Below are 108,807 nucleotides of genomic sequence, written 5' to 3'. Positions count from 1 at the left end.
GGAGCCCCACGACCGCCCCGATCAGCGTTTCCAGAACCCGGTCCCAGGCGGTGGCCGCCACCTGCGTCACGCCGAGCACCAGCATCGCGCTGATCGCCACCTCGGGGACGAACTCGTCCACCCGAACGATGTGGCCCACGACGAGCGAGGTGAGGATGACCAGCCCCAGGCTCCACCAGGTGAGGCCGACGAGGGCGCTGAACCCGATGGCGACGAGGACTCCCGCGACGACCGAGTTCACCCGGCGGATGCCGGTGGTGAGGGTGGTGTAGAGGGTGACCTGGACGACGAGCAGCGCCGTCAGGGGTGCGGTCAGCGGCGCCGGCTCGCTGCTCAGCCAGAGCGCAACGACGTAGGACACGACGGCCGCCGCCGTCGACCGGACGGCCTGTACGACGACGGGCTCCCGGCGGCGGCTGACGAGGGTTCTTACGGTGACGATGACTTCGGGCATACGTGCCCGCCTTCCCGGACTCGGCGGCAACACGCGTCACACGGATCAAGACGGCACCACCGTACGCGAGGCGGCTTCACCCCGGCTTCCCGCCGGTTCCCCCCGGCCGCGCCCCTACCCCGTACGGCCTACGCCGTCTTCGGACCCGAGCGGCCCGGCCTCGGAGCCGGCCGCGCGACCCGGGGCTAGGGTGGATCGGGGGGAGGTCGAGGGAGGTCGGAGCCGGTGTCGACGTCAAGCCATGAGGTGTTCGGGGCGCCGTGCTGGGTCAGCCTGATGACCGGCGACCTCGACGCCGCGCAGCGGTTCTACGGCGCCGTGCTGGGCTGGGGGTTCCGCCCCACCCGCCTCGGCGAGGGGTTCTCCGTCGCGATGCGCGACGGGGCGCCGGTCGCCGGCATCGGCGGGCTGGCCCGGCGCCTGGGGATCCCGGTGGCGTGGACCCCGTACTTCGCCGTCGACGACGCGGACGTCACCGCCGCCCGGGTGCGCGAGCGCGGTGCCACGATGGCGGTGGGCCCGCTCGCCTTCGGGACCGGCCGGGCCGCGCTCGCCGCCGACCCCGACGGCGCGGTCTTCGGGTTCTGGCAGGGCGAGGTGATCCCGGACTGGACGGCGCACCCCGGAGGCGCCGCCGCATGGCTGGAACTGCGCACCCGGGACGCCTTCGCGGCGGCCGTGTTCTACGGCGAGGTCCTCGACTGGGCCTGCGATCGCTCCGGGTGCTGCGACGTCTCGTACGAGCAGGACCACGTCGTCGTCCGCCGCGGCCGCGACACCGTCGCCGTGATCAGCGGCGGAGCCGTCGAAGAGGCCCCGGACCCGCAGGTACGGCCGCGCTGGCACGTCCACTTCGACGTGCCGGACCTCGAAGCCGCCGTGGAGACCGCCACCCGCCTCGGCGGCCGCGCCGTCTCGCCCGTACACACCACGCCCACGGGCCGCCGGATCACCCTGGCCGACCCGGACGGCGCCCTCTTCACGGTGGTGACCTCGTAGAGCGCCCCGGATGCGGCCGCCAGGTGAGGGCCCGGTGGCATCACGATCCACCCGGATGCCGCGGTTGGCCGAGGCCGCCGTCCTACCCGCGGGTGGCGAAGGCCTTCGTGAAGGCCAGCGGTTCCTGGACTATGGACGAGCACGTCGCGTCGGCGGAGTTCTTCGCGCCGCCCGGGCACTGCTTGTCACGGGCGCCCGACCACATCGCCAGCCAGCCGAGGCCCTTGGAGCGGGCGAAGTCCACGAGCTGCTTGGCGTCGTCCACCGTGAAGATCTCGCTGGAGACGTCGTTGACCCCGATCATCGGCGTCACGGCCACCGCCTTCCACGCGGCCGCGTCGCCCAGGCCCAGGACGCCCTTGATCTGCGCCTGCGTCGCGGTGGCCGCCTGGATGGCGTAGCCGCCCATGTCGCCGCTGTACGCCGGGCCGTAGTCCATCGCCATGATGTTGACGGCGGACACCGCCACCCCGTTCCGCTTGGCATTGGCGATCAGGTCGACGCCCGGCTGCGTGAGCCCCTCCGGCATCACGGGCAGGGTGAACGAGACGTCGAGTCCGGGATGCGACTTCTGCAGTTGCGCGATGGCCTGCGCGCGCCGGGTGTTCGCCGCCGTGTCGGGCAGGGCCGCGCCCTCGATGTCGAAGTCCACCTTGGTCAGCCGGTAGGTGTCCACCACCTTCCCGTACGCGGCGGCGAGTTCGGCGGGGGAGGCGCACGCCAGGCCCAGCTCGGAGCCGGCCGCACCGCCGAACGACACGCGGACGTCCCCGCCCTTGGCCCGCAGGGCGGAGATCTGCGAGGCGACCCGGTCGTCCCCGAGGGCCGTCACCCCGCCCCACAGCGGGGAGCAGCCGCCGCCGGAGGTGATGAAGGCCAGGTTGAACTCCTTCACCCCCGTCTGGTCGGCGGTGCCCAGCAGGTCGAAGGCCGGGTAGAGCGAGGTGTCCACGTACGGCGCGAATCCGGCCGAGGTGGCGCTGCCGCCGCCCGGGGGCACGGTCGGGGCAACGGTCGGGGTCGGCTTCGACGTTGCCGTCGCCGTGGGTGCGGTCGTCGGCTCGACGGTGGGCGAGGCGGAAGCCGTCGGCGCGGTGGTGGGCCGGCCGCTGGGGCTGGGCGTCGGCCCGGTGGCCGGGGAGCACTTCTCCTTGTTGATGAGACACCCCGTGGGACTGCCCGCGTTCCCGCCGGCGTTGGTCACGAACCCGATGGTGACGGAGGCGCCGGCGGCGAGCCCGGCCGTGTCCCACCGGGGTGGCTTGACCGTCACGTGCTGCCCGTTGACGGTGTGTTCGCCGTTCCAGAGGGAGGCGACGGAGGTGCCGGCGGGCAGGTCGAACTCGAGGGTCCAGTCCTTGAGGGTTCCGCCGCTGAGGTTGGTGACGACGTACTGCCCGGTGTAGCCGGTGGTCCAGCTGCTCGCCTTGGTGAAGGTCGCGCCGACGGACGCCGCCTGTGCGGTACCGGTCAGCGCCAGGGCGGTGCCCCCGACGGCCGCCGCGACGGCCAGCGCCGCGGCCGCCTTCGTCTTGGCGCTCGTCGTACGGCGATGGGAATGGCCAGCCATGAGGACCTGCCTCTGTGCTCGGGGGATGAGGTTCGAGCAGCACGCTAGCGACCACAAAACGGACGAATGTGCGGTTCGGGCCCCGCTCCCACGTTCTTGAGGCCGCCTTAAGGAACGGATCGGGGAGGGTTAATGACCACGGAACGGTGGGCGAGCGCGTGAGCGCTTCCGGTACGCGAGCACGGCCACGACCTGCCGCAGCACACGCCCGCCCGGTGGGGTGTCCGGGGACACCCCACTGGGCAGGGGGAAACTACTGCTTGTTCTTCGCGAGGTCCTCCTGGAAGGCCTTCGCGCATATCGGGCCGGTTTCCGTGGCGATGAACGAGACGATCAGCAGGGCGCCCGCCTTGCCCTGGTGGCTCGCCTTCACGCTCCAACCGCTCTTGTCCAGCGACTTGACGACCGTCGCCGGCTGGTCGACGCTCCGGGTCTCCTTCCAGCCCCCCTTGGCCAGGGCGGCGACCGTGGCGTCGTAGGACTTCCTGGAGTCGGCGGCCTTCTTGCCGTCCGCGGTCCAGGAGACCATGCAGGACTTCAGCTCCGCCGGTACGTCGTCGCCGGTCTTCTCCGCGAAACCGGCCGACGTGGCCGCGGCCTCGATCTCCTTCTTCACCGCGGCGGCGTCCGGCGATCCGCCGGACGTGCCCGCGCCCGCCGCCGGAGCCGACGCCGCGGCCGACGGCGCCTCCCCGTCCTTGCCCTTGTCCGTACCGCCCCCGGCGCCGCATCCCGAGACCAGCAGCACCACTCCGGCAGCCACGGCCGCCCACTTCCCCTTGCGCACTACGCTTCCAATTCACCGTGCACGGAAGCCTGATGCCCCCGCGATCAAGGAAGCAGTCTGTCACCCCGTCGGTCGACGTAAGACTTTCGTCATCCGCGGATCCTGGCTCCCGGATCCCCGCCCGCATTGAATGTGAGGGAACGGAACGACGAAGAGGGGCTGCCATGACGGGGACGACGACGGGCGCGGTGTCGGGGACGGGCGCGGTGTCGCGGACGGGTACGGGGAGGCCTCGGCGCCGCCCGCTGCTGGCCGGGGCACTGATCGCGGCGACCCTGGTGCTGGGCACCGGGCTGTACTGGGCCCAGCCGTGGAAGCTCTGGCAGAACTCGACCGTCAACGAGGCGCTTCCCACCGCCTCCACCGCCTCCACCGCGCCGGCGCCCGGCTCCTCGCGGCCGGGAGCCGCCCCGGCGGCGGGACCGCAGACCCTCGCCCGGGGCTCGCTGATCAGCCACGAGCACAGCACCACCGGCACGGTGAAGCTCATCAGGCTGCCCGACGGCTCGCGCACGCTCCGCCTCGAAGGCCTCGACACCAGCAGCGGCCCCGACCTGCGCGTGTGGCTGACCGACGCGCCCGTGAAGGAGGGCGCGGACGGCTGGTTCGTCTTCGACGACGGCAAGTACGTGAGCCTGGGCAAGCTCAAGGGAAACAAGGGCGACCAGAACTACGAGATCCCGGCCGACGTGAACCTCGCCGACTACTCCAGCGTCACCATCTGGTGCGACCGCTTCGACGTGTCCTTCGGCGCGGCGGCCCTCCAGGCCGCCTGAACGACGCGCGCCGGGCAGTGATCCGCTCCCTGCCCGGCCGTCAGGCCTCCCGGATGAAGCGGGTCAGGGCGGCCACGTAGTCCTGAGGATGTGTCACATGCGGCATGTGACCGGCGCCCTCAAAGGTGGTGAGCCGCGCCTGCGGCAGGGTCTCGGCCAGCCGGTCGAGCACGGCCGCGAACCACCCCGGGCTCTCCGTCCCCCCGCTGAGCATCACCGGCACGGTGCACGCGGAGAGCCCGTCGAGGTCCAGCGCGGCCCACTGCGGGTCGGACTGCTCGTCCAGCCAGGTCTGGGCGTGCGCCACGAACGCCTCCCGCATGTCCTGCGGGAGCTTGTCCCACATGCCGGGCCCCATCGCGACCTCCTCCACGAACAGCCGGGCGCCCGGCCCGTCCTCGCCCTTGCGCAGGTGGTCCAGGACGGCGTCGACGGAGGTCATCGTCGGCTGCAGCTGCGCCAGCACCGCCGGGTCGTTCGCGACGACTCCGACGAGCGGCGGCTCGTGGACGGTGATGCTCCGGAACAGCCCGGGCCGGCGCGCGGCCAGCCCGAGCACCACCGACGCCCCGAACGAATTGCCGGCCACGTGTGCCGGGGCATCGCCCAGCCCCTCGATCAGCGCCGCCAGGTCGTCCTCGTCCTGCCGCCGCGTGCCCTGGCCCGGCGGCGCATCGCTCCCGCCGTGCCCCCGGCGGTCGTACGCCACCACGGCGAAAGCGGCCTTCATGTCGGAGTCGATCGCGGGCTGCCAGACCCGGTGATCGGTCCAGGAACCGTGCACCAGCACGAGCGGATCGCCCGTACCGGTCCTTTCGTAGAAGAGGTTCACACCGCCGGCGCGCACCTGTGCCATGTCGTGACTCCTCGGAGCGGGGGTATCCGTCGCAGGGTGTCTTAGCAGGGCCGGCGGGGCTCCCGCGCGCTGCCGCGCCGGTCGGAGGCCCGGCAGCGCCCGGGCACAGGAGCGGGAGCAGGCGCGGGAGCGGGCGCAGAAGTGACGATCCGGTCTCGGATGCGGTGATCACCGTTGCTTCCGCCGCCGGCCGCCCGTTTGGCGGTCATGGAAGCAGCATCTACGCGTCCAGTCGTGTCCCCGGATGTTTCATTCGCAGAGCTCAACGGCGCGTACTGGATCGACTCCGACTCCTCCCTCCACGGTACGGAGGAGTGCGCCCAGTGCGCCCTCCTGCGCGCGGCAGCAGCTGAGCCCCCGGCCTTACGGGAGGACCCGGCGGCGGACAGCGCCTGCTGCGGCGGTATCGGCTGGGTGCTCACGACGGGACGGCCCTTACTGGTGACCTGCGCGGCGATCACCGTCACCGCCGCGCTCGTCGCCGTGGCACTGGGCTGAGGAGTCCGGCGGTCCGCCGTGGCCGGTGCGGGCGTGCCCGTGGAGCAGCGCCCGTCCCATCGGCGTGAGCGCATGGCGGACGCCGGACCCGTCCCGCTCCGTCGTGAGCAGCCCGGCGGAGCGCAGGACCGTGGCGTGGTGGCTCGCGGTGGCGGGCGAGGTCCGCGTGCGGCGGGCGAGTTCGGCGGTCCCGGCCGGGCTCGCCGCGGCGTGCAGCGTCCGTGCGCGGGTGGCGCCCAACAGTGCGGCGAGGGCGCCGTCCGGCTCGGCCGGAGCGGCCGCCGACCAGACGGCCTGGTAGGCGGCGAGATCGCGGGCGATGGGGTAGCGCAGGACCAGCGGCCGCTCGGGGTCCGCGTTGTCGCTCAGCACCAGGGGCCGGGGCCAGAAGAAGGTCGGTACGAGCACCATGCCGCGGCCCTTCAGCTCCAGCTCGGCGGAAAGGGCGCACGGCACGGACAGCACCGGGGAGTCCCAGTGGATCTCCGGATGCAGCGTGCCGAGCAGCCCGCCCACTCCGGTGTCGGCGGCCGCCAGCGCCCGCTGCGTGCGGTCGGTGTGCGCGGTGGCGAGGAGCTGTGCCCAGTACGGGGCGACGGCGAGGTCGTGGTAGCGCCGGATCGTCCGGTGGACGACGCCGCTCCACTCCCGCTCGCCCGCGTGCAGCCCGTGGATCCAGCGCGGGGCGGCCGGACGCAGCTGCCGGGTGGCGTGCAGGTCCGCACGCCACTGACGGCGCGGCAGCGACCAGGTGTGGTCGAGGCTGTCGTCGAGGGTGGCCGTGGCGGCGTGCATGAACGCCTCCGGTACGTACTCCCCGGCATCGCCCGGCACGAGGTCGAGCAGCGGCTTCATCTCGGGCCGCAGGCCTTGGCGGGTGCGCCGGCGCCAGCCGTCGAGGGCGATGCCGCCCATCTTCCGCGACTGGAGGAGGGGCAGGCTCAGAATCGTTTCCGCGAGCGGATCGGGGGCGCGTGCTATCCGTACGCGGGCCAGGTCGTCGGGGGCGAAGTGGATCCGCAACACCGGCGTTCCTCCCAGGAGTCGGCTTCGCTGTCGGTGCGGGGCGGGGTGGTGCGGGGCGGGGCAGTACTGTGCCGGCCGTCCTGCCCGTCCGCGAGGCACAGGACGCCCAGGTGACGGCGTTCTCACCGCACCGTAGTCGGCGCGTCCGGGGGCGCGGTCCGGCCCCGGATTTCTGGCCGGAAGGCAGTGCGCGCCGGTGCGCAATGTCCGGATTCGAGGGACGTCGAAGGGCTTTGAGCCGGGGCGTCCCGCCCGGCAAGACTGGCAGCCGAAGCCGGGCGCCATTCGGCGGCCGCGGCCGACCGTCTCCGGGGGGACGGCGCCCGGCGGACCGACCACGAGGTGAGGAGAACACCCGACCATGCGATCTCTGCGCTCATTGGCCGTACGAGCCGGCGTCGTCATCGGCGCTGCGGCGTCCGCCGCGGCCCTGGTGGCCGTGCCCGCCCAGGCCGCGCCCGCCCAGGCCGTGCCCGCCTCGGAATCAGGCACCCTGGCCGCGCTGCGGTACCAGTACGTCAACGTCGCCACCGGCAAGTGTCTCGACATCCGGGGCGGCTCGTACTACGACTACACCCTCGTCCAGCAGTTCAACTGCAAGAAGGACGCCGCCCACCAGCAGTTCTGGACGGACACCATCCTCGACGACCCGTCCACCGAAATGCGCCCGGCGCACAGCAGCAGCTGCATCGAGCCGACGAACCTGGAGGCCGGCGCCACCATCATCCAGCGGGTGTGCAACCACTCCCAGGGCCAGCGCTGGGAGTTCGACTGGAGCGACGGCCGGCACACCATCAGGAACCGGGTCACCGGGATGTGCCTGGAGGACGCGGGCATGCCGTCGGGCAGCCGCCGCGAGGTGCGCCAGATGCCCTGCAACGGCGGCCCCGGACAGCTCTGGACGCGGCGCTGAACCGCGGGTGCGGCCGCGCGCGCCCGCGCGTGTGGCCGCACCCCGGCCGTCGGCCCGCTCCGGACCTGCGGGCTTTCGGAGAACCGGTCCGTGCGCGTAGCGTGTTCGCATGACTACGACACCGGCTGAAGCGGCCGGGCCGAAGGCGGCGCCGTCCTCTCCGCCGCGTACGCCCGTGGAAGCGTCACGAGACCGGTCCGTCGCGCGGCAGCCGGGCCGCCGGGCCGTGGACCGGGCCCGCCCGCGGATGGAGATCCGCAACCGCCAGACCGCCGGGCTGACGTTCCGCGCGGACCAGTGGGCCGCGAAGAAGGCCGGCGCCCAGGCGACGGCGACGGTCCGGGCCTGGGGGTACGCGCACCTCGACGAGCCGGAGCTGGACGCCGCCGTACGACGTCTCGTCCAGGCGGCGGTCGCCGACGGTGGCAAGCGGATCAGCGTCCACCTCGCCGACCAGGACGACCACATCCTCGCCGTCGCGCTCAGCCACGTCGCAGGCGCCGCCCCCGGCGAGGACGCCGTACTGACCGAACTCGCGGCCCTGCGCACCGTCGTGAGCTGCGGCAGCGACGTCGCGCCCGACGGCCGGCGGGTATGGGCCCTACTCGATGCCGCCCCGCGCGCGCCCCGGGCACGGCCGTCAGGACCGGCCACGGCCGGTCCTGACGCCGCCGTGTGAGGGCGGCTCAGGACGGGGCTGCCGCCGCCGGGTTCGGGCGGCCGGCGGCCCTCGCCCGCCTCGATCCGGACGCGCGCCGCCCGCGGCGGCGGTGCAGCAGCGCGTCGAGGGAGAGGGCCGGGGCGCCCGCGAGGATCAGCGGGATCCAGGCCATCAGGTACACGAGGTCGTTGCCGTAGTAGTACGGGGTGGTCGGCCAGCTGACGGTCAGCCACAGGCTCAGGGAGACCAGGGCGCCGCCGAGAGCGGCGACCCGGGTCAGCAGCCCGGCCAGCGCCCCCATCCCGACGGCCAGTTCCCCGAGGGCGATCGCGATGCCGAAGCCCACCGGGTCGTGCGAGGAGAGCTCGACGAGTCCCGGGAGGGCGGCCGAGTCCCGTACGGCCTCCATCTGCTGTCCGATCGAGCCGTCACCGGCGGCGGACAGGAACGCCGTGTCGGTCAGCTTGTCCAGCCCGGCGTAGACGAAGGTGATGCCGAGGAAGAGGCGCAGCGGCAGGAGCGCGTACTCGGCCGCTCGCGTGCGCAGGTCGGAGGTTGTCGTAGTCACACCGTGCACACGCGGGAACCCGCTGCGCGGTTCGGTCGTATTCGCTTGCGGACGCGGTGAACCACGAGCCACATCCGCGCGTGTTCCTGCTGAGGCCGGAGTGGCAAGGGATGCTCCGGTCCGCTTCCGGTACGAGAAGGAGATACGGCCATGGGCGACACCACGCGTCGGCGCACGGTTCTCGCGGCGGGCGCCGCCACGCTGGCGGGCACCGTGCTGAGCGGCTGCGGCAACGACGGCGGCACCGAGGCGGCAGCCGACAACGCACCCGGTACCGCACCCGGTGACGCGCAGGCCCAGCCCTCGGCGGGCGCCGCGGCCGGCGGTGGCGGCGGGCAGGCGCTCGCGCAGACGTCGGACATCCCGGTCGGCGGCGGCAAGGTGTTCAAGGACCAGAAGGTGGTGGTCACGCAGCCGATGGCCGGGCAGTTCAAGGCCTTCTCGGCGACCTGCACCCATCAGGGCTGCTCGGTGGCCACGGTGAAGGACGGGAACATCGTCTGCCCGTGCCACCAGAGCCTGTTCAAGATCTCGGACGGCACGGTCGCCGGCGGGCCCGCCACGCGGCCCCTGGCGGCGGCGAAGATCGCCGTGGAGGGCGACAAGATCTCCCTCGCCTGATCGGTCGGGGCCGCTGCCGGGCTCGGCGAGCCCGGCAGCGGCCCGGGCGGCATCGTGGATGTCGTGGACGTTGACGTGGATGCGGTGGCCGACGAGCTGTACGGGCTGGTCCCGGACCGGTTCACCGCGGCCCGGGACGAACGGGCGGCCCGGGCCCGGAAGGCCGGACAGGCGCAGGCGGCGAAGGACATCGCGGGACTGCGGCGCCCGACACGGGCGGCGTACGCCTCGAACCTGCTGGTGCGGCGGCGCCCCGAGGAGGTCGCGGCCTTCCTGGAGCTCGGCCGAGCGCTGCGCGAAGCACAGCGTTCGCTGGACGGCACCCAGCTCAAGGCCCTTTCCCATCAGCGGCACGTGGTGGTCGCCGCACTGGCCCGTACCGCCCGGCAGCTGGCCGAGGAGGAGGGCCGGGCGGTCGGTGAGAGCGTCGCGCGCGAGGTGGAACAGACGCTCCACGCGGCCCTCGCGGATCCCGACGCCGCCGAGCAGTGGTCGAGCGGACGCCTGTCCACCGGGTTGAACCCGCCGGTCGGCTTCACGGGCCTTGCCGCCACGGCCCCCGTACGGCCGCAGCCGGCGGTCTCGGCGAAGCCGCCGCCGAAGCCGAAGCCGGAGCCGGTGCCGAAACCGAAGCCGGAGCCGTCCCGCGAGGCGGCGCAGCGCCGGGCCCGGGCCGAGGAGGCCCGCGTCGAGGCGGCCGCACGGGAGACGGAGCTGCGCGCGGCCGAGCAGGTACTGGCCGAGGCGGACGAGCGCGTAGCCGAGCTGGAGCGGCAGCTGCGCGAGGCCCGGACCGGACAGGCGGGCGCACGGCGCGCGCTGGCCGGGGCCACCGACCGGGCGCGGGACGCCGCCCGCGCGGCGGATGCGGCCGCGGAGCGGTCGGCGGAGCTGTCGGGCGGGGCGGACGGGTAGCGCGGCCGTCGGGCGACCGGGTGTGTTCGGAGGGAGACTGGAGCCAGGGGGCCGATGCCGGACGAGCTGCGGCGAACGGCGAACGGAGGACAGCCACCATGCTGCGAGACAGCAAGGGATTCAGCGGCTACTCGGTGAACGACATCGAGGGTGCCAAGGGCTTCTACGGCGAGACGCTCGGTTTGCGGGTGTCCGAGGACAACGGTCTGTTGACCCTGCACCTGGCGGGGGACACCGATGTGATGCTGTACCCGAAGGAGAACCACGAGCCCGCCACCTTCACGGTGTTGAACTTCCCGGTGGACGACATCGACCGGGCCGTCGACGAACTGGCCGCACGCGGTGTGTCGTTCGAGCGGTACGAGGCCTTCGACCAGGACGCGAAGGGAATCGCCCGGGAGACGCCCGGCCCCGCGATCGCCTGGTTCAAGGACCCGGCCGGAAACATCATCTCGGTCCTCCAGCCGAACGGGACGTAGCCGTCCGCCGAGTCGGGCCGGGCCGGGCTCAGCCGGGCCGGGCGGCCCGACTGCCCGACGGTGGGTGGCAGCAGCCCGGAGGGGGTGGCTAGCCCCATGGTCGTGTCCTCGTCGCGCCGCGATGCTTGAAGCACTTGAGGCGGACTTGAACGAGGAGGACGACATGCGGATCGTGGCAGCGGACGGCGTGACGGGGACGGCTCTGGCGGACGGCCGGATGAAGGTACGGACGGCAGGGCGCGGCGAGTTCCGCTGCAGCCCGGTGGGCTCGGCGATGTGGGTGGCGCTGCGGGTCAACGACGGGTTCCTGGAGCTGGCCGCGTCCTCCCTCGCCGACGCCTGGCAGACCGACGAGGGCAAGGTCCGTACGGCGATGAACGCCTGGGCCGAGCGCCTGATGGACGCGGGGCTGCTCAAAGCCGCGGCGTGAGCCGCGTGAGCCCGGTCAGGCCAGGGCGGTCCCGCCGTCGACGGTCACCACGGTGCCGGTGGCGTACGACTGCCGGAGCAGGTAGACGTACGCCTCGGCGACCTCCGCGACTTCGCCCACGCGGCCCAGCGGAAGGTTCGCCCCGGTCCGCTCGTACATCCGCTCGCGCTCGGCGGGTTCGATCCGCGACCAGAGCGGCGAGCGCACCACCCCCGCCGTTACGGCGTTCACCCGGATCGGGGCGAGTTCCACGGCCAGGGCCCTGACCAAGGCCTCGATGGCGCCGCAGATGCTCGCCGCGACGGCCCAGCCGGGCCCGGGCCGGCCGCTCGCGGTGCCGCTGGTGAGGACCACCGAGCCGCCCGGCCGCAGCAGGGGAGCGGCTGCGGCCACCGCGCCGAGGGCGCCGAAGTAGCGCAGGGCGAAGAACTCCCGCGCCGCATCGATGTCCAGCTCGTCCAGCCGCATCAGGGCGAGGGGTTCCCCGGCGGTGAACACCAGGTGGTCGAACGCACCCACCCGCCCGAAGACCGCGGAGATCCGCGCGGGGTCGCGCAGGTCCGCCACTTCGGCCGACGTACCGGCCGGGAGGGCGGCGAGCGCGCGGGCGGCGCTGTCAGTGCTGCTCGATACGGTGACCACCTGGGCGCCGTGCCGGGCGGCCAGCGAGGCGGTGGCGAGGCCGATGCCCGACGTGCCGCCGAGGATGACGACACGGCGGCCGGAAAGTGAAGTGCTCATGGAAGACCTTCTCGGTGCTGGGAACGGACGGGTGGGGCCTCCGGTGGCCCTTCCGATGCTGCCCCCTGCCCCGGGGCGGCGTCCAAGACCTGTGCGGCCTGCTGTCATACCCTCCGGGTATCACCGGGTGGGCCGGGGCCGGACGGTCATCTCGGGTATAACCACGGGGTGGACGTCGATCTGAGGAAGCTCCGGTACTTCGTGGCCGTGGCCGGGGAACTGCACTTCGGGCGCGCCGCGGAGCGGCTGCACATCGCGCAGCCGGTGCTGTCGCGGCAGATCCGGGCCCTGGAGAAGGAGCTGAGGGCGCAGCTGTTCCGCCGGGACCGCAGGACCACCGAGCTGACCGCCGCGGGCAGCCGGCTCCTGGAGGACGCGCCGGCCCTGCTGGCCGCGGCCGAGGCGGTGCGTCGGCGCGTCGCGGAGGCGGCGGGCGGGCAACTCCGCTTCACGGTGGGGTTCATGCCGGGCGTGACCGTCACCGCGGCCGTACGAGCCATGGCGGCGCGCCATCCCGACCTTTCCGTGGACGTCGTCCGCACCTCGTGGGACGAGCAGTCTCAGGTGGTGCTCGACGGCCGGGTGGACGTCTGCTTCGTCCGCATGCCCGTCGACCGGCAGGGCCTGCGGCTGCGGCCGCTGTTCGCGTAACCGAGGGTCGCGGTGCTCCCGGCCGACCACCGCCTGGCGGGCAAGGCGTCCGTGGGCATCGCGGAACTCGCCGCGGAGCGGCTGCTGCAGGATCCGGACGCGGTACCCGAGTGGCGGGACCTGCCGGAGCGGCCCGCGGAGCAACGGCGTTCGCGCCCGCGCCCGGTGGCGAACACGGTCGAGGAGAAACTGGAATACGTGGCCGCGGGGGAGGGGATCTTGGTCCTGCCCTTGTCGGTCGTGACCTTCTACACCCGCCCCGACGTGGTCCACCTACCGATCGAGGACATCGCGGACAGCCAGGTCTGCCTCGCGTGGAGCGCGGGCCGTTCATCGCAACTCGTCAGGGATTTCGTCGAATCGGCCGCGGCCGCCCTCACCGCGTGAAAGGGGCTCGCAGCGGTCTCCGGTGATCCAGTACGGTCCGGGGCATGTTCATAGTCACCGTTGCCTACACGGCACCGCTCGAAGACGTGGAACCCTGGAGGCCGGCCCACGGGGACTGGCTGAAACAGCAGATCTCACGCCGGACGCTCCTGGTGGCCGGGCGGCAGAAGTCACTGGCCGGTGGCGTGTACCTCGCCCCCGGGATGCCCGCCGAAGAACTCGACCGTCTCCTCGCCACCGATCCCTACGTCGTCAACGGCGTCGCCGACCACACCGTGACCGAGTTCGCCCCGCACCTGGTCGTACCCGGACTGGAGGCCCTCACGTCCTACGAGTGAGCCGCGGCCGGTGCCGGTTGACATGCGCCCGGCCGTGCCGGACCCGCTACGGCTCGACGTCGCCCGCCGTCGGCACGCACAGCACCGGCACCGGCGACAGGTGCAGCAGCTTGTGCGGGGTGGAGCCCAGCAGGGCGCCGCGGATCGGGCTGTCCCCCCAGCTGCCGACGATGATGACCCGCGCCCGGTGGCGTTCCGCGGCGTCGAGCAGGGCCTGGGCCGGTTTCTCGTCGACCACCTCGACCGTCGACGGGACGCCGGCCTCGTCGGCGGCCTCGACGGCGCGGGCCAGGGCGCTGCGCCCCGCCTGGCGGACGGCTTCCCGGTGGGCCCGGTACTCCTCCCCGGCGGCGCCGGGCGCGGCGGCGCCGTAGACGAGGACGAGCGGCTCGCCGAAGGCGGTGGCGACCTCGAGCGCCACGTGCAGGGCCCGCTCCGCGCCGGGCGACTCGTCGTACCCCAGGACCACGGACATCAGGGGCTCCTCTTGCCGTGGACGAGTGCCGGGTCGACCACGCCCCGCCGCTCCCGCCAGAACCTGCCGTCATGCACCCGCCAGAAGCACATGATCAGCACGCCGACCACGGCGATCCCGATCCCGATCACCAGCGGCGGGCCGAGACCGAACCAGGAGACCCCGCCGGCCGAGTTCTCCGGCTTCGACATGTCGCTGATCGACTCCTCCAGCAGCCAGGCCAGCAGGCCCGCCCCGACCACCGGCCCGAGGCCGATCAGCAGGAAGTTGTGCAGGTTCTCCATCAGGTGGCGGCGGTAGTAGACGGCGCAAGCCACCCCGGTCAGCGCGTAGTAGAAGGCGATGAGCAGGGACAGCGCCGTGAGCGAGTCCAGGAGGGCGTTCTCGCTGATCTGGTTGACGGCGAGGTACCAGGCGATGGCGATGGCGGCGACCCACCAGGTACTCACGTCCGGGGTCCGGAACCGCGGGTGGATGTGCGCGAGGGGCGGCGGCAGCGCGTGCCGGCGGGCCATCGACAGCGCCGTCCGGGAGGCCGGGATGATCGTGGTCTGGGTCGAGGCCAGGGCGGACGTGCAGACGGCGAGGAGCACGACCCAGTCCCAGCCGCCCATCACCTCGTGCGCGAGCACGGCGAAGATGGCCTCCTCCTCGCCCGCGTTCGCCGCGAGGAACGCGGTTCCGGCGTACGCGACGACGGCGAAGCCGACGGCCAGGTACGTCACCAGGAGCACCACGGTCGACCAGATTCCGGCCTTGCCCGGCGCGGTGGCGGAGTCCTTCACCTCCTCGGTGAGGTTCACCGCGGACTCCCAGCCCCAGTAGATGAACACGCCGAGCAGCAGACCGCCGGTGAGGGCGGCGCCGCCGGCACCGAAGGGGTTGAGCCAGGAGAGGGAGGGTTCGATGGAGTCGAGGGTGCTGGTCCCGGCGTACACGCGGTAGAAGGCGACGACCGCGAAGGCCAGGAGGAAGAAGACCTGGGCGAGGATGAGGACGTCCTGGAGGTGGGCCGACAGCTCGGTGCCGATGACGCAGATCGCCGTCATGGCGAGGATCACCACGACGGCGAGGGTCTGGCGGATCACCGGGTTCGCGGCCCAGCCGTCCAGGCCGGCGGCGAGCAGGCCGAATTGGACGGCGACGTCGGCCAGCGAGCCGATGACCAGGACGCCGGTCATCGTGATCGCCCAGCCACCGAGCCAGCCGGCCCAGGGGCCCATGGCCCGCGTCACCCACGAGAACGTCGTCCCGCAGTCCTGGTCGACCTTGTTGAGGTAGTAGAAGGCGGCGGCGATCAGCAGCATCGGGACGAACGACGCCAGCATCACGCCCGGTGCGTAGATCCCGACCAGCGCCACGATCGGCCCGATGACGGCGGCCAGCGAATAGGCGGGCGAGGTGGAGTTCAGGCCGATGACGAGCGCGTCGAGGAACCCGATCGCGTTGTGTTTGAGCTCCGCGTTCGGAATCTCCGCGCCTGCCGCGCCGCCGGCACTGTCCTGGGCCATGTACGCATCGTCATGCACCCCGCGGCGCCGCGCGAGGCGCGTGGTCTGTCCGGGGGCCCGGCCGGGGAGGGCCTCTTGCGCGTACCACCGCCGAGCCGCTTTGGTGACCGGGGCACGCCGGGCACCGGGGCACGGGGCACCGGGGCGGGCGGGCCGGGCGGGCGAGCACGGGAAGGCGGCAGGCGAACGCATGGCGGACACCCTCCAGACCGGCACGGAGGAGAGCGAGAACGACCTCCCGCGCAAGGCGAGCTGGCGGCACATCGGACCCGGCATCGTCGTCGCCGCGACCGGCGTGGGCGCCGGAGACCTCGTGGCCACGCTCATCGCGGGCAGCAAATTCGGCTACACCCTGTTGTGGGCGGCCGTGATCGGCTGCCTGGTCAAGATCTCCCTCGCGGAGGCCGCCGGCCGCTGGCACCTCGCCACCGGACGCACCCTCTTCGAGGGCTGGCGCAGCCTGGGCTCCTGGACGACGGTCTACTTCGCCGGGTACGTCGTCGTCTGGGGCTTCGTCTACGGCGCCGCCGCGATGTCCTCCAGCGCCCTCCCGCTCGCCGCCCTCTTCCCGGACACGATGGACCTCAAGGCCTGGGCCGTGCTGTGCGGGCTGGTGGGCCTGGTCTTCGTCTGGTTCAACCGGTACGCCGTCTTCGAGAAGGTCATGACCGTCCTGGTCGGCGTCATGTTCCTGGTCACCGTGTACCTCGCCATCCGGGTCACGCCGCACCTCGGCGCCGCCCTCGCCGGCCTCGCGCCCGTCCTCCCGGACGGTTCGCTGATCTACACGCTCGGCCTCATCGGCGGGGTCGGCGGCACGATCACGCTCGCCGCGTACGGGTACTGGGTCAACGCCAAGGGCTGGACGAACGCGGGCTGGATGAAGGTGATGCGCCTCGACAACCGGGTCGCGTACGTCACCACCGGCATCTTCGTCGTGGCCATGCTCTTCGTCGGCGCCGAGCTGCTGCACTCCTCCGGGGTGGCGATCGCGAAGGGCGACCGGGGGCTGCTCGACCTCACCGACATCCTGGCGGACCGCTACGGAACCGCGACCGCCAGGCTCTTCCTCGTCGGCTTCTTCGCGACGTCCTTCACCTCCCTGATCGGCGTGTGGCACGGGGTGAGCCTGATGTTCGCCGACTTCGTGACGAAGTACCGCCCCTCCCTGGCCCCGGCCGGCACGAGCCGCGAGAAGTCCCTCCCCTTCCGGGCCTACCTGCTCTGGCTCACCTTCCCGCCCATCAGCCTGCTCTTCCTCGACCAGCCGTTCGGGCTCGTCATCGTGTACGGGGTCATCGGCGCGTTCTTCATGCCGTTCCTGGCCCTCACCCTGCTGTGGCTGCTCAACAGCTCACGCACACCCGCCGACTGGCGCAACGGGCTGCTGAGCAACGTGATGCTGGCCGCCGCCGGACTGCTGTTCGTGGTGCTGTGCGTACAGCAGGTACGGGAGCTGCCCTGGTAGCGGGCGGATCGGGGCGATCAGAGGTGCGGCCCGGCCGACCGGTCGCCGAGCGGGCTGCGCCGGTACAGCACCTGCCGTCCGTCACGGGCCCGGGACACCAGGCCCGTGGCGTGCAGGACGCGCAGGTGCCGGGATACCGCACTCGGGGTGACCCCGAAACGGCGGGCGATCTCGACGGTGGGCAGCGGCTCGCCGAGGAGACCCGGCAACCGGGCCCGGGGCGCGCTCGACTCCGACACGCCGGCCGGGTCGGCTTCGGGCGTGCAGACGCCCCGGGAAGGCACCCGGCGGATCGGGGCTTCCCGGGGCGCTGTTGAGCACGCCTGCCGGTGGGTCAGTTCGTCTGGTAGACACCGAAGATGTCGACGACCAGGTCGATGTTGTCCCAGCCGCGGTTCCAGAAGTCGACGATGCCGTTGTTGCCCATGCCCGCCTGGACCAGGTTCGGGACGGTGTCGCCCCGCTTCCAGTTCAGGTTGGACGAGTTGGGCGGCGTCGGCCAGGTGTCCCAGCCGTTGTCGTAGGCGTACAGCGAGTTCGGGTCCGGGGACACCGTGAGGTAGCCGTCGCCCCGGGTGTTGGTGACCGTCGTGTTCAGCACGTACGCCGTGTTCTGCGGGCGCGAGCTGGACAGCGGCATGTAGATGTAGCCCTGGCCCTCCAGCTGGCCGTACGGCCAGTCCGCGGGGTCGCGGGTGTCGAGCAGCCGCTCCGGCAGGAACGGCAGGTAGGCGCCCTGGCTGTCCTTGCTGTAGTACCCGACCACGTCGACGATGACGTCGGCGCCCTTCCAGGCACCGTTGCGGATCTTGATCGAGCCGTCGGAGCCGACCGGCACGATGACCGAGTTGGCGATGGTCTGGCCACCGCGGAAGTTCAGGTTGGACGTGGTCGGGGCCGCCCCGCCGCTCGGGTAGACGGTCAGGTGGCCGTCCTCGCGCGGGTTGGTGACGGTCACGTTCAGCGCGACGGCCGTGGCGTCGTACGGGATGCCGTTCCGGCCGGTGATCTGGACCCCGGTGGTGCCCTGGCCGGCGAGCTGGCCCTGGCCCTCGCGGGTGTCGAGGAAGCGCGTGGGGTTCAGCGGGGTGTAGCCGCTGGAGGAGGTGCGGGTGAAGTAGCCCGTGATGTCGGCGATGAGGTCGACCGGCTCCCAGCCGCCGTTGTAGAGGTCGACGTAGCCGTTCTTGTTGACGGGCACGATGACGAGGTTCGGGACGGTCTGGCCGGCCGAGAAGTTGACGTTCGACGTGGTCGGACGGTCGCTGCCTTCGGGGAAGACGGTGACGTGGCCGCCGCTGGTGGTGTTGGTGGCGGTGACGTTCAGCACCACGGCGGTGACCCCGGCGGGGATCGCGCCGTTGCCGGAGATCTTGACCCGGGTGGTGGCGTAGGGGGCGACCTTGCCCTTCGTCGTGCCCGTGCCGTCCCGGGTGTCCAGGAGGCGGGTGGGCGCGTACGGGGTGAAGTCGGAGCCGGGCGTCACGACGGACAGCTCGTTGACGCCGCGCACACCGCTGCCGTCGGACAGGGTGACCTTGATCGTGTACGAGCCGATCTCCGGGTAGGAGTGCGCCTCGGTCGAGTTGGTCGGCCCGTTGGCACCGAAGGTGACGCTGGTGCCGTCCCCCCAGGCGACGTTGACCGACAGCGCGGTGCCCGGGTCGCTGACGACGGCGAGGTCCAGGCTGATGCCGCGGGCGCTGGTGCCCTTGGCGGTCAGGCCGACCGTCGGCTCCGCGGCGGCGCTGCCCTCGGCCTGCGCGGAGGCGCCGGCCTTGCCGTTGCCCTTGGCGGCGGACGGGGTGTGGACCGTACGCTCGGCAGGGCTCTTCACGGTGGTGAAGTTCGACGCCGCGACCTTGTTCAGGTCCACGTCGGGTGCGGAGACCCCGTGCGGGCCCGCGGCGCCGGGCGTGCCGGGAGCCGCCTGCGCCACGGCCGGTATGAGACCCACACTGGCTGCCACGACGGCAGCGGACATTACGAGTCGGCGATTGCGCACCGGCCCCCCCATGGTCGAAAAACGCTTGAACAGGTTCGAAAGCGTGCTCAGAGTACACAGCCGCAGGACGTTGACGACGGGGTCCCCCCTCGGATCGTCACCCGTCGCCCGCCGCGGGAAGAGCGCCTTCAGATGCTCGCCGCGATCACCCGGAAAATCAAGGAAATACCGCCGCCGACGCGTCCGTCAGGCGGACCCCGCTGTCGGAGCGTTTCCCCGGGCCAGTGGATCGGTGACGCCGCCCGGGGAGGCGAGGTGCTCGACGTCCCAGCCGTCCAGGGCGGCCGCGGAGCGGTACAGGGACCCGTAGAAATCGAGGACGGCCTGCCGGGGATGCGCGCCGTCGCGGACATCGTCGTAGTCGAGGGTGGCGAGGCGGCCGCTGCCCCGCTCGATCCAGTGCGCGGGCGACGGCCGCAGCGGCTGTCCGGCCAGCCCCGCCGGCTCCGGCGCGGCGTACGCGTAGAAGGCCGGCCGCGGGTAGTCGTCGTCGCCGAACCAGAAGCCGCAGCTGATGACCTCGCGCGAATAGGCTTCCCGGGTCACCGGGTCGACTTCAGCCCCCATCTCGACGGAGCGGTCGGAGAACCGGGTGACCGCGATGTCGTACGAGTGCCAGAACAGGTGTACCGGGCTGACCTTCCCGCAGAAACCGGCGGCGAACTCCTCCAGCACCAGGTTGACCTGGCTGAGCACCTGCCAGTGCCGGTTGACCCAGAACGGGTCGTAGGAGGTGTGCTCCGTGTCCTCGGCGAACGGCCGGTGCGCGTCGGACAGCGTGTACGGATGGGGGTGCGCGAGGGTCACCGCCACGCCGATCCGGTCCAGCGCGGCGAGCGTCTCACGGTAGAAGGACGCCACCGACTGCCCGAGGAGCGGGAACGAGGTGGTCGAGCCGTCGAGACAGGACACGGTCAACCAGTGGTCGACGAAATCGAAGTCGATCGTGAAGACCGGGTCGCCGTCGAACCCGCCCATCGGGCGGGTCGTGATACCCCGCCCCGTGACATGGAAGGGGACATTCCACCAGTGGTTGCGCCGTATGCTGCTCGCCAGCCGGATCTTGCCGACGATCTGCGCGAACCGGTGCAGCGTCTCCTTGGAGTCTCGCCACTCCGACAGCGGAATTGCCGGGAACAGGTCCACCGGGCATCCCCCAGCTCGTTGCCTCACGCCTCACGGCTCGTACACCGACATCTTGACCCCACCCGGCCTCCGCCCCGGGCGCGACCTGCGGACGGCGGACGAAGCGTCAGCCATGCGCTCGGGCAGGAGTGCCCGCAGCGGCCGGTGCGAGCAGGGCCAGGAGGGCGGCGGAGGCGTCGAGCAGGGCCCGGGAGCGCGCCGCGATGCCCGCTTCCCGGGCCTCCAGCGCCGCCTCGACGGTGTCCCGCCGGCGCCCGCTCCGCAGCTCGGGCAGCAAGGTACGGAGCGGATCCATCCGGTACCCGGCGCTGCGCAGCTGGTGGACGATCCGGGCATCGCGCACCTGCGCCGGTGAGTAGCGCCGGGTTCCCCGTCCGCCCCGCCGGTCGGGGACCACGAGCCCCTCCGCATCCCAGTGCCGCAAGGTCGAGGCGCGTACACCGAGGGCTGCGGCGAGCTCGGAGACGCCCATCGCGTCCGCCGGGCGTACGTCTGCGATCGGCTCGGCCGAGATCGCCGCGGCGGCCTCCCTGGCGAGCGCCAGCTCCGTGCGCTCCCGGTCGAGCCGGGCGTGTACCGCGTCGAGCCGTGCCAGCAGCTCGCCGACGGGACCCTCGTGAGCTGTGCGGACGATGTCCTTGGCCTCCACCGGTCCCGTACCGGCCGCCAGGGCCCGGTAGGCCAGCGCGGAGTTCAGGTGGACCTCCCCGTAGACCCGGTAGCCCGATGCGGTGCGCACCGCGGGCGGCAGCACGCCGTCGCGTTCGAGGTTGCGGATCTGCTGGACCGAGTACCCGCAGCGGCGTGCGACGTCAACCGTCCGCATCGGCACCGATTTGAGGGTGGGCACCCCTCACCCCCTGTGTCCGGAGCACATTGCGGCTGGAAGTCTCCACAACCACTTTAATGAAACGCTTGCAGACATGACCATCGACGAGATCATCGACTTCATGGGCGGACTCGAAGGGGTCCTGGCCGTCAGGCCGGCACCCGGCGACGGATCACCCGAGATCAGCTGGGGGGACACGTTCTTCTACCACGCGCCCGACGGCACGGCTCCGACCACGGCCCAGCCCTTCGCGACGATCGTGACCAAGGACTATCCGGGCGACGCGTCGTCGCGACTCGACCGGCCGGACGCGTTCCGCATAAACGTCGCCGCCGGGAGGGAGGAGTTCGTCCGCCGGACGGGCCGTGCACCGCAGGACCCGGCCGGCGGAGAGGATCCCGGTGCCACCGACACGGTCATGGCACACCCCGTCTACGGCTCCGCCGGATGGCTCGCCGTGGTCGACCCCGGCCCGCGGACGGATGAGACCCTCTGCGAACTGCTGCGCCACGCCCACCGCCTGGCGCGTGCGCGCCACGAGCGGCGCCGGGGCCGGTGACCCTACGCAGGGGCCGCGCGAAGGGGCCGCGCGAAGGGGCGCCCGGGCCCGGCGACAGCCGTTGAGACGGCTGCCGACCGGCCCGGACGCCACGATCGCAACGATCGGAACGGTCAGACGAGGTCGAACCGGTCCAGGTCCATGACCTTGCCCCACGCGGCGACGAAGTCCTTCACGAACTTCTCCTTCGCGTCATCGCTCGCGTAGACCTCCGCGAGCGCGCGCAGCTCGGAGTTCGACCCGAAGACGAGGTCGGCCCGGGTTCCGGTCCACTTCACCTCGCCGGTGGTGACGTCGCGGCCCTCGAAGGTGTTCGCGTCCCCGGCCGTGGCCTTCCAGGTCGTACCCAGGTCGAGCAGGTTGGCGAAGAAGTCGTTCGTCAGCGACTCGGGGGTCGCGGTGAACACGCCGTACGAGGACTGCTGGTGGTTCGCGCCCAGGACGCGGAGGCCGCCGACGAGGACCGTCATCTCGGGGGCGCTCAGCGTCAGCAGGTTCGCCCGGTCGACCAGCAGGTACTCGGCCGGCAGCCGGTTGCCCTTCCCCTGGTAGTTGCGGAAGCCGTCGGCGACCGGCTCGAGCGCGGCGAACGACTCCACGTCCGTCTGCTCCTGCGACGCGTCCGCGCGGCCCGGGGTGAAGGGGACCTCGACGTCGAAGCCGGCGTTCTTGGCGGCCTGTTCGACGGCCGCGCCGCCCGCGAGGACGATCAGGTCGGCGATCGAGACCTGCTTTCCGCCGCTCTGCGCCGAGTTGAAGGACTCCCGGATCCCCTCCAGCGTACGGAGCACCGTCGCCAGCTGGTCGGGGTTGTTGACCTCCCAGCCGGCCTGCGGCTGGAGGCGGATGCGCGCGCCGTTCGCGCCGCCGCGCTTGTCGCTGCCGCGGAAGGACGAGGCCGAGGCCCAGGCGACGGAGACGAGCTCGGAGACCGACAGATCCGAGGCCAGGACCTGGCTCTTCAGCGAGGCGATGTCGTCGGCGTCGACGAGCGCGTGCGTCACGGCGGGGAGCGGGTCCTGCCACAGGAGCGTCTCGGACGGGACCTCCGGGCCGAGGTAGCGCACGATCGGGCCCATGTCGCGGTGGGTCAGCTTGAACCACGCGCGGGCGAACGCGTCCGCGAACTCGGCGGGGTTCTCCAGGAAGCGGCGCGAGATCTGCTCGTAGGCCGGGTCCACGCGGAGTGAGAGGTCGGTCGTCAGCATCGTCGGCGCGTGGGTCTTCGACGCGTCGTGGGCGTCGGGGACGGTGCCCGCTCCGGCGCCCTCCTTCGGCCGCCACTGGTTCGCGCCGGCGGGGCTCTGGAACAGCTCCCACTCGTACCCGAAGAGGATCTGGAAGAAGCTGTTGTCCCAGGCGGTCGGGGTGTCCGTCCAGATGCCCTCAAGGCCGCTGGTGATCGCGTCGGCGCCCTTTCCGGTGCCGAACGTGTTGCTCCAGCCGAGACCCTGCAGTTCGATCGGGGCGCCCTCGGGGTCGGCGCCGACGTTCTCCGCCGGGCCCGCGCCGTGGGTCTTGCCGAAGGTGTGGCCGCCGGCGATCAGGGCGACGGTCTCCTCGTCGTTCATCGCCATCCGGCGGAACGTCTCGCGGATGTCGCGGGCGGCGGCGAGCGGGTCGGGGTTGCCGTTCGGACCCTCGGGGTTGACGTAGATGAGGCCCATCTGGACCGCGCCGAGCGGGCTCTCCAGCTCACGGTCGCCGGTGTAGCGCTCGTCGCCGAGCCACGTGGTCTCGGGACCCCAGTACACGTCCTCGTCGGGCTCCCAGACGTCCGCGCGGCCGCCGGCGAAGCCGAACGTCTCGAAGCCCATCGACTCCAGGGCGACGTTGCCGGTGAGGATCATGAGGTCGGCCCAGGAGATGCTCCGGCCGTACTTCTTCTTGACCGGCCACAGCAGTCGGCGGGCCTTGTCGAGGTTTCCGTTGTCCGGCCAGCTGTTGAGGGGCGCGAAGCGCTGCTGACCGGCGCCGGCGCCGCCGCGGCCGTCGCTGATCCGGTAGGTGCCGGCGCTGTGCCACGCCATGCGGACCATGAAGGGGCCGTAGTGGCCGAAGTCGGCGGGCCACCAGTCCTGCGAGGTCGTCAGTACCTCGGCTATGTCCCGCTTGACCGAGGGGAGGTCGAGCGTCTTGAACGCCTCGGCGTAGTCGAACTCCTCGCCCATGGGGTTGGCCACGGCGGGGTTCTTGGCGAGGATCTTGAGGTTGAGACGCTCGGGCCACCACTGGCGGTTGCCGCCACCCTGAGTCGGGTGCGCGGCGCGCTCGTGCGCGACGGGACAGCCGCCTCCGGCCTCCGTCTTCGCGTCTACGGCGTTTGCATCATGGTTCTCAGACATGGGAATCCTTCCAAACCGGGCGGATCACGCTGCTAAGGAAAGGGAGTTGCTGCGGAAGCGTTGTACGGGCGTGGCTGCGGTGAGGGTTGGCTGCCGACCGAACCGATCCTACGATGGACACAATCCAAGTCAAGAAGAGCACCAGTTGCATATCTGATAGGGATCCGGACACTTTCCTGAACTCCGGGCATCCCGCCTGACCTGATGGGGTGAACCGACATGAGTGACCTGCTGGAACGACTGCGGGCGCGCGGCTGGCGGCTGACCTCCCAGCGGCGTGTCGTCGCGGAGGTGCTCGACGGGGAGCACGTACACCTCACGGCCGACGAGGTGCACGCCCGTGCGGTGGAGCGGCTGCCCGAGATCTCGCGGGCGACCGTCTACAACGCCCTGGGCGAGCTGGTCACGCTCGGAGAGGTCGTCGAGCTGTCAACGGACGGCCGCGCCAAGCGCTACGACCCCAACGCCCGCCATCCCCACCACCACCTGGTCTGCTCCCGCTGCGGCACCATCCGCGACGTCCACCCGACGGGCGACCTGATGACGGGACTCGCGGCGGACGAACGGTTCGGCTTCACGGTGTCGAAGGTCGAGGTCACGTACCGCGGCCTGTGCCCGTCGTGCGCCGGCCAGGCGGCTTGACGCAGGTTGCCGCTGCCCCCGTGCCGACGGGGGCCGGCAGCGGCTACTCGTGCTGGGGCAGGTGGGCCTTGGCGTCCTCGTAGGTTCCCTGGCCGGCGGACTCGGCGGGAGCGTAGAAGAGATTGAGGACGCCGGTCCGGAAGACCTCGCAGGAGAGCAGCTTCAGCGGCATCGGAGCCTCACCCTCCTCGAACAGCCGCAGGCCGTTGCGGACGGCGATCGGGTGCTCCAGCAGGTTCAGCTCGTCCAGCAGCCCGGCGGCGAGCAGCTGCCGGACGACGGAGACCGAGCCGCTCATCCAGACGGGGCCGGTGCCCGGCTCGTTCCTCAGGGCGCTCACCGCCTCGATGAGATCGCCGACGATCCGTTCGGAGTTCCGCCAGGTGAGCGTGGACCGCCGGTTCGACGCGACGATCTTGCGGGCGTCGCCGAGCACCTTCGCGAAGGGGGCGTCCTCCCCGCCGGCCGCCTCCCGGTCGGGCCATGCCCCGGCGAAGCTGTCGTACGTCCTGCGGCCGAGGAGCAACGTGTCGGCCGCGCCGAGCGTGGCGTCGACGGCCGCCCCCATCTCCTCGTTGAAGTAGGGGAAGTGCCACTGGTCGGGTGCCTCGACGACCCCGTCGAGTGACATGAACAGCTGAGCCTTGATCTTCCTCATGCCGGCCCTCCACAGGGGGCGTCTCCGTTCGGTCCGTACCTCCAGTGGACAATGCGGACCGCCCGACCGCAGCCCGTACGCGATGTCCCGCTGGCGTTCTGGCGTTCTGGCGGTCAGGCCGTCTGGCGGAAGGAGCGGACGGTGGGCGACTTGGCCAGGGCCCGGGACATCCGCACCAGACCCGAAGGGCTGTTCGGCGAGGTCAGGACCGGGCTCGCGGCCTCCGGCCCGGCGTCCTCCGGCGCACTCCGCGCGCGGCCCCAGAGGACGACGGCCGTCGCCAGAGCGACCGCGTCGGCCACGGCGGCGGCCTCGTCGGCGGGACGGCCCGCCTCCAGTTCCGCCCGGAGCGCCCTCTCCCGTATCCCGGCGCGCAGGTAGGGGCTGACCGTGAGGATCCCGTCGTGGATGTCCGACTCGCGCTGCGTCAACCGGATCTCGATGGGCGTCCACGGCCCGCCGGCCAGCGTGATGCTGTGCCGTGTCGCCCCCCGCAGTTCCCGCGACAACGGGCGGAGCTGGGAGTACCGGCGCCACATGGACCACTGGCTCATGACGTGCTGGGAGAGGAGCGGCAGGACGAACCCGGTCGCGATCAGGAGCGCGGAGACGGAGGCGAGGGATGGAGCGATCTCCGTGCTGAGGACGTCCCAGTCGACGTCCGCCCAGCGAGCGCCGATCGCGCTGAACTTCGCGACGTCGTAGAGGAGGTTCAGTACGTACCCGAAGGCGATCAGCCCCAGCCCCGCGCGCAGCGCGCCGTGGACCTCGCGCGCCCACCGCCGGCACAGGAACGTCATGGTGACCGCCGCCGTGGTGTGCGCCGCGAGGTAGAGGAGGATCATCTCCCCGATGTACGGCGTGCACGCGTAGTACGTGTCGAGGTCGCGCAGGCGCTCGACGGGGGCCTCGCCGAGCGCGAAGAGCACGTTGATGGCCGCGATCACCGCGAGGGTCACGAGGTTGCACACGCGGGACCACCGGCGGGTCCGCTCCGCGTCCTGCGGGCCGCTGCTCCAGCGGAAGATGAGCACGATGTTGGCCCCGGAGAAGGCCGTGAGCAGCGAGAACACGAGCGGTGCGGCGGCGTTCGGGACTCCCGTGAGCCTGTTCACCGCGACGAGGGTGGGCATCGCGGTGAAGCCGAACACGGCGGTGGCCAGGACGAGGAGGACCAGGACGGACCGCAGGAGTTCGTCGCGGGGGTTGCGCCACAGGGCGGGGAGCTTGAGGCCCGCTGCCGCGAGCAGCAGGGCTCCGGGCAGGTAGAAGCCCAGTCCGTTCGAGTCGTTCACGCCGTGCCCTGCTGTTGGTGCTGGTGTTCTTCGTGCATGGTCGGGCTCAGCGACCGGTGGTGTCGAGGTGCCGGTACAGGGCCTCGTGCCCTTCGGCGGTGGGATGGACACCGTCCACGAGCAGCTCGGGCCTCCCGCGCAGCGGCTCCCACATGTCGACGAAGTCGACGTGGTGTTCGTCGCACCAGGAGCGCGTCGACTCGCGCAGCGCCCGTACGCGGGCCTGCGTGAAGCGCAGGCCCTCGTAGTCGCCGGTGCGCGTTTCGTCGATCCATGTCGGTCCCAGGACGACGAGCCGCGCATTGTGGCCCAGGGCGGTGGCGGCCAGCGGGCCGAGTCGGTCCGCGATGTACGCCGGCCCGTCGTACGCGGCCTGCGGGGAGTGCGGGGAGTGCGGGGAGGCGAGCGGCACGGCGGAGTCGTTGATTCCGGCGGCGACGAGGAGCGTGTCGGGCAGGCGGGGAGCCAGCAGTGCGGGCATCTGCTCGCGGACATCGGTGAGGAAGCTGCCCGGTATCGCCAGGTTGAAGAAGCGGTGTGTGGATTCGTTCCCCGCGATGTGGGCGGCCGCGAGGTGGCCCGCCCACCCTCCGCGCGGGTCGCAGCGCCCGTACGCGATGCTGTCGCCCACGACGAGGATCCGCTGGGCCGAGCGCAGCGGGTCCGCGTCGAGGTAGGCCCAGGCACTCTCCCCGGACGTGAGGACCACCCGTCGGCGGGCGTAGTCGTCGACTTCGTACGCGTCGGCCGCGGCCAGGTCCTGGTCGGTGAGGTGCAGGACGGCGCCCTCGACGGCGGAGCCCAGCGCGCGCTCCAGGATCAGGTGCACGTCGAGCCCGCTGGCGGCGATCACGTCCGGGTCGGTGATCGGGAGGGGCCGGGTGGTGTAGCCGGCCAGCGATGCCGCGGACGTGGGTACGGCGCGCCCGAAGAGAGCGGTTTGTACCTGCTCGTCCATGAGTGTGCCGAAGGTGAACAGGGAGTGGGGGCGTGATTCGGACACTGGGAGCCGCGTGGCCTTTCTTGAAATGATTGATCAACTCACCCTAACGGCCGCCCCCGACGCCCCGGAACGGACCCCGCACCGCACGACGATGGACGAGAACCTCCCCGCTACGTTGGGGGCATGAGCGACAGGACCCCGCTGGGAGAGTTTCTGAGGGCGCGGCGCGAGGGGATCAAGCCGCACGAGGCCGGCTTGCCCGCGCACGGTCGCCGGCGGGTGCCGGGGCTGCGGCGGGAGGAGGTCGCGCTGCTCGCGGGCGTGAGCCCCGACTACTACATGCGGCTGGAACAAGGCCGCGAGACCAGCCCGTCGCCGCAGGTCATCGACGCGATCGCCGCCGCCCTGCGGCTCGACCGCGAGGCGCACGAGCACCTGCGCCGACTGCCCCGGGCCCCGCACCCGCGCGGCGGCGCTCCCACCGGTGGACAGGACCGGGTCAGCCCGCAGCTCCGGCGGCTGCTCGACGGCTGGCCCGACACCCCCGCCTTCGTGCTGGGACCGTCCCTGGACGTCCTGGCGTACAACGCCCTCGCCGCCGCCGTGCACAGCGGGTTCCGGCGCTTCGACAACCTGGCCCGCATGGTCTTCCTCGACCCGGCCGGGCGCGACTTCCACCAGGACTGGGCCCGGGCCGCACACTCCTGCGTGTCCGAGATCCGCGCCGCCTACGGACACGATCCCGATGACCCGCGGATCACCGAGGTCGTCGAGACGCTCCGCGCGCAGAGCCCGGAATTCGCCGAACTGTGGTCACGGCACGAGGTGAAGGGCAAGACCCGGCAGGAAAAGGTCCTCGTGCACCCGGAAGCCGGCGCCCTGGAGCTCCGGTTCTCGGCCTTTACCGTGAACGACGCCCCGCACCAGCAGCTGGTCGTCTACCAGGCCGAGCCGGCCAGCGCCACCGCGGCCGCCCTCGCGGAGCTCCGTTCCCGCAGCGAGGCCCGCGGATCGTGGGTGGGTGTCCCGCACCCGGGATGACGGCGGCCTGGTTCGGTGCCCGGACCGCGGCGAGGCTGGTGGTCCGGCGGCCCCGGGCGCCCGCCCCGCGCCGCTCCCACCACCGCCCCGTCCGGCGTACGGAAAGAAGCCCCCATGACCGTCCACGACACCACCACCAGCGGCGCCGCCCTCGCGCGGATCCGGCGTCGCCCCGCCGACCGGCGGCGCATCCTGTTCACCGGCGCGACCCTCGTCACCATGGACCCCGGTCTCGGCGTCATCGACCGCGGCGAACTCCTCGTCGAGGGCGACACGATCACCGCCGTCGGCCACGACCTGAACGTCGACGACGCCGTCGTCATCGACTGCACGGGCGCGATCCTCAGCCCCGGCTTCGTCGACACCCACCGGCACGCCTGGCAGGCCCCGCTGCGCCGGATCATGCCGGACGTCGACGACCTGGGCGGCTACGTCATGTCCACCCTGGCCGGCCACGCCACCGTCTACCGGCCCCAGGACATGTACGTCGGAACCCGGCTGGCCGCCCTCACCGCGATCGACAGCGGCATCACCACGATGCTCGACTTCTCCCACAACTCCCGCAGCCGCGAGCACTCCGACGCCGCGATCCGCGCCCTCCTCGACACCGGAATCCGCGGCGTACACGCCTCCATGGGACCGCACTTCGGCACCTGGGACCGGCAGTGGCCGGGAGACCTGACCCGCATCAAGGACACGTACTTCGCCGGCGACGACCAACTGCTCACCCTGCGCCTGGCGGCCCTGGCCACCGACGAGATCGCCGGTCCCGCGCTCGCCTACGGCCCGGAACTCGCACGCATCGCCCAGGACCTGGGCATCGGCGTGAGCGTCGACGCCGTCTTCGGCACGACATCCTCCGAGGCGGTGCTGCGCTGGGCCAAGGAGGGCATCCTCGGCCCCGACGTCACCCTCATCCACGCCACAGGGCTCACCCCCGAGGCCTGGACGGCCATGGGGGAGACCGGCACCACCGTGGCGCTCGCCCCCACCTCCGACGCCCAGATCGGCCTGGAGACCGCGATTCCCGCCGTCGACGAGGCCCTGTCTGCCGGTATCCGCCCGGGCCTCAGCATCGACGTCGAAGTAGCCCTGGCCGGCGACATGTTCACGCAGATGCGCACCCTGCACGCCATCCAGCGGATGCGAGCCGTGAACGCCGCCTACGGGACCGACCGGCAGCCCTCCCGCATCACCACGCACGACGTCCTGGACTTCGCCACCCTTCAGGGTGCCCGCACCAACGGACTCGCCGCCGTCACCGGCTCCCTCACCCCGGGCAAGAAGGCGGACCTGCTGGTCATCCAGGCCGAGGACCTCAACAACATGCCGCTCAACGACCCGATCGGCACCGTCGTGCTGGGCTCCGACGCGCGCAACATCAGCGCCGTCCTGGTCAACGGGGAACCCCGCAAGTGGAACGGGCAGGTCCTGGACGTCGACCTGCCCGCGCTGCGCCGTGAGGTCCGCGCCACGCGCGACCACGTGCTGAACGCCCCCTCGCCGGGGTCACGTTCGTGACCGATGGCTGCCCTTTGCCGCAACTCACATGCCATCATGTCGAGTTGTGGCTGAGGGGGAGGCTATGGCGAATACCGCGATCCGCGTGCGCCTCACGCAGGGGGCGAGCGAGAGCGACATCGGGGCGCTGAAGGCGTGGCTCGAACGGGAGCAGAAGCTCGAAGAGCTCAGGAACAGCGGCATGCTGGAGATCCACGAACGCGCGGGGACGGAGGACGGGCCCGCCAGCCCGATGGGAGCCGGCATGGACATCATGCTGGTGCTGATCGGCGCCGCCGCCCCGAGGTTATTCGACGTGGTGTTCGAGCAGGTCAAGAGCGGGGTCCGCGCGTGGCGCGAGAACCGCCGCTCCGTGGAACGGGGCGAACCACCAGAGGTCGAGGTCGCACCGGGCGGCGACGGGAGATAGCCCGTGGCGCGCTTCGACCCGCGTGGGAAAATCAACCGGGCGCTGCTCGTCGGAGTCCCCGGCTACGACTTCAAACAGCCGGAGCACTCCGTCGGCGTGCCGGGCGATCTCCCGGCGGTCGCACACAACCTCACCGGACTCGAACGGGCGTTGCGCGCCGGCGGGATCTTCGCCGGGGACGGGATCACCGTCGCCCGGCCGGGCACCGTGGACGAGTTCGACCGGCACCTGGACACCGCCGTCGACGCGGCCGAAGGGCTGCTCCTGCTCTACTTCTCCGGCCACGGAGCCGTGCCCAGCACCGGTGACGAGCTGTGGCTGCTGTTGCGGCGGGCGACGATCGTGGCCGGCACCGAGTCCGTGTTCCGGGGCGCCGTGCCCTGGAAGAGCGTCCTCACCGTGCTGTCCCGGGCGAAGGCGGAGCGGGTGGTCGTCATCCTCGACTGCTGCTACGCGGGCAACGCCTCCGCGGCATGGGACGCGCTCGGCACCGCCCAGCGGCAGCGGACCTCGCTGCTGATGAGCGTCCAGGCCAACAACCGCATCGACGCCGGCGCCGGCGGCGCCCCCACGCCGTTCACCGCGCAGCTCGTACGCCTCCTGGAGGAGGGCGAGGTCGGCTTCGACGACCTGGCCGACCGGCTCAGGGCCCACATGTCCGCGCACCACACGACGCTGCGCGAGCCCCCCGAGCCGTGGGAACCGCAGAGCCGTTCGGCCACCTCCGGAGCCGACGTACTGCTCGCGGCCCCTCCCGTCCAGCCCGGCCCGCCCCCAACCCAGACCCCACCCCTGCCCCCGCCGGTGCCCTTCGCCGAGCCGAACGGGACCGGCGGCCGGCAGTCTTCGCCGCAGTCGGGGGGATCAGCGGGCGGCTTGCGGCCTCCCGACCGAAGACCTGGCTGGCTCCTGCCCCTCACCGGCCGCCGCAGGCTCGCGGCCTTCATCGGCGTGCCCGCGGCGCTCGTCGGCCTGGTCACCACCTGCCTGTCCGTCCTGGACGGCGACGGGGCACCCTGTAAGCCGCCGCTCGAACTCCGCCTGCTCACCGACCCCGATCTCGAACCCACCCTCCGCAAAGCGGCGGAGGCGTACCTGACGTCGAACGCGAACAGGACGGGAGACGGCTGCAGGGGCAGCGGCATCACGGTCTACAGCGCCGGGGCCGCTGCCACCGTCGCCGCGTTCAACCGGCAGTCCGACCCGTGGCAGCGGCCGACGGGCGACGACAACAACCCGCAGCGCGACATCGGCCCGCAGCCGGACATCTGGATCCCGGCCTCGTTCGCGAGCGTCGACCGGGCCCGCCTCACGTCCGCCGAGCGGACCTACGTCACCCTGGAGGCCGATCCCGAGCCGTTCGCGTACTCGCCGGTGGTGCTCGCCGTGCCGCAGAACCTGGCCGCGGAGCCGGCCGCCGAGCGGGTGGGGAGCCTCGCGGCCTTGACGGAAGCGATCAGGAACCGCGACGCGACGGCAGAAGTGCGCCGCACCGACCCGGAGAACACGGACGCCGGCCTCCTCGCGACGATCGGCCTGTACGGGGGCGGTGCGGGGGGCCAGGGCGCGGCCTCCTCCGAACACGGTGTGGCCCAGGCGGGACCGCCCTCGCGCACCGGCGCCGAGCTGCTGTGCACGCTGCCCGACGACGGCGCGGTCGACAAGCGCACCACGGCCCTGGTCCCGGAGTTCCTGCTGAAGACCGCAGTGGGCTGCGCAAGTGCGACGCGGACCGGGCGGATGGCCGAGTATCCCGTCGACGTCCCGGGCCTGAGCCCGACGTTCGTACGGGCGCGCTGGCGGGGCGCCGACCGGGACAAGGCGGCGCGAGACGGCGCCGTGGAGCGGTTCCGTACCTGGCTCACCGGCGAAGGGGGCAAGGCGGCGCCCGGGTCCGCACCCTCGGGCGGACTCGCCGTATTCGCACAGGACGGCTTCAGAAGCGGATCGGGCGGCCACCGGCCCCTCGGCGGCACCGACTTCGGAGCCCTGGCCGACCCCGGTCTCCTCCCCGGCCCAGCCCTCCCTGCCTCGATGACCGAGGCGCTCAAGCGCTACCGCGAAGCCAACGGGCCCGGTCGGGTGCTCTTCCTGCTCGACTCGTCCGGATCCATGGGCGGCCTGTGGGAGGGCCCCGGCGGCGCACCCGGCATCATCGTCCAGTCCCTCGCCGGCCTCGGCGGCCAGGACGAATACGGGGTCTGGGGCGTGGCCGCCGACGCGGGCAGCCCCCGCCCGTACGGCGAAGTGCTGTCCTTCGGCAAGCACGAGCGCGACCAGGCACAGCGTACGGTCGCCGCTTCGGCGCAGGTCAAGGACCTGGAAGCCAACCCCTACCAGGCACTGGTCGCAGCCCTGGATTTCATGGCCCAGCGAGGTACCGACTTCCACCGCCCGCAGTTGATCGTCTACATCACGGACGACGAGGACAACAACCGGCTGACCGAGGACGGCCGGCTGAACGGGCTGCTCGCCTCGGCGCGCGCGGGGAAGGTACCGGTGGTCATGGCCTCCCTGGACAGCGGCGGATGCGACAAGGGCAAACCGGATGCGGCCATCTCCGAGGCGAGCGGCGGCCGTTGCCTGGACACCAAGGGGGATCTCGTCGCCCGGCTGCGGGACGAGGTCGCCAGGACCGGAACGGGGGACGAGGGATGAGCCGAGGACGCGTACGGCGCGGCGTGTCCGCCATGCTCCTCTCGCTGCTGCTCGCCGCAGGATGCGACGCGGGCGGCGCCGGCGACCCCGGCGGCGGGCAGTCGGCCGCCGCGGGCACCGCCGACGTCCCGGGCGAGATCGTGCTGGCCAGCGGCCGGGACGTGACCGGCAAGGGCGGCATCCGCCAGCAGCTCATCGCGGAGTGGAACCGGCAGCAGGAGGCCAAGGGCTCCGTCTTCCGGGCCCGTCTGGTCGAGCTGCCGGGCTCGGCCGACCAGCAGCGCAGCCAGCTGCTCGGAGCGCTGCAGTCCGGCAGCGCCGAGTACGACGTGGTCAACCTCGACGTCACCTGGGTCCCGGAGTTCGCGGCGGCGGGCCTCGTCCAGCAGCTTCCCGACCAGCTGGTCGACTCCGACGTCATCAAGTCCGTGGCCGACACGGCCCGTTGGGCGGACAAGCTGTATGCCGTCCCCTTCAACAGCGACGTCGGGCTGCTCTTCTACCGCCGCGACTACCTGGCGGGCGCAGGCGTCACGAACACCGATCTCGGCAAGGGCACCGGCTGGCCTGCCGTCCAGCGGATGATCGCCGCGCTCGACGCCGCCGGCAAGAAGCTGCCCGGCCCCTACGCGAAGGGCTGGACCTCACAGCTCGACGCGTCCTACGAAGGCCTCACCGTCAACGGCATCGAGGCCTTCGCCTCCGCCACCGACGGATTCGCCCTCACCGACAAGGACGGCCGCTACGCCGGCTCCGTGGCCGATCTGCAGGCGGGGCTGGACGAGCTGCGCAACCGCACCCAGGCCGCGTACACGCTGCCGGACGCCGTCCACTCCGACGAGGCGGACACGCTCACCGACTTCGCGGACGGCCGTACGGGCTTCCTCCGCCACTGGCCGTACGCGTACCGCACGCTCCACCAGTCCCTGTCCGAACAGCAGCTCGGCGTGGCCCCACTGCCGGGGAAGGCGGTGCTGGGCGGCCAGAACCTGGCCGTGGCCCGGGGCTCGCAGCGGAGCGCCATCGCGCGGCAGCTGGTCGGCTTCCTCACCGGCCGGGACAGCGAACGCTGCCTGCTCGACGCGGGGTTCGCGGCCACCAGGCTCTCCGCGTACGAGGACAACGGCCTCAGCTGCAAGGCGGCCAAACCCTCCGGCCAGGCCACGGCGTCCCAGACGGGCGAGCGCACCGACCGGATGCCGCGGGACGCGAGCGGCCGCCCCGCCTACGCCCGCGGCACCCTGCTGCCGGCCCTGGAGAACGCCGTCCAGCGGCCGCGCACCCCCCTCTACGGCGCCTTCAGCCAGACGTTCACCGCCCAACTGTCCCGGCTCCAGAGCGACAAGCCACCCTCCGACGCCCAACTCGCCAAGGACCTGGACGCAGAGCTGAAAAGGGCTCTGCCAACACGCTGACCCGCGGTCCCGAACGGTGCGGCGCCCTCCCGTCGGCGACTGCCCACCATGCTCTGCCCGCCACGCTCTGCCCGCCCAGCGCCGTCCCGAAGACCTCCACTCGCCCCACGGAAGCCCCGGACATAGGCTGGCCTTACCGAAGGCGGTCATGGTCCGCCGATCAGACCACGCCGATCAGACCACGCCGATCAGGCCGCTTCGTCGCCGATGGCCGCCCACCCGGCCATCGCACGGTCGGCCGTGCGGCCGCTCGCGGACGGTCGTGATCCCCGCCGACACCTCCCGGCAGCCCTGTTCGCGCTGCTGTGTCCGTGCGACCAGGGAGTCGCGATGAGGAACCTCACTCGGGTACACCACAGGGCCGGGGCCTTCGCCGCGGCGGCGCTGATGGCCGCGGGCGCGATGCTCGCGACCGGTGCCACCGCGACCGTCGCCGGCTCGGCGGTGCGCCCCGCCGAGATCAGCCCCGACCAGCAGCAGGCCATCCTGGCCGAGACGAACAGCGTGCGCCAGAAGGCCGATCAGCAGCCTTTGACCTGGGACAGCTCGCTCGCCGCACAGGCTCAGGCCTGGGCCGACAACCCGGCCTCCACCGAGGGCGGCCGGCTGAACCACGCCCCGCTGGGCAGCGCCGCCGAGAACATCTCCGGCTATCCGCCGGACCAGGCGACGGGGAGTTGGGCCGCCGAGAAGAGCGCCTACGACGCCGACCCGAACCACGACTACCAGAGCAACCCGGCCGGGTACCGGATGTGGGGCCACTACTACAACATGATCGACGCGAAGTGGCACACGATGGGCTGCGGTGCGAAGAGCGGCGTTCCCATCCAGGGTGAGGGCTGGATCGTCGTGTGCCTGTACGGGAGCTGACGCGCGTCACGCCGCCCGGCCGTCCCCGGCCTCGTGGTGCATGCCCCTGCACAGCGCCCAGACGATGAAGAAGTTGACGGCGACCAACACCGTGGCCCAGACGGGGTAGTACGGGATCCACAGGAAGTTGGCGAGCGCACCCAGACCTGCGACGAACACGCCGAAGAAGCGTGCCCACAGGGCTCCGGAGAGGACAGCGCAACCCGCCAGGACGAGGATGATGCCCAAGATGAGGTGGACCCAGCCCCAGCCCGTCAGGCTGAACTCGAACACGTAGTGGCGCGTCGCGAGGAACAGGTCGTCGTTCGCGATGGCCGCGATTCCCTCGAAGACGGCCATCGCGCCACCGAAAATCATCAGCGCTGCCGCGAGGGCGGTGGTTCCGGATGTGGGCGCGTGCCACGGGCTCGGGCCGGCGTCGGCCGCTCTGGAGCGGGTGGAGTCACTGGCCATGTCGGCCTCCTTGCTCGGCGCGGCCGTCCGGTCAACCGAGCGTGCCGGACCGTCGCGATCTCCGTCTCAGCGTGGCACGGGGGCACTCCATCGGCACTCCAACGGCACCCGGTCGATATCCAGGGGTCAAGAATTCTTGACATCGTGTTGCGGCTGCTTGACACTCCGAGTGTCTGGTTTTCTTGACATCGGGAGGGGCAGTGGCAGTCGAAGAGAAACGTGCCTGGAGCATGTTGGTGGTCGCGATCGGGTCGTACGCGCTGTACCTGTGGGCCGTACTGGAGCGCCCCGCGGGAGTGCCGCTGACGCACGCGCCCTACGCGGGAACCCTGCTGTGGACGGTCGGCCTGTCGATCGTCGTGTCGATCGCCGCCCACATCGCGATCGCCGCGTCCTCGCCGCAGGACGCGAACGTCAAGGACCAGCGCGACCGGGAGATCCACCGCTTCGGCGAGTACGTGGGGCAGTCGTTCGTCGTCATCGGCGCCGTGGCCGGTCTGCTGCTCGCGATGGCCGAGGCCGCACCGTTCTGGATCGCCAACGCCATCTACCTGGCTCTCGTCCTCTCGGCGGTGCTCAGCTTGGTGGTCAAGGTCATCTCGTACCGGTTCGGTTTCCACCCGCGGTGAAGCCGACGAGGGTCACCAACACCATCCGCGCCCAGCGCTTCGCGCACGACGAGATGACCCAGGCCGAGCTCGCCCGCCGCATCGGCGTGAGCCGCCAGACGGTCATCGCCATCGAGCAGGGCCGCTACTCGCCCTCGCTGGAGATGGCCTTCCAGATCGCCCAGGCGTTCGGGGTGCCTCTCGACAGCGTCTTCCAGTACGCGGCCGGCACCGGTGCCGGCACCGGCACCGGCGGCGCGAACGGTACGAGCACATCCGGCGGAACAGACGACAACGGGGGAGACAGCTGATGAGAGCCATCGTCCAGGACGTGTACGGACCGCCCGAGGTCCTGCGGCTCGACGAGATCGACCGGCCCGTCCCCGGGCCCGGCGAGGTGCTCCTGCGCGTGCACGCGGCCGGCCTCGACCAGGGGGTCTGGCACCTCATGACGGGCACGCCCTACGCACTGCGCGCGGCGGGCTTCGGCCTGCGCGCACCCAGGCAGCGGGTCCGGGGCATGGACGTCGCGGGCCGCGTCGAGGCCGTCGGAGCGGGCGTCACCCGCTTCCGTCCGGGCGACGAGGTGTACGGCACCTGCGCCGGCTCCTTCGCGGAGTACGCGTGTGCCAAGGAGGACAGGTTGGCTCCGCGCCCGGCCCGGCTCACCCCCGAAGAGGCGGCGGTCGTCGCGATATCGGCGTGCACGGCCCTCCAGGCCCTGCGCGCGGGCCGGCTGAAGCCCGGTCAGCGGGTCCTGGTGATCGGCGCCGCGGGCGGGGTGGGGACGTACGCCGTCCAACTGGCCAAGGCGCTTGGGGCCGGACACGTCACCGGAGTCTGCAGCACCCCCAAAACGGACCTGGTCCGCTCCCTCGGAGCCGACGAGGTCGTGGACTACACCCGCGAGGACCCCACCGACGGGGTCCGCCCGTACGACCTCGTCCTCGACATCGGCGGCAACCGCCCCCTCCGTCGCCTGCGCCGGGCCCTGGCCCCGCGCGGAACCCTGATCATCGTCGGCGGTGAGACCGACGGCCGCTGGATCGGCGGCCACGACCGGCAGCTGCGCGCCCTGCTGCTGTCGCCGTTCACCCGTCACCGCCTGCGCGGCCTCGCCGCCACCCCGCGCTCCGAGGACCTGCGGGCCCTGGGGGAGTTCATCGAGTCCGGCGCGCTCACCCCGGTGGTGGACCGCACGTACCCGCTGCCGGAAGTCCCGGACGCGATCCGCCGCCTCCGCGAAGGCCACGTACGCGGCAAGATCGCGATCCGCGTCTAGGGCCCGTCCGGCGGATCGTGGGACTGTGGGATCACCGGCTCGTGGCGGTCCCGGGGCGGCCTGATCATGCGAGTGGCGACACGGCATATGGTTTCCGCCGTAATCGCAGCCACCTGCGAAGACGCGGCATCAAGCACGCCATCCCGGGGCCGAGAGAGCAGTGAGCCAACCGTCATTGGCACGCGGATCAGGGCGGAAACGCTCAGCGCGCGTCGAGTGCCGCCTGCAGCGCGTCCTCCGTGGGAGCCATGACGACCGCGTTTGCCCGAAGCTCCGCAGGAAGGTGACGACGCTCCTGCTCGTGGAAGATCAGTGCCTCACCGTCCTGGGGGACGACAGCGGCTCCGAGGGCTGCCGCCAGCCGGGCGAGTACGCCGAGCATCGCGCCACGGGCAAAGTGCGTCACCGTCACGCTCGGTATCCCGCTTTCGCCGTGGGACTCGTGGTACAGGTCCGCTTCGCCCCCGTCCTCCGCACGGAGCTGGGAGAAGCCCTCCTCCGGACCGCCCGCCACCACGTACGGCTCCGTCACATGCCGAAACCGTTCGGCGTCCAACGCGACGACCCCGCTGTCCACGAACCGGAGCAGGAAGATGCTGTAACTCACGGACACACTCTGCCATCGGCATGATCCGAAAGACACGGTCCAGGGGCGTCCAGCCGCGACCCCGGCAGCCGGCCACGCGCGTTCCGTGGCCGAGGACGGCCTCGCTGACGAAAATGGCTGGTGCGGCGCAAGGGGGAGTTCGCCGCGGGCGGCGCCCCGGGCTGGCCCGCGTACGACACCGACGAACGCCTCGTCCAGCTCTTCGACGCCCAACCGACCGTCACCTCCTATCCGGAACGGGCTTCCGACCGGATCTGGCGGAACCACACCTTCCCGCCGCTCCCGCTGATCGGCCGGTAACGTCCGCCCGCGGCATCCCCTCTCACGGCCGACTCCTATGCTGACGGGATGATTGACCGGGGGAGGGCCGTTGCCGCGGCGGCGTGGGGCGTGGTGGCCTTGCTGTTCGTGGCCGTGACCGTGTGGGTGACCTTGGCCGGCCTCGTCGGGTTGGGGTTCGTGGGCCGTGAAGACCAGCTTCGGATCTCCCAGTGCCAGCGCACGGGCGGAGGACGGGGCGGCAGCTACCTCGAGTGCACCGGCAGCCTCATCGCCGCGGCGGACCACGGGCCGGTCAGGGTTCGGGTGGCCGATGGGGGTGGGACCGCGGGGAAGGTCGTACGGGTCGCCAGGGCGCCGTGGGGAACGTACGCGGTCGTCGATGCGGGCTTCACGGCGTGGGCGACGACCGTGCTCTACTCGCTCCTGTCCGTGATCGCCACGGCGCTGTTCACCTGGCTCAGCGCGAGGTCCGTCCGCCGGATCACTCCCCGAACGCGCCGTGCCGCCCCGCGCCCGAGGTGAAGCGGCCCGCTCCCGCCGCCGTCTCGCCCGCGGTCAGCGGAACCAGACCGTGCCGGTACTCCCCGGCCAGTGCTTCCGCCTCGTCCAGCCCGTGCTGTTCCAGGACGGACAACCGGTCGTGGCGCATGCACAGTTGGGGGAACGCGGCGATCTCACGGGCCAGCGCCTCCGCGGCCCGGCGCGACTGACCCGGGGCCACCACCCGGTTCGCGAGCCCGATCATGTGCGCCTCGGCGGCGGTGACCGGACGGCCCGTCAGGATCAGGTCCATGGCGCGGCTCTCCCCGATCAGCCGGGGCAGCCGCACCGTACCGCCGTCGATCAGCGGCACGCCCCAGCGGCGGCAGAACACGCCGAATACCGCGTCCTCCTCCGCGACCCGCAGGTCACACCAGAGCGCCAGCTCCAGGCCCCCGGCCACCGCATGCCCCGCGATGGCCGCGATCACCGGCTTGCCCAGCCGCATCCGGGTCGGCCCCATGGGCCCGTCCCCCGAAGCCAGTACCCGATTGCCGCGCTCGCTGCCGATGGCCTTGAGGTCGGCGCCGGCGCAGAAGGTCCCGCCCTCGCCCCAGAGCACGGCGACGGCCGCCTCCTCGTCGGCCTCGAACCGGCGGAAGGCGTCGGCGAGCAGTGCCGCCGTCGGCCCGTCCACGGCGTTGCGGACCTCCGGCCTGCTCAGGATCACGGTGAACACCGGGCCGTCCCGCTCGACCCGCACCGCGGTCTGCTCATGCGCCATGCCGCACCCTCACTGGTCGTCCTCGGTGAGGGGGCCGTAGTGGTACGTGAGCTCCCGCCAGGTCAGCGCGCCGCCGGGCTGGTCCTCCTGCCCGGGGCGGTTGAACCGCGCCATCCGCCACGCGCCGCGGTTCGGGCCGTCAGCGAGCCGGGTCCACGCGTCGAGGTCGGCGTCAAGAACGCGCTCGGGTCCGTCTTCGCCGGGGTCGGTGTCGTCCACGGGGGACCAGTGGCGCAGGTCGGGGCGCTGTGCCAGCCGTTCTTGGTAGGCGGCGGCCCGGGCCATGAAGTCGCGACCGCCGGCCGGGGCACGCTTGACGTGCTCCAGGTCGTAGGCGCTGGCGAGGCTGGTGAGCGTGTGGCGCATGTGACCAGCCTAAAAGCTTGGGCCCCGGTCCGGGAGGCGGTCCGGGGATCTGCTGCACTTCAGCTTGCGCGCAGCCGGAGTATTCGAACTGTTTTGCGACTGGAGTGACTGGAGCGACTGGAGTGACCGGAGAGCGGACGGCGCGGAGGCCGCGCACCCGTCACGGGCCTCGCCAGACATTGGCGAACGCCGCCTTCTCGATCGACCGCCGCTGGCGTACGGCTTCCAGCTCCATCACCGCGTCGTTCACGATGGCCAGCACGGTCGTCACCGCCTCGTCGTCGAGGTCCGGCTCCTCCTCGGACGGCCCGCTCTGGATGCCCACGACCGCCGCGAGGGCGGCGAGTACGGGCTCGTCCGCCTCCCAGCGGTTCTGGGCCTGGCGGCGGGCGGGCGAATCGGCCAGTTCCACGCGTTCGGCCCCGAAGAGCGACCGGCCGCTGCGGCCCCGCGTCAATTCGCCGTCCGCCTCGAGGGCGCTCTGGTACGCCGCGGCGAGGTCGCGGCCCCTGCGCCACAGCCAGTCCTCGACCCGCTCGTACGGCACCTGCCGGGTCAGTGCCGCCGACGCCTCGCCCAACAGGCGGTCGTCCTGTGCGGACTGATCGCCCGGCACGATGCTGTCACCGTCCAAGGTGACGACCTGCGCGCCCATGAGATCGATGAGCTCGGCTCCCGCGAGTGCGAGCGACAAGTCGCCCTGCCCCACGGGACGGTTCGGCTGTGGATCCATGGCGATGATGAACAGGTCTTTCGCCGTGGTCATGAACGGCTCCCCTCGCGGTCATCGGCAGTGATGTTCAGTATCGCCCCCGGTGGGTGGAAGAACGCGGTGTCGGGGCCGGTGGACCGTTCAGCGGTCGTACCGCCGGTGGAAACGCTCCACCCGGCCCTCGGCGTCCACGATCCGCGCGGTCCCCGTGTAGAAGGGGTGGCTCGCCGACGAGATCTCGACGTCGACCAGCGGGTAGGTCTTGCCGTCTTCCCACTCGATGGTGCTCGACGCGTGCGCGGTCGACCGGGTCAGGAACGCGGTGCCGGCAGCACGGTCGCGGAAGACGACGGAGCGGGATTCGGGGTGGATTCGGTGCTTCATGCGGTGTCCTTCCTCATGCGCGTGGGCCGAGTGCGTGCGTGCCTGCGGGGCGACGCCCCGTACGCCTCAGCGTTCCTCTCGGAACGTGACGTGCCTTCCGGCCAGCGCGTCGTACTTGCGCAGGACGAGTCGGTCCGGGTTGTTCCGGGTGTTCTTGCGCGTCGTATAGGTGGTGCCGGTCCCGGCCGTCGACTTCAGTCGGACGACGGGGCGCGTGGTGTTGCGTGCCACGGGGTGCTCCTCTCGGCGGGCGCTCGCGCGATGTTTGACTCGCGCATGCCAGCTGAGTCCTGTAACAGGAGCCGGGGCCGATGCATTCCCGCCCCTCCCCGTCCCAGCACCGACCCGGTCGTGTGCCGTATCCGCCTGCTCCCGTGGGGGGAGAAGGTCGAGGCCCAGAAGACCCGGATCCCCTACCACGGGCTCCTTGAGGACATGCACCGGACCGCCGCCGACATGCGGGCCGCGGGGGCCACCGACGAGGAGATCGCCAGGGAACCCGTCGACATGCGCGACCGGGCCAAGGCGATCACCCGCGCGGGCATGACCCCGGAGGAGGTCCGCATCCTGGAGGAACGCAACACGGCCGAGTACGGCGATCCGCTCGGGCCCACGGCGGACCAGCTGTACGCCCCGTACGGCACGTGGCAGCAGGTCACCGACGCCTCGATGCGGACGAGCTACGCCGTCGACCGCGAACTCGGCCTTGAGTACAAGCCCTGCCCCGTGTAGCTCCGGAAGTGACCGGCCGGGCCGGTGGCGAACCCCGTCGAGCGGGATCGCCACCGCCCCACCGCCACCGCCCCACCGCCCGGCCTCAGTTGATCCCGCCGCTCCCCTCGCCGGACTCCCGCTCCCAGGCCGCGGCGAACATCTCGTGCAGCGGTGTCGTCGGCAAGACCCGCCCGAACGGGCTGCGGATCTGGCCCCGCCCCAGCGGGCGTACCGCGTGCGCGGCCAGCTTCGCCGCCTCCAGCGGCAGGTGCGGGGACTTCGGCTCGGTCCACTCCCCGGGCAGGAACAGGGTCCGGCCCGCCCGAGCCCGTTTGGCCTCCACCACCCCGCCCGTGCCCAGGAGCTCCGCGCGGGCGGCTGCGTGCTGCCGGGCCGACCAGCCGTTCCACCGCCGCACGTTCCGGTCGGTGGGCGCGGCCAGCGTCGCCAGCTGAAGGTACAGGGCGGCCGCATCCGCGCCGGCCCCGAGCCGCTCCGACACCCGTACGACCAGATCCGGGCAGGACCGCCGCGGGTCCGCCTCGTACGCACCGGCCGGAACCGCCCCGGACCGAGCCCGGTGCATCATCCGCTCCAGACCGCCCCCGGCCAGCAGCGGCGCCACCCGGTCCAGCTCCTCGGCCACGTCGGTGACCTCCCGCACACGCCGCCACACCTCCGGGTCGGCCACCGCCGCGGGCCGCAGGAACGCGGCTCCGCCGGGCGCGCACACCACCAAGGGCCCGGAGTCGTACGCGGTCACCGGAACCGGCGCCTCCTCCTTGCGGCGGTCCATCGCCACCGGCAGCCTCCCGGGCCCGAACCGCTCCGCGATCCGCTCCGAGGTGTCCTGGACCCGCCCACCGGCCAGCGCCACCAGCATCTCCGGACGATCGAGCTCCGCCCGGAGCCGCTCGTACACGTCCATCGCGCCGGCGACCGCCGGATCGCCCACGGGCCGGTCCGTCCACGCCCACACCAGCGCGCTCGCCATCTGCCACAGCGAGAGCCCCACCGGGGTGCGGTACGGCAGCTCCCGCCCGGCCGGCGGCACGGCCCGGACCTCCACGCCCGCCCCGTACGGAGTCGCCGCCAGCTCCCAGCCGGCCGCTTCCACGGTCGCGTCGGCGGCGGCCCTGTATCCGCCCGCGAGCCGCCGGGCCCACACCTCCGGGAGCCCCAGCCCGGCCTCCAGGGCGTCGGCCGCACCGTCGTCGAGGGCGGGGAGCGTCCCCATGCGCTCCCGCCACACCGCGGCCATGCGCTCCACGGCCGCCTCGATCCCGCCCGGCCGCCACAGCTCGGCCGGGTCCTCGGGCAGGCCCGCCGCCAGGACGGCGCGACGGCCCGCGCCGCCGAGCCGGGCGCGCAGCCGCTCGTACGACTCGGCCGTCATCGGCGTCGCCCTGTACGGGGCCTTGCGGGCCAGGGCGCGGTCTTCGTCGCGGTCGCACCGCCCGACCAGACCGGCCACCACGAGCCGGGCCACCGGCCCGCGTACGCCCGTCAGTCCGGCGAAGCGCGCGGCCGCCGACTCCGGCAGCGGGACCGGCCCGTGCTCCTCGACCGCCGCGATCAGGGCCCGCAGGCGGGCGGCGTCGTCCCGCTCGACCCGGACCAGCCGCGCCTGGGGCACCGCCACCGGCACCGGGTCGCCGTCCGCCTCCTCCCGGGCGGGCGCCACGAACCAGCTCTGCGCGCTGCCGGACCGCAGGGGCCACGACGCCACCGCGGTCCCGCCCCCGCGGAGCCCGTCCACGACCCCGGCGGACGCGCGGCCCACCCACCACCGGCCGCCCGCGCGAGCGAACGGCTGGTCGGCCCAGGTGTCCAGCAGCGCCAGCAGAGCGGCCCGCTCCGCGTCCGCGGTCGGTTCCACCGCCGCCCGCCAGGCGGCGGCGTCGATCGCGCCCATCAGCTGCGACCAGTCGTGCGGCGGAGCCGGCGGCGAGAGGCGGCGCACCTCCTCCACGAGGGTCCCCGCCAGAGCGGCCCCGTCCGAGGAGAGCGCGCTCAGCGTCGCGGGCAGGTTCACATCGGGGCTGCGCCGCCACGGGTCGTCGCCCCCGTCCGAGACCAGCCCGAACAGTGCGGGCATCAGCTCGGTGTCCGGCGCGGACCGGCGCGGCAGGGCGGGCGGCGCCTGCGCGAGCAGGGTCACCCGCCGGTGCAGGGCGAGCCTGCGCTCCTCCACCCGGGCGGCCCGCCCGGCCACCGCCACGACGGCCTCGACCAGCACCGGGTCGCCGACGTCCGGCAGCTCCCGGGCCACGGCGGCGCGCAGCTCCTCCGCGTCCGCCCGGGCGGCCTTCAGCAACGCGTCCGCGGTCTCCCGCCCGACCCCTCTCAGCGCCCGTGACCCGGCCGCGTCCCGGGTCCGCAGCAGGTACCAGAAGGCGGGCGGCAGGGCCACGCCCCCCGACGCGGTGACCCGGCGCACCGGGGCCACCCGCGGATTCCGCGGCGACGGATGCCCGTCCAGCTCCCACAGCAGCGCGCCGCCGGCGGCGTACGCGCGCACGCCCGTCCGGGTCTGCGCCTCGGCGAGGACCACGTCCTCCACCGGGTCCGCCGCCGTACCTTCCGGCGGCGCCCACAGGCCCCACGGCTCCTGTCCCTGGCGGTCGATGTCGAACCGGGCCGTACGCCCGTCCACGCTCTCCACCAGGTAGTGGTCCGGCGCGTGGTTCCGGTGCCGGGTGCGGTACAGCACCCGGGTCCCGACCAGCCCGTCCCGGCTGCCCAGCGGGGATCCCGCCAGACCGGCGGGCAGCGGCGCCAGCTGGAGGGCCTCCGAGGCCACTGCCATGCCGGCCTCGGACGGCTCCGCGGCGGGCTCGGTACGCGCCGCACGTCCCGGGAAGTCCGGCAGCGCGACCGCGCCCCGCGGCTCCCCGGTGACCGGGTCCACCACCTCCCACGGCCTGCGCCCGAACACGGCGTTGGTCCAGATCCGCGAGCCGTCGCCGAGCTGCAGCTCGTCGCGGTCGATGCCCTCCGTCCCGCCGGGACGCAGGACCCGTCCGCCGCCGTGGCGCCCGCCCCCGTCGGCGGTCTCGAACTGGAAGCCGTACGCCCCGTCCAGGCTGCCGCCGAACGGCACCAGACCACCGACTTCGTCCGGGGCGAACACCTCCGCGGGCCGGTCCGCCCACACGGCGGTGTCGCAGTGGTACGGACTCGGCTTGAGCGTCCAGCTCACCAGGAAGGAGCCGCCCACGTAGTGCACCGCGTACATCGTCGCGCCGTCGGGCACCGTGAAACGGCAGGAGCCGCGCACCCCGTCCGGGCCGACGGCGACCGCCCGGTCCCGCCCGAACACCGTCAGCACCGGCCAGGTGGCGCTCACCCCGGCCACCCCCGGCACCCCCGGCAGAGCCTCTTCCGTTTCCTCGGCGCCGGCGCCCGCCGCGAACTCGGCGTACACCGACTCCAGGGCCGGCCACGCCAGTTCCTCGGGCAGGCCGGCCGCCAGCGAGCGCCGCAGCGCGCCGGCCGCCCCCGCCCCGGCCAGGGCGTCGGCGATCCCGTCGAGCGCGGACACCGTCGGCCGGTCCAGTACGGTCTCCAGCTCGGCCACGGCCTCCTCGGCCCCGGCCATACCGCCGCCGGCCACGGTGTCGACGAGCTTGCCGACCCGTGCGGCGACCTCCTGGGCGATGCCCTCGTTGCCCGGCAGCAGCGTCACCGCCGAGCCGGCCCGGCGCCCGCGCGCCGGCCCCCACCGGGGCAGCAGATCCGCGTGGACGGTCCCCTCCAGCCGGGGACCGAACACCGGGTCGGCGGCCAAAGCGGTCAGGTCCCGCCGGGACCGCTCGCCCCAGAACCTCATCCGCGTCTCCGGTCCCGGGTCGACGACCGGGACCCCGGCCGCCAGACAGGCGTCCAGCACGTCCGCGTCGAAGCCCTGCCAGTGGTGCCGGGTGGTGTGCAGCGTCACCGCGGCGCCCTCCGCCCGCAGCCGCGGCCCCAACCGGCCCACCAGGTCGAGGAATTCCACCGGGAGCGGCTGCCGTGCCACCCCGCCGCCGGACTGCGCCGCGTACTGGTACATCCGTACGTAGTTCCCCACCCAGTGGTGCAGCCCGCCCTCGGGCACCACCCGCCCGGCCGCCATGGCCCCTGCCGCGCCACAGCCGATGAGCATCCGCAGCCAGGCCCCGCCGTCGGTGACCCCGTCCGGGAAGACCTCCACCAGCCCGGCCGAGACCGCGTCCGTCGGCGGATGGGCCGTCAGGACCTGCCCGGCGGCGTCGAGCAGCGCGTCCGGCACGGACTTCTTGCGCGTGGCCGACAGGATCGCGCCCACCAGCCGCGCCGTCTCCTCGTCGCCGTACCCGGCCGCCTTGGCGGAGGCCCGCACCCGGCGCACCAGATCGGCCGGCAGGTCCGCCGGCGAACCCGACCACGCGGTCAGGAACGCCTCCAGCGCCGTGTGCGCGGCGGCCGGTTCCAGCGTCTGGGCGAGGAACCGCTGGTGCGCCCCGAACTCCTTGGCCGGCATCGCCCCGCCCGCCGCGAACAGCAGCGCGTTGGCCCTGCGGTACGCGGGGTCGACCGGGAGTCCGTGCTGGGCCTCGGCCGACCGCGCCGCCGCATAGGCCCGGCCGCCCGGGCGGCTCCCGTAGCCGATCAGGCGATGGCCCACGGTGTCCCAGAACCACGGCAGATGCGCCGCCGGCAGCCGCCGCGCCCGCGCCGCCATCGTGTCCACGAACCGGCCGGGCTTGGCCTGGGACCGCCCGAGTTCGGTGCGCATCGCCTCGACCAGGTCACGCGCGCTCCCGGCCGCGCCCGGGTCGTGGGCGGCGACCCAGTCGGCGTACGTGGTCGAGGCGTGCGCACCGGCGGTCGGCAGCAGGGATTCCAACGAGACGATCATGCTTCGCATCGTCGCACGCCCCACCGACAAGGCGGCGTCGGCCTGTTGACCGGCGGGATGCCCGCAGACACCCCCTACCGGCCGGTGGGCCAGTGGCCGGCGAAGACGGCGATGAGGCTGTGCGGGGCGTCGTCGTCGAAGCACAGCTCGTGGTTCCGGGCGGCCTCGGCGGCGGCAGCGGCGCTCCGGGGGAAGAGGGCTTCCTCGTACGCGGTGAGCGCGGCCTCGATGTCGTCCGGGTGCGCGGCGATGGCGCTGCCGAGCTCGGCGCCGTCGTACATGGCGAGGTTGGCGCCCTCGCCGGCGAACGGTGACATGAGGTGGGCGGCGTCACCGAGCAGGGTGACACCCGGCACGCGGTCCCACCGGTGTCCGATCGGCAGGGCGTTGACGGTCCGCGGAACCGGAGCGGTCTCGCCGTCCGTGATGAGCGCGGTGAGTTCCGGGGCCCAGCCGTCGAACTCCTCGGCGACGCGGGCCGTGGCCGCGTCCGCGCGGGTGAAGTCGATGGCGGCGAGCCACTCCTGCGGCTTGTTGAGCGCCACGTAGGTGTGCAGGACGCCGCCCGGCTCCCGGTGGGCGAGGATCCCCTTCCCGGGCGCGAGCGCGAAGAGCGATCCGCCGCCGACCGCCCGTGCACTGGCCGGGTGACGGGCGTCGCCGTCGAACAGGTACGTCTCGACGAAGGAGATGCCGACGTACTCGGGCTTCGCGCCCGACAGCAGGGGGCGGATCCGTGACCAGGCCCCGTCCGCGCCGACCAGCAGGTTCGTCGTCACGGTCGCGCCGTCCGCGAACGCCACCTCGTGCCGGCCGTCACCGAGCGCGCGGACGGCGGTGGCCTTGTGCCCCCACTTGATCGTGCCGGCCGGCAGCGAGTCGAGCAGGATGCGGCGCAGATCGCCGCGGTGGACCTCCGGACGCCCACCGGTGCCGTCGTCGGGCTGGTCGAGGAGGACGGCACCGTCCTTGTCGAGCACGCGCGACGCTTCGCCGCCTTCGTGGACGAGGCCGAGGAAATCCTCGTACAGGCCCGCGGCCTTGAGGGCGAGCTGCCCGTTGTAGTCGTGGATGTCGAGCATGCCGCCCTGGGTGCGGGCGGTCGGCGAGTCCTCGGCCTCGTAGATCGTCGCCGGGATGCCGTGGACGTGGAGGACGCGGGCGAGGGTCAGCCCGCCGAGCCCGGCGCCGATGATCGTGACATCAGTGGTCATGGGGATTCCTTGCCTGTCGCCGCTCTGGAATGTCGTTCCATCCCTCAGACTGGAGCGGCGTTCCAGAGATGTCAAGCTGGAACGGGATTCCAGGGCTGTGCCAGGATGGACGCATGGCAACACGGACGCGTCGTGCGGAGCGACGAGGGGAGCCGCTCTCCCGGGAGCGCATCGTCGAGGCGGCGATCGGGATTCTCGACACGGCGGGTGATGCCGGACTCACGTTCCGTGTGCTGGCCGAGCGCCTCGCCACCGGGCCCGGCGCGATCTACTGGCACGTCTCGGGCAAGGATGAGCTCCTGAGCGCCGCCACCGAGGCCGTCGTCGCCGACACCATGACCGACGTCCGTGCCGATGCGACGCCGCAGGAGGCGATCCGTGACCTCGCGCTCGGCGTGTTCGACGCGATCGACGCCCACCCGTGGATCGGCACCCAACTCGCCCGCTCCCCGGGGCAGTCTCCGATGCTGCGGGTCTTCGAACACCTCGGGCGCCAGGTCCGAGCGCTCGGAGTGCCGCGCAACGCCCAGTTCACCGCCGCGTCCGCGCTGCTGAACTACATCCTCGGAGTGGGCGGACAGAACGCGGCCAACGCCCATGGGCAGGAGTCGGAGGAGAACCGGACCGAGTTCCTCAACACTGTCGCCCACACCTGGGCGAACCTCGATCCCGACGAGTACGCGTTCACCCGTGACGTCGCGGAGCAACTGCGCGACCACGACGACCGCATCGAGTTCCTCGCCGGAATCGACATCATCCTCACCGGGATCGCCGCGTCGAAACCCCTCTGACCCGACTGACCCGACTGACCCGACTGACCCGACTGACCCGGCGAGCCGCTCGCTGCCGCTACCGGGCCCGGGCGGCGACACCGCCGCGGGATGGCGTGGGCACGGCGCCCTCGTCTTCCGCTTCCACCCCACGAACGGGGCCACCGGCGTGCATCAGAGGTCGATCGAGCGGTACTCGTCCAGCACGGCGAAGCCGGTGCTGTCGTACAGGCTCATCGCGACCTCGTTCCCGCCGAACACGTTGAACATCATCACCTCGTCGCCGCCGTGCCGCGTGGCCCACTCGCCGACCGTCATCGCGGCCCGGCCGTACCCCTTGCCCCGGTGCTCCTGGTGCACCTCCAGCGAGAAGCCGAAGGTCACGCCCGGCAGGAAGCCGTGGTTGACCCAGCCGGTGCCGACCACCCGGCCTTCGGCCTCCATCGCGTAGAAGCCGTGCTCCGGGGTCAGGTACCCCTGCGGGAGGTGACGGGCGAAGTCCTGGTCGGACTTCTCCTTGGCCTGCTCCGGAGTCAGCGCTCCGGCCCGGACGATGTCCGCGATGTACGAGGCCTCCTCGGCGGTATACCAGGCCGGGTACTCCTCCTCCGTGAGCGGGCGGACCGTCAGGCCCGGAGGCAGCTCGGGCCGCTCGGCCGCGGCACGCATCCGGTTCTGTCCCCGTACGGGATAGTCGGCGAACGCTCCCCCTCCCGCGCCGCCGGTGAGCCGGACCGCCACCCGCTGCGCGCCGTGCCCGGCGCACCACCGCTCGGCCCACGCGCGACCCTGGGCCACCGTCAGGTCGTGGATCCGGCCCACGACCGCCCCGTTCTCCTCCGTCAGCCCGACCGCGATCCATCCGGTGCCGTCCGTGGCCACCGTCCACTCCTCGATCCCCTCCACCGCCCGCTCCAGCAGGGCCCGGGCCAGTGGCTCCGAGCACCCCGCGGCCCGGTACCCGGCCAGCACCCGCTCCTCGAACCCGCCCCGCCACTCGGCCTGACCGGCCACGATCGCCATGTCGTCCATCCACCCACCCTAGGCGGGTGGCAGGTCCTCGTCTCGGCCTCGGCCGCCCCGCGCGCGCACCTCTGAGCACGAGTCAGCCGTCGGGTGCGGGTGTATGTGTTTCGTTGTGGCTGGATATGATCGGCGCCTGTCGCTCGCGCGATCCTGCCCCGCCGCATCCCGAGGACCGATGTCTCCCATACCCGAAGGCACCCCAGGGCCGTCGACGGCCCGAAGACGGCGCACCGTGCGCCTCCGTACGCTGCTCATCTGGCTCGCGGTCGTCCCCACCGTGGCCATGGGCACGCAGGTGGCGGTGACCGCCGAACGGCTGCTGGTACAGGCCGACCACCTGCGCGACGACCTGGCGGCGAGCAAGCGGATCGGCGAGCCGCTGTTCCGGCTCATGGCCGAGCTGCAGGCCGAACGCAAGATGACCGCCGCACGGTGGGCGGGGACCCCCGTCCGTGACGCCGATCTGCGCGACCGCAGGGCGGCCACCGACCGGGCCGTGGCCGAATTCCGGCGCCTCGCGGCCGATTCCGGCGGCCGGCCGGAGACCGCGCAGGCCGCGGAACACGTCCAGGACGTCAAGACCCGCCTCGACCAGCTGACCGCCTTCCGCTCGCGCGCGGACGCCCGTACCGGCGTCGCCGCGCAGACGATGGCGTACTACAACGAGGTCATCGACGGGATCACAGGTCTCTACCAGGGGGCGTTCAGCCACACCGATGACGCCGCTCTCGTCGAGGAGAGCCGCCCGGTCGTCGCCATGATCTCGGCTTCCGAGATGCTGGCCCGCCAGGACACGATCCTCACGCTGGCGGGGCCCTCCAGGGAGCTGACGCCCGCCGCCTTCGGTGAGTTCCTCGACGACGCCGGGGCGCACCGGCACCTGTACGACACGTGGATCGTGCCGTACCTGCCGCCCGCGGAGAAGCGGACGTACGAGCGGATCACCGGCTCGGACGCCTGGAAGACGAAGCTGCGCGTCGAGAACGCGATCGTCGCCCAGCACAAGATCACCGATTCCGGGATGAAGCTGCCGGCCGATGTCAACGACTGGCCGGCGGCGCACCAGGTGTTCGCGGCGCAGCTGGTCGAACTCGGCAACCAGCGCTCGCGCGACCTGCTGGCCCACGCCGACGCGAACGCCGCCGAGCTGGAGAGCGACGTCTACTGGCTGGTCGGCGGAAGCGCCGGCGCACTGTTGCTGGTCGTGGCCGTCGTCGTGGTCACCACCCGCTCGGTGCTGCGCCGCCTGCGTCGGCTGCACGAGCGCACCGTGGCCGTCGCCGAGCAGACCCTGCCGGACGTCGTGGCCCGGCTGCACCGCGGCCAGCCCGTCGACGACGCCGCGCTGCCGGCGGTCCGAGGGGACCAGGACGAGGTCGGGCGGATCAACGACGCGTTCGCCCGGGTCGTCGCCGTGTCCGTCGACGGACACCGGCAGCTCGCGGCCGAGCGGCACGGCTTCGGCATGTTCGCCTCCGGCATCGCCTCGCGCACCGGGAACCTGGTCAGCCGCCAGCTGAGCCTCACCGAGGAGATCCAGGACACCTTCGGCCACGACGAGGCGCTGCTCGCCGAGCTGATGAGGTCCGACCAGCTGACCGTCGGCATGCGGCGGCAGGTCGAGAACCTGCTCATCCTGTCCGGCGGCGAGGTCCCCGACCCGCACACCGAGCCGATGCGGGTCGCCGACCTGCTGCGCGAGGCCGCGGCGGAGGTCGAGGACTTCCGGCGGATCGAACGGCACGCGCTGGACGAGGCGAGCGTCGAACCGAGCGTGATCAGCCAGATCAGCCACCTGCTGGCCGAGCTGCTGGACAACGCCACCCGGTTCTCCCCGCCCAGGTCGAAGGTGGTCATCCGGGCCGAAGCGGTCGCGGACGGGCTGTCGGTGGAGATCGAGGACCGGGGGCCGCGGGTGGGCGTGTCCGGCTACGAGGAGATGAACCGGCGCCTGCACTCCGCCCCGCCCTACTCCGAACTCGCCGAGAACGCGCACCGGCTGGGCCTTTTCGTGGTCGGTCACCTGGCCGACCAGCTGGGGGCCAAGGTCACGCTGAGGCGTTCGGTGTACGGGGGGACCTCGGCGGTCGTCGTGCTGCCGAGCGACCTGCTGGCGCGGCCCGCCGCCCCGGCCGGGCCCCTCGCCCCCGCGTCCGCCGCAGCAGTGTCCGTTCCGGCCCCCGCGCCCGTCCCCGTACGGCGGGCAGCGGCCGAGCCGGTACCGCGGCCGGACGCCGTCGAGCGGCCGGAGCCGACCCCGGCGCCGGCGCGGCGTACGCCCGTGCTCCGGCCCGTGACCGGGGACGGCGGCGCCCGCCCCGCCCTCCCGGAGCGCGTCCCGCAGACCCACATGACCAGGCAACTCCGCGCCCCGCGCGTGCCGGAGCCGGAGCCGGGCCTTGGCCCGGACACCCCCGAGGAGGTCGCCGACGCGTGGGCGGACTATGAAGAGGGGACGCAGAAGGTGGAAGCCGAGCTCAGACAGGAACAGGATCAGCGATGACGACGACCCCCAACTCCGCGACGTCCGGCACTTCGGCGGCGAACGACGCGATCTTCAGCGTCCTGGACAGCCATCTGAGCCGGATCGCCGGCATCCAGGGAGCCGTACTCCTGTCCAACGACGGGATCCCGCTCACCGCCTACCTCCTCGACCGGGACCAGTCGGAGCGCATGGCGGCCGCGGCCTCCGGGATCGCCGCCACCATGAAGGCGATCTCCCGGGAGATAGACGGCGGCCGCGTGATCCGCCAACTGGTCGAGATGGACGACCGGTACCTCTGCGTGGTCGGGTGCGGGGAGGGCAGCACGCTCCTCGTGGTGACCTCCCGCAAGGCCCGCCTCGGTGAGCTGGGCGGCGAGGCCGTGCGTACCGCCCAGGCGCTCGGCGAATGGCTGGGCACCCCCGACCGTTCGTCGGCGCCGAAGCCGTAATGCCCGAGCCCGAGATGCCGGAGCCCGAGATGCCGGAGCCCGAGCGGTCCGAGCCCGAGCGGTCCGAATCCGAGGTGTCCGAGCACGAGATGGCCGAGGCGTCCGAAGCGTCCGAAGCATCCGAGGTGTCCGAGCCGGGGGAGCCGCAGCGCGGCGGCCGCCGCCGGACCCGGCTGTACGCGTTGACGGACGGCCGGACCGCCGCGCCGCACACGGTGCTCACCATGGACACCACGATCACGGCGGCCGTCGGCCCCGACGCCCAAGGCGGCCTGCCCACCGAGTGGCAGGCCGTCCTCGCCATGTGCGCCCCGCCGGGCGGGCTGGCGGTCGCCGAGATCGCGGCGCGGATGCGGATCCGGCTCACGCCGATGACGCTGCTGCTCGGAGAACTCGCGGACCGCGGGCTGATCCACCACCAGCCGCCCTTGCAGGGGGCGGAGACCACCAACGTCCACATGCTCATGAGAATCAGGGACAACCTTGCCCGGATATGATGGATATGACCCGTCTGTCGCCCCTGCCGGACAGGTGTCGCCTGTCAAGATCCTCGTCGCGGGAGGCTTCGGCGTCGGCAAGACGACCCTGGTCGAGACGATCTCCGAGATCGAGCCGCTGCGTACGGAGGAGCGGCTGACCGCGGCCGGAGTGGGCGTCGACGACCTCGACGGAATCGAGTCCAAAGCGGTCACCACCGTGGCGATGGACTTCGGCCGGCTCACCCTCACCGACGCGGGGGTCGTCCTCTACCTCTTCGGCACTCCGGGCCAGGAGCGTTTCTGGTTCATGTGGGACGACCTGCTGGCCGGCGCCCTCGGCGCGCTCGTCCTCGTCGACACGCGGCGCCTGGACCGGAGTTTCCCGGCCATCGACTTCTTCGAGAGCCGCGGGCTGCCGTTCGTGGTGGGCGCGAACTGCTTCCACGGCGAACAGCCTTACACCGCCGAGGAGATCGCCGCCGCGCTGCACCTGCGCGACCCGGACACGCCCGTCCTCCTGCTCGACGCGCGCGCCCGCACCGACGTCCGCGACGCGCTCCTCGCCCTGCTCGACCTGCTGATCAGTTCGGCGGACGCGGCGTAGCGAGGGGGGCGTCGCGGCGTACGGGCCGTTCCTCAGGAATCCCCGTCACCGGCGGGCTGGGGCGGCGCGGCGGGCGCGGTTGCGGCTGCCGGAGGTCCGGCGGCGGCCGGGGCGGCGGCGGCGAGTTCGGCGAGGAGCGCCTCGGCGAGGCCCTCGCGGCGCATCCGCTGGTCGACGTAGAGCATGGCGCTCGCGAGCTGGCTGAAGCCGATCTGGAAGGTCTGGCCGGCGGCGCCGCCGAAGAACAGGAGCAGGAAGGCGAACACCAGGGCGGTGATGGCTCCCGCCGAAGGGGCGCCGCCCTCGGGTATCGCCTGAAGGGCGGGCATCATCGCGAACGTGCCGATGAGGTTGAAGGGCAGTTGGATCGCGTACGCGATCGCCCCCGCCAGCATGACGGCGACCAAGGTGTAGCCGAAGATCCGCCACCAGTCGCCCCGGACCAGTGCCGCCGAGCGCCGCAGCCCGGTGACCGGACCCGCGCCTTCGAGGACCACGACGGCCGAGGTCAGGCCGAACCGGATGTTGAGCCAGACGGCCAGCGGCACGGCGGCCAGCATCAGCAGCGGGAGGAAACCGAGCAGCGCGAGGGCGCCGTCCCTGGACCCGGCGGAGACCACCAGCGGCACCCACACCGCCAGGACGACGAACACCGGGGAACCGGCGATCAGGATGCTGAGGAACAGCGCGCCGGCCACCGCGGGCGCCCGCCGGACCGAGGTCCGCCACAGCGCGCGGAAGGTGGTGGGGCGGCCCATCACGGCTTCCCTGAGGACCGCCGGACAGAGCGCGGCGATGACCGACATTGCCATCAGGCCGATGGCGAAGAGCAGGAGGAACACCGCGATGGCGGCGACGACCAGCGGCACGATGTGCTCGGCCGGCGGTTCCTCGCCGAACGGCGGATCGAAGACGGGCTCGAAGTGGTCGTGGACCGCGGCCACGGCGACGCCCACCACGACGGCCATGACCGCCAGGGCCATGGCCTGCACGGCCAGCACCACACCGGCGAGCGTCTTCCAGTGGCCGCGGATGGTCGCGAACGATCCGCTGATGATGTCCCCGAGGGCCAGCGGACGCAGGGGTATCACCCCCGGCTGAGGTGCCGCCGGTGGCCAGACCCCCCACTGGGGGGCGCCACCCCAACCGCCCCCGTGCGCTCCCGGCCAGCTGTTCTGCGTCATGCACATGCTCCGTATGTCGTCCCCCTGTGGGACGCACAACATAACCCAGCTGGTCAGGGACATGGCAGGCCGGTCGCTGTCGGGCCCGCGGACGTCCCTACTGGAACGGTACGTTGACGCAGGCGAGCCGTGCTCCGGCCGTGCCGGCCGTGCCGGTTCCCCCGTGGGTGGCGTGCTCGTGGATCACCACGGAGCGGGCCTGACCGGTGCGGATCCGCCAGTCCACGGTGGATGCCGAGGCGCCGTCGCCGTGGTGGTCGGTGGTGATGTCGAGCCACACCTCGTTGTGGGGAGCGGCGTACGCGGGGTTCGTCGAGGGCTGCTCGGGGTCCACGGCGTTCTGGTAGTGGGGCCCGGAGTCGTTCGGCGTGCTGCCGCAGGGCTTCTGATGCACATGGGCGCCGAACGTCCGGTTCGCTTCCACACCGTGGAGCCGCAGCTCCACGTGGGTGTCGTCGCCGACCCGCTCGGTGACCGTGACCCTGCCACCGACCGGTACCGCCGTGGCGTCGAAGGTGACCGCCTGGTGCGCGGGCCGGCCCCCGGCCGCCCGGAAGGTCTCCTCGATCGTCACGTCCTGGCCGGCGACCGCGCCCAGGGGCAGGACGACGGCCAGGGAGGCGGTGAGCGCCGAAACGAGGAAGGACACCTTCCGCTCCTCTCGCCACGGTGTGCCGGATGGCCGGGCCACAGCCCGGCGGGTGCTTCCGGGGACCATGTTCGCGCACCGGGCGGCCTGGCGCGGGGCGCCCCGAGGGTGTCGCCCCGCCTTTCCATCGTCTGCGTCAGTTCCGGGCCCGCCGCGGGTCAGACGGCTGCGAGAGGTGCGTGTCGTTCGCTGAGCCGGCGTACGGCCCGGGCGACGCGGGGGTCGGTCGCGGTGCGGAAGGGGGCGACCGGGGTCGCCCGGGCGCCGATGACGAGACCGGTCCGGCCGGTGAGCGTGTCGTCGGTGGCGGCGACGATGGAGGGCCTGGCCGCGACGGAGGCGGGGCCGGAGGTCGAGCGCGCGAACTTGCGGCGTACCAGGGGCCACAGGAGGCGCAGGGCGGGGGCGACGATCTTCGGGTCGGTCATGGTGCCGTTGGTCATGTCGGTGGCGGCGCCTCCGGGGTCGGCGGCGAAGACGGATACGCCGGTGCCGTCCAGCCGCGCGGCCAGGTCGAGGGTGTGGGCGAGATGGGCCAGTTTGGCGCGGCCGTACCAGTGGAAGCCGTAGTAGCCGCCGGGCGGCTCGACGTTGTCGAACACCCGCTTGGCGGCCCCGACCGCGCCCGAGGTGACGTTCACGATCCTGCTCGGTGCGCCGGCCGTCAGGGTGGGCAGCAGCAGTTCGGTGAGCAGGTAGGGGGAGAGGTGGTTGACGACGAACGATGCCTCCACTCCGCCCAGGTCCTGCCGGTCGGCGAACATCGCGCCGACGTTGTTGACCAGTACGTTCAGCGGTTCGCCCGAGGCGGCGTGCCCGGAGGCGATCCGCTCGGCGAGGGCGCGTACTTCGTCGAGGGAGGCGAGGTCGGCGGCCAGGAACCGGGCCGGGTGCGCCGGGCCCGTCGCGTCGATGCGCTCGACCGCGAGGGCGCCCCGGTCCGGGTTGCGTCCGACCACGGTGACCGCGTAGCCGGCGGCGGCCAGCCCCAACGCCGTCTCCAGGCCGATGCCGGCGGTCCCGGCCGTGACCACGGCAGTCTTCTTCATGGCTCGTCCACCCCACGCAGGAATTCGGAATGCGGATAGGTCATCCGCTTGCGGCGACCGTAGCACACATGCGGATGATGTATCCGTTTGAACTTGCGGCCATGATGGATACCGGTGATCCACGGCGCCCCAGGCGGCCTCGGGCCGACGCGAAGGGACTGCGATGCGACACGCCACGGGCGATCACACGCCCGGGACCAGCGGCTACGACGCCGAGCTGCAGCGGCACAACGAGGTGCTGCGCCGGGCGGCCGGCGTCCGGCTCCACGACCACGTCCTCGACATCGGCTGCGGCACCGGGCAGACCACCCGCCAGGCCGCGCGCAGGGCCCGGGCGGGCAGCGTGCTCGGGGTCGACGTCTCGGAACCCGCGCTCGGGCGCGCCCGCGAGCTGGCCCGGGCCGAAGGGCTGCGCAACGTCACGTTCGAGCAGGCCGACGCCCAGGCCCACCGCTTCCAGCAGGAGCGGTTCGACCTCGTGATCAGCCGGTTCGGCACCATGTTCTTCGACGATCCCGTCGCCGCGTTCGCCAACATCGGGCGGGCGCTGCGCCCGGCCGGGCGCCTGGTGATGATGGTCTGGCAGGCCCGGGAGCGCAACGCATGGGACGTCGCCATCCGCCGGTCCCTCGGAGGGGCCCACGGGCCGGCGGCCGGTGCCTCCGAGGGGCCTGATCCGTTCTCGCTGGGCGACCCGCCGGCCGTCCAGGAGATCCTGCGGGCCTCAGGGTTCGCCGACGTCGCGTTCACCGGCGTCCACGAACGGGTCTACTACGGTCCGGACGTGGCCACGGCCCTCGCATGGGTCCGCGGTTTCACGTGCACCGGCGCGCTCCTGAAGGGGCTGGATCCGGCCGGCGCACCACGCGCCGTCGAGAAGCTGCGCGCGGTGCTCGCCGCGCATCTGGGCGACGACGGCGTCTGGTTCGACTCCCGAGCCTGGATCATCACCGCTCGCCGCGCCGCGACGGAGCGAGGCGTGGCGGGTTGAGGCGTCATGGGCCGCGGCCCCGGTCGGACGACGGCGCGGGGTGTTCAGTGGAGGGTGCGGAGGGTGCGGAGGGCGGGGATCACATCGCGGGTCTCGTCCACCTCGATGCCCGTGGTGCGGCGGGCGAGCGGCTCCGGGGGCGTCTCGTCCGCGCAGACGGTGCCCCGTGCGGGGAGGGCGAGGGTGGCGAGGTAATCCGTGGCCAGAGCGCTGACGCATGCGCTCCGGTTGTAGGCGGTGTGCCCCTCACCGGCGAACGTCAGCAGCCGTCCGCCGTCCAGCGTCCCCGCGAGGGCCACCGCGTCCTGGTACGGGGTGTCCGGATCCCCGGTCGTGCCGAGGACCAGGATCGGGGCCGAACCGGCCGCCCGGTAGGAGCCCTCGTACCGGCTCGGGCGCTCGGCCGGCCACTGGGCACAGGTGGGCGCGTGGTTGTGGTCGTACGTGGGCGGCCCGAGGCCGATGGGGGGTCCCAGCAGCGGAGCGGTGGCGACGTGGGCGCTGACCATCGTGCCCAGCAGCAGGCGGCTGGTCGGGTAGACGCGGTCGGCGCACTCGACGGCCATGTTGACGTTGAGGAAGTCGAACGACGCGGGGGAGGGCGGAGACAACAGGAAGGAACTCTGGCGGGCCTGGGCCGCCCGCAGGGCCTGTCCCAGGTAGGGCCATGTCTCCTGGCCCGAGTTGATGTTGAACATCAGGCGGTAGGCGAGGGTGTAGCCGGAGGCCGGCCGTCCGCTCGCGGTGATGACGGGGTCGGCGTCCAGCGACCGCTTGAGCTCCTCGAAGGCCTGCCGCGGCCGGCCCTCTCCGAATCCGCAGGCGGCGGCATTGCGCGCGCACCAGTCAAGGAACCGGCCGACCGCCGTGTCCAGGGCGACGAACTGCCCGGCGTCGTAGGAGTACGGCACCTCGGCGTAGCGCCGCGGATCGTAGGCACCGTCGAGGACCATGGCGCGGACGCGCCGCGGGAACTGCGCGGCGTAGACGGTGCCGACGTAGCTGCCGAAGGAACGGCCGTAGAAGGAGAGCCGCTCCTCACCGAGGGCCTGGCGCAGCAGGTCGATGTCCTTGGCGTTCGACCCGGTGCCGATGAACGGCACGAGGTCCGCCGAGCGTTCCCGGCAGGCGTCGGCGAACGCGCGGCCCTGGCGGATGGCGGTGTGCAGGGCTCCCGGGCCGGGTACGCCGCGCGCGGTGTCGACGGCGGCGGAGTACTCCGTGTCGTTCCAGCACTCCACCTGACCGCTGCGTCTCACACCGCGCATGTCGTACCCGACGACGTCGAAGGCGTCGCGCAGGGAGGCGGGGAGCGCGTCGTAGCTGTCACGGGCGAAGTCCACACCGGAGTTGCCGGGTCCGCCGGGGTGCAGCAGCAGGACACCGGTGCGGTGCGCCGGGTCGGCCGCGAGCCGTCGGGTGACCGCGAGCGGGATCGAACGCCCGGTGGGCTCACGGTAGTCCAGGGGCACCTGGGCGGTCGCGCACTCGAAGCCGTTGCCAGGGTCGTCCGCGTTCTTCGCGCCCGCCGCCTCCGCTCCGTCGCAGGGGCCCCAGGACAGGACGGGAACGGGCGGGACGGTGAGGGGTTTCGCCGTGGCGGCCCCGGGCGCGCCCCCGAGGAGCGCGGTGACGGCGATCAGGACGAGGGCTGTCCCCCACACCGCCCGCTTGCGAGGGTCATCGGCCCAACGGGTCTGCATCTGCGGTCCTCCGTCATCGGCGGCGTTGCGCAACGGCGACAACGTAGCTCCTGCCCGCTGTCCCTGTCGGCCCGTATGCCAGAATGCGGGTTCCAGCGACTGGCGGCCCGGAGATGGATGCAACCATCGGGAAGCACATGCGCGGGAGCCGACCGCCTGGGCTGCCGCACCTGGGTGCCGCCATGAACGCTTTCGCCGACGTCGACCGCAGTGGTCGCGGGCCGGAACTCCTCCGTTACCTCGATGACGCGCATCGAGGACTGTCCGATCCCAAGAACGTGATGCGCGCGGGCCTGGCCGTGGAGCCGGGCCAGAGCGTCCTGGACCTCGGCTGCGGTGCGGGACACGAACTCGTCGAGCTGGAGAGCGCGGGACGCCGCGCCTTCGGAGTGGACTCCAGCAGCGTGATGCTGGAGGCGAGCCGACTGCGGCTCCAGAACCACGGGCTCGCGGTACGGCTCGTACACGCCGATGCGCACGGCCTGCCGTTCGCCGACGAGGCCTTCGCGGGCTGCCGCATCGAGCGGGTCCTGCAACACGTACGAGATCCCGCCGCCGTCCTGGCCGAGGCGCACCGGGTGCTGCGACCGGGCGGCGGACTCGCGGTGCTGGAGCCGGACTGGGCATCGCTCGCCCTGGCCTCGGCGGACACGGAGGCGGCGCGCCTCGTCGCGGAGGCGGTCGGCAGCCACATCCCGCACCGCCGGATCGGCAGGGACCTGCGGCGCCTGCTGATCCAGGCGGGTTTCACGGACGTGCGCACCGAGACCGAACTGGTCGTCTACTCCTCGGTCGCGGAGCTGTCCCACGTCATCTCCCTGGAGCGGGCCGCACACGTCGCATCGACCGGCGCCCCCATCGCGCGCGAGCGGATCGAGGCGCTGCTGCGGGAACAGCGGGCCCTGTCGGAGTCCGGCGCCTTCCACGCCACGTTCCAGCGCTGCGTGATCGCCTGGGCACGCCGCCCCGAGTGACGCGCCGTCGGCATCGGCGGCGATGTCCAAGAGGTCGCGCTCCACGACCCGGAGAGCCACGTCTGCGTCACCATCACCGAGCTCACGAACGGGCCCCCGCCCGCCGGGGGCAGGGGCCGTGTGGATCGGCTAGGCCCCCGTCGGCCGGCGGAGGCGGCGCCAGTATCCGGCGAGGTCGTTGCTCGCGGTGGTGACCGAGTCCAGGCTCATTGTGGTGCGGGAGTCCCGTTCGTAGCGCTGCCAGTTCGGCATGGCCTGGTGGTTGGGATCGCCGGTGCGGATGAAGGAGATCCACGCCGCGTGCACGGTCGAGGCCAGCCCCTCACGGATCCGCGGGTCGAGCCCGGTCAGGAACGGCGCCTGCGACCACTTGTCGAAGTTGTCGAAGACGAACGGCAGCTCCAGGCAGTGCGGCGCCGCCAGCTTGCCGCCGTACGCGGGCGTCGGCAGGTCGAACTGGTAGGCCCAGACCGGACGTTTGCGGGCCGCCGCCCGCCGTTCGGCGAGCGCCAAGGCGGGCATCCGGAACAGGTCGTCGCCGATCAGGTCCATGAGCACGTCCACCGGCCGGGCGCCCGGCCGGGCTTCCTCGTACGCGCCGTACGCCTCGGAAGCCCGGTTTCCGAAGGTGTCCCGCGCGCGTGCGAGCACCTGGTCCTTGGTCGCGGCGGCGTACGTCGGGTCGAGCGCGAAGGCGAAGTTGGCCTCCTCCCTCGTACAGCCGATCAGGACGTCGATGTCCGCCCCGGGGCCGCTGAGCAGCAGTTCGCAGGGGTGGCGGTCCAGCGTCACCTCGTCGATCACCGGCAGGTACGGGGTCGACCAGTACCCCCACCGGCCGGTGCGCTTGAACATCTCGATGGTGGCGCCCATCAGCTGCTGCCAGGGCAGGGTCCGCAACTGCGCCACGTCCTTGGCCCCGAGGATGTCGAGGAAGGTGGCGCTGCGCTGCAAGGACTCGGTGCGCGTGGGGACCTGCAGCCCGAGGGGCGGGCTCTGCAGGATGGCGCGCCGGAACAGCGGGCGGCCCGCGGGCCGGGCGCCGGCCAGCGCGGCGACCGAGAACGCGCCGCCGGACTGGCCGGCGAGGGTGATGTTGTCCGGGTCCCCGCCGAACGCGGCGACGTTGTCGCGTACCCAGCGCAGTGCGGCGAGCTGGTCGGTGAGCCAGAAGTTCCCGCCGGCGCCGTCCTCGCCGAAGTAGAGGTATCCCAGCGGCCCGAGCCGGTAGTTGATGGTCACCACGACGAGGTCGCCGTCGCGCGCGAAGGTCTCGCCGGAGTAGATGGGCAGTGAGCCGGAACCGGAGATGAAGCCGCCGCCGTGGATCCAGACCATCACCGGCCGCTTGGCGTTGTCGGCGCGCGGGGTCCAGACGTTGAGCGTGAGGCAGTCCTCGTCGAACGGGGGCGAGCCGTGCGATCCGAGCACCGGGTCGCCGCCCCCCTCACGGTAGGGCTGCGGGGCGCTCGGGCCGAACGCGGTGGCGTCGCGCGTCCCCGACCAGCCGGGGTGGGGCTGGGCGGGCCGCCAGCGCAGGGGGCCGACCGGCGGTGCGGCGTAGGGAACGCCCTTGAAGACGGCGAGACCTCCTTCGGCGGCTCCGCGCAGCCGGCCCGCGGGCAGGTCCACGACGGGCGAGGGGTCGTCCGCTTGCGGGGCGGCCGCGGCCTGCGCCGCGTACCCGCCCTGGACCCCGGAGGAGAGCAGTGCGGCTCCGGCCAGCACCGTGCTGTTCTTGAGGACTTTGCGTCGCGATGGATCGTCGGTCATGGTGCTGCACTCCCTGACTGATCGCGGGACCGCCACCCACAGCGGCATGGCGGAGATTTGACGACCGCAAGTGTTACGGCACATCTGCGAGAGGGGTCAAGGGGTGGGAAGGTCTCGGCGCCCAGTATCTCGCGAACTATTGACGGCCGTCGGGATTGCGCGATAGACACGTGTCACCCTCCAGGCACCCCATCGGCAACACCCGGTCCACCAGGGCCGGCTGACAACGTACGGAGTCTCCATGGCAGGTCGGTTTCGTCCCGTTGGACTGCTCGCCGTCACAACGGGCCTCTTGCTGACCACCGCATGCGGTGGCGCCAGCCTCGGGACCGGCGACGGCGACAAGCAGGACGGGCCCGTGAAGATCGGGCTCCTCGTCCCGCAGTCCGGGACGTACAAGGCGCTCGGCGACGACATGAAGCAGGGCTTCGAGCTCTACGTCAAGCAGCACGGCGGCAAACTCGGCGGCCGGGAAGTGGAGATCGTGATCGCCGACGAAGGGGAGACCGCCGACTCCGGCAAGGCGGCGGCGGAGAAGCTCGTCAAGCAGGACCGGGTGCTGGCGGTGAGCGGGGTGGTCAGCTCGGCCACCATCAACGGGGTCAAGGACCTCTTCGAGACGAGCAAGGTCCCGCTCGTCGGCTCGAACGCCTCACCGACGACGCTGACCGGGACCAAGTACATCTGGCGCACCTCGTACGTCAACGACGAGCCGGGCAAGGCCCTGGGCAAGTACGTCGCCGAGAAGGCCGGCGGTCCCGTCTACCTGATCGCCGCGGGGTACCAGGCGGGCAAGGACGAGGTGGAGGGGTTCAAGTCCACCTTCCTGCCGGCCGGGGGCGAGCTCGCGGGGGAGGAGGTCTACACCCCGTTCCCGGGGACGAAGAACTTCCAGCCCTACCTCGCGCAGATCCAGAACTCGGGCGCGAAGGCGGTCTTCTGCTTCTACGCGGGCGGCGCGGCCGTCGACTTCGTCAAGCAGTACCGGGACTTCGGGCTGGCCGGCAAGATCCCGCTCTACGGGCCCGGCTTCCTCACCGAGGGCGGCGTACTGAAGGGACAGGGAGAGGCGGCCGACGGCATCCTCACCGCGCTCAACTACAGCGCGGACCTGGACAACGCGGCCAACAAGCAGTTCGCGCCGGCCTACCGGTCCGCCTACGGCGCCCCCGCCACCACCTACGCGATGGCGTCGTGGGACGCGGCGCAGGTGCTCGACAAGGCGATCGAGGCGGCCGGCGGCACCGGTGACGGCGACGGCGTCGTGACGTCGGAATCGGTCAACGCCGCCATCGCCGAAGTGGGGGACGTCGACAGCCCGCGCGGTACGTGGAAGTTCAACAGCGCGGGCACGCCCGTCCAGCCCTGGTACCTGCGCGAGGTCAAGCAGGGCGCCAACACCGTGACCGCCGAGCTCGGCCGGCTGGGCGGCTGACATGACCGGATGGTTGGACGGCAACCTCGTCAGCGTCGTCGACGGGGTTGCCTTCGGTCTGCTGCTGTTCACGATCGCGGTCGGACTCTCCCTGGTCTTCGGCATGATGGACGTGCTGAACCTGGCCCACGGGACGCTCTACCTGGCCGGCGCCTACCTCGCCTACGCCCTGTCCGACGGCAGCCTTTGGGGCCTGGTCCTCGCGCTGGCGGCCGGAGCCCTGGCGGGCGGCGCGGGCGGGGCAGCACTGACGTTCCTCACCCGGCCGCTCGCCCGGCGGGGGCACCTGGACCAGGCGCTGCTGACGCTCGGCATCACCTTCATCGTCGCGGACCTGCTGGCCGCGGCCTTCGGCGGCGACGTGCTGCCCACGGACCCGCCGACGGGGCTGCGCGGGACGGTGGACCTCCTCGGCCACGCGTATCCGGTCTACCGGCTCGTGTTCATCGGCGTCGCCGCGGGCCTCGCGCTCCTCGTGTACCTCGTCTTCGAACGCAGCTCGCTCGGAGCACTGGTACGGGCCGCCGTCGCGGACCGGGACATGGTGCGCGCGCTGGGGGTCGACGTCCGCAAGGTGCTCTACGGGGTCTTCGCCTCCGGCGCCGCCCTGGCGGCTGTCGGCGGGGTCCTCGGGGCACCGATCCTGGGACCCGGACCCGGTGTCGACGAGACCGTGCTCGTCCTCTCGCTCGTCGTCGTGGTCGTGGGCGGCCTCGGATCGGTGCGCGGCGCGCTCGCCGGAGCGCTCCTCATCGGGCAGGTGCAGACCCTGGGGGTGGCGCTGCTCCCCGAGTACGCTCCCTTCCTCCTCTTCGGGACGATGCTGATCGTGCTCGTCGTCCGGCCGCACGGCCTGGTCCCCTCGGCGGTGCGCGCATGAGCCCGACCCGAGCCATCGGCGCGGCGCGCACCACCGGAACGTCCGGCGGAAACGGCGGCGGAACCCCCGGCGCCGCCCGACGGCGGCTGTCCGGGACCGCCGCGGTCCTCGCACTCGCCCTGGCCCCCTTCGTCCTCGGACCGTACGCCATCGGCACCCTGTCGCGGATCCTGGTGTTCGGGCTCCTCGCCGTCAGCGTGAACCTGCTCACCGGCCTGACCGGACTGCCGACCCTCGGCCAGTCGGCCCACTTCGGCGTCGGCGCCTACACCGCCGCCATCGTGGCGACGCGCCTCACCGACATCGGAATCCTCCAACTCCTCATCGCCGCGGGCGTCTCCGCGCTGGTGGCGGTGCCGACGGGGTGGCTGGCGGTGCGGGCCCGGGGCGTGGTCTTCCTGATGCTGACCCTGGCCATCGGCGAGATCGCGTACAGCGCCGCGGTCAACTGGAAGTCGCTGACCAACGGCACCGACGGCCTGTCGGGCATCCCGCCCGTCGTACCGCTCCCCGGCATGTCCGCGCTCGCGCTGGACGGGCTTGTCTACTTCTACGTACTGGCCGTGTTCCTGCTGCTCTTCGCGGCCGTCTCCCGACTGGGCTCGACCCCCTTCGCCCTCGCCCTGCGCGGAATCCGGGACAACGAGCCGCGGATGAGGGCGATCGGCTACCCGACGCAGCGCTACGCCCTGACCGTCTACTGCGGAGCCGGGGCGCTGGCGGGCGCCGCCGGATCCCTGTGGGTCTCGGTCCAGCGGTTCGTCTCGCCCGGCGACGCCGGATTCGAGATCGCCGCCCTGGCGCTGCTGGCCGTCGTCATCGGCGGCTCCGGCTCCCTGTGGGGAGCCTGCGCGGGCGCCGCGCTGGTGTGGCTCACCCGCGACTACCTCGGAAACCTCGAAGCCGTCGCCGGGCACGGCCCGCTGCTGCTCGGGGCGCTCTTCGTCGTCGCCGTCTACGCGCTTCCCCGCGGGCTGGCCGGCGTACGGCTGCCGCTGGGGCCCACCCGAAAGAGAACGACGTGACAGACCGGACCCACGACCGCTCCTCCCTCCTTCAACTACGCGACGTGTCACGGCACTTCGGGTCCTTCCGGGCTCTGGACGAGGTCTCCCTCACCGTGCGGGCCGGGGCGCGGCACGCGATCATCGGCCCGAACGGTGCGGGCAAGTCGACCCTGTTCGGCCTGATCTCCGGAACGCTGCCGGTCACCGCCGGATCGATCCTCGTCGACGGGCAGGACGTGACCCGGCTGCCCGTGCACCGCCGGGTCGGGCTCGGCGTCGCGGCGACGTTCCAGCACTCCAGCCTCTTCCTGCGCGAGTCCGTACGGGAGAACGTCCTGCTCGCCCTGTTGCGCAGGCCCGGGGGAGGGCTCGGGGGCCTGCGGAAGGTCGCTGCCCGGCCGCGGGCCATCGCACAGGCGCACGCGCTGCTCGACCAGGTGGGCCTGCCCACCCGGCACGAGCTCGCGGCGGCCGAACTCTCGCACGGCGAGCGGCGGCAGCTGGAGGTCGCCGTCGCGCTCGCCACGGACCCCCGGCTGCTGCTCCTGGACGAGCCGGCCGCCGGCATGTCCCCCGCGGAGACCGCGCGGCTCACCGCACTGCTCGCCGCCCTGCCCGGCGAGGTGACCGTACTCCTCGTCGAACACGACCTCGACATGGTCTTCGAACTCGCCGACACGGTGACCGTCATGCACCTCGGCAGACACCTCATGACCGGCTCACCGGACGAGGTACGGTCCTCCGCCGCGGTCCAGAGCGCCTACCTCGGCACCGCGGAGGTCTCCTCGTGACACCGTTCTTCAGCGTGCGCGAGCTGCGCTCCGGCTACGCCGGGGGCGTCGTCCTCGGCGGTGTCGACCTGGATCTCGACGCGGGCGGGATCGTCGCCGTCCTCGGGCGCAACGGGGTCGGGAAGACCACCCTCGTCTCGACGGTCATGGGGCTCGTGCGGCCGTACGGGGGCAGCCTCACCCTCGACGGCCGGGAACTCGCCGGAGCCCGCGTCGACGTGATCGCCCGGGCCGGGGTCGGCATCGTCCCCCAGGGCAGGCGGGTGTTCGCGCCGCTGACCGTGGCGGAGCACCTGACGATCGCCTCTCGGCGTCCGGCGACGGGCCCGTGGACGCGTGCCCGCGTGCTCGACCTGCTGCCGCGGCTGGGGGAGCGGCTCGGGCACCGCGGGGACGAGCTCTCGGGCGGGGAACAGCAGATGCTCGCGATCGCCAGGGCCCTGCTCGGCAATCCGCGCCTGCTGCTGCTCGACGAGCCGTCCGACGGCCTCGCGCCCGCGATCGTCACCCAGGTCGGTGAGGTGATCCGGGAGGTGGGGGCCCAGGGCATGTCGGTCGTCCTCGTCGAGCAGAACCTGGGGCTCGCCTTCTCCGTGGCCCGGGACGTCGCCGTCATGCAGAAGGGCCGCATCGTCCACCGGGCCCCCTGCGCGGAATTCGCCTCCCGCCCCGACGACAGGCGCCGCCTGCTCGGCGTCGACTGAGCGCCCACCGCCCACCGCCCACCCACCGGAGGTTCACCCATGACCCCTGTTCCCGATCAGACGCCGTTCTCCGCACTCGGCCGGATGGTGGTGCTCGTCGCGGACACCGAGGAGGCACTGGCCTTCTACCGCGAGGTCCTGGGCTTCGTGGTACTGCACGACGAGACGGTGGGCGACTACCGCTACCTGCACGTCGGCCTGCCCGGCCAGACACCGGTCGGTCTCTGGCTGATGCCGGCGTCCACGGACGGGGAGCGCAAGCTGATCGGCCGTCAGTACGGCGGCCGGCCCCTGCTCGTCCTGTTCACGCCTGACGTGCGGGAGGCCGGGCGGCGCTTGCGCGCTCGCGGCGTGCGGGTGTGGAACGAACGGGCGGAGGGGGACGTCCGTTCGTTCCACTTCGCGGACCCGTACGGCAACGTGATCGTCGCGGCCCAACTACCTGCACTCTGAGGCCGTTCGCGCGACCGGACGGACGCGGGGTGCTCGGCCCCGGTGCGGCGACCACTGGTGGTGGCCGCATCGGGGCACCCCGCATTGCCGTCGCGGAGGATGCTCAGTCGAGACAGAACTCGTTGCCCTCGATGTCCTGCATCAGGAGGCACGACTCGTTGTATTCGTCGGCACGCAGCAATCGCACGCGTGCCGCGCCGAGCGCGACCAGTCGTTCGCACTCGGCTTCGAGCGCGGCCACGCGCTCTTCACCCACGAGCCCGGTTCCGACCCGCACGTCGAGATGCACCCGATTCTTGACGACCTTGCCCTCGGGAACGCGCTGGAAGTACATGCGCGGGCCCACACCGGTGGGATCCATGCAGACGAACCCTGCGCCCTGACGTTCGGTCGGCAGCGAGCGATCGTAGTCGTCCCACGTGGCAAACCCCTCCGGCGCCGGCGGTACGACGTACCCCAACACCTCGCACCAGAAGCGGGCGACGCGTTCAGGCTCCGCACAGTCGAAGGTGACCTGAATCTTCTTGATCGATGACATCGGCGCACCCTAGCAGGGGAGTCCGCTGCTCATCTCCTGCTCACCACAAGAGCGTTGGCCGGTGCGGGGCCCTCCCGGGTTTTCCTGCCCCGCTCGCTCAGCGGCCGCGTCCGTGCCGGTCGACGGCTTCGCGCACGGCGTCCACGAAGCCGTTCCAGAAGTGGGCCTGGTCGCCCTCCCCCACACCGGCGGAACGAACCACCGGACCACCCGCTCTTCGTTCCGTGCCTCGCCTGTCACTCCGGAACGTTCCGGATGTTCCGGCCGCGGTTCCCGCCGTTACGTTGTCGACCGCGTCCGACCGCCCGACCAGCCCAGGGAGCAGTGATGCCGACGACTGCCACCACGCTCAGGCAGCAGGAGCGCAGGGTGCTCCATGCCGTCGGCTGCGGCCTGCGGGACGACGAGATCGCCGCCGACCTGGCCATCCCCGAAGACGCGGTGGCCGGACACCTCGCGCGCATCCTCGCGAAGCTCGGGCTGCGCGACCGGGCCGCCGCCATCGTCCACGCCTTCGACTGCGGCCTCGTCGTCCCCGGCACCGGCCCCCGCACGCGGGAACTGAGCCCGGTGCCGCGAACTCGCGTGGTGCCGAAGGCCGGACCGAGAGTACGGATCTCCTTGCTCGGGCCCCTCCAGGCAGGGCAGGACGGGCGGCCCCTGAACCTGGGGCACCTGCGCCAGCAGTCCGTCCTGGCCGCGCTCGCGCTCGGCGCGGGACGGACGGTCAGCCGGCAGGAACTGCTCGACGGAGTATGGGGAATGGAGTCACCCCTCACCAACGTGGTGCCGGTGTACGTCTACCGATTGCGCAAGGCCCTGCGCAGCGAGGACGGCCCGGACGCGGTGATCGAGCACGACCGGTGCGGCTACCGCCTCACCCCCGGCGCCGTCGAAGTGGACGTGGCGCGCATGGAGGGACTGCTCACCGATGTCGGGAGGGCCGACCGGGCGGGCGAGGGGACCGAGGTGGTCCGCCTGTGTTCCCAGGCCCTGGACCTGTTCCGCGGGGAGCCGCTGGCCGGTCTGCCCGGGCCGCTCGCCGAGGTGGAGCGGCTGCGGCTCACCGAGCGCAGGATCTCCCTCGTACAGCGGAAGGCGCGGTGGCAGCTCCGGCTCGGCCGGCACTTCGAAGCGATCGCCGAGCTGTTCGCCCTGTCCGCGGCGCACCCGCTGAACGAGCCGGTGGCCGCGACGCTGATGGGCGCGTTCCACCTCAGTGGCCGGCAGACCGACGCCCTGACCGTGTTCGACCACACCCGCCGCCGGCTGGCCGAGGACCTGGGGGTCGGGCCGAGCCGGATGCTGCGGCGGACGTACGAGACGATCCTGCGCGGGGACCACCTGCCAGCGGCCGACAGCCCGGCCGTTGACAGGTGGTGAGGAATCCGCTCCGTGGTTACCAGGGGTACCAGGCGCCGTTGTACCACTGCTCGCTGGCGCCGTCGTTGTGGTGGTCCATGTTGAAGTCTTCGGGGTAGTTCTTGACGTGGTTGTTCGGGTAGGTCCAGATGCCGGCGGACTCGTCGCAGACGTAGTCCCAGTGGCAGATGGTCTTGACCGGCACGTTGCCGAAGAACCGGTCGGCACCGGCGAGCGGGGCGCCGACGATACCGCCGAACGGCACGGACCCGCCGTTGGCGCCGGGAGGGCCCTGGCGCTTGGGGTCCGCGATGAGAACGGCGTTGACGTTGTCGAACGTCTGCCAGTTCTCGGTGACCCAGACGTGCACCACGGCGGCGCCCAAGGAGTACCCGGCCATCTTGACGTGCTGGCCCGGACACGCGGCACGCTGGTCGCGGACCAGCCGGTTCAGCTCGTTGACGCCCGCCCGGGCGCTCGCTCCGTTGGGGATCTGGGTGGGGTACCCGACGTGCTGCTGGATGTTGCCGTAGAAGCCGTCGTTGTTCCACGAGCTGCCGGTGCCCCCGACGACGATCGTGTACGTGCCCTCGCACGAAGCCGTCGCGTTGGCCGCGGCCCCCTGCGCGTTGGCCCCCTGTACCGCTGAAAGCCCGACCGTCAGCAGAAAGCCGGCTGCCACGGCCGCGATCCTTCTGGCTCGCATTCGATCCTCCCCAAGTAGTCGGCCCACGCGCCCGCCTTCCGATGCGGAACGCGGTCGGCCGAGGTCACCGGACGACAGTGGCAGCGGCCGATGACATCCCGATGAAACCCGCGGCGGTGCGGCTGCTCCATCGGGATTTCATCCGTCCTCCCTACCGTGGCCGCGTTCGGACGTGGGCCTGGACCACAGGGGAAGGACGGCTCGATGGCGCGCAGGAGATTCATGGCGAGACTGCCGGTGGCGGTCACGGCCGCGGTGGCGGTGATGAGCACGATGGCGGCCGCCGGGTCGCCTGCCGCCGGGGCATCGGCCCGCGCGTCGGCGACCGCCGGACAGGGCCCGGACAAGCCGACGATCCGCTACACCGAGTACGGGATCCCGCACATCACCGCCTCGAACTGGGAGGGACTGGGAACGGGCTACGGATACGCCGCGGCCAAGGACAACATCTGCACCTTGGCCGACGCCTATCTGATGGTCAGCGCCCAGAGGTCCCGCTACCTGGGCCCCGACGGCAAGGCGAGCCCCGGCGAGCAGCAGAACACCACCACCAACCTCAACAGCGACCTGTACTTCCAGCGGATCAACGACAACCGCGTGGTGGAGCGGCTGCTCGGCCGGCCCGCCCCCAACGGGCCGGAGCCCGAGGTCAAAGAGGCCATCCGCGGCTACGTCCAGGGGTACAACCGGTACCTGGCCGAGACGGGCGCGAACAACATCTCCGACCCGGCCTGCCGCGGCGCGGCCTGGGTGCGGCCGATCACGGAGCTGGACGTCTACCGGCACGCGCACGCCGAGATCATCATGGGCAGCGCCGATCCGCTGCTGGACGGTCAGGTGACCGCCGCACCCCCGGGGGCCCCGGGCGCCGCGCCGCCGGCGTCCTCACCCCAGGAGACCGCCGCGAAGATCCGTGACGCGCTGGCCGTCAGCCGTCAACAGAGCATGGGCAGCAACGCCTTGGCGGTGGGTTCGCAGGGCGTGACCGGGGGCACCGGCATGCTGCTGGCCAACCCGCACTTCCCGTGGCAGGGCAAGAACCGGATGTGGCAGAGCCAGCTGACGATCCCGGGGAAGGTCAACGTCTCCGGGGCCAGCCTGCTCGGATTCCCCGCGGTGAACATCGGGCACAACGAGGACGTCGCCTGGAGCCACACGATCGCCACGGTGGCCCCGTTCGGGCTGTTCGACGTACAGGTGGATCCGCTGAACCCGACCAGCTACCTGGTCGACGGCGCCTGGCAGCAGATGACCTCGCAGCAGGTCGGCGTCGACGTACTGAACGCCGACGGCTCCATCGGCAAGGTCACCAGGACGCTGTGGTCCACCCGGTACGGCCCGATCGTCACCTCCGTACTGGGCATCCCGCTGCCGTGGGTGGTCAGCGCGCACGCGGTGCGCGACGTGAACATGGACAACCTGCGGGCGCTCAACACCTGGTTCCACCTCGACCAGGCCAAGGACGTCAACGAGGTGGTCGACACCCTGGAGACCACTCAGGGCGTCCCCTTCTTCAACACCGTCGCCTCCGACCGCAAGGGCAACGCGCTGTACGCGGACATCCAGGCGACCCCGAACATCACCGACGAGCACGCGCAGTCGTGCCTCACCCTGACCGGGCGGTTGCTGTTCAACCAGGAGCTGCGGCTGCCGAACGTGCCGCCGGTCTCCGTCTTCGACGGCAAGCGCAGCGCGTGCGACTGGCCCGATGACCCGAACGCGGTCGCGCCGGGACTGCTGGACCCGCACAAGCAGCCACGCCTGATCCGCAAGGACTTCGTGGGCAACGCCAACGACAGCGCCTGGCTGGCCCACCCCGAGCAGCCGCTGTCCTTCCCCAGGGTGATGGGCGATGCCGCGGCGCCCCGATCGCTGCGCACCCAGGAGCTGATCCTGACCGCGCAGAACCGGATCAACGGCACGGACGGCCTGCCCGGCAGGGGTTTCACACCGGAGAACATGCGGCAGTTGCTGTTCGCGGACAACAGCAGGGCGGCCGATCTGGCGCTCGACGCCACGGTGGCGATGTGCCGGAGCGTTCCCTTCGGGCTCATCCTGGTGGACGGCAACCTGGTCAACGTGAGCGAGGCCTGTCCGGTCCTGGCCGCCTGGAGGGACCACGACTACACGGCGGACAGCCGGGGATCGTGGTTGTTCGAGAACTACTGGGCCTTCCTGCTCGGTGGGCAGGCGATCGAGAAACTGCCGTGGCGGGTGCCCTTCGACCCCAAGGACCCCGTGCACACACCCAATTCGCTGGACTCCGGAAGCTCCGCCGTCCGCGACGCGTTCGGCCGGGCGGTCCTCGCGCTGCGCAGGGCGGGTGTTCCGCTGAACGCGCCTCTGTCGGACGTCCAGAAGATCACGCGCAACGGTGAGCAGATCCCGATCCACGGTTCGATCAGTGAGCTGGGCGTGCTGAACGTGGTCACGCCCGGACCGGTCGACGGCAAGCTGGACATCGTCTTCGGCTCCAGTTTCATCCAGTTGGTGAAGTTCACCGCCGACGGCCCGCCACAGACCTCCTCGGTGCTGGCCTACTCCCAGTCGGCCGATCCGAACTCGCCGCACTACGTCGATCAGACCAAGCTGTTCGCGGCCGGCCAGTGGGTGACGGAACGGTTCACCGAGGAGCAGATCGCGGCTTCGCCGGCACTGGAGACCAAGGTCCTTTCCTGAGACGGCTCTTCCAGCAGCATTCCCACGACAAGGCTCCCGAGGGGGGAACAGCGTGATGAGGAAAACGAGTCACTGGCGCATGGTGGTGGCATTGATGGCCGCCTTGGTGGCGACGGCCGTGCCGGCAGGTCCGGCGCAGGCCGCCGAGCGCACCGCGCCACCGCCGATGGCGGACGGGTTCGGCCTGACCCAGGTGGACACGGCGACGGGCGGTCCCGGCAACTTCTACATCACCGTGACCACACCGGAGGTCACGGGCAAGCACCACATCAAAATCATCCTGCCGAACGGCTACTACGACGACCCGGCCAGGCGCTATCCGGTGCTGTACTTCCTGCACGGTTCGCCCGACGACCCGATCCAGCAGAACTATCCGGCGCTGACCGCCTCGGACCAGATGATCACGGTCATCCCGGACGGCGGCGCTCGGGGCTGGTACGCCAACTGGCTCGACCAGAGGACCCAGGTCGGTGCCCAGAACTGGGAGGTCTTCCACCTCAAGCAGGTGATTCCGTTCATCGACGCGAACCTGCGGACCATCCCCACCAAGAAGGCCAGGGCCGTCGCGGGCGTCTCCATGGGCGGGTTCGGGGCCCTCCACTACGCCCAGGTCCGTCCCGACCTGTTCAGCCAGACCGCGTCCCTGTCGGGGGACATCGACATGTCGGCCCGCTCCATGGACCTGCGGCTCGCCGTCGTCGCGTCCCTCATCGACGCGCAGGGCGCGATCTGCGGCCCCTACTCCGGTGTCTGCGGCATCCCCGACTCCCCCTACAAGCCCGGCGTGGACAGCGACGCCCTGTTCGGCTCGCCCTACCCGGTGTTCAACGTCGACTGGCGGTGGAACGAAGTCGACCCGTCACAGCACATGGACAAGATCAAGGCCGGCGGAGTCGGGGTCTCCCTCTACGTGGGCAACGGGGGCGGCTCGCCCACCGACCTGGAGTTCTGGCTCGAAAGCGCGTCCCAGCACGTCAAGGACGGCATGGACGCGCTGGGCATGTCGTACCACTACGTCGACTACGGCGACGGCTCCGCCTGGGGCACCCAGTGCAACGGCGGCCACAACGCCGGCTGCTGGGAACAGGACCTCCGGGACCTGATCCCCAGGCTGGAGAGGTCCTTCGCCTCCTGATGCCCTGCCGGGATCAGCCGGTGCAGGTGATCGAGAAGGGCACCGGGTTGGAAGTGGTGCGGAGGGGGCTCTGGAGTTCCACGGCCATCCCCGTGGTCAGGGTGCCGGCCTTCGCGTAGGTCGTCAGGCGCACCGTGTCGTGTCCCGTGGGGTTGGTCTTGTCCCCGATCGACAGGGTGCGCCAGTGCGGGTCCACGACCGAGCCGTCGCCGGACACCCAGCGGAAGGAGATCAGGGTCGGCTCGGACGCGGTGAAGGTCGCGGTGAACGCCGGGGCCTGGTTCGCGGGGGTCGGGCAGCGGCCGGTGTAGGTCGTGTTGGCCCCCGCCACCGATACGCGTACGCCCGTACCGGGCGCGCCGTCCCCGTCGTTGCCGGTGAGGGCGTAGGCCAGCCCGGCGGCGCCCAGTACGCAGGCGGCCGCGCCGGCCGCGACGAGGGCCGCCGTACGCCGCTTGCGGGGCGGGGCGGCGTGGCCGGGCGCGGCGGATGCCGGCGCGGGGACGGGCGCCTCCGCCGTGGCGGCTTCCACCGGAGCCGGAGCCGGAGCCGGAGCCGGAGCCGGAGCCGGCAGGACGCGGGCGGCGGCCGTGGTGGCGTCCGGTTCCTGGGCGATGCCCCGCAGGGCTTCGGCGACCCGGGCGGCGGGGGTCCGCTCGGCCGGCTCCTTGCGGAGCAGCCCGGCGATGACCGGGGCGAGCGGGCCGGCCCGGGTCGGCACCGGAGGTTCCTCGTCCACGACGGCCCGCAGCGTGCTCAGCGCGGTGTTCTGCCGGAACGGGGAGACGCCCTCCACGGCCGCGTACAGCATCACGCCGAGCGACCACAGGTCCGACTCGGGGCCCGAGGGGCGGCCCAGCGCCCGCTCCGGCGGCAAGTACTCGGGGGAGCCGACCACTTCGCCGGTCATGGTCAGGGCGGTGCTGCCCTCGACCATCGCGATGCCGAAGTCGCCGAGCACCACCCGCCCGTCCTCGGCGAGCAGCACGTTCGCCGGCTTCACGTCCCGGTGCTCCACCCCGACGGCATGCGCGGCACGCAGCGCGCTCAGCACCTCCGCTCCGATGTGCGCGGTGCGCCGCGGGCTGAGCGCTCCCTCGGCGCGCAGCAGATCGGCCAGCGACTGTCCGCGGACCAGTTCCATCACGATCCAGGGCCGGTCGTCGTCCATCACCACGTCGTGGACCGTCACCACATTGCGGTCGGGTATCCGCGCCGCCGCCCATGCCTCCCGCTCCAACCGGCTGTACATCCGCGCGATGTCCCCGGCCTGCAGACCGGCCGGGGCCCGTACCTCCTTGACGGCGACCTCGCGGTCCAGGGTCTCGTCGAGGGCCCGCCACACGGTGCCCATGCCGCCCTCGCCGAGCCGGGACAGCAGCCGGTAGCGGCCCGCGATCAGCCGCTCCCCGCCCGGTCCACCCGGCATGGCCGCGAGCGCGGTGTCCGTCACGGTCTCGGTCTCGGTTTCGTCGTTGTACATGGGGGCGGTTCTTCCTCTCAAAGCCGTCCGACGTGAGCATCACGTACGGGCCGGGCTCCGAGTTCAGCCGGACGCGAGAAAATCTTCGGAGATGGTTGAACCGAACACCTTCTCGATGGCGTGTTGCTGTCGTAGGAAGAGTCAGCAGCGTCGCTTTCGAGGAGTGTGCAGTGCCATCGGTCATCGTCGGGCGCACGGGTCCCTTCACCGGGCAGAGCGTGGTTCTGGGCAATGAGCCCCTCAGCTTCGGGCGCAAGAGCGACAACGGCGTCGTGATCGTCAGCCCCAGCGCCTCCCGGCTGCACGCCGAGGTCCTCGCGGAGGACGCCGGGTTCGTCCTGTACGACCGGGACAGCCGGAACGGCACGTTCGTCAACGACCAGCGCGTCACCCGGCATGTCCTGCGCCCGAACGACTGCGTCCGGATCGGCGACGAAACGTTCCTCTACGAAGCGCAGGACTCCATGGAGACGGTCATGGACCTCTCCCTCCTGGACGTCCCCCGGCCCATCGCCGCAGACCCCGGCACGCTGCGGGTCACCATCACCGGCGGCGGCCCGGTGGGCCTCGCCTTCGCCCTGGCGCTCGACGAGATGCTGCCCGGCCGGACCGCCATCACCCTCTACGACGGGCGCTGGACCCGGAAGGGGCCCGAGGTCGTCTGGAAGGACGAGACCCAGGGCAACTTCCGCCGCCAGCAGGTCGTGACCGTCCAGAGCCGGCAGTACCTCGCCCTGTCCGAGGAGGTGCTCTCCGCTCTGTTCGACGACGACGGCGCCTACTCCGAGATGTGGCCCGTCGGCCCGGACTCCGTCGACGGCCGCCCGCCCCGCAACATCCGGATCGCCCACATCGAGGACCGGCTGCTGGCGCTGGCGAACCGGCGATCGGCGATCCGCCTCGTGCCGAAGCGCTTCGACGTGGAGGAGCAGCGCAACCGGCTCACCCAGGAACATGTCCTGGTGATCTGCGAGGGCGGCCGCTCCCGCACCCGCGAGCACTACGCCGACCGCTTCGGCGCGGCCGACGCATCGATCTACTCCCTCGACGGCGAGCACCTCCAGGACATCGTGCTGGGGCTGCGCGTCAAGTCGAAGCTGCCGGACCCGATGAGCGTGCTGCTCACCGTGTCGCAGAACCGGTTCCTGCTCAACTCGCTGCGCGGCGAGGGCTTCCTGAACATGCGGCTCACCCGGGAGGAGGCCAAGAACGTCATCGGCATCGACCCGGTCCGCCACGTCTTCGAGGAGTGCATCGCCACCCGCCCCTGCCTGATGAGCCGGCAGGAGGAGGACAACGAGTTCCGCTGCCCCACCCACGGCACCCTCTTCCTGCCCGCCCTGCTGCGCGGCTCCCCGCTGTGGAAGGAGATCCGGCAGGGCCTCAGCCTGTTCGGCGTGGCCGAGGACGACCTGTCCGCGATCACCTCGTTCCGGCTGGACATGGTCCAGCGCCCGCGCTTCACCGCGCAGCTGCACCGCCCGACCGCGACCAGCCCCGGCACGTACGGCTTCCTGCTGGGCGACGCGGCCAACGCCATCCACTTCTGGCCGGGCCGCGGCCTCAACAGCGGCCTCGCCTCCGCCACTTCACTGGCCCGCTCGCTCAGCCGCGCCTGGCAGGGCAAGCCGCTGCGGGACGCCGACTTCATCCGGCACGAGGCGGCGATGTCCATGCTCCAGTACCGGCACAAGAGCCGGGCGTGGAACGCCATGGTGACCACCGACGAACAGGGCGTCACCCGAGCCATCAAGGACATCATCGCGCGCAGCGCGGAGGCCGGTGCCGGTGCCGGTGCCGCGTCCGGTGCCGCGTCCGGAGCTGCGGTCGGCGCTGCGACCGGAGCCGGAGCCGGTGCCGCGGACGGGAGCGACCTGGACGCGCTGCTGGAGCGGATGGCCGGCATCCGCGACCGGCTGGGCTCCCGGCTGCCCGGCCTGCCCACGGACGAGGAGCTCCGCTCCCACCTGGCCTCGATCGCCCCCGCCACCCTGCGCACCCTGCGGGAGAGCGGCGCCTGGGACACCCTGATCGTCGGCGGCGAGGAGGCCGACATCGACCTCTTCTACCAGTCCGAATCCCCGGTCTTCGTCCCCCGCCCGGCCGACCCCCGGGCCCTCCCGCTGTCCAGGAGCGCAGCCGTCGCCCACTGAGTGGTGACAGCCGCGGGCAGGACGGCGCCAGTGGTGGGCGACCCGGCTGCGGACGACTACGGCCGTCTGCTGCGCCGGGGAGCTCTCCGCGCTGCTGCGGACCCGGCCCACCGCCACCCGAGAGCCGCCGCGGCCTCTCAGCGCAGTACGGCCGCCAGCAGGTCGGTGCCCAGCGCCGTCACGTCGGGCAGATGGAGGGTGTAGCGGACGTAACGACCGTGCCGCCGGGCCGTGAGCAGGCCCGCGCCGCGCAGGACGGCGAGGTGGCGGGACACCTCCGGGGGTGAAAGCTCCCAGGCGTGGGCCGGCTCGCCGTTGGTGTGCGGGCCGCGGGCCAGCGTACGCAGCAGTCGCAGCCGTACCGGGTGCGCCAGCGCCTCCAGCCGTAGCGTGACCGTGTCCAGCGACACGGGCTCCGACGGACCCGGCTCGGACCGGGGTGGGGCGCCCCGGCCGTGGCCGCGGTGTCCGTGGTCTGCACGGTCGGCGAGATCATCTACGCGGGCAGAGCCACCGCGCTCGTCACCGCCCTCGCCCTGCCCCACCTCCTGGGACGCACCCTCGCCCGCTTCGAACTCTCCACGGGCTTCGGCCTCGCCGTCCCCCCGGCCGCCATCACCGCCCTCGCCCCCCACGGCCCGGCCGCCCTGTGGGGCACCCTCGCCACGGCCACCCTGCTCTCCGCCTCCGCCGTCGCCCCCGCGAAAGCCCCTCTGAGGCCCCGGGCCGCATGCCCGGGCGTCTGCTCCCGGCACCGTTCCCGTGCGGATCCGACACCAGCCGGTCCCGGGCCGCGTGTTACGCCGGCCTGACCGGATACCAGGAGGGCACGTGACGGGTCCGACCGCCGCCCGAACCGGTCATGGCCGTGCTCTTGCGCGTCGGTCACAGGCTGGTGAGGAGGTCCTCGAGCGGGGCCGGTACCCGTCCGGGGTCGAGGGCCTCCACCAGGAGACGGCCGTAGCGGATCTTGCGGCCCTTCTTCGTGCCGAGGAAGCGCCGCACCTGCTGGTGCCGGGGCCGACCGTCCTGTGCGGGCTGGCGCAGGAACGTCTGCCAGGGACGCAGGTCGCCCTCGACCCGGATGATCTCCTCGACCGTCGCCGTGCCGAGCGCGCGGATGAGCTCGTCCTCCAGGTCCGCCGCGCACACGAAGAACCCCGCGCCATTCGCCCCGGCCCGCTTCAAGCCGCGGTCGTAGTACGGCTCTTCCCTCTCGTCACACAGTCCTGTCAGGCGCAGGCCGAGTCCGGGCGGCCCGAGAAGGCCGGCGTAGCGGCCCACGTTCATCGCCCCTCCCATGGCCACGACGCACACCCCTTCGGCGGCCAGGTCCCGGCCACGCCGTGCCGCGAGCGCCTCGACAGCAGCCAGGTCACTCAGCCCTTCCAGCAGCACCGCCGTGCGCAGCCCCAGCCGCACTGCCAGATCACCCGCCGGTCCGCCGGGTCCACCCGCCGCCCAGCGGCCGACCGCGTCCCGGAACGCCCACATGTCCACCATGGAGGGAGTGTGCACTCCCGGAGAGCGGCACGGCTCGGAATTACGGAGCAGGGCGTCCGAGGTCCCGGAGCGTGGCCGCCCGAGGCCTTCCCTGCCACCACGGTCGTATTCTTCGGCGAACGCCGCCCCACTCGTGCCGGCCGTGAACCGGACGCCGCCGCCGGTCGGGCCGCCGCCGGTCGTTCCGCACGCCGGTGCGGCCGCCCCGCGGACCGCGGCCGTACCGGCGTGCGGAACGGATCTCCGGCGGGGAGGATGAGGACTGTGCAGGACAGACGGAGCGCTGCCGGGGAGTCCTACGGGGAGACCTCCTACGGTGCTCCGGTCGGAAGCCGTGGGCCGGAGGGAACCCCGCCGGGGGAGTCCGGCCGTCGAGGCGGGGCGCCGAAGCAGTCCATGGCCCTCGCGGCCATGCTCTTCGCGGTGGCGATGGTCTTCGTCGACCAGACGATCGTCAGCATCGCCGCCCCCAGCATCGTCGAGGAACTCGGCCTCTCCTCCTCCGGACTGCAACGCATGGTCAACGCGTACCTGCTCGCGCTCGCCGCGTTCTTCGCGCTCGGCGGGCGCCTCGCCGACGTCCTCGGGCGCCGCCGGATGGTGGTGGCGGGCACCCTCGTGTTCGTCATCTCCTCCGTGTTGTGCGGCTCCGTGCCGTCGGGAGACTTCGCCCAGAGCTGGCTCGTCATCTTCCGCGCCACCCAAGGCGCGGGCGCGGCGCTGGTGTTCCCCGCCGCCATCGCCGTGGTCGTCGGCGTCGTCCCCGTCGGCAAAAGGGGCCGGGTACTGGCCCTGTTCTTCGTCGTCGCGGGGGCGCTCACCGCCATCGGACCGCTGCTCGGCGGCTGGCTGACCTCCTGGACCTGGCGGGCCGTCTTCTGGATCAACGTCCCCGTGGCCGTCGTCGCGCTCGTGCTGCCTCGCCACCTGGGCGTGCCTCATCGGCGGGCTCGCGGAGCTCCTTCGAAACAGCCCGACGCGCTGATCCTCGCCTACCAGAACGGCTACGCGGTCGGCTACGACACCGCGTACGACGAGGCGTTCCGCCAGAACTGCCTCAACAAGTAGCGCTCCGGGCTCAGTAGGTGACGGTGATCCGGCGCGACCGGCCGTCCACCCGGATGCGGCCTCCGACGGGGACCACGAGTTGCGGGTCGGTGTGGCCGAGGTCGACGTCGAACACCGCCATGGTGTCGGGGGCGTACCGCCGCAGGGCCCGCAGCACGGCCTCGCGCTGTTGCCGGCGGTAATCGGCCCTCTCCGGAGGGCTGAGCGGCTTGTCGAACGACCAGGCCTTGGCCCGGCCCATCAGGAGGGCGGGGAACTGCTGGAGCAGCCCGCGTTCGCCCATGCTCCGCAGGATCCGGTAGACCTCTTCGGCGTGCGGCATCTCTTCCGACGTCTCGAGGAAGAGCACGTTGCCGGCGTAGGCGTCGACCGGCAGTACGGCACGGTCCGCCATCAGCAGCCAGGAGATGATCTCCAGGTTGCCGCCCCAGCCGATCCCTTCCACCACGTGGTCAGCGTTGTGCCAGATCCAGCCGCCGGCGGGTTCCGTCTCGGGTTCGGACTCGAACGTACGAGGGTCCTCCCAAGGCCGGTTGACGTCCCCGAAGGCGTCGGCCGGGGTGAGTTCGTACGCTCCCGAGGTGAACAACGCCGCCCTGAGGGAATCCGCGGTCAGCGGGTGGAGCGCGCCGGGGCGTCCGAGCTCGACCATCACCGAGCCGCCGTGGTATCCGACGATGCCCGCGTTCCGCAGGAACAGCAGCAGGTTGGTGTTGTCGCTGTAGCCGAAGAAGGGCTTGGGATTGGCTCGGATCAGGCCGAGGTCGAGATGGGGCAGGACGGTGATCTGGTCGTCGCCGCCGATGCTGCTGAACACGGCCTTGACGTCGGGGTCCGCGAAAGCGGCGTGGATGTCGGCGGCCCGTGCCTCGGGCGACGAGCCCATCGTGCGGGTCGTCGGGTACTCCACCGTCTTCAGCCCGAAGTCGTCCTGGAGCCTGCGAAGCCCCAATTCGTAGGGCAGGGGCAGGAGACCGGGCAGGCCGGACGAGGGGGACAGCACCGCGATCAGGTCGCCGGGGCGGGGCTTGGCAGGGTAGGCAGGATCGGTCATCCGAAGATCATAAGAGCCGGTGGGCCGGCGTGCCCGGAATTGCGGGCGCCCGGGGTCAGCCGCCCCCGTGTCCCGCCGCCACCAGGCCCGATTCGTACGCCGCGATGACCGCCTGGGCGCGGTCGCGGACGCCCAGTTTCGTGAAGATGCCGGTGATGTGGTTCTTGACCGTGGAGACGCTGATCTTCAGGTCCCCGGCGATCTCCGCGTTGTCGAACCCGGTCGCCAGCAGCTGCCAGATCTCCAGCTCGCGCGGCGTGAGGCCGGCCGGGGCGGTCTCCGCCGGGCGCGGGCGGGCGGGGGAGGCCCGTACGTAGGTGGAGATCAGCCGGGTGAGCAGTCGGGGCGCGACGGCGGCCTCGCCGGTGTGGACGGTGCGGACCGCCGCGATGAGCTCCTCCGGCGAGACGTCCTTGGGGAGGAAACCGTACGCACCGGCGCGCAGCGCGGCGACCACGTACTCGTCCATGTCGAAGGTGCTGAGGGCCAGGACGCGGGATTCCGGCAGCGTCCGCGCCAGCTCCTCGGTGGCCTGGACCCCGTCGAGGACCGGCATCCGGATGTCCATGACGACCACGTCGGGCCGCAGTTCGTGGGCCAGGCCGACGGCCCGGGCGCCGTCCTCCGCCTCGCCCACCACCTCGAACGCCGGGTCGGGCGCCAGGATCAGCGCCAGGCCCCGCCGTACCAGCGGCTGGTCGTCGGCTATGAGCACACGGATCATCCGCGTCGGTCCTCTCGCAGTCCCCCCGGGTCACCGGCCGGGAGCCTGGCCGCCACCCTGAATCCGCCGCCCTCGCAGGAGCCGGCCTCCAGGGTGCCGCCTTGCAGCGCGACGCGTTCCCGCATTCCGATCAGACCGTACCCGCTGCCGGTGCCGGGCCGCGAAGCCCCCGCCCTGGCGACCCCCGCCCCGTCGTCGCGCACCTCCACCTCGACGCCGTCCGGAGCGTAGGTCAGCCGTACGTGGGCCCGCGCGCCGACGGCGTGCTTGCGTGCGTTGGTCAGCGCCTCCTGGACGATCCGGAACACCGTCAGACCGACGGTCGGCGGCAGCGGGCGGGCCGTCCCCCGTACGGTGAACTCGGTGGGCGTACCCGCCAGCCGGGACTCGGTGATGATCCGACCGAGGTCCCCGGTCCCGGGCTGCGGCGCCGGCGGGACCTGCTCCGGCTCCTCCCCGGCCCGCAGGACGTCGAGGAGTTGGCGCATCTCCCGCAGCGCCATCCGCCCGGAGTCCTCCAGCGTGACCAGCGCCTCGCGGGCCGTGCCCGGGTCGTGCGCCAGGTTGGCCCGGGCACCGCCGGCCATCAGCTGCATGGTGGTGATGTGGTGCGCGACGATGTCGTGCAACTCCCGCGCGATCCGCCGGCGTTCCTCGGCCACCGCCCGGTCGGCCAGCAGGATGCGCTTGGCATCCGCCTCCTGCTGCCAGCGCCGCACCACCAGTCCGGTGCCGACGACGAGCACCACCGCGACCGTGTTGCCGAGCACGCCCGTCAGGACGGACGAGTCACCGTAGCCCCCGCTGATCATCGTGACCGGCACGGTCGCCACGGCGGCCGCCGCCGTGACCGCCGTGCTGCGCAGGCGGGTCACGGTGTACAGCGCGACCATGTAGGCGGCGGAGAAGTGCGGGCCCTGCGGCGTGGTCAGGTTCAGCGCCGCGCCGAGGACGAGGACGGCGCAGAGCACGGTCACCGGCCTGGCCCGGCGGGCCAGCAGGCAGGGCGCGGCCAGGACCACGAGGACCAGAGCCCGCACGGTGAGGGGCCGGCCGTCGTCCGCCGCACCGAGCGAATAGCCGATCAGGTCGTTGACGGCCGCCCCGATGGCCACGAGCGCGTCATTGCGGGTCCAGTCGAAGACCGGCCCGTCGAAGACCGGACCGCGCACCCGGCCCCGGCCGGTCTCGCCGAACCCGCCCGCGGCCCCTGGCCCGAACCCGCCCGCGTCCCCTGGCCCGGCCCTGCCCGCGGCCCTGCCCGCGCCCTTGCCCCCGGCCCAGCCCCCGGCCCTGCCCGCGGCCGTCTCCTCGGCCCGGTCCTGACTGCGTATCGGCATGCTTGCCGGTCCCCCTCTGCCACCGGCCCGCCGGATCCGGACCGGAGCGCCGCAGTTCGCGTACGGGATCCATTCTCGCAGCGCTGCGAGAGGCGGCCCTGGGCCCGCGGGAGGAGCCCGGACCAGGACTGCGGTCCTGGTCCGTGGAGCGCGTCGGACCCCGGTCCCGAGTACGGATCCTCCCAGGTCACGACGTTTCCCGGCGGGGGCGCTGATGAGCTGGACAACGTCCGGGAACCCCCGGTCGATCGAGTTACGGAGGAACCTGTGATCCGCGCCCTGACCGGCTTCGCCACCCGAAGTCCCTGGAAGGTCATCGCTCTCTGGGCGGTGCTGGGCATCGCCATGGCCCTCCTCGGCCAGGCGTTCGTCTTCCGCGCCACCCAGCCCAGTACGGGCGCGTTCCTGCCCGCCACCTACGATTCGGCGGCAGCGCTGAAGGTCGCCGAGGAGCACTTCGGCGTCAAGCCCGACGCCAATCCGCTCACCATGCTGGTGGCGCGGGCGGACGGGGCGAAGCTGTCCGAGTCCGACGAGCGGCTGATCGACGCCGGGGCCGCGAAGCTCGCCCGGCGCGAGGTGGCGATGCCGAAGACGAAGGAAACGCCGCCCTTCACGCAGGACCGTTCGCAGGTCCCCCATGTCAGCCCGGCGATGACGGCGCCCGACCGGAGCTTCCGGCTGCTGTCGGTCGAACTGACCGGCAACCCCCTGGACCCCGGGATGCAGGACCTCTACCGGGCCTTCCGGGACCAAGCCCGGGCCGAGTTCGCCGAGGCCGGGCTGCGGACCGGGTTCACGGCCGGACTCGCGGACAGCGTGGACACCGCCGATGCCGAAAAGAGCCGTTCGACGATCGTCGGCATCGCCATGCTCGCGGTGATCGTGCTGCTGCACGTGCTGGTGTTCCGCAGCGTCCTCGCGGCGCTGCTGCCGCTGCTCGTGGTGTCGGTGATCGGCGGTGCCGCCGCCGGTGTGGTGGTCACGGCCTCTCTGCTCACGGGCGTCCAACTCGACGCCTCCACCCCACAGTTGATCAACGTGGTGCTGATCGGGATCGGCATCGACTACTTCCTCTTCCTGCTGTTCCGCTTCCGTGAGCAGCTGCGCAACCGGCCCGAGCAGACCGGGCGCGCCGCGGCGGCCGAGGTCGCCGGCCGGGTGGGCACGGCGGTCACCTCCGCGGCGCTGACGATCGTCGCCGCGTTCTCCACCCTCGCGGTCGCGTCCTTCGGCCAGTTCCGGGTGCTCGGCCCGGCGATCGCCGTGTCCGTACTGGTGATGCTGCTGGGCAGTCTCACCCTGATGCCGGCGCTGCTGGCCGTCACCGGGCGGAAGATGTTCTGGCCCTCGCGCGACCTGCGCCGCGAGCCCCCGGAGGGGATGGCCGGGCGGATGGGCCGCCGGGTGGCATCGCGCCCGGTGACCATGGTGCTCGCCTCACTGGCACTGCTCGGCGCGCTGGCGGCGGGCCTGGCAGGGATGCGCACGGACTACGGGCAGGGCGGCTCGGGGGACACGAGTACGGCGGCGGCGCGCACGGCGGCCGAGATCGCGCACGCCCTGCCCGCCGGAGTGTCGGACCCGACCACCGTGTTCGTCACCGCCTCCGGCGGCGGCAGGATCGACCCCCGAGCGCTGGGCGGGCTGTCCAAGGCGCTCGCAGCGGTCGACGGCGTCGGCCGGGTCGCCCCGGCCGTACCCAGCGAGGACGGCAGGGCGGCGCGGATCGACCTGTTCCTGACCGCCGATCCGCAGGGACAGCAGGCCCGCGACCTGGTGTCCGGACCCGTCCGCGAGACGGTGGCGGCGCACCGGCCCGACGGTACGGAGGCGCACGTGGGCGGCACAGCCGCGCTCTTCGCCGACATCTCCTCCGCCGTCTCGGGCGACCTGAAGGTGGTCTTCCCGGTGGCCGCGGGCCTGATCTCGCTGATCCTGCTCCTGCTCCTGCGCAGTCTGCTCGCACCGCTGGTCCTGATGATCTCCGTCGGCCTGGGCTTCGCGGCGACCCTCGGCGCCTCGGCGCTGGTTTCCCAGCACCTCCTGGACCGGCCGGGGGTGAACTTCATGCTGCCGCTGGTGCTGTTCCTGTTCGTGGTCGCGCTCGGCACCGACTACAACATCCTGATCAGCGACCGGATACGGGAGGAGATGGAGAAGCCCGGTCCGGCCCGGGCAGCCGTGGCCCGGGCGGTACGGCACACCGCTCCGGCGATCGCGACGGCGGGCCTGGTCCTGGCCGCCTCGTTCGGGAGCCTGGCCGTCAACCCGAATCCGGGCACCCAGGAGATCGGCTTCGCGACGGCGCTCGGGATCGTGCTGTCGGCGTTCGTCCTGTCGATCGTGCTGGTTCCGGCGCTGGCCGCGCTGCTGGGCCGGTCGATCTGGTGGCCCGTACGGCCGCGGCGCACCGACCACACCGCCCGGCACGCCGATGACGGGGCGCGGCCCGTGCCGGTCGGCTGACCGGACGGTCAAGCGGTCCGCCAGGCCGTCGCCGCCCGATCGCGGCGACGGCCGTCGTGGCCCTTCAGGTGTGGCTCGGCGTCGGATCCGATTCCGATTCCGGCTCCGGCTCCGGCTCGGGCAGTTGCGCTGCCGCGCGGCGGGGGAGCAGCAGCGGGGTCGCGAGCAGGAGCACGCCGGCCAGGCCGATGGCCGTGCGCGGGCCGAGCAGGCCGCCGAGCACACCCCAGACAACGGTCAGGAGCGCGGTCGAGGCCTTGGTCGTCACCGCCCAGGCGGACAGCGTACGGGCGACCCGGTCGGTCGCGGTGAGCCGGAGGCGGCAGGTGGCGAGGACGGGGTTGAAGACCCCGCAGCAGAAGATGAGCCCGAGTTCCACGCCCACCACCAGCAGCAGCCCTCCGACACCCGGCCCCACGAAGGCCAGGCCGACGGGCCAGAGCGCGCGCAGCGCCCCGGCCGCGACCAGGACCTGGTGCTGTCCGATCCGGGTCACGAGCGGCCGGGCCAGCCGCGAACCGATCAGCCCGCCGATGGAGGGCGCGGCGAAGGCGAGGCCGTACTCCCACGGCGCGAACCCGAGCCGGCCGAGCATCAGCACGGCCAGCAGCGGCTGCATGGCCATCACCAGGCCGTTGAACAAGGCGGTGTGGAAGAACAGGCGGCGCAGCACCCCGTCGGAGAGGACGTACCGCCAGCCGTCGAGCAGGTCACCGGCCCGCATGCGCGGGCCCTCCCGGCGCTCGGGCCGCGGCTCGTGCCCGCCCATGGCGCGGATGCCCAGGGCCGAGAGCAGATAGCTGACCGCGTCGGCCACCACCGTCACCACCGGACCGAGGAGTCCGATCGCCGCGCCCCCCAGCGGCGGTCCGATGATCGTGGTCGTCCAGGCCGTGGACTCGAACCGGGCATGGGCGACGAGCAGGTCCTCGGCCGGCAGCAGCGTCTTCAGGTACGCGCCGGAGGCGGTGCGGAAGGCGATGTCGGCCGCCGTGACGACGACCGAGACCAGCAGGAGCTGAAGGAAGGTGAGCACGCCGAGCGCGAACGCGGCAGGGACCGTCAGCAGCGCCGCGAACCGTACGAGGTCCATCGCGATCAGCACCGGCCGCTTGCGGCGGAACTCCACCCACGGGCCGAGCGGCACTGCCACGGCGGCGCCCACCGCCGCCCCCACGGAGGAGAGCGCGGCGACCTCGGCCGGTCCGGAGTGCAGCACCTCGATGGCGATCAGCGGGAAGGCGCCGAAGGCGAGCCACGTACCGAGCGCACTGGTCCCGTACGCTCCCCAGAGCCAGCCGAACCGCCGCCCCAGCCGGTGCCCGCTCTGCACGCCCGCCGCCCCTCGCCATCCGCCCGCACAACCGATCCGTGTTCGGAACCATCAAAGCGAGCGGCACGACCAGGAATCAAACAACCGCGGGACCATCGGCCACAACCCACGGTTGTACCCATAGGCTGTCGGTATGGACCTCGACTCCGTCCGGACCTTCGTCGCCGCCGCCGACACGGGCCGGTTCCAGGAGGCCGCCGCCGAGCTGGCGGTCACCCAGCAGGCCGTCTCCAAGCGCATCGCCGCGCTGGAGCGCAACCTCGGCGTGCGGCTGTTCACCCGTACTCCGCGCGGCGCCGAGCTCACCATCGACGGGCAGGCCTTCCTGTCCCACGCACGCGAGCTGCTGCGCGTCGCCGAGCGCGCGGTCGCGTCCGTGCACACCGCCCGCCGCCCGCTGCGCGTCGACATCATCGCCTCGCGCGGCGCCGCGTCGGGCCTGATGCGCGGCTTCCACCGCGCGCACCCCGACATCGACCTCGACGTGCTCATGCTGTTCCAGATCGAGACGGCCCTCGCCGCCATCCGCTCCGGCGAGATCGACGCGTCCTTCCGCGCCGTCGCCGCACCCGGTCGGCCCCTTCCCGAGGACATCGAGTCCGTCCGGGTCCTCGACGAGCCGCTCGAACTCCTCACCGGCCCCGCCCACGCGCTGGCGGGCGCCCGGTCGGTGCCCCTCGCCCGGCTCGCCGGGCACCGGATCTGGATGCCCGGCATCGTCCCCGGGACCGAGTGGGCCGCGTACTACGAGGACCTCGTCGCCGAGTTCGGCCTCACCATCGAGGCGACCGGCCCCAACTTCGGCTCCGACGCACTCCTCGACACCGTCGCCGACACCCCGGCCCTGGCCACGTTCATGGGCGGACACACCCGCCTGGTCTGGCCCGCCGGACACGGCCTTCGCCGTATCCCGGTGACCGACCCGACCCCCGTCTACCCCCACTCGCTCCTCTGGCACCGCGACAACCCCCACCCGGCCCTGGCCACGCTCCGCGCCCACCTCGCCGCCACACCCCCGCGGGACCCCGAAGCCGCGGCGACCTGGTCACCGAGCTGGGCGGGACGAGACGGACCGGGACGTACTGCCACCGCCGGGCCCACCTAGGCCGTCTCTTCCGGGAGGTCCTTGACGAACACGATGCCGTCACTGGCCGCCAAGTGGCCCGGGTCGAACGGGGCGTAGCCGAACCAGGGGGACACCCGGGACACGGGCCGTGCGTCGCCGAGGGCGGTGGCCAGCCGCGTGGTGTCGATGACGCAGCGGTCGTCCGGGAGCGCGTACAGGATCCCTTCGACGGTGTCCGGCGGCGGCGCGTCCACTCCCTGGTGCCGGATCGTGCCGAGGGCCGTCGCCACGAACGCGTACTCCTCGCCCAGCCGGGCGCTCACCAGCGCACCGGCGCTCCACCACTCCACCGGCCCCTGCCACATCTGCATCGAGCTCTTCTCCCGTTGGAGATGGGAGTTGTGGGCGTGGACGAATGCCGGGCCACGGGCGGCGACGGCGAGCAGGTTGCGGGCCATCATCAGGTCCCGCAGCGCGCACAGCCGCGCCATGCGCGCCGGTGAGTCGTCGGCCATCCAGTGGTGGTAACGCAGCAGACCGGTCGCGGTGCGCCCGTACAGGCGCGCCCGGTCCCACTCCTGCGGCGAGGAGGCGGCGAGCAGGTGCGGGGTCTGCGCGTCGAGGAGCGCCACCAGATCGTCGGCGAGCAGCCGCAGCCGACCGGCCTCGGCCGACTGCCCCACGGACCGGGCCGGCTCCATCATCGCCGCGGGATCGGTCCACCGGTCGTCGGTGCCGAGCAAGCGGTCGAGCGTCTCCGCGGTACAGGGGAGCAGGTCCGGGTCCACCCGGGCCGAGAGGTGGTCGTGGAGCGCGGTGAGGGCCTGCCGTGGGCTCGCGGCCGCCGTGATCTCCAGCGGACCGTCGAAGCCGGCGAAGCGGACCCGCTCGGACTCCGGCCGGCCGTCGTTGTGGTCGCGCATCCAGCGCACGAGCTCACGGTTGCCCGCGGAGGCGCCCCAGCCGTGGCTGAACCCGTGCTCCATGGCCTCGTCGAGGGTGCCCTTCCCCGAGGTGACGTAGTCGTCCACGACCAGCCCCGCCATGCAGTCGCTCTCGATCGCGATCGTCCGGTAGCCCTCCTGCTCGACGAGCTGCCGGAAGAGCTCGTTGCGCAGGATGAGCAGAGAGTCCTCGCCGTGAGTGGGCTCACCCAGGGCGAGCAGCCGGGGCCGGGCCGGGAGCAGCCCCATGACGGCGGAGGCCTCTACGGCATGGGCGCTGTCCTTGATGTCAGTTGCCATGCCTTCAACGGTATCTTTGAACCTTCGGTTGAAACTTTCCCGCGATACCGTCGGCTCCATGGGGAAAAACCTTCAAACCGGTAAACGGCTCAGGCCGGTCGACCTGGCGCGCGAGCACGGTCTTTCCACGCAGGCGGTCAGGAATTACGAGGAGGCCGGCATCCTCCCGGCCGCCGGCCGCACCCCCCACGGCTACCGCACCTACACCCCGCTGCACGCGGCGGCCCTGCGCGCGTTCCTCGCCCTCGCGCCCGGCCACGGCCACCAGAAGGCGACATCGATCATGCGCGCCGTGAACCAGGGGGCGGTCGACGCGGCGTTCCGCCTCATCGACGAGAGCCACGCCCAGCTCCTCGACGACCGGCGCACCCTCCAGGCCGTAGAGAACGCCCTGCGCGACCTGGAGCCCACCACGGCACCCGAGCCCGGCGACATGTTCATCGGACTGCTGGCGGAAGCGCTCGGAATCCGGCCCGCGACGCTGCGCACATGGGAGCGCGCCGGCCTGGTGCGCCCGCGCCGCGACCCGCTGACCGGGTACCGCGTCTACGGCGAGGCCGACGTACGCGACGCCCGGCTCGCCCACCAACTCAGGCGGGGCGGCTACCTGCTGGAACAGATCGCCCCGCTGATCGCCCAGGTGCGCACGGCCGGCGGCCTGGAACCGCTGGAGGCCGCACTGTGCGACTGGCGCGCCCGCCTGTCCGCCCGTGGTCGGGCGATGCTGACCGGGGCCGCGGAACTGGACGCGTACCTGCGCGAACGCGCGGGCGCCGAGCCGCGCCCCGGCGGCTGAAGGAACCGGCCCCGCGGCAACCTCCCGCACTCAGCCTCACCGACAACACATATCGTCTTGACAAATTATTTTGTCGGTCGGATCCTGGAGTGGTGCTGGACGTCGCCGTGATCGAAGAACCCGCCGCCGCCGAGGCCTCCCTGGACCCGATGCGGTCCCGGATCCTCGCCGCCCTCGCCGAGCCCGGCTCGGCCGCCATGCTGGCCGTCCGTCTGGGGCTGCCCAGGCAGAAGGTCAACTACCACCTCAAGGAGCTGGAGCGTCACGGGCTGGTCGAGCTCGCCGAGGAAAGGCGCAAGGGCAACGTCACCGAGCGGATCTACGCCGCCACCGCCGCTTCCTACGTCATCTCTCCCAGCGCCCTGGCCTCCGTCAGTCCGGACCCCTCCCGGTCCCCGGACCAGCTCTCGGCCCACTGGCTGCTGGCGCTGGGCTCCCGGCTGGTGCAGGAGGTCGGCGCGCTGGTGACGGGCGCGTCCCGGGCCGGGCGACGGGTCGCCACCTTCGCCGTCGACGCGGAGGTGCGGTTCGCCTCCGCGGCCGACCGGATGGCGTTCGCCGACGAGCTGACCCAGACCGTGGCGGCCCTCGTCAGCCGCTACCACGACGAGAGCTCCCCACAAGGCCGCGGCCACCGGGTGATCGTCGGCCTCCATCAGATCCCCGCCGCGCCGCCCACCACTCCCGGGAGCAAGGCCGAACCCGCAGTACGACAGGAGAACGCGCAATGACGCACCCGTTCGAGATCGAGCAGGAAGTCATCCTGCCGGCGAGCCCCGAACAGGTCTGGGAGGCGATCGCCACCGGACCGGGGATCGACTCCTGGTTCATGGGGCGCAACGAACTCGACCCGCGCGTGGGCGGCACCGCCGCCATGGACATCGGCGGCAACCGAGAGGAAGCCCGGGTCACCGCCTACGAACCGGGCAAACGCCTCGCCTCCCGCACCGCCACCACCGACGACGGCCGCTTCATGGCCTTCGAGTACTTGATCGAGGGGCGCGACGGCGGCAGTACCGTCCTGCGCGTCGTCCACAGCGGCATGCTCGGCGACGACTGGCAGGACGAGTACGACGCACTGCGCCGCGGCTGGCCCTTCCACCTCCACACGCTCCGCGAGTACCTGGCCCACTTCCCGGGGCGCACCGGCGTCCCGGTCTTCGCCATGGCGCCCACGGGCGAGCGGCCCGCAGCGCAGGTCCGGGAGGCACTCGTCCGCGGGCTGTCGCTGCCGAGCCCGGTCGTCGTCGGAGCACGGGCGTACGCCGAGCCGGCCGGTCTGCCTGCGGTGGAGGGCGAAGTGACCTGGGCGGACGACGAACGCTTCGAGGTCCGTACCGCTGACGCCCTCCACACCTTCCACCACGGCCCCGGCATCGTGCTGATGTTCCACCACCTCTTCGCCCAGGACGCGGACGCGGACGCGGGCACGGACGCGGGCACGGACGCGGGCACGGACACGGGCACGGACACGGGCGCGGACACCGGCGCGGACCGCGCCGAAGCCGCCTGGCAGCAGTGGCTGACCGGCCTCTTCGCCTGACCTGCCGCAGCACCCGGAAACAACGTGCAACGCCCACCCGAGACCACGAGGAAACCCTTCTCATGCGCACTGTGATCAGCACGGCCTTCATCTCGCTCGACGGAGTCGTCGAGGCACCGGGCGCCTCGCTCGACGGAGTCGTCGAGGCACCGGGCGGCGAACCCGGCTACCGCAACTCCGGCTGGACCTTCAAGGACATCGACTTCGTCCCCGAGGCATTCGAGATCAAGGGGCGCGAACAGCAGGAGTCCACCGCCGTCCTCATGGGCCGGACCAGCTACGAGGCCTTCAGCCCCGTGTGGCCGGGCATGGCCGAGTTCGCCCGCTACAAGACGATGCCGAAGTACGTCGTCTCCACCACCCTCACCGACGACGAACTCGTCTCCGACTGGGGCGAGACCACCATCCTGCGCTCCCTTGACGAGGTCGCCGCCCTCAAGGAGACCGACGGCGGGCCGATCATCGTCCACGGCAGCGCCCGGCTGAACCAAGCCCTCTCGGACGCGGGCCTGATCGACCGCTACCACCTGCTGGTCTTCCCGCTGCTGCTCGGAGCCGGCAAGCGCCTGTTCAGCACGACCGACAAGGACACCCAGAAGCTGAAGCTGGTCGAGCACGAGGCCTACTCCAACGGCCTCCAGAAGCAGGTCTTCGACGTCGTCCGCTGAGCGGCCTTCCGGCGCCCTACAACACCACGATCCCCAGGGGCCGTTCGCCCGCCGCGAGGCGTCGCGTCGTACCGCTCGCCAGCTCGACGACGGTGATCCCGTCCCAGTGGCCGTCACGGGTGAAACCACCCGTGACGTACGCGGTGCGGCCGTCCGCGGTGACCGCGACGTCCTCGTGCGGCCCGCCCAGCGGGATCGTGCGCTCCGTCCCGCCGGGGGACCGGACCGTCAGCGAGGCCGCGTCCTCGCCCTCCGCCGCGCCGACCACCAGCAGCGTCCCGTCGGGGGCGAGGGCGGCTCCGTGCTGGTGGATGTCCGCGGTCATCGGCTCGACGGAGACCCGGCCCGTGCCGGGGTCGAGAACGGCCAGCTTCTCGCCCTCGAACGGCAGCAACAGCCGCCCGTCGGAGGGCCGCACCACCGCGTAGTGCGGCTTCAGCCAGGAGCCGAGGCCCCGTTCCCCGTAAGGGGCGACCACCAGCCGCCGGGCCGCGAGGGTGTCGGCGCGCACCGCCGTCACGTCGTACGAGTCGTGCCCGGTCGCGTACACCTCGCGGCCGTCCGCCGCGACGTCCACGTCGAAGGGGCGGTGGCCGACGGGCACGGTGGCGGTCACCGCACGCGTCGCCGTGTCGATGACCTCCAACACGCCCGCACCGCCGGGCACGTTGACCCCCACGTAGAGCCGCCGCCCGTCGGGGGCGAGCGCGATGCCCATCCCGCCGCCCCGGTACTCGCCCGTGGTCACGGGCCCGCTGCCGGTGCGGTACGGGATGCGGCCCAGGCCCGTGCCGGTGGCGGTGTCCACCACCGCGACCCCCTCCGCCGTCGCGACCCAGGCCCGCCCGTCCGCGCCGAGCGCCAGCCCGTACGGCGCGGTCCCCACCTCCACGGAGCCCACCGGGCCGCGCGCGGGGTCCACGAAGGTCACGGTCGAACCGCCGAAGTCCGTGACCAGGAGCGTGCCGTGCGCCGTGGGCACGGCCGCGCCGGCCGCCGCCGATGGCTCGCCCCGTGGCACCGCCGCGGCTCCGGCCCCGGCCCTGGCACTCGTACGATCGCCGCCACCGCCACCGCCACCGCCACCGCCACCACCGCCCGCCGCGTATCCTGCGAGCACGGCCGCTGCGGCCAGGACCAGCGCCGGCCGGCGCGTGCCGACCGGGCGCGCCCAGCGCGCCCTCACCGCAGCAGCTCCGCGATCTCGGCGTACCCGCGCCTCTCCGCGTGGGCGAGCGCCGTCACCCCGTCGCCGTCCGCCAGTTCCCGGTCCGCGCCCGCCGCGAGCAGCAGCCGTACGATCTCCTGGTGGGCCGGGCCCCCGTCGCCGAGGATCACGGCCTCCAGCAGGGCGGTCCAGCCGAGCCGGTTCACGTGATCGACGTCGATGTCCGTCACCGCCAGCACCTCCCGCACGTACGCGACGTGCCCGCGCTCGCTCGCCGGGATGTGCGACACGCCGCCGAACCGATTGGTGCGCCGCAGGTCGGGCCCCGCCGGGAGCAGCACGCGCAGCATCGCCACGCTGCCCGTCACCCCGGTGACCAGCCAGGCGCTGTCCTGACGGGCGTCCTGTGCGTCGACGTCGGCGCCCGCCGCCACGAGCACCCGGGCCGCCTCCACGTGGTTCCCGAGGGAGGCGAGCAGAAGCGGCGTGCGCAGCTCCGTGTCGCGCGCCTCGACGTCCGCACCCCCTTCGACCGCCGCTCGTACGGCAACGGTGTCCCCGGCCCGTGCGGCCTCCAGCAACTGACGATCGACGGCCTTCATCCCGTACCCCTCACCGCTCCACGGCCTCGCGGCCACCTGTCCCGGCCTCGATCCTCCCCCCGCCGTCCCCACCGCCCCGCCCCCGGACCGGCTCCCGCTCGTCATCCGATCGGCTGATGCGCAACGGACCGCCGTCCGCTCTCTTCCGCGGCGCGCCGGTGCCGCGCACTCCTCGCGGCGGCAGTGTGCGTGGTGGTGACGTACGCCCTGCGCCGGCGGCCGAGCGGGAGTCAGTGCCCGGATACCGATCGATGCGCCACGGGGAAATCGAAGTACGTGTCGGGGAACGTCTCCGGCTTGTACGTGAAGTGCCACCACTCCTCGGGCAGGTTGACGAAGCCCTCGGCGGCCAGGGTGCCCTTCAGGAACTGCCGGTTCGTCCGCTGAGCGCCCTGGATCCGGGGGTCGTCGGTGTGCGCCAGCGTGTCGAAGCAGTCGAACCCCGTCCCCATGTCCACCGAGTTGTCGGGCCGCCGTTCGCCCTGCGGTGCGTAGCAAGGGCCGGGCCGCACCGATCCGCCCACGGCTGCCGGTGAGTTCACCTTGACGATCGTCAGGTCCACCGTGCTGCCCCTGCTGTGGCCCGACTTCTCCGCGATGTAGCCGTCCGCGAACAGCCGGTCCTTGGCGACCCGCGGGTAGAACTCCGCCTTCATCCGGTCGTCATCGAGGTCCTTCGCCCATCGCGCGAAGTGGTCGACGGCCCGCTGAGGCCGGTAGCAGTCGTACACCTTCAGCGAGTAGCCCTGCGGCAGCAGTTTCTCCTGAGCCCGGTGCAGTGCCTCGGCGGTCGGCTTGGTGAGGATGCACAGGGGCTGCCGGTAACCGTCGATGCGACGTCCGATGAAGTTGACCTTCGTGGCATAGCGCATGTCCTGGATGATCGAGGGATCAACGGAGGACAGCGCGACGAAGTCCTTCGGAGCCTTCCCCGCCGGCGGCGCCGGCGCGGCGTGGGCGAGAGGAGCGAGGGAGCCTGCGATCAGTACCGCCCCGGCGGTGACGAGGAGAGGAGTTCGCTTCCTCATGACTTCCCTTCCGGTGTCTTCGTGCCGCCCGAAACGGAGCCGGAGCCGGAGCCGTGGCCGGAGCCTGAGCCGAGGACGTTGTCGAGGTAGCCCGCGAGTGCGGACCGCAGGCCGTCAGGTGTCATCTTCTGCTCGTCGATCAGGTGCGCCACGAGGTCGGCGCGGATGGCGGCCAGCAGTGCGTGGGCGGTGAAGTCCGCGTCGTGGACGCCCGGCACCTCGTCCAGCGCCGCGCGCAGCGTCCCGTGCCACCAGCCGTAGTGTCCGGCCTGGTAGGGGCTGCTGACTCCGGCGTCCTCGGCGGCCGACATCAGGTTGCGGTTCTCGACCTTGAAGCGCAGCGAGGCATCGAGGAGCTCGAGCACCCGCTCCCGAGGTGAGGACCCGGCCGTCTCCTGTGCCTCCTGCACGGCCTGCCGCAGGGGTTCGAGGCGGGAGGCGATCACGGCGCCGATCAGGCCGGCGCGGTCGCCGAAGCGCCGGAAGAGGGTGCCCTTGCCCACTCCCGCGGCCGCCGCGATGTCGTCCATCGACACGCTGTGGGGGCTGCCGCTCGCGGCGAAAAGGGCGTCGGCGGCAGCCAGGACGGCTTCTCGGTTGCGCTGGGCGTCCGCGCGCTCTGGGCGCTGGGCCACAGGTCCTCCTCGGTCTTCGGCCTGTCCGGGCCCCGGAAATGATATGCGGCCGCTGCCCTCCCGGCGGGTGGCGGCGGGCTGCCCGGGGCCGGTCGGATCCGCGGTGGTCATCGGGGGCGCAGGACTCGGGCCTACGCCCCCGATGAGCGAGAGCCGGCCGAAGCACCGCGTTCTTCGAAGTCCGCCGGAAGAACCTCGCGACGGGATGTCGAGAACCCGCGCGCGGCTCCGTCCCAGGAGCGAACGCAGCGACAAGCGACAATGGGCCCGTACCTGACCCAGGAGAACCCGATGGCGAAGTACCTGAACGAGCCGCTGCTGCGGGAGCTGGTGCCCGCGGTGATCGGTGTTCTCGTCCGTCGCGGAGCCGACTTCGCGGCGGCCGAGGACGCCGTGCAAGACGCCCTGGTCGAAGCCGTGCGCCGGTGGCCGGACGACTCGCCGCAGGACCCCAAGGGCTGGCTGGTCACGGTGGCCTGGCGGAAGTTCCTCGACTCCGTCCGCGCCGATGCCTCCCGGCGGCGGCGGGAGGAGCTGGTCGAGGCCGAGCCCGAGCCCGTGCCCGTACCCGACCGGGGCGAGACGGCGGACGACACGCTTCAGCTGTACTTCCTGTGCGCGCACCCGTCCCTGACTCCCGCCTCGGCCGTAGCGCTCACGCTGCGCGCGGTCGGTGGTCTGACCACGCGGCAGATCGCGCAGGCCTACCTGGTGCCGGAGGCGACCATGGCCCAGCGGATCAGCAGGGCCAAGCGCACCGTCTCCGGGGTCCGGTTCGACCAGTCCGGTGACGTCTCCACGGTGCTGCGCGTGCTCTACCTGGTCTTCAACGAGGGCTACTCCGGTGACGTCGACCTGGCCGCCGAGGCGATCCGGCTCACTCGCCAACTGGCGGCCAAGACCAGCGACGAGGAGGTCGCGGGCCTGCTGGCGCTCATGCTGCTCCACCACGCACGGCGCCCGGCCCGGACCGGCCCCGACGGCAGGCTCGTGCCGCTCGCCGAACAGGACCGCGGCCTGTGGAACACCCAACTGATCGCGGAGGGCGTCGAGATGCTCCAGGCCGCCCTCGTCCGCGACCGCCTGGGCGAATTCCAGGCCCAGGCGGCCGTCGCCGCGCTCCACGCCGACGCCCGGACCGCCGAGGAGACCGACTGGGTGCAGATCGTCGAGTGGTACGACGAACTGGTGCGCCTCACCGACAGCCCGGTGGCCCGCCTCAACCGGGCCGTCGCGGTGGGCGAGGCCGACGGCCCGCGGGCCGGCCTGGCCGTCTTGGCGGGGCTCGACCCCTCCCTGCCACGGCACACCGCCGTCGCGGCGTACCTGCACGAGCGGGACGGCGACCCCGTGACCGCGGCACGGCTCTACGCCCGGGCCGCCCGGTCAGCGCCCAACATCCCCGAACGCGACCACCTCACGCGACAGGCCGCCCGGCTCAACGCGCAGCTGCGCCGTTGAGAGCCGACCACCTGCCGGGAGCGCCCACTCGGGACCCGCGCCCCGCGCCGGACGGACGTCCGGGTCCTCAGGTGGCGGAGCCTGCCGCCGAACCCGTCGCGAGGTCCGCGCCCCAGCGCGCTATCGCGGCCGGCAGGTCGAGCGGTCCCGGGCGCAGGTCGGCGTCTTCGGCGGGCCAGTCCTCGCGGGGGACGCGCCACATCACCTCGAACTCGTTGCCGTCCGGGTCCTTGGCGTAGAAGGACTTGGAGACGAGGTGGTCGCTCGCGCCGACCAGCGCACCGCGCTCCCTGAGCTTGTGGCCCAGCTCGGCCAGCTCGCCGAGCGTGCCGACCTCCCAGGCCAGGTGGTAGAGGCCGACCCGGCCCTGCTCGGGCCCGGGCGCGTCGGCGCCGATCGCGAACAGTCCGAGGTCGTGGTCGTTGAGGCTGCCGGGTGCGCTGAGGAAGGCGGCGCGGCCGGCGGTCAGGTGGTCGACCTGGAATCCGAAGACGTCGGTGTAGAACGCCACGGAGCGCTCGACGTCACGGATCCAGAGCACGGCGTGGTTCAGGCGGCGGACGGACATGCGGCAGCGCTCCCGGTGGCTCGAATGGTCTGGCTCGATAGGGTGGCCACAGCATAACGTTCAAATTCGAACTACTAGTCCCGATTCCGCGGCGGGGACGCGGGACGGGGCGTGGGGCGGGGTGGTGGGGGAGGGTGCCGGCCCGTGGCGGCCGGGCCGGAGCGGGTGGGTCAGAACGCGAAGACGGCGTTGCCGTTCAGGGTCGCGGACATGGTGCAGCTGTTGGCGAAGGTGTGCTTCCAGGCGACCCGGCTGCCCTGCCAGACTCCGTCGGCGGTCACGGTCACGGGCGCGTAGTTCATCGGACACGCGCGGTTCGTGTCGGGCGCGGCCAGCAGCCGGTCGAAGGTTCCGCCGGTGGAGTTCAGGGTCGTACAGGCGGCCTTGGCGTCGGGGTGCGTGCCCTGCGCGGACGGCATGCAGCTGAGGGTGGCGGCGCGGAGGACCGTGCCGGTGTGCGCGTCGTCCCCCTGGGAGATGGAGAACACCATGGCGGACGGGGCGTACAGGCTGGTCGGCTTGGCCTCCGCCATTCCGGCTGCACCGGCCAGGCACAGGACGGCGGCGGCTGCGGAGACGGCAACGGAGCGATAGCGCACGACAGGGACTCACATTCGATTCGAAGGTCAAGCGCGACATTTTCTTGCGTTGTCGCGCTCCGATGTGGCTGAGTCTGTCCGAGGCGAAGGCGGACCGCATATCGGTGGTCGTTTTACGGACACCTCGTTCGAATATCGGATAACGAATGGTCGTTCGGGCAGCTCGCAGGGGGTGCACTCGCTCCGTATCCGCTCGGAAACAGGGGGTGACGCCCCGGTCGGCGCCCGGATCCGGCTCGCTGACCTGCCCTTGCGCGTCCCGCGTTCACCTGAAGGTCATTCGGCTTGTCCGGATCCGTGCGGTTCTCCGGCCTTCGCCGGCGGTCCGGGTCGGCCGTTCGGCGGAGGGAGGGGCCCGTACGAGTGACCTACCCTGGATCGGAATCGTGAGTTCCGGGGGTCGAGCGCAAAGGAAGAGCGCGTCCATGGGTATCACCAGCAATCCCGCACGCCGTCGTCGGCGTCGGGCGGGATCCGCCGTGTCCGCGGCCGTCCTCGGCCTGCTCGCGGCCGCCGGTGCGCCGGCCCTCGCCGCCACGGACGGCTCGGCGGGCCGGTCCTCGGGCGTCTCCGGATCCGCCCGGGGCGCCCAGGGCGCCACGCCGCTCCCGATGGGCATCTCGCGCCTCGCCCAGGGCCCCGGTCGCAACGTGGCCATCACCATCGACGACGGCCCGGACCCCCGCTGGACTCCGCAGGTCCTCAAGGTGCTGCGGGAGAATCACGTCAAGGCCACCTTCTGCATGATCGGAACCAAGGCGCAGAAGTACCCGGCCCTCGTGCGTGCGGTCGCCGCCGACGGGCACCAGCTGTGCGACCACTCCGTCGACCACGACGTGACGATGGACCACAAGCCCGTCGCGTACCAGCGGCAGCAGATCCTGGACGGCAAGGCCATGATCGAGCGGGCCGTGCCGGGAGTCGCCGTCAACTACTACCGCGCGCCGGGTGGTGCCTTCACTCCCGACAGCCGTGCGATAGCCGCCGCGAGCGGGATGCGGCCGCTGGGCTGGAGCGTGGACCCCAAGGACTGGAGCCGGCCGGGTCTGCCGGCGATCGTCGCCGCGGTGGAGGAGAAGCTGCCCCGGCAGCCGACCGTCCTCTTCCACGACGGAGGCGGCGACCGCAGTGAGACGGTCGCGGCGCTCAAGCAGTACCTGCCCTGGCTCACCGCGCAGGGCTACGGCTTCACGTTCCCGGCCCGCACCGCGCCTTAAGGGCGGGGCCGGCCGCCGTCGCCGGCCGCTACGCCTCCCGTACCCGTACGTACGCCCCCGCCCGCGCGGCCACCGCCGCGGCCGTCGCGGCGCGGTCGGCGGCGGCCGCGTCGAGCGGGAGGGCGGTGGTCAGGAGGCGGTAGTAGAGCGGGGCGGACGCCGCGCGGATCACCTCGTGCGGATCGGTCCCCTCGGGCACCTCCCCGCGGGCGGCGGCCTCTTCGACGCACGGCGCCCATTCCCCGACGCGGGTGGCGTAGAAGCCGTGCAGGGCCTCCGCCGCCTTCGGGTCGCAGGTGGCGGCCGCGATCACCGCCTTGAACAGGGCCCCCCGCCGCGGATCGGACAGCGTCCGCTGCACCAGAGCGGCGTTGGCCCTGAGGTCCCCGAGCAGCGAGCCCGTCTCCGTACGGGGGTCCGAATGCTGTGCCATGTCCAGCAGCAGGTCGGTCACGAGACCGGCGGCCGTCCCCCAGCGCCGGTAGACGGTCGTCTTCCCGACCTCCGCGCGGCGCGCGATGTCGGCGAGGTCCAGGTGGGCGAAGCCCTGCTCGGCCAAGACGTCCGCGGTGGCACGCAGCACCGCCGCACGCACCCTCGCCGTGCGCCCTCCGGGCCGGGTGGTCCCCGGATCCGAGTCGGTTTCCACGAACTCCATAACGGGACTCCAGTTCCATTAGTCGCCGAGCCTTGCTAGGCTGACGCCATCTTAACGGAACCATGGCCCCATTAGTGAGCCGCGTGGGGGAGGGGATCGCCATGAAGGACGTGAAGGGCATGAACGACATGGAGTACCGGCGACTGGGCGCGTCCGGACTTCAGGTTCCGGCGCTCAGCTTCGGCGCCGGCACCTTCGGCGGCCGGGGGCCGCTCTTCGGTGCCTGGGGCAGTACGGGTGTGGAAGAGGCGCGCCGCCTCGTGGACATCTGCATTGATGCCGGGATCACCATGTTCGACACCGCCGACGTCTACTCCGACGGCGCGTCGGAGGAGGTGCTGGGGGCGGCCCTCAAGGGGCGCCGCGACCAGGTGCTCATCTCCACCAAGGCCGGCCTGCCCATGGGCGACGGCCCCGGCGACGCGGGCACCTCGCGGTCCCGTCTGATCACTTCCGTCGAGGACGCCCTGCGCCGCCTCGACACCGACCACATCGACCTCTTCCAGCTGCACGCCTTCGACGCCGGCACCCCGGTGGAGGAGGTGCTGTCCACGCTGGACGACCTGGTCCGGGCCGGGAAGATCCGTCACCTGGGCATCTCCAACTTCTCCGGCTGGCAGGCGATGAAATCCCTCGCCACCGCCGACCGCCGCGGCCGCGAGCGCTACGTCGCCCACCAGGTGTACTACTCGCTCATCGGCCGCGACTACGAATGGGAACTGATGCCGCTCGGCCTCGACCAGGGCATGGGCGCGATCGTCTGGAGCCCCCTCGGCTGGGGGCGGCTCACCGGCAAGATCCGCCGCGGCGCGCCGCTGCCCGCAGGCAGCAGACTGCACGACACCGCCGACTACGCGCCGCCGGTGGAGGACGAGCACCTCTACCGTGTGGTCGACGCGCTGGACGAGATCGCGCAGGAGACCGGGAAGGCGATCCCGCAGATCGCCCTCCGGTGGCTGTTGCAGCGGCCGACCGTGTCCTCCGTCATCATCGGGGCCCGCAACGAGGAACAACTGCGACAGAACCTCGGGGCGGTCGGCTGGACGCTCACCCCCGAGCAGATGGCGCGGCTCGACGCGGCGAGCAGCCGCCCGGCCCCGTACCCGTACTTCCCGTACCGGCGCCAGGAGGGCTTCGCCCGGCTCAACCCCCCGGTGGTCTAGGCCGATCCCGGTGCGGCGTGGACGGCGCCCTCCGGACTGCTTCGCGCCCTCGTGATCTTTATGGGAACCTCCCGATGCGCTGCGTAAGGGGCAGATCCCGGCCTAGGAGGCTTGGCTTTCAGGACAGAGCGTGTCCTTTGACGCGGCCATAGTGGACGGCATGACGAGTGACGCGACCGCCCGGATGCTGCGCCTGCTGTCCCTGCTGCAGACCCGGCGGGAGTGGGCCGGCCTCGACCTGGCCGGCCGGCTCGGGGTGACCGTGCGCACCGTACGCCGCGACGTCGACCGGCTGCGCGAGCTCGGCTACCCCGTCGACAGCGCCCGCGGTCACGGCGGCGGCTACCGCCTCGCCTCCGGTACGGACCTGCCGCCGCTCCTCGCCACGCTCGCCGTCGCGTGCCGCGACCACGAGATCCTCACCTTCGACTACACCACCCGCCACGGCGCGACCGCGTCCCGCCGTGCGGAGCCCTGTCACCTGGTCGCCTCGGGGAGCCTCTGGTACCTGCTCGCCCATGACGTCGCCCAGGACGACTGGCGCGTCTTCCGTCTCGACCGGATGTCCGATCCGACCCCGACCGGCCGCCGCGTCCCTCCCCGCCCCGTGCCCGGAGAGGACCCCGCGGCCTTCGTCGCCGACCGGCTCGCGGCGGCCCCCACCCGGTACCGGGCCGTCGCCACCGTCCAGGCGTCCGCCGAGCACGTACGCGCCCACACCCGGGGCCTGGCCGCCCGTATCCGTCCCGGGACCGCAGACACCTGCCTCGTCGACGCCTCCGACGACTCCCTGACCCACATCGCGCAGACCCTCGCGACCCTGGGCGCCGACTACGCCCTCGACGCGGACCCGGAGGTCGTCCGCCACCTCCGCGCGACGGCCCGGCGAGCCCTGCGCTCCCTGACCGCCGAGACCGGCCAGGACGGCGCGTGAGCTTCAGGAAGCGGTACCGGCCGGACCATCACGCAGGACGCCCCCGCCTCGACGCCCGACCCACCGCCATGAGGCCCGCGAAAGCCTGCCGGCCGGAACGACCCGGCAGACCTGAGCCCTCAGCCGTGGATCGGGAAGGACGCCTGGAACGCGAGGCGCCCGTCGGCCCCGTCGCCGATGCGGGCGAGGACCTCGTCGAGCGCGATGAACTCCTCCCATGCCGCCCGGTCAGTGGCTTCGGCCAGCCGGGCCACGACGAGATCCTCCAGGTCGGGAACACGCTTGTTCTTCCAGACCTTGTCGGCGAGGCTCACCAACAGGTCTTCCACACCGGCACCCGAATCCGTCCACGACGCGTGCGTCGCGGCGAAGCGGGCCAGTTCCGGGCTGACGCCCTGGGCGAGCAGAAGGGTCCGCCCCGCGTCTTCATGCACGGATCCGGGCCGGGAGAGCTCGCGGACGTGCACCGTCTTTCCGATGTCGTGCGTCGCCGCCCCGAAGAGCACCGCCCCGCGGTCGAACTCCACGGCGGGGTAGCGCTGTTCCAGCCACTCGACCAGCTGGTGCGCGACGTCATGGACGGCACGCAGGTGAGCCGCCAGCTGCGGTGGACTTCCCAGCTCGGACAGAAGCTCCGCAACTCGATCCGGCAGCGGGAGCAGCGGCGGATCGACGGCGTCGCTCATGGCCTTCGACAGGCGTGTGCCCCGTACGTGCCGGCTGGCAGCATGTTGCCGTGACCCCTTCCCGAATCCGCGTCCCGGAGGCACTCGCGGCCTCTCACCGCGCAGCGTGGATCGCCGGGCTTCCCGCGCTGGCCGCGGACTGCTTGGACCGCTGGGAGCTGCGTCCCGACGGGGCGCCGCGCCATGGCGCGGTCGCTCTCGTGCTTCCGGTCGTCCGCGCCGACGGCGCGCTGGCCGTGCTCAAGCTCCAGCCCGTGGACGACGAGACGCGGGGCGAACCACTGGCCCTGACCGCATGGGCGGGAAAGGGCGCGGTCTCGCTCCTCGAAGCCGACCCCGGCACCGGCGCCATGCTGCTGGAGCGCCTCGACGCCGGCCGTTCGCTGGCCGCCGTCGAGGACGACATGACTGCCGTGCGGGTCCTGTCCGAGGTCTTGTCCCGTCTGGTCGCCCTGCCGGCCCCCGAAGGCGTACGCCGTCTGGCCGACATCGCGGCGGCCATGCTTCGAGCGGCGCCGGTGGCACTGACGCGCCTCGCGGATCCCGCGGACCGCCGACTGGCGCAGACCTGCGCGGCGGCGATGCGGGAGCTCTGCGACGAGCCGGGTGATCGCCTCCTGCACTGGGACCTGCACTACGACAACGTCCTGGCTCCCCTCGGCGCCGCCGCCGCAGAGCGTGAGCCCTGGCTGGCCATCGACCCCAAACCCCTCGCCGGAGACCCTGGATTCGACCTGCTGCCCGCCCTCCGGAACCGCTGGGACGAGGTGGCGGCTTCGGGGGACGTCGCGCGAGCGGTCCGGCGGCGCTTCGACCTGATGACCGAGGTCCTCGGGCTCGACAGGCGGCGCGCGGCCGGGTGGACGCTCGGCCGGGTCCTGCAGAACGCACTGTGGGACGTCCAAGACGGCGGGACCTCGATGGATCCGGCCCAGGCGGCCATCGCCAGAGCACTGCTGACCGACCGTTGACCCGTACGGGAGACCGGGACGGGATCCGGATCTTCGTGGGTTCTGCCAGTACGGCAGCCTGCCGGGATGTGGAGAGACTGCCGAGCAGACCTCGCGGCGGGCCCCGATGACGGGGACCGCCCGGGGCCGAGGACATGACCACACACGGGGAAGGACACGCGATGGGCGTGCAGCAGTACGACGAGATCGGCGAAGCGTACGAGGGCTTCAAGGCACTGCCGCTGGAGCAGTACGCGGTGGTACCCGGCTTCCTGGCCCTGGTCGGCGACGTGACCGGCAAGTCGATCCTCGACCTGGCCTCCGGAACCGGTTTCTACAGCAGGGAGTTCAAGCGGCGCGGCGCCACGGAGGTGCTCGGCATCGACATCTCGGGTGAGATGGTCTCCGTGGCGCAGGCGCTGGAGGAGCGGGAGCCGCTGGGCGTGCGCTACGAGGTGGGCGACGTGTCCGAACTCCGTTCCCTCGGGCAGCGGTTCGACATCGCGCTGGCGGTCCAGCTGCTCAACTACGCGCCGGACATCGCCACCACGGAGCTGATGTGCCGGGCCGTGCACCGGAGCCTGAAGGCGGGCGGCGAGCTCTTCCTGCTCAACCAGTCGCCCGACTTCAGCTTCGACGGGCCGACCCCGGAGAAGTACGGGTTCCTCAGCGAGCTGACGGGCGAGGAGGGCGAGACGGGACCGCGGGTCCGCACCACCGCGCTCCTCGACCCGCCGGTCTCGTTCATCGCGAACCGTCCGCGCCGCGAGGTGTACGAGGACTGCCTGCGGGCGGCCGGATTCACCGACCTGACCTGGGCTGCGATCCCGGTGTCGGAGGCCGGCGTACGCGAGTACGGCGCGGAGTTCTGGGCGGACTTCCACACCAACCCCCCACTGGAGATGCTCCGCTGCCGCGCTTGACCCCCGCCCCCCCGCCCGGACGCCCGGCCGCCGGGAGTTCCGGCATTGGCCCCGCCCCGCCCGGAGGTTGCTGACAGCATCGGCACCATCGAACAAGGGGGGCCCATGCATTTCCGCGTCCGCACACGCGCTGTCGCCACCACCGCCGTCGCCACGGCCGTGCTGCTCGCCGGCTGTAGTTCGACCCCGGCCGAGGAACTGAAGGACTGGTGGTCCTCCGGTGGCGAGGCAAGGGTCAAGGGCCTGTCCGACACCTCGGCCCGGGTCAACGACGTGAGCATGCGCCCGATGGACACGTGGGGCCCCGCTTGCCAGGAGCTGCTGACGGAAGTGGCGAAGGTCAAGAATCTCGACACCCTCCCGAGCAAGAACGCCCAGGGCCTCTGGAAGGAAGCCCTGACCGCCTTCGACCACGGAGGCAACGAGTGCGCCGCCGGGGCCGGCAACAAGGAGGAAGCCCGGGCCTCGGCGGGCATACGCGAGGTGCAGAAGGGCATCGGCCGACTGGCCGCGGCCGTGTCCGTGATCAGGAGCGACCTGGCGGCCAAGTGACCCGGCGAGATCGCCGGCCGGCACACCCGGACCGCGCAGGCCCTGCCCGCCCGGTTCGACGCGCACGCCACGGCCGGACGTACCAACGAGCAGCGTGCTGGCGGAAGTTCGCGAGTTCGCGCCTCTAGTCCACGGTGGGGCTGCGGCGTTCGACCAGGACGACGTCGCGCCACCTCCCGTGGTGGCGGCCGATCCGCTCTCGGGTGCCGATGATGCGGAATCCGGCCCGCCGGTGCAGGGCGAGGCTGGCGGTGTTCTCCGGGAAGATGCCGGACTGCACCGTCCAGATGCCCGCGGCGTCGGTGGAGGCGAGCAGGGCGTCCAGCAACGCCAGGCCCACACCCCGGCCTTGGGCGGCGGGGTGGACGTAGACGGAGTGCTCGACGACACCGGCGTACGCGCACCGGTCGGAGACCGGGACCACGGCTGCCCACCCCAGAACCCGGCCGCTGCCGTCATCGAGGGCGGCCAGGCGGTGCCCGGGCAGCTTGGCGGCGTCGAACGCCTCCCAGGTCGGGGCCGAGGTCTCGAAGGTGGCGTTGCCCGCGTCGATGCCGAGCTGGTAGATCGCCAGGACCTGCGAGGCCTGCTCCGGCCGCATCGCCGTGATGCGCACGCCCGAAGGGGCCGCGGTCACGCCACGGCCTCGATGCCGAGCTCGGTGAGCAGGCCGCGGATGCGGCGTTCGATCTCGTCCCGGATCGGGCGTACGTCCGCCACTCCCTGCCCGGCCGGGTCCTCCAGCTTCCAGTCCAGGTACCGCTTGCCGGGGAAGTACGGGCAGGCGTCCCCGCAGCCCATCGTGATCACGGCGTCGGAGGACCGCACCGCCTCCACGGTGAGCACCTTCGGCGTCTGGGCGGAGATGTCGATGCCGACTTCGGCCATGGCCTCCACCACGGCCGGGTTCACGGCGTCGGCGGGCGCGGAACCGGCGGAACGGACGTGGACCCGGTCCCCGGCCAGGTGGGTGAGGAAGGCGGCGCCCATCTGGGAGCGGCCGGCATTGTGCACGCAGACGAACAGCACGGACGGGACGGCGGAGGCGCTCATGGGATCAGGGCACTTTCTTCGGCAGGTCGGGTCGGTGCGGGGACGGAGGCGGGGACGATCCCGGCGGAGGTGTCGGTGGAGGTGCGGCCGATGGTCACCTCCGGGTCGGCGGCAGCGCGCCGGACCGGCGGCGCCCCGGCTCTCACCTTGCGGCCCTCACGGGCGCGGCAGGAACCTCCAGCAGGGCGGACAGCCTGGCCAGGGTCTCGGGCAGTACCCAGTAGTACACCCATGTGCCCCGCCGCTCCGAGCCGACCAGCCCGGCCTCCCTCAGTACCTTCAGGTGGTGGGAGATCGTCGGCTGGGAGACGTCGAACGGTCCGATCAGGTCGCACACGCACGCCTCGCCGCCCTCGTACGAGGCGATCAGCGAGAGCAGCCGCAGGCGGATGGGATCCGAGAGCGCCTTGAACATCCGCGACAGCTCGGCCGCGGCCCCTTCGTCCAGCGGCTCGCGCACCATCGGCACGCAGCACGTCGCGTCGTCCTGCCCGAGCACCGGCAGACCGGCTTGTTTCGACATCCCTCTATGTTGACACCCATCTAATCGGGTGGCAACGTCAACTGTATCGACAAGCGTCGAAACAAGCTGCGCCCCGATCGGAGACCGTCATGTCACGTGTCCAGCTCGCCCTGCGCGTCGCCGACCTCGAAGGCTCGATCGCCTTCTACTCCAAGCTCTTCAACACCCGACCCGCCAAGCGCCGCGAGGGCTACGCCAACTTCGCGATCACCGAGCCGCCGCTCAAGCTCGTCCTCATCGAGGGCGGGGCGGGCGAGGGGACCCGCCTCGACCACCTCGGCGTCGAGGTCGGCTCCACCGAGGACGTCGACGCCGCCGCGGCCCGCCTCCGGGAAGCGGGCCTGGCGACGTTCGCGGAGAACGACACCTCCTGCTGCTACGCCCTCCAGGACAAGGTGTGGGTCACCGGCCCCGGAAAGGAGCCGTGGGAGGTGTACGTGGTCAAGGCCGACGCCGACACCCTCGGCGAGGGCGCCGACGGGACGCCGCAGGAGTGCTGCGGCACCACCGCCCGCACCACTGCCCGCACCACCACCGGCACCACCACCGGCTGCACCTGTGGCGCCTGACCGGCGACCGCACGGCCGGCAACGGTCGGCCCGTCAGCGCCCCAGCGCGTTACGGACCGTCAGCCCGTGGTGGCGGCGCAGCCGGTGCATCTCCCACCAGGACAGGGCCGTGACGGTGACGGGTGCGCCGAGGATGAAGACCGCCCGGGCGCCCGCCGGGACCTGGGGGTATGCGCCGGTGACCACATCCAGGAGCGCCATCTCCCACACCAGGATCCCGGCGAGGATCGGCGGCACCACCTCGTGGATGTCGGCGGTACGGAAGACGTGGACGAGTGACAGGCCGATGCCGTAGAGGGCGAAACCGATCGACCACAGGCACAGCACCCCGATGACGATCTTTCCCGGCAGCCCGACGGCGTCCCGGAACCCCGCCAACTCCGGCGCCATCGCGAGCGCCGACGTGCCCATGGAGGCCATGATGGCCAGCACCGCGCCGAGTGAACGCAGGGCCCGTCGCAGGTAGACGCGCCGCAACCCGCCCCGCGCGGCCGCGACGAACGCGCCGACCACCACGGGGAACGTGCAGACCAGCACCAGGACGCTGGACCAGCTCTGGTCGAGCCGGTCGTCCGCCACGGCTTTGACGTCGTCGGCGCTGACGACCGCCTTGTACGCGACCATCAGGCCCACCCAGGCCGCCAGCCCCAGCGCGGTCCGCCACAGCTGGAGCTTGCGGACCTCGGGATCGTGCACGATCCCGGGACGCGAAGGACGGAAGGCCGACTGGGCGGCGTAGAACGGGTTGTAGAGGCCGCGCAGGACCTTCCGGCCCCGCGACGGCTCGACGCGCGGCGGCGGAACCTGCGGATGGCCCCACCCGTACGGGTAAGCCTGCGCCGGAACCGGCTGCGCGTACGGGTACCCCGGCTGCTGCGCGTACGGATACCCCGGCGGCGGGGCGTACGGGGCTCCCCGCGGCGGGACCGGGGAGCCCTGGCCCGCCCAGCCCGCCAGCGGAGGACTGCCCGCTCCACCCTCCGGGCCCCCGCCGGTGACCCCGCCCCCGACGTGACCGCT

The 108,807-nt window shown here is 72.3% G+C and carries 109 protein-coding genes and 4 pseudogenes (1 of these 113 only partly in view); 59 read left to right on the top strand and 54 right to left on the bottom strand.

All coding sequences use genetic code 11. The features are described 5' to 3' along the window. On the bottom strand, positions 1 to 454 hold the 5' portion of the coding sequence (locus ADK52_RS37875; protein WP_053694372.1) for an FUSC family protein. 752 nt of this gene lie to the left of the window's left edge; only the first 454 of its 1,206 coding nucleotides appear in the window; the start codon lies at positions 452 to 454; the stop codon falls past the left edge of the window. 276 nt (positions 455 to 730) lie between these two features. Here ADK52_RS37875 and ADK52_RS37870 point away from each other — a divergent pair, with 276 nt between their 5' ends. Beyond that, complete coding sequence (locus ADK52_RS37870) at positions 731 to 1,453, top strand: VOC family protein (protein ID WP_053694434.1); 723 nt, start codon at positions 731 to 733, stop codon at positions 1,451 to 1,453. Between the two features lie 82 nt (positions 1,454 to 1,535). Here the strand turns inward: ADK52_RS37870 and ADK52_RS37865 are convergent, their stop codons facing one another. Both ADK52_RS37865 and ADK52_RS37860 read right to left on the bottom strand, forming a co-directional pair. Further along, positions 1,536 to 3,023 (bottom strand): cellulose binding domain-containing protein, encoded by a 1,488-nt coding sequence (locus ADK52_RS37865; protein ID WP_053694371.1) that lies wholly within the window; start codon positions 3,021 to 3,023, stop codon positions 1,536 to 1,538. A gap of 253 nt (positions 3,024 to 3,276) precedes the next feature. After that, positions 3,277 to 3,786, bottom strand: coding sequence for a hypothetical protein (locus ADK52_RS37860; RefSeq protein WP_234344425.1), 510 nt, complete (start codon positions 3,784 to 3,786; stop codon positions 3,277 to 3,279). Between the two features lie 188 nt (positions 3,787 to 3,974). On the opposite strand from ADK52_RS37860, the gene ADK52_RS37855 reads away from it, so the two are divergent. Beyond that, positions 3,975 to 4,586 carry a DM13 domain-containing protein gene (locus ADK52_RS37855; protein ID WP_107090273.1) on the top strand — a complete coding sequence of 204 codons (612 nt, stop codon included), beginning with the start codon at positions 3,975 to 3,977 and terminating at the stop codon, positions 4,584 to 4,586. 40 nt (positions 4,587 to 4,626) lie between these two features. Here the strand turns inward: ADK52_RS37855 and ADK52_RS37850 are convergent, their stop codons facing one another. Beyond that, positions 4,627 to 5,442 carry an alpha/beta fold hydrolase gene (locus tag ADK52_RS37850; RefSeq protein WP_053694369.1) on the bottom strand — a complete coding sequence of 272 codons (816 nt, stop codon included), beginning with the start codon at positions 5,440 to 5,442 and terminating at the stop codon, positions 4,627 to 4,629. A 234-nt stretch (positions 5,443 to 5,676) separates the two neighbouring features. Between ADK52_RS37850 and ADK52_RS42800 the strand changes: the two genes are divergently transcribed. Further along, on the top strand, positions 5,677 to 5,940 hold the full coding sequence (locus ADK52_RS42800) for a hypothetical protein (protein ID WP_159046132.1): 264 nt from the start codon (positions 5,677 to 5,679) through the stop codon (positions 5,938 to 5,940). On the opposite strand, the gene ADK52_RS37845 is transcribed toward ADK52_RS42800, so the two are convergent. Then, complete coding sequence (locus ADK52_RS37845) at positions 5,878 to 6,966, bottom strand: ArsR/SmtB family transcription factor (RefSeq protein ID WP_053694368.1); 1,089 nt, start codon at positions 6,964 to 6,966, stop codon at positions 5,878 to 5,880. The two genes, ADK52_RS42800 and ADK52_RS37845, sit on opposite strands and share 63 nt — an antisense overlap. Before the next feature lie 361 nt (positions 6,967 to 7,327). On the opposite strand from ADK52_RS37845, the gene ADK52_RS37840 reads away from it, so the two are divergent. Beyond that, positions 7,328 to 7,879 carry an RICIN domain-containing protein gene (locus ADK52_RS37840; protein WP_078988906.1) on the top strand — a complete coding sequence of 184 codons (552 nt, stop codon included), beginning with the start codon at positions 7,328 to 7,330 and terminating at the stop codon, positions 7,877 to 7,879. A gap of 109 nt (positions 7,880 to 7,988) precedes the next feature. Then, the gene (locus tag ADK52_RS43215; RefSeq protein WP_199828611.1) at positions 7,989 to 8,558 is read left to right on the top strand and encodes a hypothetical protein; all 570 of its coding nucleotides are present in this window, start codon (positions 7,989 to 7,991) and stop codon (positions 8,556 to 8,558) included. A 7-nt stretch (positions 8,559 to 8,565) separates the two neighbouring features. Here ADK52_RS43215 and ADK52_RS37830 read toward each other — a convergent pair whose 3' ends face one another. Beyond that, positions 8,566 to 9,108: a DoxX family protein gene (locus ADK52_RS37830; protein WP_078988905.1), complete on the bottom strand. Its 543-nt coding sequence runs from the start codon at positions 9,106 to 9,108 to the stop codon at positions 8,566 to 8,568. A gap of 150 nt (positions 9,109 to 9,258) precedes the next feature. On the opposite strand from ADK52_RS37830, the gene ADK52_RS37825 reads away from it, so the two are divergent. The 4 genes from ADK52_RS37825 (at position 9,259) to ADK52_RS37810 (ending at position 11,553) form a co-directional block, all read left to right on the top strand. Continuing rightward, positions 9,259 to 9,729, top strand: coding sequence for a Rieske (2Fe-2S) protein (locus tag ADK52_RS37825; protein WP_053694365.1), 471 nt, complete (start codon positions 9,259 to 9,261; stop codon positions 9,727 to 9,729). A gap of 63 nt (positions 9,730 to 9,792) precedes the next feature. After that, positions 9,793 to 10,644 carry a hypothetical protein gene (locus tag ADK52_RS44710; protein WP_063784042.1) on the top strand — a complete coding sequence of 284 codons (852 nt, stop codon included), beginning with the start codon at positions 9,793 to 9,795 and terminating at the stop codon, positions 10,642 to 10,644. 98 nt (positions 10,645 to 10,742) lie between these two features. Then, positions 10,743 to 11,123, top strand: a complete 381-nt coding sequence (locus ADK52_RS37815; RefSeq protein ID WP_053694363.1) for a VOC family protein — start codon at positions 10,743 to 10,745, stop codon at positions 11,121 to 11,123. A 163-nt stretch (positions 11,124 to 11,286) separates the two neighbouring features. Beyond that, complete coding sequence (locus tag ADK52_RS37810) at positions 11,287 to 11,553, top strand: hypothetical protein (RefSeq protein WP_063784050.1); 267 nt, start codon at positions 11,287 to 11,289, stop codon at positions 11,551 to 11,553. 15 nt (positions 11,554 to 11,568) lie between these two features. On the opposite strand, the gene ADK52_RS37805 is transcribed toward ADK52_RS37810, so the two are convergent. Beyond that, a complete protein-coding gene (locus ADK52_RS37805; RefSeq protein ID WP_053694361.1) occupies positions 11,569 to 12,294 on the bottom strand; it encodes an SDR family oxidoreductase in 726 nt (241 codons plus the stop codon). Between the two features lie 168 nt (positions 12,295 to 12,462). Between ADK52_RS37805 and ADK52_RS42790 the strand changes: the two are divergent. Together ADK52_RS42790 and ADK52_RS37795 are read left to right on the top strand one after the other, a co-directional pair. Next, positions 12,463 to 13,332, top strand: a pseudogene (locus ADK52_RS42790) (LysR family transcriptional regulator). Between the two features lie 44 nt (positions 13,333 to 13,376). Beyond that, positions 13,377 to 13,670, top strand: coding sequence for a YciI family protein (locus tag ADK52_RS37795; RefSeq protein WP_053694360.1), 294 nt, complete (start codon positions 13,377 to 13,379; stop codon positions 13,668 to 13,670). 46 nt (positions 13,671 to 13,716) lie between these two features. On the opposite strand, the gene ADK52_RS37790 is transcribed toward ADK52_RS37795, so the two are convergent. After that, positions 13,717 to 14,145: a universal stress protein gene (locus ADK52_RS37790; RefSeq protein ID WP_053694359.1), complete on the bottom strand. Its 429-nt coding sequence runs from the start codon at positions 14,143 to 14,145 to the stop codon at positions 13,717 to 13,719. Then, a complete protein-coding gene (locus ADK52_RS37785) occupies positions 14,145 to 15,656 on the bottom strand; it encodes an APC family permease (RefSeq protein ID WP_053694358.1) in 1,512 nt (503 codons plus the stop codon). Before ADK52_RS37785 ends, ADK52_RS37790 begins: the two co-directional genes overlap by 1 nt. A gap of 190 nt (positions 15,657 to 15,846) precedes the next feature. Between ADK52_RS37785 and ADK52_RS37780 the strand changes: the two genes are divergently transcribed. Continuing rightward, positions 15,847 to 17,124, top strand: a complete 1,278-nt coding sequence (locus tag ADK52_RS37780) for an Nramp family divalent metal transporter (RefSeq protein WP_053694357.1) — start codon at positions 15,847 to 15,849, stop codon at positions 17,122 to 17,124. A gap of 17 nt (positions 17,125 to 17,141) precedes the next feature. On the opposite strand, the gene ADK52_RS37775 is transcribed toward ADK52_RS37780, so the two are convergent. The 4 genes from ADK52_RS37775 to ADK52_RS37760 all read right to left on the bottom strand — a co-directional run bounded on the left by ADK52_RS37775 (position 17,142) and on the right by ADK52_RS37760 (position 21,101). Beyond that, positions 17,142 to 17,408 carry an ArsR/SmtB family transcription factor gene (locus ADK52_RS37775; protein WP_053694356.1) on the bottom strand — a complete coding sequence of 89 codons (267 nt, stop codon included), beginning with the start codon at positions 17,406 to 17,408 and terminating at the stop codon, positions 17,142 to 17,144. 50 nt (positions 17,409 to 17,458) lie between these two features. Beyond that, positions 17,459 to 19,093 (bottom strand): hypothetical protein, encoded by a 1,635-nt coding sequence (locus ADK52_RS39385; RefSeq protein ID WP_147419976.1) that lies wholly within the window; start codon positions 19,091 to 19,093, stop codon positions 17,459 to 17,461. Positions 19,094 to 19,315: 222 nt separating this feature from the next. Beyond that, complete coding sequence (locus tag ADK52_RS37765; protein ID WP_053694355.1) at positions 19,316 to 20,275, bottom strand: DUF5996 family protein; 960 nt, start codon at positions 20,273 to 20,275, stop codon at positions 19,316 to 19,318. Positions 20,276 to 20,381: 106 nt separating this feature from the next. After that, a complete protein-coding gene (locus tag ADK52_RS37760; RefSeq protein WP_053694432.1) occupies positions 20,382 to 21,101 on the bottom strand; it encodes a MerR family transcriptional regulator in 720 nt (239 codons plus the stop codon). A 97-nt stretch (positions 21,102 to 21,198) separates the two neighbouring features. On the opposite strand from ADK52_RS37760, the gene ADK52_RS37755 reads away from it, so the two are divergent. Continuing rightward, positions 21,199 to 21,663 carry a DUF6194 family protein gene (locus ADK52_RS37755; RefSeq protein ID WP_053694354.1) on the top strand — a complete coding sequence of 155 codons (465 nt, stop codon included), beginning with the start codon at positions 21,199 to 21,201 and terminating at the stop codon, positions 21,661 to 21,663. Positions 21,664 to 21,776: 113 nt separating this feature from the next. Here ADK52_RS37755 and katG read toward each other — a convergent pair whose 3' ends face one another. Then, positions 21,777 to 24,008: a catalase/peroxidase HPI gene (gene katG, locus ADK52_RS37750; protein WP_053694353.1), complete on the bottom strand. Its 2,232-nt coding sequence runs from the start codon at positions 24,006 to 24,008 to the stop codon at positions 21,777 to 21,779. A gap of 219 nt (positions 24,009 to 24,227) precedes the next feature. Between katG and ADK52_RS37745 the strand changes: the two genes are divergently transcribed. Then, positions 24,228 to 24,650 carry a Fur family transcriptional regulator gene (locus tag ADK52_RS37745; protein ID WP_053694352.1) on the top strand — a complete coding sequence of 141 codons (423 nt, stop codon included), beginning with the start codon at positions 24,228 to 24,230 and terminating at the stop codon, positions 24,648 to 24,650. A 43-nt stretch (positions 24,651 to 24,693) separates the two neighbouring features. Here the strand turns inward: ADK52_RS37745 and ADK52_RS37740 are convergent, their stop codons facing one another. From ADK52_RS37740 to ADK52_RS37730, 3 genes are all read right to left on the bottom strand, one after another. Next, a complete protein-coding gene (locus ADK52_RS37740; RefSeq protein ID WP_053694351.1) occupies positions 24,694 to 25,308 on the bottom strand; it encodes a dihydrofolate reductase family protein in 615 nt (204 codons plus the stop codon). 113 nt (positions 25,309 to 25,421) lie between these two features. Beyond that, positions 25,422 to 26,603 (bottom strand): MAB_1171c family putative transporter, encoded by a 1,182-nt coding sequence (locus ADK52_RS37735; RefSeq protein WP_053694350.1) that lies wholly within the window; start codon positions 26,601 to 26,603, stop codon positions 25,422 to 25,424. A gap of 46 nt (positions 26,604 to 26,649) precedes the next feature. Then, complete coding sequence (locus ADK52_RS37730; protein WP_053694349.1) at positions 26,650 to 27,606, bottom strand: GDSL-type esterase/lipase family protein; 957 nt, start codon at positions 27,604 to 27,606, stop codon at positions 26,650 to 26,652. A 123-nt stretch (positions 27,607 to 27,729) separates the two neighbouring features. Here ADK52_RS37730 and ADK52_RS37725 point away from each other — a divergent pair, with 123 nt between their 5' ends. The 6 genes from ADK52_RS37725 to ADK52_RS37700 all read left to right on the top strand — a co-directional run bounded on the left by ADK52_RS37725 (position 27,730) and on the right by ADK52_RS37700 (position 35,460). After that, entirely contained in the window at positions 27,730 to 28,587 is an 858-nt protein-coding gene (locus ADK52_RS37725) for a helix-turn-helix transcriptional regulator (RefSeq protein ID WP_053694348.1), read from the top strand. Positions 28,588 to 28,701: 114 nt separating this feature from the next. Then, positions 28,702 to 30,108 (top strand): amidohydrolase family protein, encoded by a 1,407-nt coding sequence (locus tag ADK52_RS37720; protein ID WP_053694347.1) that lies wholly within the window; start codon positions 28,702 to 28,704, stop codon positions 30,106 to 30,108. A gap of 64 nt (positions 30,109 to 30,172) precedes the next feature. Beyond that, positions 30,173 to 30,517 (top strand): hypothetical protein, encoded by a 345-nt coding sequence (locus tag ADK52_RS37715; protein WP_053694346.1) that lies wholly within the window; start codon positions 30,173 to 30,175, stop codon positions 30,515 to 30,517. 3 nt (positions 30,518 to 30,520) lie between these two features. Then, positions 30,521 to 33,175 (top strand): vWA domain-containing protein, encoded by a 2,655-nt coding sequence (locus ADK52_RS37710; protein WP_053694345.1) that lies wholly within the window; start codon positions 30,521 to 30,523, stop codon positions 33,173 to 33,175. Next, positions 33,172 to 34,590 (top strand): extracellular solute-binding protein, encoded by a 1,419-nt coding sequence (locus ADK52_RS37705; RefSeq protein ID WP_053694344.1) that lies wholly within the window; start codon positions 33,172 to 33,174, stop codon positions 34,588 to 34,590. The genes ADK52_RS37710 and ADK52_RS37705 overlap by 4 nt, the downstream gene beginning before the upstream one ends. 330 nt (positions 34,591 to 34,920) lie before the next feature. Then, the gene (locus tag ADK52_RS37700) at positions 34,921 to 35,460 is read left to right on the top strand and encodes a CAP domain-containing protein (RefSeq protein ID WP_159046129.1); all 540 of its coding nucleotides are present in this window, start codon (positions 34,921 to 34,923) and stop codon (positions 35,458 to 35,460) included. A gap of 6 nt (positions 35,461 to 35,466) precedes the next feature. On the opposite strand, the gene ADK52_RS37695 is transcribed toward ADK52_RS37700, so the two are convergent. Continuing rightward, positions 35,467 to 35,913, bottom strand: a complete 447-nt coding sequence (locus tag ADK52_RS37695; RefSeq protein WP_053694342.1) for a DUF7144 family membrane protein — start codon at positions 35,911 to 35,913, stop codon at positions 35,467 to 35,469. 200 nt (positions 35,914 to 36,113) lie between these two features. Between ADK52_RS37695 and ADK52_RS43210 the strand changes: the two genes are divergently transcribed. From ADK52_RS43210 to ADK52_RS37680, 3 genes are read left to right on the top strand one after another with little or no spacing between them, the layout of a single operon-like run. Next, on the top strand, positions 36,114 to 36,542 hold the full coding sequence (locus tag ADK52_RS43210) for a hypothetical protein (RefSeq protein WP_030155787.1): 429 nt from the start codon (positions 36,114 to 36,116) through the stop codon (positions 36,540 to 36,542). After that, positions 36,539 to 36,832: a helix-turn-helix transcriptional regulator gene (locus tag ADK52_RS45190; RefSeq protein WP_199828610.1), complete on the top strand. Its 294-nt coding sequence runs from the start codon at positions 36,539 to 36,541 to the stop codon at positions 36,830 to 36,832. The genes ADK52_RS43210 and ADK52_RS45190 overlap by 4 nt, the downstream gene beginning before the upstream one ends. Beyond that, positions 36,832 to 37,803 carry an NAD(P)-dependent alcohol dehydrogenase gene (locus ADK52_RS37680; RefSeq protein ID WP_053694341.1) on the top strand — a complete coding sequence of 324 codons (972 nt, stop codon included), beginning with the start codon at positions 36,832 to 36,834 and terminating at the stop codon, positions 37,801 to 37,803. Before ADK52_RS45190 ends, ADK52_RS37680 begins: the two co-directional genes overlap by 1 nt. A gap of 202 nt (positions 37,804 to 38,005) precedes the next feature. On the opposite strand, the gene ADK52_RS37675 is transcribed toward ADK52_RS37680, so the two are convergent. After that, positions 38,006 to 38,410: a hypothetical protein gene (locus tag ADK52_RS37675; RefSeq protein ID WP_159046127.1), complete on the bottom strand. Its 405-nt coding sequence runs from the start codon at positions 38,408 to 38,410 to the stop codon at positions 38,006 to 38,008. Between the two features lie 120 nt (positions 38,411 to 38,530). On the opposite strand from ADK52_RS37675, the gene ADK52_RS37670 reads away from it, so the two are divergent. After that, positions 38,531 to 38,710 carry a hypothetical protein gene (locus ADK52_RS37670; protein ID WP_053694339.1) on the top strand — a complete coding sequence of 60 codons (180 nt, stop codon included), beginning with the start codon at positions 38,531 to 38,533 and terminating at the stop codon, positions 38,708 to 38,710. 48 nt (positions 38,711 to 38,758) lie between these two features. Beyond that, complete coding sequence (locus ADK52_RS37665) at positions 38,759 to 39,214, top strand: hypothetical protein (protein ID WP_053694338.1); 456 nt, start codon at positions 38,759 to 38,761, stop codon at positions 39,212 to 39,214. Here the strand turns inward: ADK52_RS37665 and ADK52_RS37660 are convergent. The 5 genes from ADK52_RS37660 to rpmG all read right to left on the bottom strand — a co-directional run bounded on the left by ADK52_RS37660 (position 39,174) and on the right by rpmG (position 41,649). After that, positions 39,174 to 39,956, bottom strand: a complete 783-nt coding sequence (locus ADK52_RS37660) for a crotonase/enoyl-CoA hydratase family protein (RefSeq protein WP_053694337.1) — start codon at positions 39,954 to 39,956, stop codon at positions 39,174 to 39,176. The two genes, ADK52_RS37665 and ADK52_RS37660, sit on opposite strands and share 41 nt — an antisense overlap. A 9-nt stretch (positions 39,957 to 39,965) precedes the next feature. Beyond that, entirely contained in the window at positions 39,966 to 40,322 is a 357-nt protein-coding gene (locus tag ADK52_RS37655) for a hypothetical protein (protein ID WP_053694336.1), read from the bottom strand. A 160-nt stretch (positions 40,323 to 40,482) separates the two neighbouring features. Next, the gene (locus tag ADK52_RS37650) at positions 40,483 to 41,088 is read right to left on the bottom strand and encodes a GOLPH3/VPS74 family protein (RefSeq protein WP_053694335.1); all 606 of its coding nucleotides are present in this window, start codon (positions 41,086 to 41,088) and stop codon (positions 40,483 to 40,485) included. Positions 41,089 to 41,175: 87 nt separating this feature from the next. Next, the gene (locus ADK52_RS37645) at positions 41,176 to 41,418 is read right to left on the bottom strand and encodes a type B 50S ribosomal protein L31 (RefSeq protein ID WP_053694334.1); all 243 of its coding nucleotides are present in this window, start codon (positions 41,416 to 41,418) and stop codon (positions 41,176 to 41,178) included. Positions 41,419 to 41,484: 66 nt separating this feature from the next. Further along, complete coding sequence (gene rpmG / locus ADK52_RS37640; protein WP_053694333.1) at positions 41,485 to 41,649, bottom strand: 50S ribosomal protein L33; 165 nt, start codon at positions 41,647 to 41,649, stop codon at positions 41,485 to 41,487. Positions 41,650 to 41,769: 120 nt separating this feature from the next. On the opposite strand from rpmG, the gene ADK52_RS37635 reads away from it, so the two are divergent. After that, positions 41,770 to 42,150, top strand: coding sequence for a hypothetical protein (locus ADK52_RS37635; RefSeq protein WP_234344424.1), 381 nt, complete (start codon positions 41,770 to 41,772; stop codon positions 42,148 to 42,150). Positions 42,151 to 42,235: 85 nt separating this feature from the next. Here the strand turns inward: ADK52_RS37635 and ADK52_RS37630 are convergent, their stop codons facing one another. Next, positions 42,236 to 47,014 (bottom strand): hypothetical protein, encoded by a 4,779-nt coding sequence (locus ADK52_RS37630; RefSeq protein WP_053694332.1) that lies wholly within the window; start codon positions 47,012 to 47,014, stop codon positions 42,236 to 42,238. Positions 47,015 to 47,088: 74 nt separating this feature from the next. Continuing rightward, positions 47,089 to 48,228: an FAD-dependent oxidoreductase gene (locus ADK52_RS37625; RefSeq protein WP_053694331.1), complete on the bottom strand. Its 1,140-nt coding sequence runs from the start codon at positions 48,226 to 48,228 to the stop codon at positions 47,089 to 47,091. 113 nt (positions 48,229 to 48,341) lie between these two features. Between ADK52_RS37625 and ADK52_RS37620 the strand changes: the two genes are divergently transcribed. Further along, the gene (locus ADK52_RS37620; RefSeq protein WP_053694330.1) at positions 48,342 to 49,019 is read left to right on the top strand and encodes a TetR/AcrR family transcriptional regulator; all 678 of its coding nucleotides are present in this window, start codon (positions 48,342 to 48,344) and stop codon (positions 49,017 to 49,019) included. A gap of 153 nt (positions 49,020 to 49,172) precedes the next feature. Here the strand turns inward: ADK52_RS37620 and ADK52_RS37615 are convergent, their stop codons facing one another. Continuing rightward, complete coding sequence (locus tag ADK52_RS37615) at positions 49,173 to 50,030, bottom strand: GNAT family N-acetyltransferase (protein WP_053694329.1); 858 nt, start codon at positions 50,028 to 50,030, stop codon at positions 49,173 to 49,175. Between the two features lie 226 nt (positions 50,031 to 50,256). Here ADK52_RS37615 and ADK52_RS37610 point away from each other — a divergent pair, with 226 nt between their 5' ends. Genes ADK52_RS37610 through ADK52_RS37595 form a run of 4 tightly spaced genes read left to right on the top strand, consistent with a single transcriptional unit; the run spans position 50,257 to position 54,041 of the window. Further along, on the top strand, positions 50,257 to 52,527 hold the full coding sequence (locus tag ADK52_RS37610; protein ID WP_234344423.1) for a sensor histidine kinase: 2,271 nt from the start codon (positions 50,257 to 50,259) through the stop codon (positions 52,525 to 52,527). Continuing rightward, positions 52,524 to 52,958, top strand: coding sequence for a roadblock/LC7 domain-containing protein (locus tag ADK52_RS37605; protein ID WP_053694327.1), 435 nt, complete (start codon positions 52,524 to 52,526; stop codon positions 52,956 to 52,958). Before ADK52_RS37610 ends, ADK52_RS37605 begins: the two co-directional genes overlap by 4 nt. Next, on the top strand, positions 52,958 to 53,455 hold the full coding sequence (locus ADK52_RS37600; protein WP_234344422.1) for a DUF742 domain-containing protein: 498 nt from the start codon (positions 52,958 to 52,960) through the stop codon (positions 53,453 to 53,455). Before ADK52_RS37605 ends, ADK52_RS37600 begins: the two co-directional genes overlap by 1 nt. 34 nt (positions 53,456 to 53,489) lie before the next feature. Beyond that, the gene (locus tag ADK52_RS37595; RefSeq protein ID WP_053694326.1) at positions 53,490 to 54,041 is read left to right on the top strand and encodes a GTP-binding protein; all 552 of its coding nucleotides are present in this window, start codon (positions 53,490 to 53,492) and stop codon (positions 54,039 to 54,041) included. Between the two features lie 32 nt (positions 54,042 to 54,073). Here the strand turns inward: ADK52_RS37595 and ADK52_RS37590 are convergent, their stop codons facing one another. The 3 genes from ADK52_RS37590 to ADK52_RS37580 form a co-directional block, all read right to left on the bottom strand. Beyond that, complete coding sequence (locus ADK52_RS37590) at positions 54,074 to 55,132, bottom strand: hypothetical protein (protein WP_053694325.1); 1,059 nt, start codon at positions 55,130 to 55,132, stop codon at positions 54,074 to 54,076. A gap of 190 nt (positions 55,133 to 55,322) precedes the next feature. Then, positions 55,323 to 55,874: a superoxide dismutase family protein gene (locus tag ADK52_RS37585; protein WP_234344421.1), complete on the bottom strand. Its 552-nt coding sequence runs from the start codon at positions 55,872 to 55,874 to the stop codon at positions 55,323 to 55,325. 158 nt (positions 55,875 to 56,032) lie between these two features. After that, positions 56,033 to 56,923 carry an SDR family NAD(P)-dependent oxidoreductase gene (locus ADK52_RS37580; protein ID WP_053694324.1) on the bottom strand — a complete coding sequence of 297 codons (891 nt, stop codon included), beginning with the start codon at positions 56,921 to 56,923 and terminating at the stop codon, positions 56,033 to 56,035. A gap of 163 nt (positions 56,924 to 57,086) precedes the next feature. On the opposite strand from ADK52_RS37580, the gene ADK52_RS37575 reads away from it, so the two are divergent. After that, positions 57,087 to 57,914, top strand: a complete 828-nt coding sequence (locus ADK52_RS37575) for a class I SAM-dependent methyltransferase (RefSeq protein WP_053694323.1) — start codon at positions 57,087 to 57,089, stop codon at positions 57,912 to 57,914. A 44-nt stretch (positions 57,915 to 57,958) separates the two neighbouring features. Here the strand turns inward: ADK52_RS37575 and ADK52_RS37570 are convergent, their stop codons facing one another. Further along, positions 57,959 to 59,617: an alpha/beta hydrolase gene (locus ADK52_RS37570; protein WP_234344420.1), complete on the bottom strand. Its 1,659-nt coding sequence runs from the start codon at positions 59,615 to 59,617 to the stop codon at positions 57,959 to 57,961. 182 nt (positions 59,618 to 59,799) lie between these two features. Between ADK52_RS37570 and ADK52_RS37565 the strand changes: the two genes are divergently transcribed. Continuing rightward, positions 59,800 to 60,591 carry a methyltransferase domain-containing protein gene (locus ADK52_RS37565; RefSeq protein WP_053694322.1) on the top strand — a complete coding sequence of 264 codons (792 nt, stop codon included), beginning with the start codon at positions 59,800 to 59,802 and terminating at the stop codon, positions 60,589 to 60,591. Between the two features lie 129 nt (positions 60,592 to 60,720). Here ADK52_RS37565 and ADK52_RS37560 read toward each other — a convergent pair whose 3' ends face one another. Beyond that, positions 60,721 to 62,364: a carboxylesterase/lipase family protein gene (locus ADK52_RS37560; protein WP_159046126.1), complete on the bottom strand. Its 1,644-nt coding sequence runs from the start codon at positions 62,362 to 62,364 to the stop codon at positions 60,721 to 60,723. A gap of 292 nt (positions 62,365 to 62,656) precedes the next feature. Here ADK52_RS37560 and ADK52_RS37555 point away from each other — a divergent pair, with 292 nt between their 5' ends. From ADK52_RS37555 to ADK52_RS37530, 6 genes are read left to right on the top strand one after another with little or no spacing between them, the layout of a single operon-like run. Beyond that, positions 62,657 to 63,799 carry an ABC transporter substrate-binding protein gene (locus tag ADK52_RS37555; RefSeq protein WP_053694320.1) on the top strand — a complete coding sequence of 381 codons (1,143 nt, stop codon included), beginning with the start codon at positions 62,657 to 62,659 and terminating at the stop codon, positions 63,797 to 63,799. A 1-nt stretch (position 63,800) separates the two neighbouring features. Further along, positions 63,801 to 64,679, top strand: a complete 879-nt coding sequence (locus tag ADK52_RS44275) for a branched-chain amino acid ABC transporter permease (protein WP_053694319.1) — start codon at positions 63,801 to 63,803, stop codon at positions 64,677 to 64,679. Continuing rightward, positions 64,676 to 65,704, top strand: coding sequence for a branched-chain amino acid ABC transporter permease (locus tag ADK52_RS44270; RefSeq protein WP_053694318.1), 1,029 nt, complete (start codon positions 64,676 to 64,678; stop codon positions 65,702 to 65,704). The genes ADK52_RS44275 and ADK52_RS44270 overlap by 4 nt, the downstream gene beginning before the upstream one ends. Next, positions 65,701 to 66,477 (top strand): ABC transporter ATP-binding protein, encoded by a 777-nt coding sequence (locus ADK52_RS37540; RefSeq protein WP_053694317.1) that lies wholly within the window; start codon positions 65,701 to 65,703, stop codon positions 66,475 to 66,477. The genes ADK52_RS44270 and ADK52_RS37540 overlap by 4 nt, the downstream gene beginning before the upstream one ends. Beyond that, positions 66,474 to 67,181 (top strand): ABC transporter ATP-binding protein, encoded by a 708-nt coding sequence (locus tag ADK52_RS37535; RefSeq protein ID WP_234344419.1) that lies wholly within the window; start codon positions 66,474 to 66,476, stop codon positions 67,179 to 67,181. Before ADK52_RS37540 ends, ADK52_RS37535 begins: the two co-directional genes overlap by 4 nt. A 39-nt stretch (positions 67,182 to 67,220) precedes the next feature. After that, complete coding sequence (locus tag ADK52_RS37530) at positions 67,221 to 67,634, top strand: VOC family protein (protein WP_053694316.1); 414 nt, start codon at positions 67,221 to 67,223, stop codon at positions 67,632 to 67,634. 103 nt (positions 67,635 to 67,737) lie between these two features. Here ADK52_RS37530 and ADK52_RS37525 read toward each other — a convergent pair whose 3' ends face one another. After that, on the bottom strand, positions 67,738 to 68,172 hold the full coding sequence (locus ADK52_RS37525; RefSeq protein ID WP_053694315.1) for a VOC family protein: 435 nt from the start codon (positions 68,170 to 68,172) through the stop codon (positions 67,738 to 67,740). Positions 68,173 to 68,499: 327 nt separating this feature from the next. Here ADK52_RS37525 and ADK52_RS37520 point away from each other — a divergent pair, with 327 nt between their 5' ends. After that, on the top strand, positions 68,500 to 69,555 hold the full coding sequence (locus ADK52_RS37520; protein ID WP_053694314.1) for a BTAD domain-containing putative transcriptional regulator: 1,056 nt from the start codon (positions 68,500 to 68,502) through the stop codon (positions 69,553 to 69,555). Between the two features lie 16 nt (positions 69,556 to 69,571). Here the strand turns inward: ADK52_RS37520 and ADK52_RS37515 are convergent, their stop codons facing one another. Continuing rightward, positions 69,572 to 70,240 (bottom strand): cutinase family protein, encoded by a 669-nt coding sequence (locus ADK52_RS37515; RefSeq protein WP_053694313.1) that lies wholly within the window; start codon positions 70,238 to 70,240, stop codon positions 69,572 to 69,574. Positions 70,241 to 70,444: 204 nt separating this feature from the next. Here ADK52_RS37515 and ADK52_RS37510 point away from each other — a divergent pair, with 204 nt between their 5' ends. Beyond that, on the top strand, positions 70,445 to 72,919 hold the full coding sequence (locus ADK52_RS37510) for a penicillin acylase family protein (RefSeq protein ID WP_053694312.1): 2,475 nt from the start codon (positions 70,445 to 70,447) through the stop codon (positions 72,917 to 72,919). Between the two features lie 55 nt (positions 72,920 to 72,974). Continuing rightward, entirely contained in the window at positions 72,975 to 74,054 is a 1,080-nt protein-coding gene (locus ADK52_RS37505; RefSeq protein WP_107090271.1) for an alpha/beta hydrolase, read from the top strand. 13 nt (positions 74,055 to 74,067) lie between these two features. On the opposite strand, the gene ADK52_RS37500 is transcribed toward ADK52_RS37505, so the two are convergent. Further along, entirely contained in the window at positions 74,068 to 75,483 is a 1,416-nt protein-coding gene (locus ADK52_RS37500) for a serine/threonine-protein kinase (RefSeq protein WP_053694427.1), read from the bottom strand. 224 nt (positions 75,484 to 75,707) lie between these two features. On the opposite strand from ADK52_RS37500, the gene ADK52_RS37495 reads away from it, so the two are divergent. Next, the gene (locus ADK52_RS37495) at positions 75,708 to 77,690 is read left to right on the top strand and encodes an FHA domain-containing protein (RefSeq protein WP_053694310.1); all 1,983 of its coding nucleotides are present in this window, start codon (positions 75,708 to 75,710) and stop codon (positions 77,688 to 77,690) included. Positions 77,691 to 77,827: 137 nt separating this feature from the next. On the opposite strand, the pseudogene ADK52_RS37490 reads toward ADK52_RS37495, so the two are convergent. Further along, positions 77,828 to 78,130: pseudogene (locus tag ADK52_RS37490) on the bottom strand (ArsR/SmtB family transcription factor); the annotation flags it as partial. Here ADK52_RS37490 and ADK52_RS37485 point away from each other — a divergent pair. After that, positions 78,113 to 78,502, top strand: a pseudogene (locus ADK52_RS37485) (MFS transporter); the annotation flags it as partial. The pseudogenes ADK52_RS37490 and ADK52_RS37485 sit on opposite strands and share 18 nt — an antisense overlap. 73 nt (positions 78,503 to 78,575) lie before the next feature. On the opposite strand, the gene ADK52_RS37480 reads toward ADK52_RS37485, so the two are convergent. Then, positions 78,576 to 79,193, bottom strand: coding sequence for a TOPRIM nucleotidyl transferase/hydrolase domain-containing protein (locus ADK52_RS37480; protein ID WP_053694307.1), 618 nt, complete (start codon positions 79,191 to 79,193; stop codon positions 78,576 to 78,578). Between the two features lie 396 nt (positions 79,194 to 79,589). Between ADK52_RS37480 and ADK52_RS44265 the strand changes: the two are divergent. Next, positions 79,590 to 80,207: pseudogene (locus tag ADK52_RS44265) on the top strand (MFS transporter); the annotation flags it as partial. A gap of 64 nt (positions 80,208 to 80,271) precedes the next feature. Here ADK52_RS44265 and ADK52_RS37470 read toward each other — a convergent pair. From ADK52_RS37470 to ADK52_RS37460, 3 genes are read right to left on the bottom strand one after another with little or no spacing between them, the layout of a single operon-like run. Then, positions 80,272 to 81,315 (bottom strand): S66 family peptidase, encoded by a 1,044-nt coding sequence (locus tag ADK52_RS37470; protein ID WP_053694306.1) that lies wholly within the window; start codon positions 81,313 to 81,315, stop codon positions 80,272 to 80,274. 55 nt (positions 81,316 to 81,370) lie between these two features. Continuing rightward, positions 81,371 to 82,039 carry a response regulator gene (locus ADK52_RS37465; RefSeq protein ID WP_053694305.1) on the bottom strand — a complete coding sequence of 223 codons (669 nt, stop codon included), beginning with the start codon at positions 82,037 to 82,039 and terminating at the stop codon, positions 81,371 to 81,373. Further along, entirely contained in the window at positions 82,036 to 83,379 is a 1,344-nt protein-coding gene (locus tag ADK52_RS37460; RefSeq protein WP_078988899.1) for a sensor histidine kinase, read from the bottom strand. The genes ADK52_RS37465 and ADK52_RS37460 overlap by 4 nt, the downstream gene beginning before the upstream one ends. A 267-nt stretch (positions 83,380 to 83,646) precedes the next feature. Here ADK52_RS37460 and ADK52_RS37455 point away from each other — a divergent pair, with 267 nt between their 5' ends. After that, positions 83,647 to 85,848, top strand: a complete 2,202-nt coding sequence (locus ADK52_RS37455; protein ID WP_053694304.1) for an MMPL family transporter — start codon at positions 83,647 to 83,649, stop codon at positions 85,846 to 85,848. A 64-nt stretch (positions 85,849 to 85,912) separates the two neighbouring features. Here the strand turns inward: ADK52_RS37455 and ADK52_RS37450 are convergent, their stop codons facing one another. Then, positions 85,913 to 87,181 carry an MFS transporter gene (locus ADK52_RS37450; RefSeq protein ID WP_053694303.1) on the bottom strand — a complete coding sequence of 423 codons (1,269 nt, stop codon included), beginning with the start codon at positions 87,179 to 87,181 and terminating at the stop codon, positions 85,913 to 85,915. Between the two features lie 133 nt (positions 87,182 to 87,314). Between ADK52_RS37450 and ADK52_RS37445 the strand changes: the two genes are divergently transcribed. Next, a complete protein-coding gene (locus tag ADK52_RS37445; RefSeq protein ID WP_053694302.1) occupies positions 87,315 to 88,286 on the top strand; it encodes a LysR family transcriptional regulator in 972 nt (323 codons plus the stop codon). On the opposite strand, the gene ADK52_RS37440 is transcribed toward ADK52_RS37445, so the two are convergent. After that, positions 88,283 to 89,491: an erythromycin esterase family protein gene (locus ADK52_RS37440; protein WP_053694301.1), complete on the bottom strand. Its 1,209-nt coding sequence runs from the start codon at positions 89,489 to 89,491 to the stop codon at positions 88,283 to 88,285. The genes ADK52_RS37445 and ADK52_RS37440 overlap by 4 nt on opposite strands. A gap of 58 nt (positions 89,492 to 89,549) precedes the next feature. Here ADK52_RS37440 and ADK52_RS37435 point away from each other — a divergent pair, with 58 nt between their 5' ends. The 4 genes from ADK52_RS37435 (at position 89,550) to ADK52_RS37420 (ending at position 92,498) form a co-directional block, all read left to right on the top strand. Continuing rightward, on the top strand, positions 89,550 to 90,287 hold the full coding sequence (locus ADK52_RS37435; protein ID WP_053694300.1) for a TioE family transcriptional regulator: 738 nt from the start codon (positions 89,550 to 89,552) through the stop codon (positions 90,285 to 90,287). A gap of 92 nt (positions 90,288 to 90,379) precedes the next feature. Beyond that, positions 90,380 to 91,018 carry a helix-turn-helix domain-containing protein gene (locus ADK52_RS37430; protein WP_078988917.1) on the top strand — a complete coding sequence of 213 codons (639 nt, stop codon included), beginning with the start codon at positions 90,380 to 90,382 and terminating at the stop codon, positions 91,016 to 91,018. Then, entirely contained in the window at positions 91,015 to 91,830 is an 816-nt protein-coding gene (locus tag ADK52_RS37425) for an SRPBCC family protein (RefSeq protein WP_053694299.1), read from the top strand. Before ADK52_RS37430 ends, ADK52_RS37425 begins: the two co-directional genes overlap by 4 nt. 62 nt (positions 91,831 to 91,892) lie before the next feature. Then, entirely contained in the window at positions 91,893 to 92,498 is a 606-nt protein-coding gene (locus ADK52_RS37420) for a dihydrofolate reductase family protein (RefSeq protein WP_053694298.1), read from the top strand. Positions 92,499 to 92,514: 16 nt separating this feature from the next. Here the strand turns inward: ADK52_RS37420 and ADK52_RS37415 are convergent, their stop codons facing one another. The 4 genes from ADK52_RS37415 to ADK52_RS37400 all read right to left on the bottom strand — a co-directional run bounded on the left by ADK52_RS37415 (position 92,515) and on the right by ADK52_RS37400 (position 95,931). Beyond that, a complete protein-coding gene (locus tag ADK52_RS37415) occupies positions 92,515 to 93,684 on the bottom strand; it encodes a hypothetical protein (protein WP_078988898.1) in 1,170 nt (389 codons plus the stop codon). Beyond that, positions 93,681 to 94,268 carry an ankyrin repeat domain-containing protein gene (locus ADK52_RS37410; protein ID WP_053694297.1) on the bottom strand — a complete coding sequence of 196 codons (588 nt, stop codon included), beginning with the start codon at positions 94,266 to 94,268 and terminating at the stop codon, positions 93,681 to 93,683. The genes ADK52_RS37415 and ADK52_RS37410 overlap by 4 nt, the downstream gene beginning before the upstream one ends. Positions 94,269 to 94,498: 230 nt before the next feature. Beyond that, positions 94,499 to 95,296, bottom strand: a complete 798-nt coding sequence (locus tag ADK52_RS37405) for a M15 family metallopeptidase (protein ID WP_053694296.1) — start codon at positions 95,294 to 95,296, stop codon at positions 94,499 to 94,501. Continuing rightward, a complete protein-coding gene (locus ADK52_RS37400) occupies positions 95,293 to 95,931 on the bottom strand; it encodes a TetR/AcrR family transcriptional regulator (protein ID WP_053694295.1) in 639 nt (212 codons plus the stop codon). The genes ADK52_RS37405 and ADK52_RS37400 overlap by 4 nt, the downstream gene beginning before the upstream one ends. 303 nt (positions 95,932 to 96,234) lie before the next feature. Between ADK52_RS37400 and ADK52_RS37395 the strand changes: the two genes are divergently transcribed. Then, a complete protein-coding gene (locus ADK52_RS37395; protein ID WP_053694423.1) occupies positions 96,235 to 97,392 on the top strand; it encodes an RNA polymerase sigma factor in 1,158 nt (385 codons plus the stop codon). A 67-nt stretch (positions 97,393 to 97,459) separates the two neighbouring features. Here the strand turns inward: ADK52_RS37395 and ADK52_RS37390 are convergent, their stop codons facing one another. Beyond that, entirely contained in the window at positions 97,460 to 97,960 is a 501-nt protein-coding gene (locus ADK52_RS37390; RefSeq protein ID WP_053694294.1) for a VOC family protein, read from the bottom strand. 170 nt (positions 97,961 to 98,130) lie between these two features. Continuing rightward, complete coding sequence (locus ADK52_RS37385; RefSeq protein WP_063784039.1) at positions 98,131 to 98,559, bottom strand: subtilase-type protease inhibitor; 429 nt, start codon at positions 98,557 to 98,559, stop codon at positions 98,131 to 98,133. Positions 98,560 to 98,984: 425 nt separating this feature from the next. On the opposite strand from ADK52_RS37385, the gene ADK52_RS37380 reads away from it, so the two are divergent. Next, a complete protein-coding gene (locus ADK52_RS37380; protein ID WP_053694292.1) occupies positions 98,985 to 99,776 on the top strand; it encodes a polysaccharide deacetylase family protein in 792 nt (263 codons plus the stop codon). A 28-nt stretch (positions 99,777 to 99,804) separates the two neighbouring features. On the opposite strand, the gene ADK52_RS37375 is transcribed toward ADK52_RS37380, so the two are convergent. Beyond that, complete coding sequence (locus tag ADK52_RS37375) at positions 99,805 to 100,434, bottom strand: TetR/AcrR family transcriptional regulator (RefSeq protein ID WP_199828609.1); 630 nt, start codon at positions 100,432 to 100,434, stop codon at positions 99,805 to 99,807. 128 nt (positions 100,435 to 100,562) lie between these two features. Between ADK52_RS37375 and ADK52_RS37370 the strand changes: the two genes are divergently transcribed. After that, on the top strand, positions 100,563 to 101,597 hold the full coding sequence (locus tag ADK52_RS37370; RefSeq protein ID WP_053694421.1) for an aldo/keto reductase: 1,035 nt from the start codon (positions 100,563 to 100,565) through the stop codon (positions 101,595 to 101,597). 160 nt (positions 101,598 to 101,757) lie between these two features. Further along, positions 101,758 to 102,531 (top strand): helix-turn-helix transcriptional regulator, encoded by a 774-nt coding sequence (locus ADK52_RS37365; protein ID WP_063784047.1) that lies wholly within the window; start codon positions 101,758 to 101,760, stop codon positions 102,529 to 102,531. A 119-nt stretch (positions 102,532 to 102,650) separates the two neighbouring features. Here ADK52_RS37365 and ADK52_RS37360 read toward each other — a convergent pair whose 3' ends face one another. Further along, the gene (locus ADK52_RS37360) at positions 102,651 to 103,217 is read right to left on the bottom strand and encodes an HD domain-containing protein (protein WP_053694290.1); all 567 of its coding nucleotides are present in this window, start codon (positions 103,215 to 103,217) and stop codon (positions 102,651 to 102,653) included. A gap of 50 nt (positions 103,218 to 103,267) precedes the next feature. Here ADK52_RS37360 and ADK52_RS37355 point away from each other — a divergent pair, with 50 nt between their 5' ends. The 3 genes from ADK52_RS37355 (at position 103,268) to ADK52_RS37345 (ending at position 105,642) form a co-directional block, all read left to right on the top strand. Next, positions 103,268 to 104,188 carry an aminoglycoside phosphotransferase family protein gene (locus ADK52_RS37355; protein WP_053694289.1) on the top strand — a complete coding sequence of 307 codons (921 nt, stop codon included), beginning with the start codon at positions 103,268 to 103,270 and terminating at the stop codon, positions 104,186 to 104,188. A 161-nt stretch (positions 104,189 to 104,349) separates the two neighbouring features. Next, positions 104,350 to 105,090: a class I SAM-dependent methyltransferase gene (locus ADK52_RS37350; protein ID WP_053694288.1), complete on the top strand. Its 741-nt coding sequence runs from the start codon at positions 104,350 to 104,352 to the stop codon at positions 105,088 to 105,090. A gap of 105 nt (positions 105,091 to 105,195) precedes the next feature. Next, the gene (locus ADK52_RS37345; protein ID WP_053694287.1) at positions 105,196 to 105,642 is read left to right on the top strand and encodes a hypothetical protein; all 447 of its coding nucleotides are present in this window, start codon (positions 105,196 to 105,198) and stop codon (positions 105,640 to 105,642) included. Positions 105,643 to 105,766: 124 nt separating this feature from the next. Here the strand turns inward: ADK52_RS37345 and ADK52_RS37340 are convergent, their stop codons facing one another. The 3 genes from ADK52_RS37340 to ADK52_RS37330 form a co-directional block, all read right to left on the bottom strand. After that, positions 105,767 to 106,243, bottom strand: a complete 477-nt coding sequence (locus tag ADK52_RS37340; RefSeq protein WP_182508809.1) for a GNAT family N-acetyltransferase — start codon at positions 106,241 to 106,243, stop codon at positions 105,767 to 105,769. A gap of 32 nt (positions 106,244 to 106,275) precedes the next feature. Then, positions 106,276 to 106,695, bottom strand: a complete 420-nt coding sequence (locus tag ADK52_RS37335; protein ID WP_053694285.1) for an arsenate reductase ArsC — start codon at positions 106,693 to 106,695, stop codon at positions 106,276 to 106,278. A 142-nt stretch (positions 106,696 to 106,837) separates the two neighbouring features. Further along, positions 106,838 to 107,218, bottom strand: a complete 381-nt coding sequence (locus ADK52_RS37330) for an ArsR/SmtB family transcription factor (RefSeq protein ID WP_053694284.1) — start codon at positions 107,216 to 107,218, stop codon at positions 106,838 to 106,840. Positions 107,219 to 107,307: 89 nt separating this feature from the next. On the opposite strand from ADK52_RS37330, the gene ADK52_RS37325 reads away from it, so the two are divergent. Next, positions 107,308 to 107,787, top strand: coding sequence for an ArsI/CadI family heavy metal resistance metalloenzyme (locus ADK52_RS37325; RefSeq protein ID WP_053694283.1), 480 nt, complete (start codon positions 107,308 to 107,310; stop codon positions 107,785 to 107,787). A gap of 33 nt (positions 107,788 to 107,820) precedes the next feature. Here ADK52_RS37325 and ADK52_RS41990 read toward each other — a convergent pair. Then, positions 107,821 to 108,807, bottom strand: a 987-nt coding sequence (locus tag ADK52_RS41990) for a hypothetical protein (RefSeq protein ID WP_234344429.1), incomplete at its 5' end; no start/stop codon positions are given.

The organism is Streptomyces sp. WM6372, from assembly GCF_001279655.1.
Taxonomy (GTDB): Bacteria; Actinomycetota; Actinomycetes; order Streptomycetales; family Streptomycetaceae; genus Streptomyces.
The sequence above is the reverse complement of the archived record's forward strand: the minus strand, read 5'-3'. Positions and strand labels throughout refer to the sequence as shown.

What these genes read in the sequence shown, in the direction of transcription:
- ADK52_RS37870 (WP_053694434.1), top strand. Translation starts at nt 731, where the DNA reads ATGACCGGCGACCTCGACGCCGCGCAGCGGTTCTACGGCGCCGTGCTG.
- ADK52_RS37865 (WP_053694371.1), bottom strand. Translation starts at nt 3,023, where the DNA reads ATGGCTGGCCATTCCCATCGCCGTACGACGAGCGCCAAGACGAAGGCG.
- ADK52_RS37855 (WP_107090273.1), top strand. Translation starts at nt 3,975, where the DNA reads ATGACGGGGACGACGACGGGCGCGGTGTCGGGGACGGGCGCGGTGTCG.
- ADK52_RS37850 (WP_053694369.1), bottom strand. Translation starts at nt 5,442, where the DNA reads ATGGCACAGGTGCGCGCCGGCGGTGTGAACCTCTTCTACGAAAGGACC.
- ADK52_RS37840 (WP_078988906.1), top strand. Translation starts at nt 7,328, where the DNA reads ATGCGATCTCTGCGCTCATTGGCCGTACGAGCCGGCGTCGTCATCGGC.
- ADK52_RS43215 (WP_199828611.1), top strand. Translation starts at nt 7,989, where the DNA reads ATGACTACGACACCGGCTGAAGCGGCCGGGCCGAAGGCGGCGCCGTCC.
- ADK52_RS37825 (WP_053694365.1), top strand. Translation starts at nt 9,259, where the DNA reads ATGGGCGACACCACGCGTCGGCGCACGGTTCTCGCGGCGGGCGCCGCC.
- ADK52_RS37815 (WP_053694363.1), top strand. Translation starts at nt 10,743, where the DNA reads ATGCTGCGAGACAGCAAGGGATTCAGCGGCTACTCGGTGAACGACATC.
- ADK52_RS37810 (WP_063784050.1), top strand. Translation starts at nt 11,287, where the DNA reads ATGCGGATCGTGGCAGCGGACGGCGTGACGGGGACGGCTCTGGCGGAC.
- ADK52_RS37805 (WP_053694361.1), bottom strand. Translation starts at nt 12,294, where the DNA reads ATGAGCACTTCACTTTCCGGCCGCCGTGTCGTCATCCTCGGCGGCACG.
- ADK52_RS37795 (WP_053694360.1), top strand. Translation starts at nt 13,377, where the DNA reads ATGTTCATAGTCACCGTTGCCTACACGGCACCGCTCGAAGACGTGGAA.
- ADK52_RS37790 (WP_053694359.1), bottom strand. Translation starts at nt 14,145, where the DNA reads ATGTCCGTGGTCCTGGGGTACGACGAGTCGCCCGGCGCGGAGCGGGCC.
- ADK52_RS37785 (WP_053694358.1), bottom strand. Translation starts at nt 15,656, where the DNA reads ATGGCCCAGGACAGTGCCGGCGGCGCGGCAGGCGCGGAGATTCCGAAC.
- ADK52_RS37780 (WP_053694357.1), top strand. Translation starts at nt 15,847, where the DNA reads ATGGCGGACACCCTCCAGACCGGCACGGAGGAGAGCGAGAACGACCTC.
- ADK52_RS37760 (WP_053694432.1), bottom strand. Translation starts at nt 21,101, where the DNA reads ATGCGGACGGTTGACGTCGCACGCCGCTGCGGGTACTCGGTCCAGCAG.
- ADK52_RS37755 (WP_053694354.1), top strand. Translation starts at nt 21,199, where the DNA reads ATGACCATCGACGAGATCATCGACTTCATGGGCGGACTCGAAGGGGTC.
- katG (WP_053694353.1), bottom strand. Translation starts at nt 24,008, where the DNA reads ATGTCTGAGAACCATGATGCAAACGCCGTAGACGCGAAGACGGAGGCC.
- ADK52_RS37745 (WP_053694352.1), top strand. Translation starts at nt 24,228, where the DNA reads ATGAGTGACCTGCTGGAACGACTGCGGGCGCGCGGCTGGCGGCTGACC.
- ADK52_RS37740 (WP_053694351.1), bottom strand. Translation starts at nt 25,308, where the DNA reads ATGAGGAAGATCAAGGCTCAGCTGTTCATGTCACTCGACGGGGTCGTC.
- ADK52_RS37725 (WP_053694348.1), top strand. Translation starts at nt 27,730, where the DNA reads ATGAGCGACAGGACCCCGCTGGGAGAGTTTCTGAGGGCGCGGCGCGAG.
- ADK52_RS37720 (WP_053694347.1), top strand. Translation starts at nt 28,702, where the DNA reads ATGACCGTCCACGACACCACCACCAGCGGCGCCGCCCTCGCGCGGATC.
- ADK52_RS37715 (WP_053694346.1), top strand. Translation starts at nt 30,173, where the DNA reads ATGGCGAATACCGCGATCCGCGTGCGCCTCACGCAGGGGGCGAGCGAG.
- ADK52_RS37705 (WP_053694344.1), top strand. Translation starts at nt 33,172, where the DNA reads ATGAGCCGAGGACGCGTACGGCGCGGCGTGTCCGCCATGCTCCTCTCG.
- ADK52_RS37700 (WP_159046129.1), top strand. Translation starts at nt 34,921, where the DNA reads ATGAGGAACCTCACTCGGGTACACCACAGGGCCGGGGCCTTCGCCGCG.
- ADK52_RS37695 (WP_053694342.1), bottom strand. Translation starts at nt 35,913, where the DNA reads ATGGCCAGTGACTCCACCCGCTCCAGAGCGGCCGACGCCGGCCCGAGC.
- ADK52_RS37680 (WP_053694341.1), top strand. Translation starts at nt 36,832, where the DNA reads ATGAGAGCCATCGTCCAGGACGTGTACGGACCGCCCGAGGTCCTGCGG.
- ADK52_RS37665 (WP_053694338.1), top strand. Translation starts at nt 38,759, where the DNA reads ATGATTGACCGGGGGAGGGCCGTTGCCGCGGCGGCGTGGGGCGTGGTG.
- ADK52_RS37660 (WP_053694337.1), bottom strand. Translation starts at nt 39,956, where the DNA reads ATGGCGCATGAGCAGACCGCGGTGCGGGTCGAGCGGGACGGCCCGGTG.
- ADK52_RS37655 (WP_053694336.1), bottom strand. Translation starts at nt 40,322, where the DNA reads ATGCGCCACACGCTCACCAGCCTCGCCAGCGCCTACGACCTGGAGCAC.
- ADK52_RS37650 (WP_053694335.1), bottom strand. Translation starts at nt 41,088, where the DNA reads ATGACCACGGCGAAAGACCTGTTCATCATCGCCATGGATCCACAGCCG.
- ADK52_RS37645 (WP_053694334.1), bottom strand. Translation starts at nt 41,418, where the DNA reads ATGAAGCACCGAATCCACCCCGAATCCCGCTCCGTCGTCTTCCGCGAC.
- ADK52_RS37630 (WP_053694332.1), bottom strand. Translation starts at nt 47,014, where the DNA reads ATGATCGTCTCGTTGGAATCCCTGCTGCCGACCGCCGGTGCGCACGCC.
- ADK52_RS37625 (WP_053694331.1), bottom strand. Translation starts at nt 48,228, where the DNA reads ATGACCACTGATGTCACGATCATCGGCGCCGGGCTCGGCGGGCTGACC.
- ADK52_RS37620 (WP_053694330.1), top strand. Translation starts at nt 48,342, where the DNA reads ATGGCAACACGGACGCGTCGTGCGGAGCGACGAGGGGAGCCGCTCTCC.
- ADK52_RS37615 (WP_053694329.1), bottom strand. Translation starts at nt 50,030, where the DNA reads ATGGACGACATGGCGATCGTGGCCGGTCAGGCCGAGTGGCGGGGCGGG.
- ADK52_RS37605 (WP_053694327.1), top strand. Translation starts at nt 52,524, where the DNA reads ATGACGACGACCCCCAACTCCGCGACGTCCGGCACTTCGGCGGCGAAC.
- ADK52_RS37600 (WP_234344422.1), top strand. Translation starts at nt 52,958, where the DNA reads ATGCCCGAGCCCGAGATGCCGGAGCCCGAGATGCCGGAGCCCGAGCGG.
- ADK52_RS37580 (WP_053694324.1), bottom strand. Translation starts at nt 56,923, where the DNA reads ATGAAGAAGACTGCCGTGGTCACGGCCGGGACCGCCGGCATCGGCCTG.
- ADK52_RS37575 (WP_053694323.1), top strand. Translation starts at nt 57,087, where the DNA reads ATGCGACACGCCACGGGCGATCACACGCCCGGGACCAGCGGCTACGAC.
- ADK52_RS37570 (WP_234344420.1), bottom strand. Translation starts at nt 59,617, where the DNA reads ATGCAGACCCGTTGGGCCGATGACCCTCGCAAGCGGGCGGTGTGGGGG.
- ADK52_RS37565 (WP_053694322.1), top strand. Translation starts at nt 59,800, where the DNA reads ATGAACGCTTTCGCCGACGTCGACCGCAGTGGTCGCGGGCCGGAACTC.
- ADK52_RS37560 (WP_159046126.1), bottom strand. Translation starts at nt 62,364, where the DNA reads ATGACCGACGATCCATCGCGACGCAAAGTCCTCAAGAACAGCACGGTG.
- ADK52_RS44275 (WP_053694319.1), top strand. Translation starts at nt 63,801, where the DNA reads ATGACCGGATGGTTGGACGGCAACCTCGTCAGCGTCGTCGACGGGGTT.
- ADK52_RS44270 (WP_053694318.1), top strand. Translation starts at nt 64,676, where the DNA reads ATGAGCCCGACCCGAGCCATCGGCGCGGCGCGCACCACCGGAACGTCC.
- ADK52_RS37530 (WP_053694316.1), top strand. Translation starts at nt 67,221, where the DNA reads ATGACCCCTGTTCCCGATCAGACGCCGTTCTCCGCACTCGGCCGGATG.
- ADK52_RS37525 (WP_053694315.1), bottom strand. Translation starts at nt 68,172, where the DNA reads ATGTCATCGATCAAGAAGATTCAGGTCACCTTCGACTGTGCGGAGCCT.
- ADK52_RS37520 (WP_053694314.1), top strand. Translation starts at nt 68,500, where the DNA reads ATGCCGACGACTGCCACCACGCTCAGGCAGCAGGAGCGCAGGGTGCTC.
- ADK52_RS37515 (WP_053694313.1), bottom strand. Translation starts at nt 70,240, where the DNA reads ATGCGAGCCAGAAGGATCGCGGCCGTGGCAGCCGGCTTTCTGCTGACG.
- ADK52_RS37510 (WP_053694312.1), top strand. Translation starts at nt 70,445, where the DNA reads ATGGCGCGCAGGAGATTCATGGCGAGACTGCCGGTGGCGGTCACGGCC.
- ADK52_RS37505 (WP_107090271.1), top strand. Translation starts at nt 72,975, where the DNA reads ATGAGGAAAACGAGTCACTGGCGCATGGTGGTGGCATTGATGGCCGCC.
- ADK52_RS37500 (WP_053694427.1), bottom strand. Translation starts at nt 75,483, where the DNA reads ATGCCGGGTGGACCGGGCGGGGAGCGGCTGATCGCGGGCCGCTACCGG.
- ADK52_RS37480 (WP_053694307.1), bottom strand. Translation starts at nt 79,193, where the DNA reads ATGGTGGACATGTGGGCGTTCCGGGACGCGGTCGGCCGCTGGGCGGCG.
- ADK52_RS37470 (WP_053694306.1), bottom strand. Translation starts at nt 81,315, where the DNA reads ATGACCGATCCTGCCTACCCTGCCAAGCCCCGCCCCGGCGACCTGATC.
- ADK52_RS37465 (WP_053694305.1), bottom strand. Translation starts at nt 82,039, where the DNA reads ATGATCCGTGTGCTCATAGCCGACGACCAGCCGCTGGTACGGCGGGGC.
- ADK52_RS37460 (WP_078988899.1), bottom strand. Translation starts at nt 83,379, where the DNA reads ATGCCGATACGCAGTCAGGACCGGGCCGAGGAGACGGCCGCGGGCAGG.
- ADK52_RS37445 (WP_053694302.1), top strand. Translation starts at nt 87,315, where the DNA reads ATGGACCTCGACTCCGTCCGGACCTTCGTCGCCGCCGCCGACACGGGC.
- ADK52_RS37440 (WP_053694301.1), bottom strand. Translation starts at nt 89,491, where the DNA reads ATGGCAACTGACATCAAGGACAGCGCCCATGCCGTAGAGGCCTCCGCC.
- ADK52_RS37435 (WP_053694300.1), top strand. Translation starts at nt 89,550, where the DNA reads ATGGGGAAAAACCTTCAAACCGGTAAACGGCTCAGGCCGGTCGACCTG.
- ADK52_RS37425 (WP_053694299.1), top strand. Translation starts at nt 91,015, where the DNA reads ATGACGCACCCGTTCGAGATCGAGCAGGAAGTCATCCTGCCGGCGAGC.
- ADK52_RS37420 (WP_053694298.1), top strand. Translation starts at nt 91,893, where the DNA reads ATGCGCACTGTGATCAGCACGGCCTTCATCTCGCTCGACGGAGTCGTC.
- ADK52_RS37410 (WP_053694297.1), bottom strand. Translation starts at nt 94,268, where the DNA reads ATGAAGGCCGTCGATCGTCAGTTGCTGGAGGCCGCACGGGCCGGGGAC.
- ADK52_RS37405 (WP_053694296.1), bottom strand. Translation starts at nt 95,296, where the DNA reads ATGAGGAAGCGAACTCCTCTCCTCGTCACCGCCGGGGCGGTACTGATC.
- ADK52_RS37390 (WP_053694294.1), bottom strand. Translation starts at nt 97,960, where the DNA reads ATGTCCGTCCGCCGCCTGAACCACGCCGTGCTCTGGATCCGTGACGTC.
- ADK52_RS37380 (WP_053694292.1), top strand. Translation starts at nt 98,985, where the DNA reads ATGGGTATCACCAGCAATCCCGCACGCCGTCGTCGGCGTCGGGCGGGA.
- ADK52_RS37375 (WP_199828609.1), bottom strand. Translation starts at nt 100,434, where the DNA reads ATGGAGTTCGTGGAAACCGACTCGGATCCGGGGACCACCCGGCCCGGA.
- ADK52_RS37370 (WP_053694421.1), top strand. Translation starts at nt 100,563, where the DNA reads ATGGAGTACCGGCGACTGGGCGCGTCCGGACTTCAGGTTCCGGCGCTC.
- ADK52_RS37365 (WP_063784047.1), top strand. Translation starts at nt 101,758, where the DNA reads ATGACGAGTGACGCGACCGCCCGGATGCTGCGCCTGCTGTCCCTGCTG.
- ADK52_RS37360 (WP_053694290.1), bottom strand. Translation starts at nt 103,217, where the DNA reads ATGAGCGACGCCGTCGATCCGCCGCTGCTCCCGCTGCCGGATCGAGTT.
- ADK52_RS37350 (WP_053694288.1), top strand. Translation starts at nt 104,350, where the DNA reads ATGGGCGTGCAGCAGTACGACGAGATCGGCGAAGCGTACGAGGGCTTC.
- ADK52_RS37345 (WP_053694287.1), top strand. Translation starts at nt 105,196, where the DNA reads ATGCATTTCCGCGTCCGCACACGCGCTGTCGCCACCACCGCCGTCGCC.
- ADK52_RS37340 (WP_182508809.1), bottom strand. Translation starts at nt 106,243, where the DNA reads ATGCGGCCGGAGCAGGCCTCGCAGGTCCTGGCGATCTACCAGCTCGGC.
- ADK52_RS37335 (WP_053694285.1), bottom strand. Translation starts at nt 106,695, where the DNA reads ATGAGCGCCTCCGCCGTCCCGTCCGTGCTGTTCGTCTGCGTGCACAAT.
- ADK52_RS37330 (WP_053694284.1), bottom strand. Translation starts at nt 107,218, where the DNA reads ATGTCGAAACAAGCCGGTCTGCCGGTGCTCGGGCAGGACGACGCGACG.
- ADK52_RS37325 (WP_053694283.1), top strand. Translation starts at nt 107,308, where the DNA reads ATGTCACGTGTCCAGCTCGCCCTGCGCGTCGCCGACCTCGAAGGCTCG.